Source organism: Bradyrhizobium sp. Leo78, from assembly GCF_059512425.1.
This window is the reverse complement of record NZ_JCAMOT010000017.1, coordinates 57,672-168,913: the sequence shown is the minus strand read 5'-3', so window position 1 is coordinate 168,913 and position 111,242 is coordinate 57,672. Positions and strand designations below refer to the sequence as shown.

The following is a 111,242-nucleotide window of genomic DNA, read 5'->3' as shown; positions in this document are numbered from 1 at the left end:
GCCGCGGCAATTTTCGCCGCGCAGGCGCTGGTGATCCTGCTGTCGCCGGCGGTCTCCCTCGTCAGACAACCCGACATGGTCAGCGAACCGGCGGGATGTTGATGAGAGAAAAATTCAACTGATCTGATCTGCGATCGGAGAATGTTTTGCGTCATAGCCGAGGGCCGGCCACGACGGCCAAATTAGTGGCTGGTCTTTCCCGCTTTGTATGATACACGTCATCCAATAGCCGAGCGGGAGCACCATGACCGATCAGACTGCAACCATTGACGCCGCCGCATCTCGCCCCGAATCCTCCTCCGGCGCCCTGCAGATCGCGGTTCTGGCCGCGCTTGCGGCGACCGGCACGCTGGCCACCAACATCCTGCTGCCGTCGCTGCCGCAGATGGCGGCTTCGCTGAATGTGACGACCGCGGCGGTCACGTCGGCCATCACGATCTTTCTCGCCGTGTTCGCGCTCGGCCAGCTCATAGTTGGTCCGATCTCGGATCGCTTCGGCCGTCGCTGGCCGGTTCTGATCGGTTTCGCCGTGTTCTTTGCCGGCAGCGTCTGGTGCAGCCTGGCAGAAGATCTCCCGAACCTCTTGATCGGCCGCGTCGTCCAGGCCGCCGGCGCCTGCGCAACCTCGGTATTGTCGCGCGCCATAGCCCGCGACCTGTTCACCGGTGCCGCATTGGCACGCGCGATGGCGCTGATCATGATCGCGATGGCGGCCGCGCCGGGTTTCTCGCCGCTGCTCGGCGGCGCGCTCGATCACTATTTCGGCTGGCGCTCGGAATTCGTGCTCGTCGCGGCCTTTGCGGCTCTCGGCGCGCTCGCCTATGGCGCCACGCTCGGAGAAACCCACCATTCGACGCGGATCCCGCTCAACCCTCTCGCCGTCATCAGCACCTATCTCGGTCTGATCGCAGATCGCCGCTTCGTTGTGCCGACGGCGACCGTCAGCCTGATCATGGGAGGCCTGTTTGCGATGTTCTCGGCCGCGCCCCGGATCTTGATCGAGGCGCTGCATTTCTCACCGATCGAGCTCGGCCTGTTCTTCGCCGGCACGGTGCTGATCGTGTTCGCCTCCGGCTGGCTCGCGACAAGGCTTGCGCCGCGGTTTGGCCTCGACCGCTCGATCAAGGGTGCATTATTGGCGGCAGCCATCGGCGGCGCCGCCATGTTGTTGGTCTCGCTCTTCACCCCGAGCTTCCTGCCGTTCCTGACTGCGATGAGCGTGTTCCTGCTCGGCATGGGCATCGTCAACCCACTCGGCGTCGCGCAGGCGCTATCACCGTTCGGCGAAAAGGCCGGTGCGGCTTCCGCACTGCTCGGCTTCTGGCAAATGATGAACGCGGCGATCGGAGTCTGGCTCGCAGCAATCGTGTCGCATGAGGCAATGTTCGGGCTCGGCGTGGTGCTGACCGCGTTCTCACTGATAGCGGTCGGCCTATACGCGCTACGGGCCAAGCAGGGCTAGCTCGCGAGATAGCGCTCGTATTTTCCGGCCACGACTTCGTCCGCCGCAACGTCGGGATCGAGCGTATAGAGGTCTTGCGCCCGGCTGATGCCGCGCAGCGCGAAGCGCCCGGTCGAAACCAGATAGTTCCGCCCTGCTCCATCCAGGCCATCCCGGAACGCCTGCGAGGTCAGCAGTTCCCGATCGACCGAGCTGCACATCGAAGCGATCCGGCTGACTTCGTTGACCGCCGGCCCTACCACGGTGAAATCGAGCCGGTCCTCGCTGCCGATATTGCCATAGAACACCTCGCCGACATGCAGCCCGACATAGGCTGAGGTGGTCGGCCGACCCTCGCCGGCACGGCGGACGTTGAGCGCATTCAGATTGCGGCGCAAGCGATGCTCGGCCCGAAGCGCAGCCCGTTTTGCGCCTCCCATGTTCTCCTGCGTGAACATCGCCAGCACGCCGTCGCCGATCAGCTTCAGCACCTCGCCGCCGGCATCGTGGATCGCGTCGATCGAGGCCTGAGCATAATCGTTGAGGAACGGGATGATCTCGTCCGGCCCGATGCGCTCGCCGATCGCGGTCGAGCCGCGCACGTCCGAATACCACAACACCGCCTTGATGCGCTCGGTGACGCCGCGCGAGATGCGGCCGCGCATCACCTGCTCGGCGGTCTCGCGCCCGAGATAGACCCGCGCCAAGGTGCGCGCGATGTCGACTTGCGCCGCTGACTTCACCGCCAAGCCCAGCACCGGCACCAGATCGCGCAGCGCCGCCATGTGATGCTCGCCAAATCCTTCGGACTGGCGGGTGGTCCAGGAGGAGTAGAAGCAGTCCATCTCGCCGATCGTGCCGGCCTCGCCGAACCGGTGCACAAAGGAGACGAAATGCTTGTGGCCCTTTTCCGCGAGGTCGTTGATCATGGAGAAATCGAGCGTGGCGCAATCGGCCAGGTCGATCACCATCTCTTCGTGCCCATTTTGCAGCATGTGGTAGAAGGTCGAACGCCGCCAATTCTGGTTGGCATCACCGCTGGAGGTCGAGCCGTATTCGAAAGCGTCGCTTTCATTGGTCTCGCTGTCGCTCCAGCGGAACCCGTGGCCTTCGAAGATCGGGTGCAGCGTATCGATGAAGACGATTGCACGTGACAGCGGCATTCCGGCCGCGCGGCAGCGTTCGCAGAAACCGCGCAGCAGATCGTTTTCGGGCAGGCCGGTCAGACCCTGTCTGACCAGCCAGTTCATCAGGCGCAGGCGGGGCGTCAGTTCCATGCGCGGATTATGCCGGGCAATCGTGTCGCGCGAAAGATCGGTTGGCGGCCCTGGGCGCGACTTGACGACAGTTCCGTGACAGCGGCAAATGTCGGGAATAACGAGACAAGACAGAAACGCGACGGTCCGATGAGCGCCCGGCAGCTTCCGATCATTCTGGCGCTCGGCACCACCCAGACCCTGGCCTGGGCCTCGAGCTACTACCTGCCCGCGGTGCTCGCCGATCCCATCGCCAGAGATCTCGGCATCGGCCCCAACTGGATCTTCGCCGCCTTCTCCGCCTCGCTCGTGCTCTCGGCCCTCCTTGGCCCGCGGATCGGCCGCCAGATCGACCTGGTCGGCGGCAGGTCCGTGCTGTCGATCTCCAATCTGACGCTGGCCGCAGGACTGGTGCTGCTCGGCCTCACGCAATCGATTCCTCTGCTGCTGCTCGCATGGCTTTTCCTTGGGATCGGCATGGGATACGGCCTCTATGATGCCGCTTTCGGTGCGCTCGGCCGTATCTATGGCGAGGCGGCGCGGCGCCCGATCACAGGCATCACGCTGATGGCGGGCTTTGCCTCCACCGTCGGCTGGCCGCTGAGCGCGTGGGGGCTGGAGACGATCGGCTGGCGCAACACCTGCTTTGCCTGGGCGGCGGCACAGCTCTTGATCGGCCTGCCGCTCAACTGGCTGATGCTGCCGCCGATCCCCGGCGCCAAGGCCGCGGCCGCCAATGCGGTGAAGCCGCATATCCCGATCGACCGGCCGATGATCCTGCTGGCGTTTGCGTTCGCGACCGCCTGGACCGTCACCGGCGCGATGGCGGCGCACTTCCCACGCATCCTGGAAGCGGCCGGCGCGACCCCGGTGCAGGCAATTGCCGCCGGCGCCCTGATCGGGCCGGCGCAGGTCGGCGCGCGCGTGGTCGAGGCGTGGTTGCTCAGCCGCTACCATCCGCTGCTCTCGACCGAATTGGCCTGTCTCGGCCACCCGATCGGCGCCGCGATCGTGGCGATCGCCGGCGGTGGCGCGGCAAGCGTCTTCGCGCTTTGCCACGGCGCCGGCAACGGCATCCTGACCATTTCGCGCGGCACCTTGCCGCTCGCGATCTTCGGCTCGCAGAACTACGCCTACCGCCTCGGCATCATCGGCGCCCCGGCCCGGATGGCGCAGGCGGCGGCCCCGCTGCTGTTCGGGCTGTTGCTCGAACGCATGGGCAGCGGCATCCTGATCGTCTCCTCCGCACTCAGTCTTGCGGCATTGGGGGCGCTGCTCCTGGTGCGCGACAACAAGCCAGCACCGCAATAGGCAGCCATTCCATCTGCCCCATCACTCATAAAACGCCGGTGCCGTCTTCAGGCTATCGCGCTGGGCCTTGTCGTGATTGATCCAGAGTTGCGCCTTCTCTTTCGTGAGCGTCTCCGCGATCTTCTGCATCGAGGCCGTCGTCTGCTCCTTGCTGGCATTCATCGACGGCACCCGGCGGTTATCCCAGTTGTCCCTGAAGTGGACGGCGTCGCCGGAAAGTACGACCGCCCCGGTCTTCGGCAGTTTCACCAACAGCGACTGGTGGCCCGGCGTGTGCCCGGGCGTCGACAGGATCATTACATTGCCATCACCAAACACATCCCGGTCGCCGTCCAGCTTGGTCACCGGATGCTCCGCCTTGAAGCGCGGCTGGTTGTTGGCGCCGGGCCAGTCATATTCGGCTTTCTGCACATAGAGCATCGCGGTCGGGAACATCTCCACATTGCCGATGTGGTCCGGATGGGTATGCGAGACCGCCATCGCCTTGATGTCGGACGGCTTCACGCCGATCTGGCCGAACTGCGCGGCCAGCGTCTTGGGACGCCGCCAGATCACCGCTTTCGGATCCGACGGCACGAGCCCGTCCGGCATGCTCGCCACCGCCTCGGGAATGCCGGTGTCCCACAGGAACCACCCTTGCGCGTGCTTGATCAGATAGCAGTTGTCGACGAAATCCATCGACTTGCCTTCGTTGACACCGGGCGACCAGCGCGAGATGTCGCCCGCAACGCCCTCGCCGCAATTGAGGATATAGAGCTTCTCGACGCCCGGCTTTTCCGATTGGGCGCGCGCAGGACCCGCAGCCGCCGCAACCGACAGCAGCGCCACCGCAACACCGATTATTGTCTTCACGTTCCGCTCCCTCGACTAATCGCCCCCAACGTTCGAGGAAGGAATATTACGTCATCGCCGGCGGCAATCGTCGCCATTGACGGTCTTTTGATCTCTCAAGCCGCGTGCGCCGGCTCGTGATGCGGACAGGTCTCGACCTCGATCGTGACATGGCTGAGACCGTGCAGACCGCTGAGACGGCGCTTGTAGGTCGCGGGCGGCAGCGGATGGTCGGAGACAACCGAGATCACCGCCGCGCGATGGCCGGGACCGACCTGCCACAGATGCAGATCGGTGATGCGGTCGCCCTTGGTCTCGAGCCGGTCGCGAATGACCGCCTCGAGCTTCTTGTCGGCGCTGACGTCGAGCAGGATCGCGCCTGACGCCTTGATCAGGCCAAAGGCCCAACTCGCGATCACAGCGCTGCCGACGATCCCGACTACCGGATCGGCCCAGACCCATCCCGCGGACATCGCAACCAGCAGCGCCGCAATGGCGAGGATGGAGGTTGCGGCATCCGCCATCACGTGGACGTAAGCCGCGCGAAGATTGTTGTCGTGGTGGTGGTGATGATGATCGTCGTCGTCGTCATGGTCATGAGAATGGCCATGACCGTGATGATAGTCGTGGTCGTCGCGCAGCAGCCAGGCGCTGATGAGGTTGACGGCAAGTCCGAGCACGGCAACCGAGATCGCTTCCCCGTAGGCAATGGACACCGGATGGAACAGCCGGTCCACGCTTTCCCAGGCGATCTGCATAGCGATCATCGCCAGAATGATCGCGCTGGCAAAGGCGGCGAGATCGCCGAACTTGCCGGTGCCAAAACTGAAGTGCGCGTTGCCCACCTGCCGCCGTGCGAACAGATAGGCCAGCCCAGCAATGCCCAGCGCCGCCGCATGCGTTCCCATGTGCCAGCCGTCGGCGAGCAGCGCCATCGAGCCGGACCACCAGCCCGCCGCGATCTCTCCGACCATCATGACCGTGGTCAAGGCCACCACGAGCCAGGTACGCCGTTCGTTATGGGCGTGCGTCGCGCCCAGGAAGACGTGATCGTGGGTCCACTGTTCGATCGAATGCGAGTGCATGGTTCATCTCCGGATAGTCCGCTCGTCGAATATAGCGATTGCGACGGACGGCCGTTAGAGCGTTTTCAAGCGAAGCATGCCCTCGGACTTGATCCGAGGGTGGACACCGGTTCGCGTGAAAAAAAACGCGTCAAAATAAGAATCTAGAGCTTCGGTTCTGATTCAGTCAGAACCGAAGCTCTAGACTAATTCCTCCGGCGCCAGCTTGCAGGCGGCGCCGTCGGCCTCGACCTGCAGCGTCGCATGATGGATCTTGAAGCGGTGCGAGAGCTGCGCGCAGACGTGATGCAGGAAGGCATCGTCATGTCCGCCGGGCCGGACCAGGTGCGCGGTCAGCGCCGTCTCGTTGGTGCTCATGGCCCAGATGTGCAGATCGTGGACCTCGGAGACGCCGTCGAGCGTGCGCAGAAACTCCCTCACCTCGACGAGCTCGATACCGCGGGGCACCGCGTCGAGCGCGAGGTTGACGCTGTCGCGCATCAGGCCCCAGCCGCTGACCAGCACGACGAGGGCGATGACGAGGCTGATCGCCGGGTCAATCCATAGCCATCCCGTCGACATGATCAGCAGCGCGGCGATGACGACGCCGAACGAGACGCCGGCATCCGCCGCCATGTGGAGATAGGCGCCGCGAATGTTGAGGTCGCCGTGCCGCCCGCGCATGAACAATAATGCCGTGAAGCCGTTGACGAGAATCCCGAGCGCCGCGACCCAGACCACTGTCCAGCTCGCCACCTCGGCCGGCGCGCGCAGCCGATTGACCGCCTCCACCGCGATGCCGCCGACCGCGACCAGCAGGAGCCCGGCATTGAACAATGCGGCGAGGATCGAGGCGCGGCGATAGCCGTAAGTGTGCCTCTCCGTCGGCCGCCTCCCCGCAAGCCACGCCGCCCCCCATGCCAGCAGCAGCGAGAACACGTCCGAGAGATTGTGGACGGCATCGGAGATCAGCGCCAGCGAATTGGCGGCATAGCCGAACACCAGCTCGGCGATCACGAAGGCGGTGTTGAGCGACGCGCCAATGGCAAAGGCCCGGCCGAAATCATCCGGGGCATGGCTGTGCCCGGCATGATGATGCGCATGGGACTGATCGTGATGATGATGCGCCATGGGAAGAATTTATAGCGCGTCGATTTGCGAATACTATTACAGCGCGGAAAGCGTAGGGCGGATTAGCCGAAGGCGTAATCCGCCGCTTCGCGGCAAGATGGCGGATTACGGCTTGCGCCTAATCCGCCCTACGTAACTACTCCACGCCGCGGTTGAACTTGTTCGACTTCGGCAGGCCGTGCGCGAGGCGGCCAGCGTCGGCGCGGTTGCCGCGCCAGTCGGCGAGCTCCTTGATGCTCATGCCGTGCTCGCGGCCCGCGGAATCCTTCCAGGTCAGGCCCGCCTTGGAATCGAACACCGCGACGTCGGACAGCGAGGCGCTGGTGTATTTCTGCAACCGCACGCCGCGGCCGCGGGCCATTTCCGGCACCTGATCGAGCGGGAACAGCACCATCTTGTGATTGGTCCCGATCACCGCGACGGTGTCGCCTGCGACGGTTGCGAGCGCGCGCGCCTCGTTCGGCATGTCGACGTTCAGCACCTGCTTGCCCTTGCGGGTGGTGCCGACGCAGTCGTCCTCGTTGACGACGAAGCCCTGTCCTTCACTGCTGGCGACCAGGAATTTGCGGCCGCCCTTGTTGACGAACAGCGACACGATCGCCGCATCCTGCTCCATGTCGATGAACATGCGGATCGGCTCGCCATGGCCGCGACCGCCCGGCAGCTTCGCCACATCGAGCGAGTAGAATTTCCCGTTGGTGGCGAACAGCAGGAGCTTCGAGGTGGTCTCGGCGAAGAAGGCGTGATCGAGCTTGTCGTCGGTCTTGAAGGCAAGGCCCGAGAGGTCGGCGACATGGCCCTTGAGCGTGCGCACCCAACCCTTCTCGGAGATCACGACGGTGACCGGCTCGCGCTCGACGAAGGCCTCCTCGATCGCGGCGAGATCATGCTCAGGCGCATCCGCAAAGGTGGTGCGGCGCTTGCCGAGCGGCGTCTTCGGCCCGAACATGTCGCGGACCTTCTTCACCTGCTCGCCGACCTTGGCCCATTGCTCGGTCTCGGAGCGGAGCAGCTGTTCGATGCCCTTCAATTCCTTGCGGAGGTCCTTGTCCTCGGTGCGGATCTCCATCTCCTCGAGCCGGCGCAAGGAGCGCAGGCGCATGTTAAGGATGGCGTCGGCCTGGACCTCGGTGAGCTTGAACGTCTTCATCAGCACCGGCTTCGGCTCGTCCTCGGTGCGGATGATCTTGATCACCTTGTCGATGTTCAGATAGGCGATGAGGTAGCCGCCGAGGATCTCCAGCCGGTTCTCGATCTGACCCTTGCGATAATTCGAGCGGCGCACCAGCACATCGCGCAGGTGGTCGAGCCATTCGCGAAGGCACTCGGCGAGGCCGACCACCTTGGGGATTTTCCCCTTCACCAGCACGTTGAGGTTCAGCGAAATCTTGCTTTCCAGCTCGGTCAGCCGGAACAGCGACTCCATCATCAGTTCGGGATCGACATTGCGCGACTTCGGCTCGATCACCAGCCGAACGTCATCCGCCGACTCGTCCCTGACCTCGCCGACCAGTGGCAATTTCTTCTGGTCGATGAGCTCGGAGATCTTCTCGACCAGGCGCGATTTCTGCACCAGCCACGGGATCTCAGTGACCACGATCACCCAGGTGCCCCGCGCACCCTCTTCCTGCTTCCAGCGCGCACGCGTGCGGAACGAGCCGCGGCCGGTGCTGTAGGCCTCGGTGATCGCTTCCTTGGAATCGATGATGATGCCGCCGGTCGGGAAATCCGGGCCCTTCACCCATCGCAAGAGCGCCTTCGACTTGGCGTCGGGCTTCTCGATCAGGTGCAGTGCCGCGTCGCAGAGCTCGGCGGCATTGTGCGGCGGGATCGACGTCGCCATGCCGACCGCGATGCCCTGAGAACCGTTGGCGAGCAGGTTCGGGAAGCCGCCGGGCAGAACCACCGGCTCCTTCGACTGGCCGTCATAGTTGGCGCGGAACTCGACGCCGTCCTCGTCGATGCCCTCGAGCAGCAGCCGCGCGACATCGGTCATGCGCGCTTCGGTGTAGCGGTAGGCGGCGGGGTTATCGCCGTCGATATTGCCGAAATTGCCCTGGCCGTCGACCAGCGGGTAGCGCGAGGAGAAATCCTGCGCGAGGCGCACCATGGCGTCGTAGATCGCCTGGTCGCCATGCGGATGGAACGAGCCCATCACGTCGCCGACAATCTTTGCCGATTTCTTGAACGGCGAGCCCGGATCGAGGCGCAGCAGCCGCATCCCGTAAAGGATGCGCCGGTGCACCGGCTTCAGCCCGTCGCGGGCGTCCGGCAGCGCACGATGCATAATGGTCGATAGCGCGTAAGCGAGATAGCGCTCTTCCAGCGCATCGCGCAGCGGTACCTCGTGGATCTCCGGCGGTTCCGGCGGAATCAGTGCTTTTCCCATGCCGACGGGTTAACCGCTCCGGGCGAATCGGGCAAGAATCGATTCGGCACCATACCCCGCAGAAAAAGCCCGATTTTTCAGCCTGCACCCGCCAGGGTCGCCGGGTTCGGCGTGGCATGGCCATTGGTGATGTTGAATTGCGGGATATGGCCGAGCCCGGTCACGAGATCGGCATCGGCGCCCAGCACCTTCTTCCACTCGTGCCCCTCGGTCAGGATCACGCCGACGCCGGCGACCTCAGCGCCGGCCTGCCGCACCAGCTTCAAGGTCGCAGCCAGGCTCGAGCCGGTCGCCACGACGTCATCGACCACGACGACCCGCCTGCCCTTCAGCAGCGGGATCGCCCGGCGGTCGAGCAGCAGCCGCTGCGAGCCGGATGAGGTCACCGATTGCACATACTCGACCAACGCGTCGCCCAAATGAATCTTCGGCGATTTCTGCACGATGACATATTGGTCGAGCCCGAGATGGCGCGAGACCTCGATGGCGACGGGAATGCCGAGCGTCGCCGCGCCAACCACGATGTCCGGCTCCTTCCCCTTCAGCCGCGCGGCCAGCGCCTTTCCGATCCGCTCACCGAAGCCGACGCCCATGTCGATCACCATCAGAAGCGAAATCGCCAGGCGCTCGTTGATGGCGACGAGCGGCAGCTCCGTCGGCTCGCCGCCGATGTCGACAGTATAGGTGGCGGGGGTGAGTGCGCTCATGTGGTCCTGCCCGGATTTGTCAAAGGAAAGTCGGTCTGGATGGTGAGCCAGCCGATGTCGCGCCAGCTCGTGCGCGCCATCTTCGGATCGAAGCCGTAGATCGACAGCGCCAGCGCGATCGTCTCGGCCATGCGGAACGTCTGCACCATCAGCGGCACGCCGCGCGCCAGCGCATAGAGGACGCGCCGCGGAAAGGGCCCGCGGTCGAGTTCGAGGCCGCGCGCCCGCTGGGTCTCGCCGATGCTCCTGAACTCCTCGCGCATCAGCGGGATCATGCCGATCACGAGCACCAGCACCAGCGTCAACGAGCCCGGCAAGCGCAGCCGGCTGCAGGCCGCAAGCAGCGTGCCGGCCGACGTAGTCTCGATCGCGACGAAGAAACTGGCGGTGGTGGCGATCAGGCGGAAGGCCATGCGCAGCGCATCATCGATCGCCGCGGCGAGCGGCGTCCCGTTCCAGACGAAACTCAAGGTCCAGCTCAGCGTCACCAGGCCGCCGACCAGCGCCATCAGTTTGAGATAGCCTCTGGTTTGCGGCAGCCGGCAGGCGATCACGGCCGCCAGCACGATCGCGGCGATCACGCCAGCCGTCACCGCGCTGCCGGCGACCCAGCCGAGCGATGACAGCACCAGCGCCGCCAGCAATTTGACGAACGGGTTGATGCGATCAAGCCGATGCACGCTGGCCTCCTCCTGATGTTGTGACGTTCTGGTCCGGGCGCGGCCAGCCGCGGCGCGCAAATACGTCCGAGGACCAGGCCGCCTCGGTCGTCCCGTCGAAGGCCAGCCGGCCATCCTCCAGGATCAGTACGCGGTCGGTGGCGCGGTCGACAAGCTGCAGGTCGTGCGAGACCAGCAGCGCCGCACAACCCCGAGCGCGGCAGCGGTCGAGGAAGGCCAGCACGCCGGCACGTGAGACGCTGTCGCAGGCGATCAGCGGCTCATCCAGGATCACGACCGACGGCGCCGTCGCCTCGATGCAGACCAGCGCCAGCATCAACTGCTCGCGCGCCGACAGCGCGAATGGCGAAAGCTCGGCGCGGTCGGCGAGACCGACGCCCTGCAAAAGTTCGATCGCCCGTTCGCGATGCGCAGCAACGGCCTTGGCGCCGGCATCGCCGCCGGACAGCGAGAACACGACCTCCTCCACGACCGAGAGCAGGAAGAACATCCGCCGCAAATTCTGCGCGACGTAACCGATCTCGCGCGCCCGCTGCGCGATGGTCCAGCCGGCGCTATCGCGGCCGCCGATCTCGATCGCGCCGCCGGCCGCCTTCTGCAGGCCGAGCAGCGTACGCATCAGCGTGGTCTTGCCGGCGCCGTTGCTGCCGATCAGCCCCGCTACCTCGCCTTTTCCGAGCGAGAGCTCAATCGACCGCAGCACCGGCTCGCCGTTCGGACGGCGCAGCGTGCTCGAAAGCTGCCGGACCGAGAGCGCCGGGCCCGACTGTGCCGGCCGCACCACGGGCCGCGGCGCCGGCGCCGCAAAGGGCGGCTCGATGCCGGCGACCGCATAGGGCGTCGTGGCGCGAACGGCCGCCTGCCAGGACAGATCGTCGACGATGCCGCCCTCCTTCAAGAACACCACACGATCGGCCACGCCATCGAACCAGGCGAGATCCTGCTCGGCGATCAACAGCGTCAGCTTCGTTTTCCTAAGCTCGCGCAGGATGCCGATCATGCGCAGCCGCGCATCGGGATCGAGTCCGCTGGTCGGCTCATCCAGGATCAGCACGTCCGGTTGCCAGACCAGCGCTGAGGCAAGCGCCGCGATCCGGCGTTCGCCACCCGAGAGCGTGCGCACGGTGCGACCGATCAGCCGCCCAATGTTCATCTGCGCGATCACGGCGCCGACGCGCGCGCGGATTTCCGCCTGCGGCACGCCGCGGTTCTCCAGCGGAAAGGCGATCAGGTCCTCGACCGAAAGATCCCAAACCTGGTCCTCGACCGATTGCAGCACGAGGCCAACGCGACGAAACAACTCGCTGCCCGCGATCGCGCCGAGATCGGTGCCGTCGAGCGACACCGCGCCCTCCATGCGCTGCGGCCGGATCAGCTTCGGAATGAGACCGGCCGCGGCCGCAAGCAGCGTCGATTTTCCCGAACCGCCCGCCCCCGTCACGATCGTGGTGTTGCCGGCTTCGAGACGGAGATTGATATCGGACAGCACGTGAGCGTCGGCCCGAAAGCCGACGCTCACTCCACGCAGATCAAGCATCAAGTAGCGCTCCCCAAGGCGGTCAGAACCGGTGCAGCGTGCCCCGGCTGATGCCGGCAAGCAGCCTGGCGCCGGGACGTACCAGCAGCGGCGTTCCGATCACCATCGGCACGATGTCCGACAGGCCGATATAGAGCATCGCATACCAGAACGGGAAAATGCCGAGCACCGCCAGACTCGCCGACACCGCCGCCACCATGATGATGCCGACCACCGCGCAGATCACCGCAATCTTGAGCAGCACCGGCATCGACAGGTCGAAATTGGTCTTGCGCAGATTGACCAGCAGCGGCGGTACGGCGCCGGTGAGCCCGACCATGATGCCGTCCACGATGAGCGAATGCGCGGGAATGAAGGTGCCGGCGAGCAGCGACCAGACGATGGTGCCGATATAGCCGCAGATGAACCCGCTCTTCGGCCCGAGCAGCAGCCCGATCAACGGCGGCAGGAACGCGAAGATGCGCCACTGGATCACGCCGGGCACAAGCTGGATCGGATTGGCGTAGGCCCACAACACGCCGGTCGCCACGCCGCAGACGACCGCAAGGACGATAGGAAAGAAACCGACCGAATCGGATTCGCTGTAGGTGATTTGCGTACTCATTGCATGCTCCCCGTCATGAGTTTGCCCTGAGATTTTTCAGGCAAGTTTCGGGCCATGCGGCATGGAACGGGCCGAGGGTTGCACGCAATAGAACCACCATGTGTGGGTTGGCAATTTCGGCGCGCATTGCCGTCAGGGCGGGGCAGCGATCCGGGCCCGACGGCGCACCACCGCATTGATGAAGCCTTCCCTCGCGTCGGAGTGCTCCTGCCCGCGCGGCTCCAGCACATTGCGCAGGAGGAAGCGGCCGGTGAGCGCAAAGCCATCGAGCAGGTCCTGGTCCGAGCAGGTGCCGGCGCCGTCATCGTCCTCGCGCAGGAACGGCGGCAGCCGCATCAGGCGATCGCGCCAGGGTTCACCGGCGGCGCGCGAGACTGCGCCGCCCGATTTCGGCGAGACGTAGACCAGTTCGGAGGTCGCGCCCGTCGCCGCGCAATTCGAGAGGTCGAGTCCGAAGCCGAGTTCGGTCAGCATCGCCAGCTCGAAGCGGATGAGATGGATAGCGGCACCGCCGGCATCCTCGAAATCATCCAGCGTCTGCGCCAGCATCTCGTAGATGTCCTGGTGCGGATCGCGTTCCGGCAACAGCCGCGCCAGCGAAGCCAGATGGGTGACGCCATAAACGGCATGCGACGACGCCAGCAGGTTCGCCGCACGCAGCCGCGTACCGTCGAGCTGGTAATAGCCGAGATGCTCGTCGAGCCGCGCCCGCCACATCGCGGTGACACTGTTGCCGGGCTGCAGCAGCGGCCGCATCCGCGCGCTGGCCCCGCCGCGCACCAGGCCGAGATGGCGGCCGTGCTCGCGCGTCAGGAGCTCGACAATGGCGGAAGATTCGCCATGCCGCCGCACCCCGAGCACGATGCCTTCGTCGGTCCACTCCATGACGCGGAGAGTAGCATGTAGGGTGGGCAAAGCGTAGCGTGCCCACCATTCACGATCGGTGCAAGAGGTGGTGGGCACGCTTCGCTTTGCCCACCCTACGCGACCACTCGGCCCTACGCGTTGAACCAGCCGTGGGCGTCGCCGGTGAAGGAGAAATAGAGTCCCGCGGCCGTCAGCGCGCAGGAGATCACCTCGACGCCGCTGTCGAGCTGGATGCCGGTGGTGCCGATCACCTGCAACAGCGAGATCACCGACAGCAACAGCACCGCCGCCAGCACCCAGCGCGGCCAGTTCTTGCGGTGCTGTGCCGCCAGGTAAACGAAGTAGACTAGGAGCAGGATCAGGCCGGCCTGCAGCCAGGTGACGACCGTGATCATCTGCTCGGTCATCTCGCCACCCGGGGTGCGGTCCTGGAACGCCACCGACAGCGCGTCCAGCGTCAGCGACAGATACAGCAGCACCTCGAACAGAAGCACGTTTCTGGGTACTTTCATCGGAAGAGCCCGATCATTCCTTGGGAAACTCCAGTCCCATTTCCCGGTAGCGGTCGGGATCGTCGCCCCAATTCTCGCGCACCTTCACGAACAGGAACAGGTGCACGGGGACGCCCATGATCTCGGCGATCTCCTTCCGCGCCTCCGCGCCGATCGACTTGATCGTGGCGCCGCCCTTGCCGAGCACGATCTTGCGCTGGCTCTCGCGCTCGACAAAGATTGTCTGCTCGATGCGGATCGACTTGTCGTTGCGCTCGGTCCAGCTATCGGTCTCGACCGTCGATTGGTACGGCAGCTCCTGGTGGAGCTTCTGATAGATCTTCTCCCGCGTGATCTCCGCCGCCAGGTGCCGCATCGGCGCGTCCGACATCTGGTCCTCGGGATAGAGGAACGGCCCGGCGGCCACCATGCCTGCCAGCGCCCTGCGCAGATCGTCCACACCGTCGCCTGACAACGCCGAGATCATGAAAGTGTTCTCGAACCGCAGGCGGTCATTGGCGGCCTTCGCCAGCGCCAGCAGCTTTTCGCGCGGCACCAGATCGATCTTGTTCAGCACCAGGATCTTCGGATGGGCCACGCTATCGAGCTTGGCGAAGATCGCCTTGGCTTCCGCGTCCATGCCGGATTTGGCGTCGAGCAGCACGCAGACGAGGTCGGCGTCATGCGCCCCGCTCCACGCGGTCGACACCATGGCGCGGTCCAGCCGCCGCCGCGGCGCGAAGATGCCGGGCGTGTCGACCAGGATAATTTGCGCATTGCCCTCGATCACGATGCCGCGGATCAGCGCACGCGTCGTCTGCACCTTGCGCGAGACGATGGTGACCTTCGAGCCGACCAGCGCGTTGACAAGCGTCGACTTGCCGACGTTCGGCGCCCCGATCAGGGCGACGAAGCCGCAACGTGTCCCGGCCGGATCGGCCTCCGCCCTCGACTCAGCCGTCATGGCTGCCGGCACCTTCGCGGGCGATCATTGCGGACGCCGCCGCCTTCTCCGCCGCGCGCTTGTTCGGGCCGACGCCTTCCGCCGGCGCCAGGCCCGGCAGGTCGACGGCAACGCGGAATTGCGGATCGTGATGCGGCCCGGTGCGTTCGACCTCGCGGTAGACGGGCGTCGGCAGGCCCCTGCTCTGCGCCCATTCCTGCAGCATGGTCTTGGGATCGCGCAGCGGCCGGCGGAGCTTGCGCATCCGGTCGATCCAGTTCCGCTCGACGAATTTCGCGGCGGCCTCGTAGCCGCCGTCGAGGAAGATCGCGCCGATCACGGCCTCGCAGACGTCGCCCAGCACGGATTTGCGCAACCGCGCCCCCTCGACCGCCTTGACCATGCCGAGCTTGATGTCGTCGAGCAGACCGAGTTGCTCGGCGACGTCGGCGCAGCTTTCTTTGCGCACGAGATCGGCGAGACGCTTCGACAATTCGCCCTCGTCCGCGCGCGGATGTGCGCGATAGAGCATGTCGGAGATGATCAATCCGAGCACATGGTCGCCGAGGAACTCAAGCCGCTGGTAGCTGTCGGCGCGGTGGCGGGTGGCGGGCTTCAGCGCGGAGACATGCGTGAACGCCGTCATCAATAGCGCCGGATCCGAGAACTTGTAGCCGATGCGCGCCTCGGTTGCAGCAACCGCCTCCTTCTCGGCGGCCGCCTTGCTGGCCTTGCTGCGCTTCTTCTTCGGCGCAGCGGTGCCGACCGCGTCGGGCTGCTCGCTCGGCTCGCCGGCAGTCGGAAGACTCTGAATGACAGGCGTATCGTCTTTCATCGCACAATGGTGAATAGGCGATTCCAGCGCACCGCGGTCGGCCAGCGCCAGAACATCCAGGCGTGCTCGCCCTCGCCGATCGAGAAGAAGATCATCTGCGCGCGGCCAACGAGGTTCTCGAAGGGCACGTAACCCACCGCCGACAGCACGCGGCTGTCGGTCGAATTGTCGCGATTGTCTCCCATCATGAAGAAGTGGCCGGCCGGCACGGTGTAGACATTGGTGTTGTCGTAGAAGCCATTGTCGACGCAATCCAGCGTCTCATAGCTGACGCCGTTGGGCAGCGTCTCCTTCCAGCGCTTGACGCGCGCGGTCGCGTCGGATCCGCAGGGGTCCTCGCCGATGAAATCGCTGAGCCGCTCGCGCTTGACGGGGGCGTCGTTGATGTAGAGCAGCCCCTCCTTCATCTGGATGCGGTCGCCGGGCAGCCCGATCACGCGCTTGATGTAATCGGTCGAATCATCCTTCGGCAGGCGGAAGACGACGATGTCGCCGCGGTTCGGCTCCGAGCCGAAGATGCGGCCGGAAAACAAGGGCGGCGAAAGCGGGATCGAGTAGTGGCTGTAGCCGTAGGAATATTTCGACACGAATAGGTAGTCGCCGACCAGCAGCGTGGCCTTCATCGAGCCGGACGGGATGTTGAAGGGCTGGAACAGGAAGGTACGGATCACGAGCGCGATGATCAGCGCATGGATGACGACCCGGACTGTCTCGCCTAGGCCGCTTTCGGATTTCGTCCCTGTGGTCACGCTCATCGCTTTCCCAATTCCCGCAACTGCCTTAACTGCGCGGTGGCAGAACGCGCTCCTCACGCGAATCGCGTTTTCCGCGCTCGCGTCACGAAGATGGTTCCTACGTCTGGTGTAGAGAGCAAGTCCCGGCGCGAACCCGAATTTGCCCTGGCTCGGTTTACCCTGCGGCGTTTTAGACGGTTGTTACGGGGCGCGCAATCAAGCGCCGCGTTAAAACTTCATAATCAATTGAAAAATCAATGATTTTTTAGTTTTACCCGATTCCGGAGCGCCGCACCGTCCACCGACCTCAAGGTTTGGCCGGTGCGACCGCCGAAATTATGACGAAGGCCTGCGCGAGCGGCCAGTCGTCGGTGATCGAAAGGTCGATCTGCGCCTTGAGGCCATCAGGGGTGATTTGCCTGAGCCGCTCCAGTGCCCCGCCGGTCAACCGCATGGTTGGACGCCCTCCGGGCAGGTTCACCACGCCCATATCGCGCCACCAGACGCCGCGCATGATCCCGGTGCCGAGCGCCTTGGCACAGGCCTCCTTGGCGGCGAAACGCTTGGCATAGGTCGCGACCACCATCTTCTCGCTGTTGGCGCGGCGTAGCGCCTTGGCGCGCTCGACGTCGGTGAAGATGCGATCGAGGAAACGATCGCCATGGCGCTCGATCACCTTGGCGATCCGGGTGATGTCGATCAGGTCGGAGCCGATGCCAAGGATCATGCCGCGCCCGCACCCTCGATCGCCTTCCGGCCACGGTCCATCGCCGCGCGCATGGCGCGGACGGTCTCCTTCAAGCCGACCAGGATCGCCTCGCCGATCATGAAGTAGCCGATATTGAGTTCCCTGATCTCGGGCAGCGCCGAAATCGTCTCGGCGGTGTCATAGTCGAGCCCATGGCCGGCATGGACCTCAAGCCCGGCCGCCTGCGCCAGCTTGGCGCCTTCGACAATGCGCCGCCATTCGGCTTCCGCTTTTTCCCGATGACCGTCCACGACAGCATCGCACCAGCCGCCGGTGTGGATCTCGATCACCGGCGCCTTCAACTTCGCCGCCATCTCGATCTGCCTGGGGTCGGCGGCGATGAACAGCGATACCCGGATGCCGGCGTCGCTGAGCCGCGCGATGAACGGGGCTAGGGCATTGTGCTGGCCGACGACGTCCAGCCCGCCCTCGGTGGTAAGCTCCTGCCGCCGTTCCGGCACCAGGCACGCGGCATGCGGCTTGGTGGCGAGCGAAATCCGCAGCATGTCGTCGGTCGCCGCCATCTCGAAATTCAGGGGCTTTGATATCTGCGCCTTCAGCCGTGCCATGTCCTCGTCGCGGATGTGGCGCCGGTCCTCGCGCAAATGTGCGGTGATCCCATCGGCGCCGGCCTCGATGGCCAAGAGCGCCGCGCGTACCGGATCGGGCCGCGCCCCGCCCCGCGCATTGCGCAGCGTCGCGACGTGATCGACATTGACCCCAAGGCGGAGCGGCGGAACGGGCATCATGTAACTCGCTGCCAGAAACCTAGACTGTCATGCGCGGGCTCGACCCGCGCATCCATCTTCTTGAAAAGATGGATTGCCGGGTCAAGCCCGGCAATGACGATGACCTACCCATTGACGCGCTCGACCCGTGCGACCACGGCCTTCGCGCGCAACTGGGCGAGAATAGCGCTCAAATGCTTGAGGTCATAGACCTCGAGGTCGATGGTCAGCTCGGTGAAGTCAGGCGAGCGCCGCGACATGTGGATGTTGTCGATGTTGCCGTCATGCTCGGCGATCACGGTCGCTATCTGCGCGAGGCTGCCGGGCTCGTTGACGTTGTGGACCAGGATCCGCGCCGGGAAACGCTGCGGCATGGTCTCGTCGATGTCCCAGCGCACATCGAGCCAGCGCTCGGGCTCGTCCTCGAAATCCTTCAGCGCCGGTGACTGGATCGGATAGATCGTGATTCCCTCGCCCGGCGTCACGATGCCGACGATGCGGTCGCCCGGCACCGCGCCGCCGTTCGGCGCAAACTTGACCGGCAATTCGGAATTGATGCCGCGCACCGGGATCACCGAAGCTGCGCGGGCCGGATGCGGCGGCGTCTGCGCCTTGGCGGCAAGCGCCTTCTTGGTGCCGTAGCGCACCAGCCGCTCTTCCTTGTAGTCCGGATACATCGCCCGCGCGACGTCGGAGGCTTTCAGTTCGCCACGGCCGACGGAAACCAGGACGTCCTCGATCGAGGTGCGCGCCAGCCGCGGCAATGCGCCTTTCAGCTTGTCGTCGGCGTATTCGATCTTGGCGCGGGCGAACAGGCGGTCGATGATGCGGCGGCCCAGCCCGGCATATTGGTCGCGCACCGCGGCGCGGGTGGCGCGCCGGATCGCGGCGCGCGCCTTGCCAGTGACCGCGAGCGCTTCCCAGGCCGACGGCGGCGCCGACTGCGCCTTCGAGGTCAGGACCTCCACTTCGTCGCCGTTCTGCAGCTCGGAGGACAGCGGCGCAAACTTGCCGTTGATCTTGCAGCCGACCGCGCTATTGCCGACGTCGGTGTGAACGGCATAGGCGAAGTCGATCACATTGGCGTTGCGCGGCAACGCGATCAGCTTGCCCTTCGGCGTGAAGCAGAACACCTGATCGTGAAACAGCTCCAGCTTGGTGTGCTCCAGGAACTCTTCCGGATTGGCGCTCTCGGAGAGAATGCCGATGGTGTGACGCAGCCAGGCGAAGGCGTTGGACTCGTGCTTCAGCCGCTCGGTCGGCGAACCCGTGCCATCCTTGTAGAACGCATGCGCCGCGATGCCGAACTCGGCGATCTGGTTCATCTCCTCGGTGCGGATCTGCAGCTCGACGCGCTGCTTGCCGGGACCGATCACGGTGGTGTGAATCGAACGGTAGTCGTTCTGCTTGGGCGTCGAGATGTAGTCCTTGAAACGCCCGGGCACGACCGGCCAGGTCGTATGCACGACGCCGAGCGCGCGGTAGCAGGCCTCGACGTCGGCAAGCACGATCCGAAAGCCGTAGATATCGGACAATTGCTCGAAGCCGACCGACTTGCGCTCCATCTTGGTCCAGATCGAAAACGGCTGCTTGCGCCGGCCGTAGACGCGTGCGCTGAGGCCGTTCTTCTGCAGGTTCTTCGAAAGCTGGCTTTCGATCTCGCCGATCAGATTGCGGTTACGCTCGGCGAGCGCATCCAGCCGATGCTTGACCACCGCATAAGCTTCCGGATCGAGCACGTGGAACGAGAGGTCCTCGAGTTCCTCTCGCATCTCCTGCATACCCATGCGGCCGGCGAGCGGCGCGTAGATATCCAGCGTCTCCTCGGCGATACGGCGGCGTGAGGCCGGCGGCACGAACTCCAGCGTGCGCATGTTGTGCAGGCGGTCGGCGAGCTTGATCAAGAGCACGCGGACGTCGTCGGCGATCGCGAGCAGGAGCTTGCGCAGGTTCTCCGCCTGCTTGGCCTCGCGCGAGACGAGCTCGAGCCGCTTCAACTTGGTCAGCCCCTCCACCAGCGCGCCGATCTCGTGGCCGAACACCTGGTCGATCTCGGCCCGCGTCGCCTCGGTATCCTCGATGGTGTCGTGCAGCAGCGCCGCGACGATGGTGGCGTCGTCGAGCTTGAGGCCGGTCAGGATCGCCGCCACTTCGAGCGGGTGCGAGAAATAGGGATCGCCCGACGCCCGGGTTTGGGTGCCATGCGCCTTCATGGCGTAGACATAGGCGCGGTTCAAAAGGTCTTCGTTGGTATCGGGATTGTAGGAGCGGACGCGCTCGACCAGGTCGTACTGCCGCATCATGCGGGCGCGCGGCTTGAGCGGCTTCTGCACCACCGTGGAGTCAGGCGCCACCGCGACCGCGTCGGTCGCAGCCTGCATCTGGCGGGGTGTGCGGCGCCAATACGCCATGGAATTGCTGCCTCAACTATCGAGCCGACTGAGCTTGCGGCTCTAATCTAGTGCGATTTCGAACCAAGCTTTAGCCTGTTCGAGCCGAAAATCGTTCAATTTCCGTCAAGGCTTCAGGGACGCATCTCGCGACCAGAATGTCAACAAAAGCAAAGGCCCGGGCAGTGCCCAGGCCTTCAGCCAATTCAACCGTGTTGGGTGACCGCAGCGAGGACCTATTCGTCCTCTTCGGGCTGCTCCTCCGGCGGCGCGAGGCCCTCGAGGCCCTTCAGCAGCTCTTCCTCAGTCATCCGCTCCATCGCCACTTCGGTATCATCAGCATCGACGCTGGCGCCAGCCGAACCGATCAGCGGCACGGTGTCGGGCTCCGGCTCGTCGACCTCGACGAACTTCTGCAGCGAGTGCACCAGTTCCTCGCGCAGGTCCTCCGGGGAAATGGTCTGGTCGGCGATCTCGCGGAGCGATACCACCGGGTTCTTGTCGTTGTCTCGATCAACCGTGAGTTGTGATCCCGAGGAAATCATCCGAGCGCGATGGGCAGCCAACAGGACCAGATCGAACCGGTTGTCGACCTTATCAATGCAATCTTCGACGGTGACGCGCGCCATATGCTGTCGCTCCGTTAAGTGGGACAGAATTTGCTGATTATTGTGCGTTAGTTATAGGGCGAGGCGGGGTTTCGCAACATTAAATTTGTGATTTGCCTTCGCCCAAACCTCTGCTAACCCGTGACGGGGCCAGAAGGCCGGAGCGTCCGTAACGCGGCGGGACGCCGTTGTGGACAAGTAACTCACTTCATTGCATCGTCAAAAGTGTAGGTATTTCGCCCTCGCCTCACCATAATTGCGATGGTGACTGTCGTTGGGGGAAGATTCACCGGACTTTAGGCTGCAACGCAGAATTAAGGTGCGCGGCTCGTCGCCGCTGCGCCGAGAAGCTAACAAAAGGCGAGAAACTTTGATGTCGTCACCCGTTTCCAACAAGATCGCGCTCTTTATCGATGGAGCCAATCTGTATGCAACCGCCAAGACGCTCGGGTTCGACATCGACTACAAGCGCCTGCTGAAGGAATTCCAGAGCCGCGGCACCCTGCTCCGCGCGTTCTACTACACGGCGATCATCGAGGATCAGGAGTATTCGTCCATCCGGCCGCTGATCGACTGGCTCGACTACAACGGCTACACCGTCGTCACCAAGGCCACCAAGGAGTTCATCGACGCCAGCGGCCGCCGCAAGGTGAAGGGCAACATGGACATCGAGCTCGCGGTCGATGCAATGGAACTCGCCGAACATATCGACCAGATGGTGCTGTTCTCCGGCGACGGCGATTTCCGCTCGCTCGTCGAGGCGGTGCAGCGGCGCGGCGTCCGGGTAACCGTAGTCTCGACCATCGCAAGCCAGCCGCCGATGATTGCCGACGAACTCCGCCGCCAGGCCGACGTCTTCACCGACCTGGTGGAACTGCAATCCAAGCTCGGCCGCGACCCGTCCGAGCGCCCGGCCCCGCGCGAGCGCGGCGAGTCTCGCCACCACGCGCCGCAATTCCTGCAGCGCGCCACGACCACGGCGCCCCGGGCCGATGACGACGATTTCGACGACTAGCCTCCTTCCCGCCTCCACCGAACCCGACCGCAACTGCCCGCTCTGTCCGCGGCTCGCCGAGTTTCGCGCCGAGGCGCGTGCCAAGCAGCCGGGTTGGTTCAATTCGCCGGTGGCATCCTTCGGCGATGCCGAGGCGCGGCTGCTGATCGTCGGGCTGGCACCCGGGCTGCAGGGAGCCAACCGCACCGGGCGCCCCTTCACCGGCGACTATGCGGGTGACCTGCTCTACGCGACGCTGCTGGAGTTCGGCTTTGCCAAGGGCGTCTACGAGGCGCGGCCGGACGACGGCTTGCGGCTGGTCGATTGCCGGATCAGCAACGCCGTGCGCTGCGTGCCGCCACAGAACAAGCCGTTGCCGATCGAGATCAACACTTGCCGAAAGTTCCTGGCAGCGACCATCGCGACCATGCCAAGACTGCGCGCCATCGTCCTGCTCGGCCGCATCGCGCATGAATCGACGGTGAAGGCGCTCGGCCTGCGCAATGCCGCCGCGCCCTTTGCGCACGCCGCGGTGCACGAGGCCGGCAACATCCGCCTCTACGACAGCTATCACTGCTCGCGCTACAATACGAATACCGGCGTGCTCACGCCGAAGATGTTCCGCGATGTCTTTGCGCAGGTGCGGAAGGATCTGGGCTAGCCCGCTACCGGATTTTCCCGCAGCCATTCCAGGACGTCGCCGGCGTTCCGGTCGGGCGGGAACACCGGATAGAAGACGTGGGTGATACGCCCGTCGTCGACGATCAGCGCCAGCCGCTTGATCAGCGTCAGCCCCGCCACCTCCATGGTCGGCAGTCTGAGCGCGTGCGTCAACTCGAGCGTCTCGTCCGAGAGCACCGGAAACGGCAGATGCAGGCGTGACGCCATTTCCGTCTGGTATTCGTTGCTCTGCGTCGACAGGCCGAACACGTGGGCAGCGCCGGCGGCCTTGAGCTCGGCGAACAGGTCGCGGAAGGCGCAGGTCTGCGGCGTGCAGCCGCGCGCGCCCGGGATCATGTCCCAGTCGTCGACCAGCGCGATCTTGCCGGGCTCGCCGGTGCGCGGATAGGCGAACACCACGGTGCGACCCTTCAGCGAAGACAGCGACACTGACGTATCGTCCGTCGCCACCAGGCTGACCGGCGGGATCGCCATGCCCTTCAGATGCCCGGCGCCGCCATCATCGGTCGGCGCGGGGATCTTGCTCCAGTCGACTTCGAGCAGGTTCTTCTGGTTCATTGGGCTATTCTCCATCCGCCGTCATTGCGAGGAGCGAAAGCGACGAAGCAATCCATCCTTCCGCTTGCGGCGCTATGGATTGCTTCGCTTCGCTCGCAATGACGGATGGACATGGAAGCGTTATCCCCGCGCGCGCAGCAGGCGGCCCTTCTCGCGGCCCCAGTCACGCTTCTTTTCGCTCTCGCGCTTGTCGTGCAGCTTCTTGCCCTTGGCGACCGCGAGCAACAGCTTGGCGCGACCGCGCTCGTTGAAATAGAGCTTGAGCGGGATCAGCGTCATGCCCTCGCGGTCGACCGCGCCCATCAACTTGCTGATCTGCTTCTTGTGAAGCAGCAATTTGCGCGGGCGCTTCGGCTCGTGATTGAAGCGGTTGGCCTGCAGGTATTCCGGGATATTGGCGTTGATCAGCCATATCTCGCCGTTCTTGGAATCCGCATAGGACTCGGCGATCGTGCTCTTGCCGCCGCGGATCGACTTCACCTCGGTGCCGGTCAGCGCAATGCCCGCCTCGATGGTGTCCTCGATCGCATAGTTAAAGCGCGCCTTGCGGTTCTCGGCGACGACTTTGATCGGACGTTCGTTTTTCTCGGCCACGTCAGGATTTCTTGAGGAGATCGCGAATTTCGGTGAGCAGTTCTTCCTGACGGGTCAATTTCGGCGGCGCTGGCGCCGTTTCCTGCTTGCGCTTCAACTGGTTCATGAGCCGGATCACGATGAACAGCACGAAGGCGACGATCAGGAAATTCAGGGTCAGCGTCAGGAAACTGCCCCAAGCCAATACGGCACCTTGCTTCTTGGCGTCAGCGAGATTGTTGGCAGTGACCGACTTCGCCAACGGCGTGAAGTAGTTTGAGAAGTCGAGCCCGCCGGTGATGGCGCCGATGATCGGCATGATGACGTCGCCGACCAGGGAGTTCACGATGGCGCCGAAGGCCGCGCCGATGATGACGCCGACCGCAAGGTCGACGACATTGCCCTTCATTGCGAACTCTTGGAACTCCTTCAGCATGCGAAGCCCCTTCTCCTCGCCTGGCCAACCGGACCAGTCATTGGCGCAACCCGTCCGGCTTTAGTTGAGGAGGCCGGCGTGCACCATGGCGCTGCGCACCGCCACGCGCGTGGATTCCGACACCGGCACCATCGGCAGCCGCAGCCGCTCCTCCAGCTTGCCGAGCAACGACATCGCGTATTTCACCGGCCCGGGATTGCTCTCGATGAACAGGTTGGTGTGCAGCGGCATCAACTTGTCGTGCACCTTCAGCGCGGTCGCGACGTCGCCCTTCTGCCAGGCGGCGTGGAACTCGGCGCACAGCCGCGGCGCCACATTTGAGGTCACGGAGATGCAACCATGGCCGCCATGGGCCATGTAGCCGAGCACGGTCGCGTCTTCGCCCGAGAGCTGGTTGAAATCCTCCCCCATCGCCGCCCGCTGCTGCGACACCCGCACCATGCTCGCGGTGGCGTCTTTGACGCCGGCAATGTTCTTCAATTCCCACAGGCGCGTCATCGTATCGACCGACATGTCGATCACCGAGCGTGGCGGGATATTGTAGATAATGATCGGTATTCCAATCGCATCGTTAATCGCCTTGAAGTGCTGGTAGAGCCCTTCCTGGGTCGGCTTGTTGTAATAGGGGGTGACGACCAATACGGCGTCGGCGCCGGCCTGCTCGGCGTGCTCCGACAGCTCGATTGCCTCCTTGGTCGAATTGGAACCGGCGCCCGCGATCACCGGCACCCTGCCCTTGGCCTCCTGCACACACCATTCGACCACGCGCTTGTGCTCGTCATGGCTGAGCGTCGGGCTCTCGCCCGTGGTTCCGACCGGAACCAGGCCGTTGGTGCCCTCGCCGATCTGCCAGTTCACGAGGCCACGAAAGGCCACCTCGTCCACGGAACCGTTCTTGAATGGCGTCACCAAAGCGGTGAACGAGCCGCGAAATTTTGTCTTGGCTGCCATGGACTTCCTCCAAACACTTAAGGGTTGCGGCGCGCGGGTCAGAAAGGCCGATTCATATCGGGTCCGGCGGCGGGGCGAAAGGGCCGCAGTCCCCCTCCCATTGCGAGCCGCGATTTTGCCGCTGTCATGGCGCAAATATTCGCTTCCCGCGACACTTTTAGCAATTTGTCTACATATTCAATCAAATACAGCTAAGGCCTCAGCGATCAGATGATTCGCCGCCGCAGAGGAAAGCCGTGACCCCTTCCCCCCGCGCAGCCGCATTGCGATCGACCGCCTTGGCAACATCGCTGGTGCTGGCGTTCGCCTTGTCCGCGATGGCAGAAGCCGCGGCCGGCCCAAATGTTCCCTTGCCGAAACCGCGGCCGATCGCGCGCAGCGTGGTTCCGAAAACCACGCCTGCCACCACCGCGCCAGCGACCGCCGCCGCCAAGAATACCGCCCCTCCCAAAGCGACATCGTCCAACACGCCTGCTCCGCCCCCGCCCCATCTGGCGCCAGCCACGCGCCAGCATGCGGCGCCGGCCCGGATCAAGCCGACGGTGCCGGCCGCCGTGGCCGCGACCTCATCGACCTCCCAGAGCGACAAGGACGCGCTCGAGAATGTCATCGAGCTCGTCCGCAAGCAGAAGTCCGGCGATGCGACCGAGGTCGCGGCGACGATCTCCGATCCCGTCGCCCGAAAGCTCGCCGAGTGGCTGATCCTGCGCAGCGAAAACAACGGCGCCTCGGTCGAGCGCTACCGCGCCTTCATCTCGGCCAATCCGAGCTGGCCCTCGCAGACCTTCCTGCGCCGCCGCCTCGAGGCCGCGCTGTGGGACGACCGCCGCGAAGATGCAGCAGTCTGGGCGTGGTTCGAAAACGAGTCGCCCTTGTCCGCCAAGGGCCGGCTCGCGCTGGCCAAGGCGATGCTCGCGCGCGGCGACCGCGCCAATGCCGAGCGGCTGGTGCGCGAAGCCTGGCGCAGCGATCCCATGAGCGAGGACACCGAGACCACCGCGCTGGACATGTTCGGCCCTCTGCTCACCGCCGGTGATCACAAGGCGCGCATGGACACCATGCTCTATGGCACCGAGCAGGAGGCTGCTGGCCTGCGGGCGGCCAAGCGGCTGGGTTCGGGCTATCTCGCGCTCGCCAAGGCACGGATCGCCGCCAACAAGAAAGCATCCAACCTGCGGGCGCTGCTGGAGGCGGTGCCGCGCGAACTGCACGGCGACACCGGCTATCTCTTCGCCCGGATCCAGTTGCTCCGTCGCGAGGAGAAATTCGCGGAAGCGGCGCAGGTGATGTTGAGCGCGCCGAAGGATCCGGCGAGGCTGTTCAATGTCGACGAATGGTGGATCGAGCGGCGCCTGCTGGCGCGCAAGATGATCGACGTCGGCGAGAACCGCTCCGCCTATCTGATCGCGCGCGATGCGGCGCTACCCGCCCGCGACATCTACAAGACCGAGCAGGAGTTCACCGCCGGCTGGATCGCACTGCGCTTCCTCAGAGATCCCGGGCTCGCCGCGCAGCACTTTGCCCGCATCGGCGTTGGCAGCGTCAATCCAACCGCGCTGGCGCGTGCCGGCTATTGGCAAGGCCGCGCCGCCGAGGCCGCCGGTCGCAACCAGGAGGCGCGCGCGGCCTATCTACGCGCGGCCGAGCAGTCGACCAGCTATTACGGCCAGCTCGCGCGGGCCAAGCTTGGCTTGCCGCAGATCGAGCTGAACGGCGTCCCGGGCGCACGCGGCCGCGGCGTCGAGCGATTGGAAATCGTGCGCGCGGCGCAATTGCTCTATGAAGTCGACGCGCGCGAGTTCGCGGTTCCCCTGCTCGCCGACATGGGTGAAAACGGCGATCCCGACGCACTGGTCGGGCTCGGCGAGCTGACGGCGCGCTATAGCGACGCCCGTGGGATGCTGTTGATGGGCAAGGCCGCGCTCAACCGTGGTCTGCCGTTCGATTTCTACGCCTATCCCATCAACGGGATTCCGTCGTTCAGGTCGATTGGACCCGAAGTCGAGCGAAGCGTCGTCTATGCGATCGCGCGACAGGAGAGCGCATTCAATCCGGCCGTGGTTTCGCCGGCGCAGGCCTATGGCCTGATGCAAGTCACGCCGGATGCGGGGCGCTATGTCTGCAAGCGCGCCGGCGTCGCGTTCGATCTGAACCGGATGAAGACCGACTCGGTCTACAACGCCGCGCTCGGCGCCGCCGAGCTCGGCGGGTTGCTCGAGGACTATCGCGGCTCCTACATCCTCACCTTCGCGGCCTACAATGCCGGCCGCGGCAGCGTGAGGAAATGGATCGATCGCTACGGTGACCCGCGCGATCCCAAGGTCGACGCGGTCGACTGGGTCGAGCTGATTCCATTCTCCGAGACGCGCAACTATGTGCAACGGATCATGGAGAACCTGCAGGTCTATCGCGCCCGGTTCGGCGGCGGCACGCGGCTGCAGATCGAAGCCGACCTCCACCGCGGCGCCAGCGTCGAATAGGCGAATAGCGAGTGGCGAATGGCGGGACAGGTTGGCGGTCCCGCGCAGCGCGCTTAACGACAGACGCGGCGTCCCTGCTGTTGCGAACACGCGGAAGTCCCGGGCGGCGGCGGTTGCGGAGGTTGGATCGGCACGATCGTTGGCCCCGTCATCGGGCACGCGGTCATTGGACAATTTGGCGGAAGAAGTTCGCCGGGATTTGTGCAGATCGGCTGCATCCGCCCGTTGACGCACTGACACTCGCACTTCGCCCACACCTCCGTCGGCATGGCCACGCCAAAAACCAAAATCGCGAGAAAGCGGCCCATCTGGCATTCCCTTCTTCGCTGGGCGCCGCCTTTCAGTTCGGCTTGTCGATCCCTATCGAGCATTGCCCCCTCTTTTCGTCCTGATTTGAACTCCCCGGCGTGTTGCTGGTTCGGAGCGCCATTTGTGAGGACGAAGAAGGGCGAGATCGTCTGAGCCGGGCTGCAAGCCATAGGCGCCGAGGCAAAATTGCCGGAACAGGGAACCCTGGGGCTTTCAACCGCCTGACAGTCCGCGTTATCCCTCGACACCGGTAACGTTAGGATTCAGCGCCGCGAAGGCCGGCCGTGACGGCCTGCCCCATCCCTTGGCAAGCCGCCCTTACTATAACTCATTGAAATAACTATAATTATTGCGAAACCCCGCTTTCAAGATCGATACTGTCCGATCGAGTCGCGTGTTAAACGTCAGATGTTATCCACAGCGTAATCGGGCCTCGGGGCGCCAACGCCGACGCACAGTCCGGTGTCCCCTCAATCTGCCGCTTGCGGCTCGCCCGCGCGTCGTGCATATCGGCGCTGCCGGAGACGTGGCCGAGTGGCTGAAGGCGGCGGTTTGCTAAACCGTTATAGGCTTGTAAAGGCCTATCGAGGGTTCGAATCCCTCCGTCTCCGCCAGCTGCCTCCGGCAGCCATTTCGGTCGCGTTACCGTTGGCCTCATCGTCCCCTGTCCCGCGTAACGACGATCCTGCACCAGAGTTTCCAGGGAACGTCACATGCGCAAGGAAGAACTCGAAGCAATTCTGAGCGACGGCTCCGGCGAGGTCGACATCGGTCCGATTGAGGATCAGCTTTTCCTGCTCGCGACCGAGCGACGCCTGCCAGACTTGGCGGTTGCCCAGTGCGCGGTCAGGATAGAGGAATCCGCGCCCGCCTTGCTCGACGTGCTCGAGCGTGCGGCGCGCGCAGAACCGCTGACGGAAAAAGACGAGATGTTACTGGTCCGCGGAATCTATCTTCTCGGCGGCGGGCAGCAGACTCAAGCCTTCCAGCCGCTGCTGCGCCTGTTGCGCCGGCCAGAGAGTGAAGTGGACGACCTGCTTGGCGATGTCGTCACCGAGGACTTGTCGCGGATTGCTGCCGGCGCTTTCGACGGCGATGCCGACGCGCTCTTTGGCGTCATCGCCGACGCTTCCGTAGAGCAGTACGTCCGTGATGCCTTGTTCGGTGCAGCGACATTCCTCACCTGGAATGGCCAGATCAAGCGCGACCAGACGCGAGGCTTCCTGGTGCGGTTCTTCGAGGGCCGGCTCGCCGAACCGGACAACGAGGCCTGGGCCGGCTGGTTGGAGTCTATCGCACTGCTCGGCTTGCGCGAGCTCGAACCACTAGCCGAGGGTGCCTGGAAGGCAGGCCTTGTTCCGGATTTCTCGTACAGCAGAGAGAATTTCGATGAGGATTTGCGTCAAGCCGAGCAGCGGCCTGACGATATCGAGCGCTTCACGGAACGTCGGCTTGGTCTGATCGAGGACACCCTCGCAGCTCTGGAGTTGACCGACTGCGGGGATCACGACGAATCCTGGGATGACGAGAATCCCTTCACCGGCGAGCCGCTCGACGTCCGCGACTGGATGCCGATGGAGCCGGTCAAAAATCCTATGCGGAATGTCGGGCGCAACGACCCCTGCCCCTGCGGCAGCGGCAAGAAGGCCAAGAAATGCTGCCTGGCCCGCAAAGACTAGACGTTGAACGAACGGGTAGGTCGTGAGGTATCGCGGGATCGTCTACGATGTAGGGCTGAACTTCGCGGATCAGGGATTTTCAGTCGAGCCCTTCGACCCCGTTCTGGTGGCGCACGACATCCGCGTGATTGCCAACGACCTCCACGCCAATGCCGTGCGGACCGAGGGCCGGACCTGACGCGTCGTGCAGTCCGTCTGCCGACTAAGCAGGAACGTATGTCAACCTAACCGTGTCCTCGCCAACGAGATCGGTGGCAACAAGGCGGAGCGGCGGTCGGGGACCGGCGAAGAATGGCTTGCCGCGACCAAGCACGACGGGGTGGAAGTAGAGTCGATACTCATCGATAAGACCAAGGTCGGTTACGCTTTGTGCCAGGTCTGGGCCGGAAACTGTAATCTCTCCAACAAGCCGAGCCTTCAGGCCACGTATCACCGCCTCGATGTTATCCTCGACAAGTGTGGCGTTGGGGCCAACTGACTTCAACGAGCGCGACACGACCCACTTCGGTTGGCGCCGCCACGCCGCCGCGAACTCGTGGTGCTCCGCATTCCACTCAGGACGGTCTTCGTCCCAATAACGCATAACCTCGTACATGCGGCGACCGTACACACTGCCGGTCAGGTCGCGCACGTGCTCTATCCAGTGACGAAAGAGCGCGGGACTTGGCGCAAATTCCTGGTGATCGACATAACCATCCAAGGACTGGTTCATTCCGAAAACGATCTTCGCCATGCTGCCAAATCTCCATCCCAAGATCTTCACGGTAGTATGAATAGAGTGATGCAGAAAGTGAAGTTGGCCGTAGACTGCGCGCTGTTGTCGGTTTGACGAATAACCAGATGCCCAAGACTGGCAGCTGCACAGTGCACGGTCAGGATAGAGCAATCCGCGCCCGCAGCTCTATGGCAGACGTAACCAGATTTCCAGCGCCTGAAATCATCGCGCAGCTCGCGCCTTTCAAATTCCAAGCCGCGTCGCGCCGTCTGGCACGATGAAGCGGCGCAGACCGGAGCCGGAAGAACTGTTGCCCGCGCTCAAGAAGGCGGCGAACGTCTCCACCCGGCAGGCGCTTGCTGATCTTCTGAGCGCCTCGCAATCATGAACATGTCTCGTGACGGCTCGCCGCGTCTTTTACGTCCGATATTGTTCCGGCGGCTGCGGGTAGTTCGCCGGATTGCTATCGAGCTTGGAAAGGCGCGTGATCAGCTTGCCGCTGACCAGGGGCTGCAAGTCCGATTCCAGCGCGTCAGCGAGCGGCTTGGCATAGACTTCATTGCCGTCAACGTAGAGCGCGAACAACTTGACGTATTTTGCCTGCTTTTCAGGATCCTCGATCGTCGCTTTCGTCCATGCGTAAAGCGGATAGTTTTCGGTACCCCGCTTCTCAGCTTCGGCCACATAGTCGGCGAAGATATCGAACTGACACTTCATCGTCGCATGATGTTTGGCGAGGATATCCGCAAGCGGCTTGATTGCCGGATTGTCGGGATCGCGCCGCGCCACGCCGGCAAGCTCGTCCCCGAGATTGATCCGGACCTGATATTCCCATTGCTTGGTCATCGTTGGCTTCCCCGAGGCCCTCACAAGCCCGCCTCGTCGGCTACGAAATGAAATAGCTAGCTTGGGTAAAGCACTACATCACGTCATCCGGTTCAAGCTCGCCGCGACCAGCGCCTCGGTCCACACAAAAGTGGTTGAATACCTTTGCATGGATCGCGAAGCGCGGCTGCGGTGACACAGCAAGATCGCTCCTATGCTGGCCGGCCGGAGATCGTCCCGCGATCCCCGATCCACGCCATTGTCCCAAACACCGTTCAGCCGATCCGCATCGAAAGCTCGACGTCCCCACCGAATGGCGTCGACATGTAGCCGTTCGCGGGCGAGCGCACATGCGCCAAATAGTCGGGGCTGTAGTCGGCGTTGTCGGCGACAATGAAGGCACCGGGCCTGAGGCGACTTTCCACCAGGCTCAGTATCGCGGGATAGAGGCCCTTGGCGCCGTCGAGCAGCAGCAGGTCGATCGTATCAGGGAGATCGACGCTCAGCGTCTGCAGGGCGTCTCCTTCACGGATCTCCACGAGGTCGATGAGACCGCCGGCGGTCAGATTGTCGCGGGCCCGCGCCACCTTGGACGGCTCGAACTCGCTGGTGATCAGGCGGCCACCGCCATTGTCGCGCAGGGCTGCGGCAAGGTGCAGGGTCGAGATGCCGAACGAGGTCCCGAACTCGACGATCGTTCGCGCGCCGCAGCAACGCGCCAGCATGTAGAGCAACGCGCCGGTTTCTCGCGAGACGGCGAGCGGAAGATCCTTCAGACGGCCGTAGAAGTCGCGGTATTCGGTCTTGCTTCGCATCAGACGCGAATGTTCCTCGCCTGAGAGATCGCCCACTGCAGAATTGGCCGCGGGCGAAGCCGCATCAGCCTCTTCGAACAAGCGATCCAGCAACGGCGCAAGCGGGGTGGTGGACAGTGTGGTCATGCAGGTCTCCGGTCTGAAATGAGCGCGTCCTTGCGCTGAACCAGAAATACGACTAATTCGTCGCATTTCCTATTCGCATTGCCAGGCCACCCCATGACCGATCGGCGAAGTACTCGAATTTCCTCACGAAAACAGCCCAAGCAGGTGCGCTCGGCGGAGCTCGTCGCCGCGATTTTGGATGCTGCTGTTCAGGTTTTGGCTAAGGAAGGCGCGCAGCGCTTCACCACGGCGCGCGTCGCCGAGAAGGCCGGAGTCAGTATCGGGTCGCTCTATCAGTATTTCCCGAACAAGGCGGCGATCCTCTTCCGACTTCAGAGCGACGAGTGGCGGCAGACGAGCGACCTGCTGCGCGGAATCCTTGAAGACGACCAGAGACCGCCGCGCGAACGGCTGCGCACCCTGGTCCACGCCTTCCTCCGCTCGGAGTGTGATGAAGCCGCGATGCGTGTGGCGCTCAATGACGCCGCCCCACTCTATCGCGATGCGCCCGAAGCACACGAAGCGATGGCGTCGGGAGAGCGCATTGTTCAGGCCTTCATGCGGAAGGCGTTGCCCGAGGCATCAGAGGCAACTCGCGCATTGGCCGGCGAGTTGATCATGACGACGCTAACCGAGGTGGGCAGGCAGTTCTCGGAGACCCCTCGCTCGTCCGCAGAGATCGATGCCTATGGCGACGCCATGGCCGATATGTTCTGCGCCTACCTTAAGGATCTCGGGCACGCCTGAGATCGGCGGCAGAGCCGGTCACGACGGATCGATCAGCGCCGCGGCCAAGGATGATCGCGGCGGCGCTTCCACCGCCTTAGTGCGCGGTCATCCAGGCGCGGGCTTCGCGCTGGGCGGCAGCGATCTCAGCTTCCGTCATCTGCTCGGCGATCTCGCGCCGCATCGCCATGGCATCCGTGCGGCCCTTCAGGGCGGCAAGGTTGAACCATTTGTGCGCCGCGACCAGGTTGACCACGCCGGAACGGCCGCTCGCCCAGTAGAGGCCACGCTCGAACAGCACGTCCGAGATCGCGGTCGCGTCCACCGGAATGGCCGTCTCCAGATTGATATGTCCCTGAAACATTCTCGTAGCTCCCCTTTTTATTGTTGGCCGCCCTCCCCCGAGCGCGGCCCCCGTCCACATCTAACGCCTTACTTCCCCAGCGCGCGATCAGCAAAAGTGGCATCCGGTTTTGCGTCCGATCGCGCGCCGCTTATGAAAAGAGCGCCTGATCTGATCGCCAAACCGCCTACACTTGGCGGATCAGGCGCTCGCCGTTTGCCGGCTTGTTGAGGGAGATCATGCCGGCCAAATTTGAAAAGCAGTTTAAGTATCGCGATGAACGGCGTGTAAACGCCCGGCGTGCGGCGAGTTCCCGAAATCCGAGAAGTGCCTGCAGCACAATGACTTATGCGCGATGGTGAAGTTCGGTTTACCCTGGCGGTTGGCGGAACGATAACCATCGCGCGCAAACGCCAACCGGACGCGGCTGCATCGCCGCCCGCCATACGGCAGCGGAAGCCAACCGGTCGTCATGTGGGGAGATCAGGCAACAAAAAAGCCGGCACCAAACGGCCGGCTATTGGAACGAGGGCGTCGGCGAACACGTCAGGACCAGATCTCACGATGGGCCTTGGGCCCTGTGAAATTGCGGAGCCGGATAAGTGGTCCGCACCGAACGAAGAAACCTGTTTCTTCTGCCGGACCGACTTCGAAGAGCGAACCCTTCTTGGAAAGGCGATCCAGCCGTTTGACCCTGATGTCTCGCCGACACCCTCTTTCGTCAACCGGAGCCGCCTGGGTGGATCGCTTCAAGGAAGCAGATCGTCCGAAGGTCCGGGTGACGGGCCGGCGTCAACCCGCCGGCATCCTCTCTCGGGCGAGAGTTACTTCTTCTTCTTCGCGACCTTCTTGGTCTTCTTCGCAGTCTTCTTCACTGCGCTCTTCGCCTTCTTCGCCTTCTTCGCTTTCTTCGCCATGTTGCCCTCCAATGAGATGGCTATACTTCGCTGCGTGCACTCGGGAATCGAGATGCACTGCATCCCGAATACACCAACACATCGAAAAAAACAGCGTCCAGCTTAAGGAAGTGTTGATGTTACGAGGCGCGAGAAGTATGCGCGCGCCGAGCGCACGCGCGACGTTGCGCTGACGCACTGATGCAGGAAATGCAGAGTCGATCGACATCGACACTCATCGCGAATGCAAAAAGTGCCTGTGCCACAGGCATTTCTTGAATCGTCGTTTCTTCGCGCGCGATCTGACTGACATGTCGACAAGACTCACCGAGCGGGCTGAGAACACCTCGCGCAGGCGTCGAGTCGCTAATTCCGGCGCCAAAAAAAATTTCGTGGGTAAGCCCTGCCAGCGGCATCTCCGCCCGCCGAAACGGCCTTTCCGGACGAATCGCGGTCGGCCGATTCGGTGAAGCGATGATCCCGACGCGGTGATCGAAGGCGCGAGAGGCGAGCCGCGGACGCCTCCGCGCATCGTACAGAGTGCGTGCCGCGATGCCGTTCGCGTCCGCGCGCGAGGTGTCAGAGGCCGAGCTTCGCCTTCAGGAGATCGTTCACGGCCTGCGGGTTGGCCTTGCCGCCGGACGACTTCATCACCTGTCCGACGAACCAGCCGATCATCTGCGGCTTCGCTTTCGCCTGCGCCACCTTGTCCGGATTGGCGGCGACGATGTCGTCGACCACCTTCTCGATCGCACCCAAGTCGGTGACCTGCTTCATGCCGCGCGCTTCGACCAGCGCACGGGGATCGCCGCCTTCCTGCCAGACGATCTCGAACAGGTCCTTGGCGATCTTGCCGGAAATCGTCCCCTCGCCGATCAGCTCAACAATCGCGGCAAGCTGCTCGGATGAGAGGGGCGAGCCCGTAATATCCCGGCCTTCCTTGTTGAGGCGGCCGAACAGTTCGTTGATCACCCAGTTGGCCGCGAGCTTACCGTCGCGCGCACGATCGGCGAGGCGGGCAAGCACCGCCTCGTAGAACTCCGCGCTTTCGCGCTCGGCCACCAGCACGCCGGCATCATAAGGTGACAGCGCCAAGTCGGCAATGAAGCGCGCCTTCTTCTGGTCCGGCAGCTCGGGCAGCGTCGTCTTCAGCTCGTCGACGAACGCCTGGCTGAATTCGAGCGGTAGCAGGTCCGGGTCGGGAAAATAACGATAGTCGTGCGCCTCTTCCTTGGAGCGCATCGAGCGCGTTTCGCCCTTGCCCGGATCGAACAGCCGCGTCTCCTGGTCGATGGAGCCGCCGTCCTCGAGGATCTCGATCTGCCGCCGCGCCTCATACTCGATCGCCTGGCCGATGAAGTTGACCGAGTTCATGTTCTTGATTTCGCAGCGGGTGCCGAGCGGACCGCCGGGCCGGCGCACCGAGACGTTGACGTCGGCGCGCAGATTGCCCTTCTCCATGTCGCCGTCGCAGGTGCCGAGATAGCGCAGGATCGAGCGCAGCTTGGCGACGTAGGCCTTTGCCTGCTCGGCATCGCGGATGTCAGGCTTGGAGACGATCTCCATCAGCGCGACGCCGCAGCGGTTGAGGTCGACATAGGACATCGTCGGCGACTGATCGTGCAGCAACTTGCCGGCGTCCTGCTCCAGGTGCAGCCGCTCGATGCCGATGGTGACGCTGCGGCCGCCCTCGAGCTCGAGCTCGACCTCGCCCTCGCCGACGATCGGCGATTTGTACTGGCTGATCTGGTAGCCCTGCGGCGAGTCCGGATAGAAATAGTTCTTGCGGTCGAACACCGAGCGCAGGTTGATCCTGGCATTCAGCCCAAGCCCGGTGCGCACCGCCTGCCGCACGCATTCCTCGTTGATCACGGGGAGCATGCCCGGCATCGCAGCGTCCACCAGCGAGACATGGCTGTTCGGCTCGCCGCCGAACGCGGTCGAGGCGCCCGAGAACAGCTTTGAATTGGAGACGACCTGGGCATGGATCTCCATGCCGATCACCATCTCCCAGTCGCCGGTCGCGCCCTTGATGAGCTTGTGTGATGTGACAGGTGCGTTCATTGGTCTCGGTTTCCGGACAATTGATATCTGGGACTGCTTTCGGCTTCGCGCAACCGACCGCGCCAGTCAAGCCGGAGAGCATGATCCGGAAAGGATCATGCTCAAACAAAGGGTTTTGAGCGATCAAAGCCCGCGTCGAAACGCCTGGTAGGACTTGCTCAGGCGGAGCGCGTCGGCCCCGCCTGCGATCAGGAGGTCGACCTGTTCCGGCGGCAGTGCGAACCGCGTCGGGATCGCATTCAGGATGCCCGCGCGCTCTTCGCCCAACTGGTCGAAGCCGAGCCGCTCGACGTAGATGTGGATGTCACCGCATTGCCAGTTGCCGCCGACGCCAAGGCGGGCGCGATCCGCCGCCGACAGTCCACACCGCCACCGCTTCAGCTTACCCGACCATTCGGTGGCAAGCCCGGAGAATGCCGCGTAGCTCGAGCGTACGCTGGCATCGATGGCGGTGTCGGCCGCTGCCGCAACCAGCTCGGCCCCGCTCGGGCCTTCGAGGCGCTGTGCGAAATCGCCGGATATGCCGCGCCCGGCATCGACCACCATGAACAGGATCCGCTGGAGCTTCGCCGCCTGCCGCTCCGTCAACGGCTGGTACGGCCGCTCCGCGGCCAACAGCCCGATGGTGAGACCGGACAAGCCAAAATTGTCGACAAGCCCGCCGTCCAGCAGCTTCACGTAGCGCATGGAGCCGTCGCGGTAGCGCGCATTGGCCTCGGCGAACGAGCGCAGCAATGGCTGCGCATTCGGATCGCACGCGTTCGAGCCAGGCCGGCAGCGGCTTCGAGCACCCGCCGGGATAGGTCTCCAGCACGATCGGCGCGAACGCCAGCGGCACCGCCGCCGATGCGGCAACCGCTTCGGACACACGGTAGGAGCGGATGTCGCTGCACAGCGCGTCGAAGGAGGTCTTTCCGAACACGAAGGGCGTGCGGTTATAGATGTCGGAGGCGTTGATCCAGACCTTCGGCCGCCGGTCCTCGCGCAGCGCATCGAAGCGCGCGCCGTCGAACAGATTCTGGTCCAGCCACTCGGTGAGCTGGCTGTTGTTGACGCCGCCGGCGAGCGCACGGCCGATATTGCCGAGCGAGACATTGGTCCTCAGCCCCTCCTCCGCATTGCGCAACAGGAAGCGTTCGCGGAAATCGTCGAGCGCGGCGCGCTTCTTCAAACCGAAATAGGCGGCGGTGATCGAACCGCCTGATACACCGGAGACGAAGTCGACGCGATCGAGCAGCGTTTTCGCCTGACCGGAGCCGCCGTGAGAGCGATCGAGCTCCTTGAGCACGCCGAACGAGAAAGCCGCCGCCCGCGTGCCGCCGCCCGAGAAGGACAGCGCGACCAACACGTCGTCATCATAGCGTGGAATGTCAGCCCCGAGATTGCTATCGGCAAGCGCGTTGGCAAGCGGCACGTTGCTCGGCAGATTGTAGACCGTTGCGCATCCGGCAAGCGCCACTGCAAAACTGGCCGCCAGTACCGTCGACAGCCACGCCCCTATACCCGATCTACCCACAAACGCCCTCTTGCCCGCAGGCCCCCGCCACGCTTCCCCTCAGCCTATCGCGGGCAATCTGGGCGCCCGCGTGGCGCGGAAACAGGGCAATGTCTATACGAGCCAATTGAAGCGCGGTCCGGTAAAGAAACCGCGTCAAAATGAACCACGGAAAGCCTTCACAACTTGGAGAGGTTAGCCGAGCAGCGCGGTGACGATCCGCTCCCATTCGGCATCGAGCCCATCCTTGGCGACCGGCTGGCCTGCCTGACGGTACCAGTAAGCGGCGTTGCCGAGGTCGCCTTCGACGCGGTGCAGATAGGCGTGCACCCAGGCAGCCTCGGCGGTGCTTTCGTCCTGCACGATGCGGTGCGCCTGGTCCCAATCGCCTTTCGCCGCCCACCACAGCGCCGCCAGCGGCGGCGACAGCGAAGGCTCCGGCGCGGCGTCGTTGAGGCTGGCGCGGAAATCCGCCATCTCACCACCATCTCGGCGGAGTGAAGTGTCCGGCCGCCTGCTCGATCACTTCGCCGAGCGAGAACAGCGTCTCTTCATCAAAGGCGCGCCCGATCAGTTGCAGGCCGAGCGGCAAGCCTTGCGCATCCTTGCCGGCGGGGACCGCGATGCCGGGCAGGCCCGCCATGTTCACGGTCACCGTGAAGATGTCGTTGAGATACATCTCGACCGGATCAGCGCCGCCCTTCTCGCCGACGCCAAACGCCGCCGACGGCGTTGCCGGCGTCAGGATCGCGTTCACGCCCTTGGCGAAGCAGTCCTCGAAATCCTTCTTGATCAGCGTGCGCACCTTCTGCGCGCGCAGGTAATAGGCGTCGTAATAGCCGGCTGAGAGCACATAGGTACCGATCATGACGCGGCGACGCACCTCGTCGCCAAACCCATCGGCGCGGGTGTTCTCATACGTCTCGCCGATGCTGCGGCCGGGCACGCGCAGGCCGTAGCGAACGCCGTCGTAGCGCGCCAGGTTCGACGAGGCTTCCGCCGGCGCCACGATGTAATACGCCGGCAGCGCGTATTTGGTGTGCGGCAGCGACACTTCGACCAGCTCGGCACCTGCCGCCTTCAACCATGCCGCGCCATCGCTCCAGAGCTTCTCGATCTCGGCCGGCATGCCGTCGAGACGGTACTCCTTGGGGATGCCGATCTTCATCCCCTTCACCGACTTGCCGATCGCAGCCTCGTAATCGGGCACGCCGATATTGACCGAAGTCGTGTCCTTCGGATCATGCCCCGCCATCGAGCGCATCAGGATCGCGGAATCGCGCACCGTGCGCGCGATCGGGCCAGCCTGGTCGAGCGAGGATGCGAATGCAACGATGCCCCAGCGCGAGCAGCGGCCATAGGTCGGCTTCACGCCGACCGTGGCAGTGAACGCGGCCGGCTGGCGGATCGAGCCGCCGGTATCGGTTGCGGTTGCGCCCATGCACAGCAATGCCGCCACGGCGGATGCCGAACCGCCCGAGGAGCCGCCCGGCACCAGATGCGTGTTGGAGCCCTCGCGCCGCCACGGATTGACCACCGGGCCGAAGCATGAGGTCTCGTTCGACGAGCCCATCGCGAACTCGTCATTGTTGAGCTTGCCGAGTAGGATCGCACCGTCGCGCCAGAGCTGCGAGGTCACGGTCGATTCGTAAGGCGGCACGAAATTGCCGAGAATCTTCGAGCAGGCGGTGGTGCGGATATCGCGCGTCGCGAACAGGTCCTTGATGCCGAGCGGGATGCCGGCGAGCGGGCCGCCCTCGCCCTTGCCTATCTGCTTGTCCGCGGCGTCAGCCATCTCGCGCGCGCGATCCGGCGTCTCCAGCACATAGGCGTTGAGCACGCGCGCCGCCTCGATCGCAGCAAGATGCGCATCGGTGAGCTCGCGCGCGGTGAAGGACTTGTTCGTCAGGCCCTCGCGGGCCTCGGCGATCGTCAGCGATGTCAAATCGGTCATTTATTGATCGGGCTGCAGAAGAACGGAGACAGGGTCTTGTCGTCGGCGGGATCGTCTTTCTTGGCGCGCGCCTTGTCGGCGGCCTCGAGCTGATCGAGCACGGTTTGCATCACCGCATTCGGATCGGCGGCCTTGCCCTGCCGCTCCATCGCGTCGAGATAGTTCATGTAGGCCTGATAGGCCTTTTCATCGTCGCAGAGCAGACACATCGGACTTCCCGCAAAACAAGTAGAGAGAGGAGCTTACTCGACGACCTTCGGCACCAGGAAGAAGTGATTCTCGGTGGCCGGCGCATTGCGGACGATATCATCCGCAATGTCGCCGTCATTGACCACGTCGGCGCGCTTCTTCATCTCCATGGGCGTCACCGAGGTCATCGGCTCGACGCCCTCGACATTCACCTCCGAAAGCTGCTCGACGAAGGCAAGCATTGCGTTCAGCTCGCCCTGCAGATGGGGAACTTCAGCCTCGGAGACCGCGATCCGCGCAAGTTGCGCGATGCGGCGGACGGTCGTGGCGTCGACTGACATTATATATGGCCTTTGGGCAGCAAGATCAGCCCGCCGTATAGCAGACGCCGGTTTTGAGCCGCAACCCGCAGCCGTTCACCTCTCCCGAAGGGAAAGGTCGCGCAAAGCGCGGGTGAGGGGCTACGGTCCCTCATTAGAGCCGCGGCCCCTCACCCGATTTGCTGCGCAAATCGACCCCTCCCCGCCGGGGAGAGGTAAAGAACCTAGCGGCCCAAGGCCCCCATCCGCGCCAGCGCCTCGCTGGCCAATGTCCGGGTCAGCTCGTCCGCCGGCAGTTCGCGGCCCAATGGCAGCGCCTGTCCGGCCCACATATTGGTGAAATCGACCCTGCCGAGTTTTTCGGCAGCCACCTTCAGCGGCGCCAGCGCGGTTGCGGCATGCGGAAAGGCAGGCGCGTCCGGCGAGATCGGCCCGATCTCGGACATCGCGCGGTTGGCGACCCCGCGCGCCGGCCGCCCGGTCATCACATTGGTGATCACGGTTGAATCGTCCTTCGCCTGCGCCAGCGCGGCACGCGCCGCCGGCCCCACCCTGGATTCCGGGCAGCGCAGATAGGCGCTGCCGATCTGCACGCCGGAGGCGCCCAGTGCGAACGCCGCCGCGATCCCGCGCCCGTCCGCGATCCCGCCGGCCGCGATCACCGGCACTTTCACCGCATCGACGACCTGCGGCAGCAGCGCGAAGAGGCCGGGCTGCTCGGCAATATTGTCGGTCAGGAACATGCCGCGATGGCCGCCCGCCTCGGCGCCTTGCGCGATGATGACATCGGCGCCGTGCTGCTCGAGCCAGACCGCTTCCTTCACGATGGTCGCCGACGCCATCACGATCGCGCCCGCATCCTTCACCCGCTTCAGCAGCCGCTCCTCCGGCAGGCCGAAATGGAAGCTGACGACTTCCAGCTTCAGTTCCTCGACCACTTCGCACATCGCGTCATCGAACGGCGCACGGTTGGCGGCGTTGACGGGCGCCGCGGGATCCAGCCCAAGCTCTTTGTAATACGCCGCAAGCCGCGCCTTCCAGCGCGCCTCGTGCTGCGGATCCGGATCGTCCGGCTGGTGGCAGAAGAAGTTCATGTTGATCGGCGCGGAGACGCGCTGGCGGATGATGTTGACCTGCTCGCGCGCCTTCTCCGCGGTGAGCATCGCACAGGGCAATGAGCCGAGCGCACCGCCTTGCGCGGCGGCGATCACGAGATCTGCATCCATCACGCCGGCCATCGGCGCCAGCACGATCGGAAACTCGGTCTTGAACAGATCGACAATTCGGCGGTCCGGCCACATGATTCAGCCCTCTTGTTGGCTCGTTGCTTGTAACCTTCTCCCACAACGGGACAAGGCGAGATGCGTCGAACACACCTTCTCCCCTTGTGGGAGAAGGTGGCGCGGATGCAATCCGCGCCGGATGAGGGGTTCTCTCCACGGGCGCACGTGTTCGTGGAGAGAACCCCTCACCCAAGCGAGTTCGGTCGCACCCGCCGGAGCTGCCCTCTCCCACAAGGGGCGAGGGCGCATCAACCGGCAGCATCGAGCCGTGATGAATTCAGCACGAAAGCAAACGTAGGATATTGCCCCGGGACCCCATCTCGACAGCCACACTAGACAGAGCTACCATTCTCTCGAAATGAATACTTGAGAACGCTGCCATCTCAATAATGAAACGCAGGCCGCGATCATGGAACTCACCGACCTCCAGACCTTTGCAACGGTCGCCCGTCTTGGCGGCATCACGCGCGCCGCCGACGAACTGCACACCGTGCAGTCCAACGTCACCCAGAGGATCAAAGCGCTCGAGGCCGAGATCGGCACGGCGCTGTTTGAGCGGCACAGCCGCGGCATGACGTTGACCGGCGCCGGACGGCGCCTGCTCCCTTATGCGCAACGGATGGCCGCGCTCTCGCGCGAAGCAATCCTGGCCGCCCGCGATGATGGCGAGCCGAGGGGACCGCTCGCGATCGGCTCCATGGAGACGACGGCCGCTGTCCGCCTGCCGCTGCTGCTTGCCGATTTCCATCGCCGCTTTCCGGCGGTACGCCTGACCCTGAAGACTGCGACCACAACCGATCTCGTCACCGCCGTGCTCGACGGCACGCTGGACGGCGCCTTCGTCGCCGGTCCGATCGATCACGCCGAGCTCACGTCCACCCTCGCCTTCCGCGAAGAGCTGGTGCTGGTCACCGCGCGCCGCTGGGCCAGCCTCGCCGCTTTGCGCGCGGGCACATCGGAATCCGGACCGACCGCGCTGGTGTTCCGCACCGGCTGCACCTATCGCCAGCGGCTCGAGCAGATCTTCACCGACTTCGGCTGGCCGTCGGCCGCACGCTTTGAGCTCGGCACTCTCGACGGCATGGTCGGCTGCGTCGCCGCCGACATGGGCGTGACGCTGTTGCCGCGCGTCGTCGTCGAGCGCAACGCGTTGCATGCCAGCGTCAGCATCCACACGCTCGATCCATCCTATGCCCGCGCCGAAACCATCTTCATCCAGCGCCGCAGCGCCCATCAATACAGCGCGCTGCAGAGTTTTGCCGCCTGTCTCGACAAGGACGATCAGGTCATCGCGGCCTGACTGCCCGTTCCGCTCCGCGAAATTCGCAATGCCATTTTTCTGTGACGGAGCCACACGCTTCGCGCGTGCGAGCACACGTCATCAAAAATTTTTGGATCGTTGTGCGCGTCTACGTTAGTATGTGGCGCTTTCTACCAACAACCATAACGTCAACATCTGGGAGGGACTGCGATGCGCACCGCATTCGTGTTGTGCTGTTCTGTTGCCTTGTTGGCTACGGTCGGAACGGCAAGCGCACAAGACTGGACCAAATCGAAATGGGGGCCGAACGACGAGATCGGCGCCGCCAACTACATGACGCCCGAGCTCGTCGTCAAAGCCGCGTCATTGGTAAAAACCGGCAAGACCTACGCGCTCGGCATTCCCGTCGACACCAAGACGCCGGCCTATCCGCCGCGCAGCTTCAAGATCACCATCGTCCAGCCCGGACAGGCCGGCAGCTCCGGCATCGGTCCGAACAAGGCAACCTACAATGACGATATCATCGATACCTGGGTCGGCATCGGCAGCCAGCTCGACGGGCTCGGCCATCTCGGCATCGAGCATGTCTACTACAACGGCAACAAGCTCGCCGATTTTGCCGATCCCACCGGGTTGAAGAAGCTCGGCATCGAGAAGGTGCCGCCGATGGTCGCCCGCGGCGTGCTGCTCGACATGGCCGCCTACTACAACACCGACGTGGTCAAGGAAGGCACCGCCTTCAACGTCAAGGAGATCGAGGAAGTCGCGAAGAAACAGGGTGTCGAGATCCGCCAGGGCGACGTCGTGATCTTCCACACCGGTTGGCTCAGCCTGATCGGCAAGGACGACAAGCGCTATTCCGCCGGCGAACCCGGCCTCGGGGTCGAGGGCGCCAATTATCTCACCGGCAAGGGCGTGGTGGCCGTCGGTGCCGATACCTGGGCGGTCGAGACCATCCCGTTCGAAAGCCCGAACGTGTTCGAGGTGCACCAGATCCTGCTTGCCAAGAACGGCACCTACATCCTGGAGAACATGGACACCGCCGAACTCGCCAAGGACAAGGGGTATGAGTTCCTGTTCGTGCTCGGACAGCCGCGCTGGCGCGGCGGCGTGCAGAGCATGATCAACCCCATCGCGATCCGGTAGCCCCGAGGCACGCTGCCGGTTTCACCTCTCCCATCGGGAGAGGTCGGCGCACAGCGCCGGGTGAGGGGTCACGGTCTCTCATGGGCACCTGCGCCCCCTCACCCGGATCGCATCTAGCGATGCGATCCGACCTCTCCCGCTGGGGAGAGGTGAAGAGAGCGCTTTGCTTCCACGGTGCACCACGTGTTAATCGCATCCTCATGCTCGCCCCCGTCCTCCCCCTGATCGAAGCCGTCGCGCAGTGGCCCGAGCGCGGCGCGTTGATCGGGCTCGATCTCGGAACCAAGACCATCGGCGTTGCCGTCTCCGATCCCGATCGGCGGCTGGCGACCGGCGTCGAAACCATCCAGCGCAAGGCGTTCAAGGCTGACGCGGCGCGGTTGCTGGTGATCGCCGGCGAACGCAACGTGGTCGGCTTCGTGCTTGGGCTTCCCATCAACATGGACGGCAGCGAGGGGCCGCGAGCGCAATCGACCCGCGCCTTCGCGCGCAACCTCTCCAACCTGACCACGCTCGCGATCGGGCTCTGGGACGAGCGGCTCTCGACGGCGGCCGTCGAGCGCGAATTGATCGGCCTGGATGTCAGCCGCGCCAAGCGCGCCGAGGTGATCGACGAGCACGCCGCGATCTTCATCCTGCAAGGTGCGCTGGATCGGCTGGCAAAATTGCGGGGCGAGCGCTGAAGCATGGCCGTCGTCATCGCGGCGCTCTTGCCGACATTCCTCTTGATCGCGCTCGGCTTCATCCTGAAGCGGACGCTGCTCAAGCCCGAGATGCAATGGCAGGGCCTGGAACGGCTGACCTATTACGTGCTGTTCCCCGTGCTCTTGATCCAGACGCTGGTGAAGGCCGACCTGACAAAGGTGCCGATCGGCGGCGTCGGCGGCGCGCTGTTCCTCTCGGCGCTAGCAATGTCGCTCCTGTGCCTCGCACTCCGCCCGCTGCTCGCGCGCAGCGGCGTCGACGGTCCCGGCTTTACCTCGGTGTTCCAGGGCGCCACCCGCTGGCAGACCTACGTCGCGCTCGCGGTATCAAGCAGCCTCTACGGCGAGGTCGGACTCGCACTAGCTTCCGTCGCGATGGTCGCGATCATCCCGCTGGTCAATGTGTTCAGCGTCTCCGTGCTCGCGCACTACGCCGCGCCGCAGAAGCAGTCGGCCGGCACCATCGTCATGACGGTGGTGAAGAATCCGCTGATCTGGGCCTGCATCGTCGGGCTCCTCCTGAACGTGACCCACTTCCCGCTGCCAAAGCTCTGGCATGACGTCGCAGACGCGCTCGGCCGCTCCTCGCTTGCGATCGGCCTGCTCGTCACCGGCGCCGGCCTGCATCTCGAAGGCATGTTCCGTCCGAACCTCGCCGCCAGCATCACGGTGTTCCTGAAACTGATCGCCATGCCCATACTCGCCGTGACGCTCGGGCTCGCGTTCGGCCTATCCGGTCCGAGCCTGGTCATCGTCGCCGTCGGCTCGGCGGTCCCCACTTCCTCATCGGCCTACGTGCTCGCCCGCCAGATGGGCGGCGATGCGCCGCTGCTGGCGCAGATCATCACGCTGCAAACGATTCTGGCGGCGATCACGATGCCCGTTCTCATCGCGCTCGCTGCAAGCGGGCGCTAGGCTTACAATAATAGCCAAATGAAGAGGGCGAACATATTCATGGCTGAATGAGCCATAACTGCCAACCAAGTCGAGTTGCTGCGCCAGCGAAAGTAACCGAGAAAAATACCCGAGACGAAGAGACAGAAACGCCCAAGCCAATCATATTGAGTGTGGAGCATCGCCCATACTATTGACGTCAGAACAATCGCGCCGGTCGGGCCGAGGAAGGATTGCGACCAGCCGCGAAACATAAAGCCACGAAAGAGAAATTCTTCCATTAGCGGCGCTGCAATGCAGGCGGAGATCAAATAGATGAACAAACCGTCGGCTCCCGCGGCCTGTAAATAAGAATCGACAGGAGCGTCCCTGGTGGCACCAACGACCAAACTCTCCACCATCAAGAATATGGTCGTGATTGCCAGAGCACGTCGGAGTTCAATTGGATTTGGCCACTTCAACGCAAGATATTCGGCGAACTCTCGGCGGGCCGTCCAGATAGCGATCCAGAGCACCGCGATCGCAGGTGGACTTGCCAGAGTGCTGGCGGCGCTTTCCAAACTATTCTGGATCACCCCTGTTCGAAGTTGCGCAGGTGACAAGATCTTGCCGGCTAGGTCCGATATGATATTGAAGAAAAAGTCCGATGCGAAAATGAAAGCGCCGTAAGCGATCAGGCTGACGAACGTCGTCTCCATGAAGTCCCAGGTTCGCGGCGGCCGTGGCGAGACCGAGGCCGGCGACTTGGCATTTTCGAAGTCCGACATATCGATTTTTCCGCGACAACGTCGCAGCGAAGGTGGGCTGAGCCTCTACCTAGCACGTCCGGCGATCATCCTGCCAGTGGGGTGCGAGGAGCTACGACTGCCCGGCCAGCCACAATGTCTGCAGCGTCGCCGCAAGATTGTTCAGCCCGTGCAGCACGATCGTGAGCCAGGTCGAGTTAAACCGGTAGCGCAGATACCCGAACACGAGCCCGATCGAAAACACCTCGCTCAGGAAGAACCAGTCATACTGCAGATGCAGCAGGGTCCAGACGAGCGACGACAGCAGGATCGCGCCTGCCGGCCGCAGGAACGTCTCTGACCAGCCGCGATAGAGGAAGCCGCGGGCGAGAAGCTCTTCCGATACCGGGGCGGCGATGCAGAACGCGATGACGAGCAGCCAAAGCGCGCCTTCGGCCTGCGCCGATTTCAACACCTCGCCCATGAAGCCCGGCGAGGCTTCGCGGCCAACCGCGCGCAAGATGAGATCCCATACGCCAACCAATAGCGCCAGCGCGACGACGCCGATGGCGAAACTCTTCCAGGAGGTCCAGCGCAGCGCAAGATAATCGACAAAGGAAGTCCGGGTCGGACGGATCGCGATCCAGAGCGCCAGCAGCACCCCCGGCAATCCCGTGATGACCGAGAGCGCAATCGTCAGGCCCCCGCCGATCGTCTGGATGACCGATGCGATATTGGGAGCGTCCTGCTTCTGCATGAAGTAGATGACGACGGCGAGCTGCCCGAGGAACATGCCGCCAAACACGAACAAACCCCACAGCGTCGTACCCCAGAATTTCCAGATCCGCGGCGGCGGTGGAGCGGTGGTCAGCGGAGGATTATCGGGACTGAGGACATCCATCAGCTAACTCTCGATCGATTGCGCGCCTGTCGCCTCCACAACGTCATGGCCGGGCTCGTCCCGGCCATCCACGTCCTTTTTCTCTGCGTCGCACGAGAGGCGTGGATGCCCGGGTCAAGCCCGGGCATGACGGAGTGTGTGTCATTCAATGCGGCAGCGCCCGCTCCAGCAGCGCGCGCATGTCGCTCTCGGCAATGTCCACCGCGCCGTACATGCCCGCATGCGTGGTCGCGAGCCGTGTCGCCGCGAACAGTTCGGCGTGACGCGGCATCACGGCATTGAGCGCGGCGCTCGCGGCAAGCAGCGCCAGTTTTTCGACTGCAAGCCGCGCGACGCGCTCGCTGTCCGGTCTGCGGAACGCCTTGCCGATGAAGGCCACCGCCTCGCTTGCGCCGGGCAGGCCCTGCGTCTGCCCGGCCAATTCCTGCAGGATCGCCGATGCAGCATCCGCCTCGCGCGACAGCGCGCGCAGCACGTCGAGGCACATCACATTGCCCGAGCCTTCCCAGATCGCATTGACCGGTGACTCCCGGTAGTGCCGCGCCAGAATGCCCTCTTCGACATAGCCGTTGCCGCCGAGGCACTCCATCGCCTCGTAGAGGAAGCCGGGCGCGCTCTTGCAGACCCAGTATTTGATCGCGGGCGTGAGCAGCCGCATATAGGCCGCTTCCTTAGGCTCATCCGGTGTGCGGTCGAAGGCGCGGCAGAGCCGCATCACCAGCGCAACCGTCGCCTCGACATGCAGCGCCATGTCCGACAGCACCGCCTGCATCAGCGGCTGATCGGCGAGATGCTTCTGGAACACGCTGCGATGGCGTGCGTGATGCAGCGCATGCGCGAGCCCCGAGCGCATCAGGCCGGCAGAGGCGATTGCGCAATCCTGCCGGGTCAGTTGCACCATCTGGATGATGGTGCGGATGCCCTTGCCCTCCTCGCCGATGCGCTCGGCATAGGCGCCGTGGAATTCCACCTCCGACGACGCATTCGAGCGGTTGCCGAGCTTGTCCTTCAGGCGTTGGAAGCGGATGGCGTTCACGGACCCATCCGGCGCAAAGCGCGGCATGAAGAAGCAGCTCAGGCCCTCCTCGGCCTGCGCCAGCACCAGGAACGCGTCGCACATCGGCGCCGACATGAACCATTTGTGTCCGGTGATGCGATATGCATCGCCATCGCGCGCCGCGCGCGTCATGTTGGCGCGCACGTCGGTGCCGCCCTGCTTCTCGGTCATGCCCATGCCGAGCGTCATGCCGCGCTTCTCCCACCAGGGCACGAAACTCGGATCATAGGAACGCGTGGCGATCACCGGCATCGTCCTTGCGAGGAGATCCGGCTGCGACGCCAGCGCCGCGACGGCGGCGCGGGTCATGGTGATCGGGCAGAGATGTCCGGTCTCGACCTGTGCAGCGATGTAGAATTTCGCCGCGCGCACCACCTCCGCCGCGCCGCCCGCGGGCTTGCCCTGCGCGGTCCAGGTCGAGTTGTGCACACCGGCATGGGCGCTATGCGCCATCAGTTCGTGATAGGCCGGATGAAACTCGACCACATCACGGCGGTTGCCGCGGGAATCGAAGGTGCGCAGTTTCGGCGTGTTCTCATTGGCGATGCGCCCCCGCTCCGCCATCGCCGCCGAGCCCCACTGCTCGCCGAATTGTGCGAGCTCGCCCTGTGCCGAGCCGCCGCCATTGGCGGCCACCGCCTCGACCAGCGGCTTGTCGAGCGTGAACAGATCGACATCCTCGAACGGCGGCGACTGGTTGAAGACCTCGTGGGTCGAGAAGATGGCTTGGGTCATGACGCTTCCTGAAAGCCGGAACTAGAGCATGATCCGGAAAAGTGGACACCGGTTTTCCGAAAAGATCATGCTCAAACAAAGGGCTAGAGCTGGATGACGATTCGAAGAGAAGTCATCGCGCTCTAGCGGCGCGGCGGAATCGGGAAATCATAGGCCTGACCGCCCCCGCCGGGCAGCGAAAAATGCCACCACTCCTTGGAATAGTTGACAAAACCCTGTCGCGCCATCGCTGCGACGAGCATCCTGCGCCACCGCCGCTGCGACCGACTGATCTGACCCGCGGCGGTATGCGCCTTGACGTCGGAGCAATCATAGCCGGTGCCCATGTCGACGCTGCCTTCCGGTGCCCGCCTTTCCACTGTTGCCGTGCAGTCGGCATAGTCTCTCGCGGGATCGAACTCACCGGAATTGTCGGCGGCAAGATCCACCAGCGTCAAGTCGAGCGCGGCCCCGCTCGAATGGCCGGAACGCGCAGCGATATAGCCGAGCCGGAACAGATCGGCCTTCCTGAACGCCGGATTGTAGCGCTTGCCGGCGACCGTCTCCTTGCCATCCCTCGACCACGCGACCATGTCGGCGACCGCCCGCGCCGGGCGGTAGCAATCGAACATCTTCAATGAGAGCCTTTGTGCCGCGAGTTCCTGCTGCACGGCCTTCAGCCTGAGCCCGACCTCGCGCTTCACGACGCATTCCGCCGCGCCGTAGCCCCTGAGCGGCCGGCCGACGAAATTGTTCGGGCCGGCATATCGGATGTCCTGGACGATCGTGGAATCGATGTCGCGCAGGAACACGAAACCGCCCGGCAGGGTTTGCGCGCGGGCTGCCGAAATCGACATGGCTGCCACAATTCCGATGAGTATCGCTTTCACGAGGACCTACCCACTTGCGTCATGGCCGGGCTCGTCCCGGCCATCCACGTTCTTTGCGGCCGATACTTCTTTGCGGCAGATATTAAGTAAGCCGTGGATGCCCGGGACAAGCCCGGGCATGACGACGCCGTGACAGACCCGGGGATAACTCATCCACCCCCTATTCCCGCTTGCCCCGCCGACCATCCACGCCTATAGCTCTGGCTTTAATGACCCCATCATTGAAATCGACCTTTGTCCTCGGTCACCGGCATTTGCTGGGCATCGAGGGGCTTTCCGCTGCCGACATCACCGGGCTGCTTGACCTGTCCGAGGAGTATGTCGAGCTCAACCGCCAGGTGGACAAGAAACGCGCATCCTTGCGCGGCCGCACCCAGGTCAACCTGTTCTTCGAGGCCTCGACCCGCACGCAATCCTCCTTCGAGATCGCGGGAAAAAGGCTGGGCGCCGACGTCATGAACATGTCGGTGTCCTCGTCCTCGATGCGCAAGGGCGAGACCTTGATGGACACCGCGGTGACGCTGAACGCGATGCATCCGGATATCCTGGTGGTGCGCCACCATGCCTCCGGCGCCGTGGAACTGCTGGCGCGCAAGGTTGACGGTTCCGTGATCAATGCCGGCGACGGTGCGCATGAGCATCCGACCCAGGCCCTGCTCGACGCGCTGACGATCCGCCGCAACAAGGGCCGGATCGAGGGGCTGGTGGTCGCGATCTGCGGCGACGTCATGCATTCCCGCGTCGCGCGCTCCAACATCCTCCTGCTCAACACCATGGGCGCCCGCGTCCGCGTCGTCGCGCCCTCGACGCTTCTGCCGCGCGGCATTGAGCGGATGGGAGTGGAGGTCGCCCGCGACATGCGCGAGGGGCTAGACGGTGCCGACATCGTGATGATGCTGCGCCTGCAGCGCGAGCGCATGAACGGCTCCTTCGTGCCGTCCTCGGGCGAATATTTCCAGTATTTCGGCCTCGACCAGAAGAAGCTGTCCTACGCCAAATCAGATGCGCTGGTGATGCATCCGGGGCCGATGAATCGCGGCGTCGAAATCGACTCGGCGGTGGCCGACGGCGCGCAATCGGTGATCCGCGAACAGGTCGAAATGGGAGTGGCAGTGCGCATGGCGGTGCTGGAAGCGCTCGCCCGCAACCTGCCGAACGCGTGAGATCATGCTGACAGATCGTCGCCCAATTCTGCTCGCCAATGCCCGCGTCGTCGATCCCTCCCGCGATCTCGACGGGCCCGCCGACGTCCTGATCGCCGACGGCTTGATCCGCGACTCCAAGCGCGGCATCGGCGCCGCCGGCGTCCCCGAAGGCACCGACATCGTCAATTGCGCCGGCAAGATCGTCGCTCCCGGCCTGATCGACATGCGCGCCTTTGTCGGCGAGCCCGGCGCGAACCATCGCGAAACCTTTGCGTCGGCAAGCCTCGCCGCGGCTGCCGGCGGCATCACCACCATCATCTGCCAGCCGAACACCTCGCCGGTGATCGATAATTCGGCGACCGTCGATTTCGTGATGCGCCGCGCCCGCGACACCGCGATCGTCAACATCCATCCGATGGCGGCGCTGACCAAGGGTCTGCGCGGCGAGGAGATGACCGAGATCGGCTTGTTGAAGGCCGCCGGCGCAGTTGCCTTCAGCGATGGCGACAAGAGCATCACCAACGCGCAGGTGATGCGCCGCGCGCTGACTTATGCGCGCGACTTCGACGCACTGATCGTGCATCACACCGAGGATCCCGACCTCGTCGGCGAAGGCGTCATGAACGAGGGCGAGTTCGCGACGAGGCTGGGGCTTGCCGGCATCCCGAACGCCGCCGAGTCGATCATGCTCGAGCGCGACGTGCGGCTCGCGGCGCTGACCGGCGGCCGCTATCACGCGGCCTCCCTCACCACGGCTGAGTCGCTTGAAATCCTCAAACGCGCCCGCGATGCCGGCGCCGACGTCTCTGCTTCTGTCTCGATCAACCACGTCACACTGAACGAGAACGATATCGGGCCTTACCGGACGTTCCTGAAACTGTCGCCGCCGCTGCGCACCGAGGACGACCGTCAGGCGTTGGTCGCGGCGCTGGCCTCCGGTCTCATCGACGTCATCATGTCCGACCACAATCCGCAGGATGTCGAGGTCAAGCGCCTGCCGTTCGCCGAGGCCGCCCCCGGCGCGGTCGGGCTGCAGACCATGCTGCCGGCGGCCTTGCGTTTGGTCCATAATGGCGAGATGGATTTCAAGACCTTGATCCGGGCGATGTCGACCCGACTCGCCGAACTGCTGGGCCTGCCCGGCGGCTCGCTGCGCGCGGGTTCGCCGGCCGACGTGATCGTGATCGATCCGGACACGCCCTGGGTGCTCGATCCCGCCGACCTCAAATCGCTGTGCAAGAACACGCCCTTCGACGAGGCCCGCTTCTCCGGCCGCGTCGTACGCACCATTGTCGGTGGGCGGACGGTGTATGAACATGTCTAGAGCGTTTTCAAGCGAAGTGGATACCGGTTCGCGTCAAGAAAACGCGTCAAGAAAAAGAGACACCTCCGAGACATGCCGCGCCTGCGGCGGGAGCGCCGGCCATGTCCTCTGACGCCTTCCTGATCGTCGCGTTTCTGATCGGCTATCTCTTCGGCTCGGTCCCGTTCGGCCTGATCCTGACCAAGATCGCCGGCACACAGGATCTGCGCTCGATCGGGTCCGGAAATATCGGCGCCACCAATGTGCTGCGCACCGGGCGCAAGGGGCTCGCCGCGGCGACGCTGATCTTCGACATGCTGAAGGGCACCGCTGCAGTGGTGCTGTCGGGCTATCTCGGCGGCCCGAATGCGGCGATGGTGGCCGGACTCGGCGCCTTCCTCGGCCATCTCTATCCAGTCTGGCTCGGATTCAAGGGCGGCAAGGGCGTCGCTACCTATATCGGCGTGCTGATCGGCCTGTTCTGGCCGGCTGCGGCCGTCTATGGCGCGGTCTGGCTAGCGACCGCCTTCACCACACGCTATTCGTCGCTATCGGCGCTGGTGGCCGCCGTCGTCACTCCGATCTTCCTGTGGTGGTTCGACCACGCCGCACTCGCCGCGCTCGCCGCGGTGCTGATGCTCATGCTGTTCTATACCCATCGCGAAAACATCAAGCGCTTGCTGGCGGGAACCGAGGGGCGCATCGGCCAAAAGGCCTAGAATTCGCCATCAACCTGTTGAGGACGGGTCACATCTGTCCGAAATTCTTGCGCGATACTGGCAAACGGTAACGCGGGCTGTCATCCTGCGATTCAAATGGCGTCATACGGTTTCGTCAGGTGGACGGGATCGAACAGGATGGGATTAGCGGAATGAGCGCGCCCGATGTCGCGTCGCGTCCGGTGAGTACGTCCGGCGCGAGCGCCCTGCTCGCGGCCAGCGAAATCTGGTCATTCTCCGGCAAGACACCGACTGCCGTCGATTCAGCAGCCAAGTCCAGCTCGGAAGCTGAGCTGCCTGCCCCATCACTCCCGGACGCCATCCTGAACATGCAATCGGCGCGGGCCGACCTGCGGGCGCGCTCGCCGGTCGATAAACCGAAAAAAACGGACGCACGCGAATCGCTGGTCTGGCCGCCGCGACAATTATCGCTGGCACTGCAGGGCGGCGGCACCTTTGCCGCGTTCACGTGGGGCGCACTCGAGCGGCTCCTGGAAGAACCGGATTGCGCGTTGGACACCATCAGCGGCGCCAGCGCCGGCGCCGTCAATGCCGCGCTGCTCGCTTGCGGCCTGGTGGAAGGTGGCCGCGAAGGCGCACGTGCCGCGCTCAACCGGTTCTGGATGCGGATGATGCACGAGGCTTCGTTCCGCTCGCTGATGCTGGTCGGAGGATTCTCGCCGGCCGGACGGTCGGTCGCATTCGGGCCGACGCTGCGGTCCGGCCAGTTCGATCCGTTCGATCTCGATCCGCTGCGCCAGGCGCTCTGGAGGGATATCGATTTCTCCGCGCTGCAGAGCCCCGCCAGCCCGAAGCTTTTGGTCGCGGCGACACGCGTGCGCGACGGCCGGCAGCAAGTCTTCGGCAATGACGAGATCACCGCCGATGTGCTGCTCGCCTCGACCTGCCCGCCCCTGATCCATTGCGCGGTCGAAATCGACGGCGAGTCCTATTGGGACGGCGGCTTTGGCGGCAATCCCCCGCTGGTCCGACTCGTGCAGGAATCCGAGACGTCCAACGTGCTCGTCGTTCAAGTCACGCCGGCGCGCGACAGCTATGTTCCGATCACGCCCGCCGCGATCGATCGCCGCCTCGACCAGATCACCGCCAATTCCGTGCTCAACGCCGAGATTGCGGCGCTGGAATGGGCGCGTCCTGCAGCAGCCCCCTCGTTGCGGCTATTCCGGATCGCAGCGGAAGATGAGATCGACGGGCTCGCCCAGCGCAGCGCCACCGATCTCGGGCCAGGCTTCATTCGCCAACTGCATCGGAGCGGCCGCAAGGCTGCCGAACGTTTCCTGGCGCAAGATGCCGGCTCGACGCGAATCGAGACGCCGCGCAAGTCGCGCGCCGCCGAGCCCGCACTGTTATAGTTTCGCCAGCGCCATCTCGACAAAGCGCGCCGCCGCCAGCGCCTTGGCGTCGGCAGCGAATGGCGCGATCACCTGCACGCCGACAGGCAAGTTGCCTTCGGCCACGTAGGCCGGCACGTTGACGCAAGGAACGCCCATCAACGTCCATAGCCGGTTGTAGCGGGGATCGCCGGTCGACGAGAGCCCCTTCGGCGCAGCACCGGGCGCGGACAGCGTCAGCAGCACGTCGACATCCGCAAACGCTTGCGTAAGCGCCTGCCGCGCACTACCGGCGACATCGATCGCCTCGTCGTATTGAGCCGCGCTGACATCCCTGCTCTCGTCAAGCCGGCCGCGCAGCAATGGCGGCATTGCGTCGTAGTTCTCGCGATATTCCCACGCCAGTGACCGGTGCGCCTCGAAATCCTGCACCACCGGCTGAATGCGCCAGGCTTCCGCAACGATCTCAGGCAATGACAGCGCGCGAACCGAAGCACCAGCGCGCTCGGCCATCTGCGCCGCGATCCTTAGCGCCTCCGCGCCCGACTCATCGGGCGCACCGGCAAAGTCCTGCGTCACGATGCCGATCCGCGGCGCTGTGATGGTGTCGGGCAACCGCAGCGCCGGCCGTCCCGTCATCGCCGCCAGCGCCACCGCGAGGTCGCTCACGCCTGAAGCGAACAGGCCGACGGTATCGAGCGTCCAGGAAAAGCACTTGACGCCGACCGTCGGCAGCAGCCGGTAGGACGGCTTGATCGCGGCCACGCCGCAATACGACGCCGGCCGGATCACCGAGCCTGCCGTCTGCGTCCCCAGCGCCAGCGGAATCATCCCGGCCGCGACCGCCGCCGCTGAGCCTGCCGACGATCCGCCCGGCGTGTGGCCATGATTGCGCGGATTGAGCGTCGCCGTCGGATCGTTCGCAGCGAACGCCGTCGTCGTGGTCTTGCCGACGATCGTGGCGCCGGCCTGCTTCAGCATCATCACGACAGACGCATCGGCGCGCGGCCGGTGTCCCCGGTAGATCGACGCCCCCATCTCGGTCGGGAAATCCGCGGTGTCGATGATGTCTTTGATCCCGACCGCAATCCCGCGCAGCGGCCCCGCCGCCTGCGCGCGCGGATTCTCCGCCCGCGACACGAAGGCGCCGATCGTCTTCTCCTCGGCATCGACCGCCGCGAGCGATTGGGCAAGCGCTGCATCGGGCGAGAGTTCGCCCTGCTCGATGCGGCGGGTGAGTTCGGCAAGCGAGATCATCGGGAATTTGCTCCCTTCATTGGTTGGATTGGTTTTACGGGCCGCCTCCTCCTCGGGCAAGTAAATCGGACGGAAGGCCCTCACCTCCTCGTCATGGCCGGGCTTGTCCCGGCCATCCACGCCTTGCTGTGCCCCGTGCAAAGAACGTGGATGCCCGGGACAAGCCCGGGCATGACGAAGGAGACGGCAAACAAGTTGATCGCGATATCCGATTGGGCGAAGCTGCGCCGCCATGCATGACCGCACGCCCAATCACCAACTCACCGACACCGAACGCCTCGACCGGCTGCGGCTGATCCGCTCGGAGAATGTCGGGCCACGCACCTTTCGCTCGCTCCTCAATCATTTCGGCGACGCGCGCACCGCGCTCGAACATCTGCCGGACATGGCGCGCCGTGGCGGCGGTGGTGCGGGACGCATCTGCACGGTCGAGGAGGCAAAGGCCGAGCTTGCGGCCTGCAAGAAGCAGGGCGTCAGCCTGGTCGCGCCGGGCGAAGCCCCCTATCCGGCACGGCTTGCCACCATCGATGACGCGCCGCCGCTGCTTGCGGTGCGCGGCGCGCTTGACGCGCTGGCGCGGCCGATGATCGCGATCGTCGGCTCGCGCAATGCATCCGGCGCCGGGCTGAAATTTGCAAGCACCCTCGCCCATGATCTCGGCGACGCCGGCTTCGTCGTGATCTCCGGTCTCGCCCGCGGCATCGACCAGGCCGCGCATCGCGCTACCACGACGACCGGCACCGTCGCGGTGCTCGCCGGCGGTCACGACCGGATCTATCCGCCCGAGCATGAGGACCTGCTCGCGGCCTTGCTCGAACAAGGCGCAGCGATCTCCGAAATGCCGCTCGGCCACACCCCGCGCGCCCGCGACTTCCCGCGCCGCAACCGCCTGATCTCGGGTGCTGCGCTCGGCGTCGTCATCGTCGAAGCCGCGCACCGCTCGGGCTCGCTGATAACAGCGCGCATGGCGGCAGAACAGGGCCGCGAAGTCTTCGCCGTCCCCGGCTCGCCGCTTGATCCGCGCGCGGCCGGCACCAACGATCTGATCAAGCAGGGCGCGGCGCTCGTGACCAACGCGAGCGACATCATCAACGCGGTGCAACCGATCATGGAGCGGCCGTTCGCACTCGGTGCACGCGAAAGCGATGACGAGCCGCTCGATTTCGACACCGATCCGAGCGAGCGCGAACGCATCGTCGCGCTGCTCGGCCCGAGCCCGGTCAGCCTCGACGACCTGATCCGGATGTCGGGCCTGTCCGCCACCATCGTTCGCACGGTGCTGCTCGAACTTGAACTCGCCGGCCGTCTCGAACGCCACGGCGGCGGACTGGTGTCGCTGGTCTAGGACGTCGTTTCTTCACCTCTCCCATAGGGAGAGGTCGAATTGCGAAGCAATTCGGGTGAGGGGTTACAGTCCCTCGATAGAGCGGATCCCCTCACCCGGCGCTGCGCGCCGACCTCTCCTTATGGAAGAGGTGCAGATCCCTCGTCTCCATCGTTCACCCCCGCTCGTTCCGCGCATCGAACTCGCCTCGCGCGCGCTCGATCTCGGGCAAATGCTCGAACGCCCATTGGCCGAGCGCCTGCACCGGCTTTGAGAGGCCGCGACCGAGATCGGTGAGCTCGTAGTCGACGCGCGGCGGGATGGTTGGAAACACTGTGCGCGTGACCAGCCCGTCGCGCTCCAGCCCGCGCAGCGTCAGGGTCAGCATCCGCTGCGAGATACCGCCGATCGTGCGCTTGAGCTCGTTGAAGCGGCGCGGTCCGTTACCGAGCAGCATGATCACCAGCACGCTCCATTTGTCGCCGACTCGCGCCAGCACCGAGGCCACGCCACGGCAGTCGCCGCTGGTATGCGGGATCGGTTCCAGGACAGGCACATGGATGTGCGCGGGTTTCACTGATGTGCTCCGGTGAGAAAAATGTGCGTTCTTGCGGGGTTTTGCCACGGTCACTCATATAGCGCCAGTTACAAACCTATACCAAAGGGTGACACCAACCATGAAACTTCTGCATCTCGACTCCAGCGTGCTGGGCCCGCACTCCGTCAGCCGTCAGGTTTCCGCCGCCATCGTCGACCGGCTGCGCGAGACCCATCCCGGCATTGCGGTTACCTATCGCGACCTCGCAACGACGCCGCTCGCCCATCTCTCGGGTTCCCATTTGGCTGCGAGCCAGGGCGCCACCCCGGAAGCCTCGCTGCAGCCGGACATCGCCGCGGGCCAGCAGATGCTGGACGAATTCCTGGCAGCCGACATCGTCGTGCTCGGCGCGCCCATGTACAATTTCACCATCCCGAGCCAGCTCAAGGCGTGGATCGATCGTATCCTGGTGGCCGGCAAGACGTTCAGGTACGGCGCTGCCGGCGTCGAGGGCCTTGCCGGCAACAAGCGCATCATCGTCGCGGTCTCGCGCGGCGGCTATTACGGCGCCGGCACGCCGATGGCGGTGGCCGAGCATTTGGAGACCTATTTGCGTTGGGTGTTCGGCTTCATCGGCGTGAAGGATCCCGAATTCATCTCCGCCGACGGAATCCAGGTCGGACCGGAGCATCGGGAGAAAGCCGTCGCGGGCGCATTGCAAGCTGCCGGCAATCTCAGCGCGGCTTGAGATGCGTCCTCGCCGTCATGCCCGGGCTTGTCCCGGGCATCCACGTTGCCGCGACAAGAAAGGCGTGGATGGCCGGGTCGAGCCCGGCCATGACGAATGGAGAAAACGCTCTAATACCAGGCGCCCTGCACGCCGAAGATCAGGGCGACTAGCGAAATCAAAAGGCCGATCCCGGCAAACAGAGTGATCGAAACGAACTGCGTGTTGTCTGACTTCTGCGAGGCGCGGGAAGCCGAGACCGAAGTAGACGTGCGGACGGCGGTCGGCATGGCTGCTCTCCAAATCAAATGGTCAAAGAAATTTCCCTGCCCACCAGAACTGTCTTGGCAGCTTCGACCAAGGTTCAATGCCTTGTGCCCAGTCCAATGAAATAATGCCGGCGCACCCGAAGCTCCGGTTCTGGCTAAATCAGAACCGAAGCTCGGTGTTCTTCTCTTGACGCGTTTTCTTTACGCGAACCGGATCACCGCTTATTGCCGCGGGCTCTGTCCCCGATAGATCGGAGCGCCGGCGGGCAAGGCAGTGGCACCGCCATCGACGAACAGCTCCTGCCCCTGGATATGAGCGGAATCGTCGGAAGCCAGGAACAGCACCGTCTTGGAGATGTGATCGGGTTCGCCGAGCCCACGTAACGGCGTCGACAGAGCGATGCGCGCCTCGAACGCCTTTTCTGCTTCGGGCGTTGCGGTCGCGGCACCCCAGATCGGCGTGCGGATGGCGCCGGGCGCGACCACGTTGACCCGAATGCCGCGCGGCGACAGTTCGGCGGCCATCACGCGCGCCATCGCGCGCACGCCGCCCTTGCTCGCGGCATAGGCCGAATAGCCCGGATTTCCCAGCATCGAGATCACCGACCCGTTGAGAATGACCGACGCGCCGTCATTGAGATGCGGCACGGCCGCCTGCACCGTGAAGAACACGGCGGTTAAATTGGTGCGGATCACCTGCTCGAAAGCCGCGAGCGTGGTGCCGCCGAGCGGCGTCTGGCCGGGAATGCCGGCATTGGCAAAGACGATGTCGAGCTTGCCGAATTTCTGCGCGGCCTGCGCGACCGCGGCCTCCGTCGCTGCGACGTCGGTGGCGTCGGCAACGATCGCGATCGCATTCGGTCCCAGTTCCTTGGCCGCCGCTTCCAGCGTCGCCCGGTTTCGTCCGGTGATCGCAACCTTGGCGCCCTCCTGAACGAACAGACGTGCGGTCGCAAGACCGATGCCGCTGTTGCCGCCTGTGATCAATGCCGTCTTGTTCGCCAGTCTCACGATAGCCTCCAGTGGTTGCATTATTAAACTTCGTTGGACAACTAGGCGATCTGGTTTTATAATGCAACTACACAAGCCTGTGATATGTCTGGACGGAGATCTTGATGGTGAAGCGGACAAGCCTTGAGGGCGCGGAATGCCCGATCGCGCGATCTCTGGATGTGCTGGGCGACTGGTGGTCGCTCTTGATCATCCGCGATGCGCTGATGGGGCGGCGCCGCTTCGGCGAGTTCCAGAAGAGCCTGGGGCTCGCGAGGAACATCCTCACCGTGCGGCTGCGCGCGCTGATGGACCAGGGCATATTGGAATTGGCGCCCGCGTCCGACGGCAGCGCCTATAAGGAATATGTGCTGACCCCAAAAGGCTTCGGGGTCTTCCCGATCCTGGTGGCGCTCCGGCAGTGGAGCGAGGAATTCGACGACCATCCGGAAGAGATCGGCACCACCATGGTGGATCGCGAAAACCGCAAGCCGGTGAAGAAACTCGCGCTATGTTCCCAGGACGGCCGGCTGCTGTCGGTCGCCGACATCACCCTGAAGCGCGGCGCACCGAAGCGCGCCAGGCGCGGTGGGGCGTAGGTCCTGCTTCATCTGTGATTCGTTGCGCGCCGCAGCCTACGTCGTCATTCCGGGGCGCGACGAAGTCGAGAACCCGGAATCCATTGCGCGGCTTGCGTCGGCGGAGAAATGGATTCCGGGCTCGATGCTTCGCATCGCCCCGGAATGACAGGGGGACGCATCGCGCAATCCCCTCCTCCGTCATGGCCGGGGTTGACCCGGCCATCCACGTTCTCTCCCGTGCACGGAGGCAAAGGACGTGGATGCCCGGGACATCTGCGCGAAGACGCGCCTCGCGCTTTTGCCCGGGCATGACGGCGTCGTATCGCTCGCGCGATTTTCCTTAAGCCAATCAACGTGATTTGCTTCGTCCAGCCCTCTTACAAAAAACATTCCGCTTCCGTCGTCGGGCAAATCAGTGATTTAACTCCGCGCGTCTCACCCGAGAGAGGGGCGGCTCGCGATCGTCACGAACGTTGCGGTGAGATGCGGTGGACGCGATGTGTGTGACTGACGAGCGCGCGCATTACGGACGGCGAAGTCGTGTGGTCCTGGCGCCCCGACGCTGGCGCTAAGTTTTTTGCGCGAAGAAGTTCGCACAAGAGATGATGGTGGCAAGAAAGCCCGGTCACCAGGGAGAGCGCGAAGGAAACCGTAAGACCATCGCGCAGGGAAAGCCGGAATGCTTCGGTTGAACCTGTGGTCCTACCCCCGTGCTTTTTGTTGCACGGGACCCATGGGTGCAACCGGCACCCGGCTTTCCCTGCGCCCTCTGCTCGATGAGAGGGTGAAGAGATACGCAAACCTCGGACGCAACGCGCCGCGAGAATGCGGACCCACATCCTCTCCGCTGTTTGAAAACCGAATCGGAAACGTAGGATGGGTAGAGCAAAGCGAAACCCATCATTCGCGCCGCTTGCTCCATCGTGATGGGTTTCGCTTCCGCTCTACCCATCCTACGGGACAGTGCGACGCGCCTCACGACAGCTTGCGCTTGCTGCGCAGGCGCAGCCGTTCTTCGGCCTCGAGCTTCGCCATGCCCAAGAGATGACTCAAGACCTCCAACCGGTGACGTTCCGCGAGCTTCACGAGCTCGGTCACAGTCTCCGCAATGAAGGCCACGGCCTCATCAGGGCCGCCCTCCTCGCCGGTTTCATCCAGTTGCGATCGCTTTTCCCGACCAGAAGCGGAGCGCTTCCGGCGGCCTCCCGCCCTAGCCAAAAATTTTTTCCAAAAGCACCATTTTGAAATGAGGATAGGGCCTTTTCGGCCGCAACTCTAGGACGCATTCTGCAACTTCCTAGATATTAAGTCGTAGACCCGCCCCACCCTCTCAATATCCTTCGATTTGACAGGGGGCCCCTCAACACCCATGTTCGCCCCGACAGAGGGGGTCGCGAGTCTCGCGGAGCCCGCTTTCAGTTCCTCCCATAAGCTATTGGAATGACATGAATATCGTCATTGTGGAGTCGCCGGCCAAAGCCAAGACTATCAACAAATATCTGGGCTCCTCCTACGAGGTCCTGGCCTCGTTCGGCCATGTCCGCGACCTCCCCGCCAAGAACGGATCGGTCGATCCGGACTCCAATTTCCAGATGATCTGGGAGGTCGATCCCAAGGCTGCCGGCCGACTCAATGACATCGCCAAGGCGCTGAAAGGTGCCGATCGCCTGATTCTCGCGACCGACCCTGATCGCGAGGGCGAGGCGATCTCCTGGCACGTGCTGGAGGTGTTGAAGGAGAAGCGCGCGCTGAAGGATCAGAAGATCGAGCGCGTGGTGTTCAACGCCATCACCAAGCAGGCGGTCTCGGAAGCGATGAAGACGCCGCGCCAGATCGACGGCGCGCTGGTCGACGCCTATATGGCGCGCCGCGCGCTCGACTATCTCGTCGGCTTCACCCTCTCCCCCGTGCTCTGGCGCAAATTGCCGGGCGCGCGTTCCGCCGGCCGGGTGCAGTCGGTGGCGCTGCGTCTGGTCTGCGACCGCGAGCTCGAGATCGAGAAGTTCGTACCGAGGGAATATTGGTCGCTGGTCGCGACGCTTCTGACGCCCCGCGGCGACGCCTTCGAGGCACGGCTCGTCGGCGCCGACGGCAAGAAGATCGCGCGGCTCGACATCGGCTCGGGCGCGGAAGCCGAAGATTTTCGTAAAGCCATCGAAGCCGCGCTGTTCAAGGTCGCGACCGTCGAAGCAAAGCCCGCCCGGCGCAATCCGCAGGCGCCCTTCACCACATCGACGCTGCAGCAGGAAGCCAGCCGCAAGCTCGGCTTCGCGCCGGCCCACACCATGCGCATCGCGCAGCGGCTCTATGAAGGCATCGACATCGGCGGCGAGACCACCGGCCTCATCACCTATATGCGTACCGACGGCGTGCAGATCGATCCGTCCGCGATCACCCAGGCGCGCAAGGTGATTGGCGAGGACTTCGGCAACGCCTATGTGCCCGACGCTCCGCGCCAGTACCAGGCCAAGGCCAAGAACGCGCAGGAAGCGCACGAAGCGATCCGCCCGACCGATCTCTCGCGCCGGCCCAACGACCTGAAGCGGCGGCTGGATAACGATCAGGCGCGGCTCTACGAATTGATCTGGACCCGCACCATCGCCAGCCAGATGGAATCCGCCGAGCTCGAGCGCACCACCGTCGACATCGAAGCCAAGGCCGGCGCGCGCATGCTGGAATTGCGCGCCACCGGGCAGGTCATCAAGTTCGACGGCTTCCTCGCGCTCTACCAGGAAGGCCGCGACGACGAAGAAGACGAAGACTCCCGCCGCCTGCCCGCGATGAGCGCGGGCGAGCCGCTGAAGCGGCAGGACCTTTCCGTCACCCAGCATTTCACCGAGCCGCCGCCGCGCTTCTCGGAAGCCTCGCTGGTCAAGCGCATGGAAGAGCTCGGCATCGGCCGTCCCTCGACCTATGCCTCGATCCTGCAGGTGTTGAAGGACCGCGGCTACGTGAAGCTCGAGAAGCGGCGCCTGCACGGCGAGGACAAGGGGCGCGTCGTGATCGCGTTCCTGGAGAGCTTCTTCCGCCGCTATGTTGAATACGACTTCACCGCCGATCTCGAGGAACAGCTCGACCGCATCTCGAACAACGAGATCTCCTGGCAGCAGGTGCTGAAGGATTTCTGGCGCGACTTCATTGGCGCGGTCAACGACATCAAGGATCTGCGCGTCGCCGAGGTGCTCGACGTGCTCGACGAGATGCTGGGTCCGCACATCTATCCGCCGCGCGCGGATGGTGGCGATCCCCGGCAGTGTCCGACCTGCGGCACCGGCCGATTGAACCTCAAGGCCGGCAAGTTCGGCGCCTTCATCGGCTGCTCGAACTATCCGGAATGCCGCTACACGAGGCCGCTCGCTGCCGATTCCGAGGCTGCGGCCGACCGCGTGCTCGGCCAGGATCCGGACACCGGCTTCGACGTCACCGTGAAGGCGGGACGGTTCGGCCCCTATATCCAGCTCGGCGAGCAGAAGGATTATGCCGAAGGCGAGAAGCCGAAGCGCGCCGGGATTCCGAAGGGCACCTCGCCGAGCGACGTCGATCTCGAACTTGCGCTCAAGCTGTTGTCGCTGCCGCGCGAGGTCGGAAAGCATCCCGAGACAGGACAGCCGATCACCGCCGGCATCGGCCGCTTCGGCCCATTCGTGAAGCACGAGAAGACCTACGCGTCGCTGGAAGCCGGCGACGAGGTCTTCGACATCGGCCTCAACCGCGCGGTGACGCTGATCGCGGAGAAGATCGCGAAGGGTCCGAGCGGACGTCGTTTCGGCGCCGATCCCGGAAAACCGCTCGGCGATCATCCGGCGCTTGGCGCGGTCGCGCTGAAGAACGGTCGCTATGGCGCTTACGTCACCGCAGGCGGCGTCAATGCGACGATCCCGAGCGACAAGACGCCTGACGAGGTGACGCTTGCGGACGCGATCACGCTGATCGACGAGCGCGCAGCCAAGGGCGGCGGCAAGGCGAAGGCCAAGAAAGCCAAGGCGGAAAAGCCGGCGAAGGCTGATGGCGACGCCGCGGCGAAGCCTGCCAAGAAGGCGGCGGCAAAGAAGGCGCCGAGCAAGCCGAAATCGGACGCCGCCAGCAAGGCGCGTGCGCCGGTGAAGGCAGCGAAGACATCAGCGGCAAAACCTGCCGCAACATCGAAAACGCCCGCGAAGAAAAGCGCGGGCAAGGCTCGAGGGTAAGTGAAGCAAAAGCCTGACCATGGCTTTCCGGCCAGGGACGCCATTGTCGCCTTTATCCGATCCAATCCCGGAAAAGTCGGCACGCGGGAGATCGCGCGCGAATTCGGGTTGAAGAACGCCGATCGCGTCGAGCTGAAGCGCATGCTGCGCGAGCTCGCCGACGACGGCACGATCGCCAAACGCGGCCGCAAGATTCATGAGCCGGCCGCGCTGCCGCCGACCGTGATGGCCGACGTCACCGGCCGCGATGCCGACGGCGAGCTGATCGCAACGCCCACCGAGTGGGATACGGAAGAGAACGGCACCGCGCCGAAAATCCGTATCGTCACGCCGCGCCATCAGAAGCGCGGCACCACGGCCGGCGTCGGCGACCGCGCGCTGCTGCGCATCGAGATGGTGGGAGATGCCGACGGCACGCCCTATCGCGGCCGCATCATCAAGGTCATCGACCACGCCAGGACCCGCGTGCTCGGGCTGTTTCGCGCCCTCCCCGACGGCGGCGGCCGGCTGGTGCCGGTGGACAAGAAGCAGGCCGGGCGCGAACTCAACATCGCCAAGGCCGACGCCGCCGGCGCCAAGGACGGCGATCTCGTCAGCGTCGATCTCGTCCGCAGCCGCGGCTTCGGCCTCGCTTCCGGCAAGGTGAAGGAACGGCTCGGCTCGATCGCGAGCGAAAAGGCGATCAGCCTGATCGCGATCCACACCCACGAGATCCCGCAGGAATTTTCGCGCGGCGCCCTGCGCGAGGCCGAGGAAGCGAGGCCCGCGACGCTGCAAGCGCGCGAAGACTGGCGCGACGTGCCGCTCGTCACCATCGATCCGCCGGACGCCAAGGATCACGACGACGCCGTGCACGCGGAAGCCGATCCCGATCCGAACAACAAGGGCGGCTACGTCATCCATGTCGCCATCGCCGACGTCGCCTATTATGTGCGCGCGGGTTCTGCGCTCGACCACGACGCGCTGATCCGCGGCAACTCGGTCTATTTCCCGGACCGCGTGGTGCCGATGCTGCCCGAGCGCATCTCCAACAATCTCTGCTCGCTGGTGCCGGGCGAGCCGCGCGGCGCGCTCGCGGTGCGGCTGGTGATCGGCGCCGACGGCCGCAAGCGCTCGCACACGTTCCACCGCGTGCTGATGCGCTCGGCCGCCAAGCTGCACTACGCGCAGGCGCAGGCGGCGATCGATGGCCGGCCGGACGACACCACCGGCCCCCTGCTCGATCCGATCCTGAAGCCGCTCTGGGAAGCGTACCGGCTCGTGAAGCTGGCGCGCGACGAGCGCGATCCGCTCGACCTCGATCTGCCCGAGCGCAAGATCCTCTTGAAGGCGGACGGCACGGTCGACCGCGTCATCGTTCCCGAACGTCTCGACGCGCACAGATTGATTGAGGAATTCATGATCCTCGCCAACGTCGCCGCGGCCGAGACGCTCGAGAAGAAAGGCCTGCCGCTAATCTACCGCGTGCATGACGAGCCGACGCAGGAGAAGGTTTACAACCTCCAGGAATTCCTCAAGACGCTCGATCTTCCCTTCACGAAGGCCGGTGCGCTGCGGCCGTCGATTTTTAACCGCGTGCTGGCACAGGTCGAGGGCGAGGATTACGAGTCGCTGGTCAACGAGGTGGTGCTGCGCTCGCAGGCGCAGGCCGAATACTCCTCGGAGAACTACGGCCATTTCGGCCTGAACTTGAGGCGATACGCGCATTTCACCTCGCCGATCCGGCGCTACGCCGACCTGATCGTGCACCGTGCGCTGATCCGCGCGCTTGGGCTCGGCGATGGCGCCCTGCCGGACAGCGAGACGCCGGAGACGCTTGCCGAGATCGCCGCCGAGATTTCGATGACGGAGCGGCGCGCGATGAAAGCCGAGCGCGAGACCGCCGACCGGCTGATCGCGCATTATCTTGCCGACCGCGTCGGCGCGAGCTTTCAGGGCCGCATTTCCGGCGTCACCCGCTCCGGACTGTTCGTCAAGCTCGACGACACTGGCGCCGATGGATTGATCCCGATCCGGACGCTCGGCACGGAATATTACGACTATGACGAGACGCGTCACGCCCTGATCGGCTCCCGCAGCGGTGCCATGCACCGACTGGGTGACGTGGTCGACGTGCGTCTGGTAGAAGCGGCTCCGATCGCAGGTGCACTGCGCTTTGAATTGCTGTCGGGCCGACAGGCCATTCCGCGTGGCAGAAAAAGCGAGGGCCGGCGCGAACGGAAGAAAGAAGTGCGGGGCGCGAAAGCGGGGCGCGCGACGAGCAAGAAGGATCGCAAGCCGGGCAAGCAAAAGTCCGGCAAATCGAAGCGAGGCAAGTCATGGAAACGCTGAAGCCCGTGACGACGGTGTGGACCCGCGAAGCCGCGGCGGCCGAGCGGCGCGACCTGTGGGCGGCCTTGAAGCGCGGCTTTCGCTGCCGCTGCCCACGCTGCGGCCAAGGCAAATTGTTTCGCGCCTTCCTCAAGGTCGATGGTCACTGCCCGGTCTGCGACCTGGATTTTTCGCACCATCGCGCCGACGACCTGCCGGCCTATCTCGTTATCGTCGTCGTCGGCCACATCGTGGTGCCGCTCGCGCTGTGGATCGAGACCAACTATTCACCGCCGGTCTGGCTGCAACTCTCGATCTATCTGCCGCTGACTTTCATCTTGTCCCTGCTGCTGTTGCAGCCGATCAAGGGCGCAGTCGTAGGTTTCCAGTGGGCGATGCGCATGCACGGTTTCGACGAGAACGCGCCAGACGATCTTCCGCCGATCCGATAGCCTTAAATTCAAAAAAATAACAAACGGGGATGGAATGACCGAAGCAGCGACCGCGATCAAAGCGGAAGTCAAGGAAGAAAAGGAAGCGGATCATCATCCGTATTTCCGGCCCAAGGATGCCGCGACGCTGATCCTGATCGACCGCTCCAGCGCGAGGCCGAAGGTGCTGGTCGGCAAGCGCCACGACAAGGTCGTGTTCATGCCCGGCAAATACGTCTTTCCCGGCGGCCGCGTTGATGCGGCCGACAACCGCGTCCCGGTCGCCGCTCCGATCAGCAAGGAGCTCGAGACGAACCTGCTGAAGGGCAGCCCGAAGATCACGCCCGGCCGCGCGCGTGCGCTCGCCAATGCGGCGATCCGCGAGGCCTGCGAGGAGACCGGCCTGTGCCTCGGCCGCAAGGCTGAGAAGCCCGGCAACCTCGATGGTCCGTGGAAGCCGTTCGCCGATGCCGGCCTGTTGCCCGACCCCTCCGGCCTGTTCCTCATCGCGCGCGCGATCACCCCGCCTGGCCGTGTCCGCCGCTTCGACACGCGCTTCTTCACGGCGGATGCCTCCGCCATCGCCCACCGCGTCGAGGGCGTGGTGCATGCCGATGCGGAATTGGTCGAGCTGGTCTGGGTCGAGATCGGCTCCGAGCCACTGGCGGACGCCCATGCCATGACCAAGAACGTGCTGGCCGAGCTCGACCGCCGGCTTGCTACCGGTCCGCTCAACCACGACGCTCCGGTGCCGTTCTTCCATTTCTACGGCGGCAGGATGCAGAAGGACATTTTGGGAGCGTGACAGGCATGTCGCGCAAGTGTGCAAAAACAAAATAATCTTCCCGGTGGCGCCGCCGTGCTTCGTGCCTATCTGCATCTGAACGACCCACACGGAAACGGGGCAGATGGCACAGCGTCAACTCAAGCTCGGCGCGTTCATGCGGCCGATCAGCATCCACACCGGCGCATGGCGCTATCCCGGCGCGTGGCCGGACGCCAATTTCAACTTTTCCCATATCAAGCAGCTCGCCCAGAAGCTGGAAGCCGGCAAGTTCGACGCCTTCTTCATGGCGGACCATCTGGCCGTGCTGAACATGCCGATCAATGCGCTGAAGCGCAGCCACACCGTGACCTCGTTCGAGCCGTTCACGCTGCTGTCGGCGCTCGCGACGGTGACGGAGAATATCGGCCTGGTCGCGACCGGCTCGACCACGTTCGACGAGCCCTATCATGTCGCCCGCCGCTTTGCCTCGCTCGACCACATCAGCGGCGGCCGCGCCGGCTGGAATATCGTCACCACCTCCAATCCGGATGCGGCGCTCAATTTCGGGCTCGACGACCATATGGAGCATGCCGAACGCTATCGGCGCGCGCGGGAGTTCTACGACGTCGTCACCGGGCTCTGGGATTCCTTTGCCGATGATGCCTTCGTGCGCGACGTCGAATCCGGGCTGTTCGTCGATCCCGAGAAGATGCATGTGCTCAATCATGAGGGAAAATACCTGAAGGTGCGCGGCCCCCTGAACATCGCGCGCCCGGTGCAGGGCTGGCCGGTGATCGTGCAGGCCGGCGCCTCGGAGGACGGCAAGCAGCTCGCCGCGGAGACGGCGGAAGCGGTGTTCACCGGTGGCGGCAGTCTCAGCGACGGGCAGAAGCTTTATGCCGACATCAAGGGCCGCATGGACAAGCTCGGCCGCGACCGCGAGCATCTGAAGATCCTGCCGGGCGCCTTCGTCGTCGTCGGCGACAGCGTCGAGGAGGCCAAGGAGAAGCGGGCCCTGCTCGACAGCCGCGTGCACTACGACAGCGCGATCGCCTCGCTCTCGGTGATCCTGGGCACCGACGCGTCCGGATTCGATCCGGATGGGCCGTTGCCGCCGATCCCCGAAACCAATGCCAGCAAGAGCGGGCGCCAGCGCCTGGTCGACGTCGCCGCGCGCGACAAGCTCACCGTGCGTCAGCTCGCACAGCGCGTCGGCGGCTATGGCGGCCTGGCCTTCGTCGGCACTCCGAAACTGATCGCCGACCAGATGGAGGAATGGCTAACGAGCTATGCCTCCGACGGCTTCAACATCATGTTCCCGTACCTGCCGGGTGGGCTCTACGATTTCGTCGACAAGGTGGTGCCGGAACTGCAGAAGCGCGGGATCTTCCGCAAGGAGTATGAAGGCAAGACGCTGCGGGAGAATCTGGGCCTGCCGCGGCCGAAAAACCGGTTTTTCGCGCACTGATCCGCCCGAATTGGGCCGGTTTGGGTCCGGAAAACCTTGACTTTGGGCCGATTCTGACTAGTTTGCCGGCCAAACGCGGGCCGCTTGGCCGGCTCCTATACCCCACATTTCCTGAGGTTTTGACATGGCCAAGGCGGTCACCATCAAGGTCAAGCTCGTGTCGTCCGCCGACACCGGCTACTACTACGTCGCCAAGAAGAATTCGCGCACCATGACCGACAAACTGGTCAAGAAGAAGTACGATCCGGTCGCGCGCAAGCACGTCGAATTCCGCGAAGCCAAGATCAAGTAAGATCGCGGGACACTACCCACTCGAACGGGGCCTCGCGGCCCCGTTTTTATTTTGTGGCCCGGGGGCAAGGGCTCACATGATCGCAACCTTGGACGAAGGAAGCGTCGGCGGTTACTCGGTCGCATATGGCCGCGAGGACATCTACTTTCCCGTCTACATCACCGCCGCCCTCGCCGCGATCTTCTTCACAGCCACCTGGATCACCGGCGCGCTGTATTGGCTGGCGCTTGCGGCTGCGGCGGCTGGCTTCACCTACTACAACATTCCCCTGCTGGAGACCGGGCGCCCGACCATCGGCGCCAATCAGTACGGCATCTTCATCCAGGCCTTCGGCCTGATCCGCTGGCGCGCCATCGAACGCATCGACCTCGTCCAGATCGCCGAGCGCGCGATGACCGTCCATGAATTGCAGATCGCGCTCAGCATGCCCCTCAGCGGCGCGCTCGTCGCCGACTGGCGCAAGCAGCCGGCCTATCGCCGCTTGATGCGGCTGCCGTGGCGCATGGATCACCGCGCCGTGGTGTGCGTCAACCTGGAGCCATTCGACCGGTCGCCCGACGACATCCATCGGACGTTCCTCAGGATGTGGCGTTACTACCGGAGCTAAGTCAGTGCACCACTTCACCATGCAGCGCGAGGTCGAGGCCGTCGCGCTCGGCGTCCTCGTGCACCCGAAGCCCGACGAACACCTTGACCGCAGCGAGGATGATCAAGCTGACGACGGCATCGTAAACGATCACGGAGGCCACGCCGACGCACTGGTTGAAGAACTGACCAGCGTTCCCCTCCAGAACGCCGGCCGTCCCCCCGTATTGTTCGACCGCGAACACGCCGGTGAGCAGTGCCCCGACGATGCCGCCAATCGCATGCACGCCGAAGCAATCGAGCGCGTCATCATAGTTGAACGTGCGCTTCAAGCCGGTGCATCCCCAATAGCAGAAGACGCCTGCGCCAATTCCAATTGCAAAGGAGCCGATCGGTCCCACGAAACCGGAAGCCGGCGTGATGGCGACGAGGCCCGCGACCGCGCCCGAGCAGATGCCGATGACGGTCGGCTTGCCCTTGAGCGTCCATTCCACCAGCATCCAGGTGAAGGCAGCAACCGCGGTGGCGATCTGCGTCACCAGCATGGCCATGCCCGCCTGCATCCCCGCCGAGACGGCGGAGCCGGCGTTGAAACCGAACCAGCCAACCCAGAGCAAAGAGGCCCCGATAAAGGTGAGAACCATGTTGTGAGCAGGCCCCGTCTCCTTGCGCTTGCCGAGCATGATGGCGCACATCAGACCTGCCACGCCGGCATTGATATGCACGACGGTACCGCCGGCGAAATCGAGCACCTTCACCCATGCGTTCTCGTTGGCAGCGGCGAAGACGCCGTCGGGTCCCCAGACCCAGTGCGCAACCGGCGCATAGACCAGGATCGCCCACAGGCCGATGAACCAGAGCATGGCCGAGAATTTCATGCGCTCGGCAAATGCGCCGGCAATCAGCGCCGGCGTGATGATGGCAAATGTCATCTGAAAGCAGATGTACACGGCCTCGGGAATGGTTGGAGCAAGCGGATTGGGATTGCCAATTCCGCCCTTGCCGATGTCGCTCAGCATGTCCTTGAGGAACATGCGATCGAGGCCGCCGACAAAGGGCGTGCCAGCGCGAAATGCCATGCTGTAAGTCAGAATGGCGAATAGAATGGTGACGAGGCAGGTGACCGCGAAACTGGTCATCACGGTGTCGCCGACGTTCTTCTTGCGCACCATGCCGCCATAGAACAGGCCGAGGCCCGGGATCGTCATCATCAAGACGAGCGCGACGGATGTGAGCATCCACGCCGTGTCACCCGAGTTCGGCGTGCACTTTTCAAGGACCTTGCCGCCGCAGGCCGGCGGCGTCGCGTCCTGCGCAAACGCAATGTCGCCCAGTGCGAGACCGAGGAGCGCAATTGCCAGGAAAGTCGCCAGGAAAGCAGCCGCGAATTTCACGAGCCTTTGGCTCGCATAGATTCTTGAGTGCATCATCTTTCTCCCGTCGCAAGAGAAGTCGGCGAAAGGCTTGAAGAGAGGTTTTGCCGCGCCCGCACACGCGCGGCTTGCTGCTCAACGGACGTCACCAAATGTCTGCTGTGGCCCGCTCGTCGGGTTTTCGCAGTGCTTTGGAGCGCCGCAATCGGCCTGCAGTGCTTGCCCAGAATTGGCAACGTGCCCGACCTGGGCACAAAGCTCGGGCAACTCGGCGCCGCGGCACGGCCGTCGAGTTTCAGTGGCTGGGGATTGGCGGCGACTAGCCTCATGGGCTGCCAGCCTTTTCAGAGATACCAAAGTCGGAAGACGTCCGTGTCGGTCTCCGACTCCCAATTCTTAGCCAGACTTAATCAAGTTTCGTGCCACCAACCATGCAGAGAAAACCCGTTGAATCAACATCGTCTCTCGTTCACCAACGCGTGAACTGACTTGGCTGCTGCCGATTTTGAAAGCACCTCACTGACCATAATTTAATCAGCCACGATGGCCGTCGGCATGGCGCAGCAGTCCTCCGCGGATGACTAGCCACCGGCGCGGACTTTACGCCGCCTTCAATAGCGGCGGCTGCGAGGGCCGCATCAGCGCAAACGCCACCTGGATGATGCCGCCGGCAAGCCCCAGCGCGACGCCGATGCGCCAGGCGATGGTGTAGGAGCCGAGCGCATCGTACAGCAGCCCTCCCCCATAGGCGCCGAGGAAGCTGCCGATCTGGTGGCTCATGAACGCGAGCCCCTGGATCATCGCCTGCCAGCGCAGCCCAAACATCTCCGCCACGGCGCCCGCGACCAGCGGGCCGACGCCCATCCACAGGAAGCCCATGATGGCTCCGAACAGCAGCGTGGAGGCAGGCGTCGCCGGCAGCATGAAATACCAGGCGAGCGCCAGCGAGCGCAGGATGTAGATCATGCCCAGCAGCGCAAGCTTGTTCCAGCGCTGGCCGGCCCAGCCGAAGAAGAGAGAGCCGAGTACGTTAAAGCCGCCAATCATGCCGAGCGTCTGCGCGCTCAGCATTGGATCGAGGCCGCAGATCGCGAGATAGGACGGCAGATGCGTGGTGAGGAAGACGAGTTGCATGCCGCAAACGAGATAGGCGCAAGTCATCACAACGAACGAGGCGTTGCCGAGCGCTGCTCGCGCGGCAATGGCTGCGGTAGCCTCGCCGATGTCCTCGGATGACCTTGGCTTGGGCAGCGGGACCTTGTCGATGCGACCCGCGTACCAGGCGGCAGGAATCATCGCGAGCGCCAGCACCACGAAGCCGAGCAAACCGACGCGCCAGCCGAAACCTTCATTGAGAAGCTGTCCGATCGGGGCCGACAGCAGCGCGCCGAGCGATCCGGCACCGGAGACGATGCCAAGCACCGTCGAGCGCACCGTCTCGGGCACCGCGCGGGCAGCGACCGACATCGCGATCGCGGCCGCCGTGCACGCCATCGAGGTACCGATCAGGACCCCACCGCCGATCATGATGCTGATGACGCCGTGCGCGCCCGCCATGAACGCAAGGCCCGCGATATAGAGCAGCGAACCAACCACCATGATCGGACGAAAGCCGTACCGTACCGTCATGGCGCCGGCGAGCGGCTGCAGGAAGCCCCAGGCGAGGTTCTGCACCGCCAGCGCCAGCGTGAAGTCGGAAACAGAAATCCGGATGTCGTGCGTCAGCGGCTGCATGAAGATGCCGAGGCTCTGGCGCAGGCCCATGCTCAGCGTGAGCATGATCGAGGCTCCGATCAGGATGGGCAGCGTGGGACGCAGGACTTGCAGCAAGGGCATTGTTTTTGTTCTCCCTATCGATGGCGGCGCAGCAAGGTCCACCTGCGATTCACGCATTTTTTAGTTACACAGACCTGTGTACCTTGGCTATAAGGGAGGGGTGCTGTCAAGCGAGTGAGATACGGAGCCAACGCATGGCTTCTCCGCACCAGAAACAGACGATGAAGGACCGCATCCTTCAGACCGCCGACCGGCTGTTCTACCTGAAGGGCATTCGCGCCATCGGCGTCGACACGATCTCCGCCGAGATCGGTATCAGCAAGCGCACCCTCTACAATCACTTTCCGTCTAAGGACGCGCTGATCGCGGCCTATCTCGAGCATCGCTTCGTGCAGCCGAAGCCGTCGGACAAGTCACCGGTCGAGCAGATCCTCGGCACCTTCGATGCGCTGGAGCGTCGTTTCGGCGCCAAGGATTTTCGCGGCTGCCCCTTCGTCAACGCGGTCGCCGAACTCGGCGGCGAAGACCAGTCGGTCAAGAAGATCGCCATCGCCTTCAAGGAAAGTCGGCGGCTGTGGTTTCGCGATCGATTGGTCGACCTAGGCGTTGCCGATCCGGAGGGGCTTGCGATCCAACTGCAATTGCTGGTCGATGGCTCGATCGCGCAGGATCTCGTCCGCGACGATCCCGCGATGGCGCGCGCGGCGAAAGATGCGGCGCGGGTGCTGCTGGAGAATGCCGGGGTGAAGGTCAGTAGCCCGGATGAAGCGAAAGCGTAATCCGGGGGCGGACGATGAGCGCACGTGCCCGTGGAGAGAACCCCTCACCCAAACGAGTACGTTGCTGGTACCGGAGCAGTCCTCTCCCACAAGGGGCGAGGGCGCATCAACCGGCACCTGCAAGGCAGGGACGAATTCTGTTCGAACGGCGATGGCGCGTCCTTTCCTTCTCCCCTTGTGGGAGAAGGTGGCGCGCATGCAATGCGCGACGGATGAGGGGTTCTCTCCGCGGGCACGCCGCATCCCGCGCGCTACGGAGCGGCTATGCCGCCGCTGAGACCACCCTGTTCCGGCCATCGTGCTTGGCGCGGTAGAGCGCGTTGTCAGCGCGCTTGAGCACGTCGGAGACCGACTCGCCCTTGCGCTCCAGCGTGGTGAGACCGATCGAGATCGTGACCTCGATGCGGTTGGCGCCCTTGTTGATGGAGAAGGATTCACCGGCGATCGAGCGGCGCAGGCGTTCGGCGACCATGCTGGCGACGTGAAGGTCGGTTTCCGGCATAACGATCACGAATTCCTCGCCGCCATAGCGGCAGGCGAGATCAATGCCGCGGATCGATTTGCGGATCCGTGTCGCGAAGTCGCGCAGGACGTCGTCGCCGGCGTCATGACCATAGGTGTCGTTGATCGCCTTGAAGTAATCGATGTCGAGGATCATCAGCGCCAGCGGCTTGCCGCGGGCGGAGGCCTGTTCGGCGAGGGTCCCCAGATGGCTCTCCATGTAGCGGCGGTTATGCAGCCCGGTCAGCGCGTCCGTGATCGCCATCTCGATCGAGTTCTGCACATTGTCGCGCAGATGATCGGTATAGCGCCGGCGCCGAATTTGCGTGCGCGCCCGCGCCAACAGTTCGTTCTTGTCGATCGGGCGCAGCAGGTAATCGTTGACGCCGATCTCGAGCCCACGCAGCAGCCGCGCATTGTTGTCCGCATCCGAGATGGCGAGGATCGGCAATTGGCGGGTCCGCTCCAGCGAGCGCGCCTGGCTGCAAAGCCGCAGGCCGTCGTAATTGTCGAGGCTGAGCGAGACAATCAGCAGGTCGTAATTGCCCTCGGCGGCATTGAACAGCGCTTCCGCCGGGTTGGTCTCGACATCGACCGTATGCTCGGCCGACAGCATCGGTGCGAGCCGTTCGTAGGACGACGGCCGGTCGTCGACCAGAAGGATGCGGCCGCCAAGCCCCTTGTCGGCAATCGCGCTGCGTTCGGGCGCCTGCATGCCGATCTCGAGCGAGGTGATCGCGCGCATGCGCAATTCATCGGTCATCATCTTCAGTCGCGTCAGCGAGCGCACGCGTGCGATCAGCACGACGTCGGACACCGGTTTGGTCAGGAAGTCGTCTGCGCCGGCTTCCAACCCGCGCACGCGATCGGCGGGGCTGTCGAGCGCGGTGACGATGACGACCGGAATGAAGTGCGTGGCCGGGTTGGACTTGAGGCGGCGGCACACCTCGAAGCCATCCATGTCAGGCATCATGACGTCGAGCAGGATGATATCGCACTCGGCACGACCGCAGATCTGCAGGGCCTCGGCGCCGTTGGAAGCGGTCAGCACGTCGAAATATTCGGCCGACAGTCGTGCTTCCAACAACTTGACGTTCGCGGGAACGTCATCGACCACGAGGATACGCGCAGACATCGAAACTCTACTCCCCTACCCGATAAAGCGTCGGACAGTCTCAATGAATTTGCCGACCGAAATTGGTTTGGACAAATAGGCCTCGCATCCGCCCTCGCGGATGCGTTCCTCATCGCCCTTCATCGCGAACGCGGTGACCGCGACCACCGGGATCTTGCGCAGATCGGGATCATCCTTGATCCAGCGCGTGACTTCGAGCCCGGAGACCTGCGGAAGCTGGATGTCCATCAGGATCAGGTCGGGATGCAGCTTGCGGACCAGATCGAGCGCTTCGAAGCCGTTGCTCGTGCCGGAGGTCTGATAACCGTGCGCCTCCAGCAGGTCGCGAAAGAGCTTCATATTGAGCTCGTTGTCCTCCACGATCAGGACGGTCTTGGCCATCCCGTCCCTCCAAAGCCGTAGGAAACAGTCCCTGATACGGTACGTTCGATACCGCGCTCGGGCGCGTCGAAATGTAAAATCAAACTAGCGCCAGATTCGCTCAAACTCGTTAAGCCCGACGCTATCTTGTGTGGCGTGGTTTCCACTTGCTTGAACAGGTCCGAAAGACTCGGGCATGATGCGTCTCATTAGAGAACATAAGTTAACGGAAAGGCAAACCGGCCGTTGAAAAAGCCTGTTCAAAATCCCCGCGAAGTAGCTGAAATCGTTGCGGTTCAGGCGCTGGGTTTCATCGCCGGCGACCCCGAAAGGCTGGGCCTGTTCCTGGCCGAGACGGGAATCGGCCCGGAGACGCTCCGCTCGGCCGCCTCCGATCCAAAGTTCCTTAGCTCGGTGCTCGATTTCGTGATGCGGGATGATGCGACCGTGCAGGCGTTTGCGAAGGCTTCCGAGCTGCACCCGACCAACATCGCCGCGGCCCACCAGGTCTTGAACGATCCCAAATGGGAACGCGACGTGCCGTGAGCGCTCCGCTCACGAGCAACGGCCCCCGCTGCTTCTGCCGGGATTGTCTCGGCGATCTCGACTTCAAGGCAAGGCGCTGCAGCCGTTGCGGCTCGCCGCGCCTGGTTCGCCATGACGCCCTCCCCCGGCTTGCGCTGGCGCATATCGATTGCGACGCCTTCTACGCCACGGTCGAGAAACGCGACAACCCCGATCTCGCCGACAAGCCCGTCATCATCGGCGGCGGCAAGCGCGGCGTGGTCTCGGCCGCCTGCTACGTCGCGCGGACTTTTGGCGTGCGCTCGGCCATGCCGATGTTCAAAGCACTTGAGCTTTGCCCGTCGGCAACCGTGATCCCGCCGGACATGGCGAAATATGTTCGCGTCGGCCGCGAGGTGCGCCACGCGATGCAGGCGCTGACGCCCCTGGTCGAGCCGTTGTCGATCGACGAGGCCTTCCTCGATCTCTCCGGTACTGAGCGCGTCCATGGCATGATCCCGGCGAAAGTGCTTGCGGGCTTTGCCCGCGACGTCGAGCGCAATATCGGCATCACGGTGTCGGTCGGGCTGTCCTGCAACAAGTTCCTGGCCAAGATCGCGTCCGACCTCGACAAGCCGCGTGGCTTCGCCACGCTCGACCAGGACGAAGCGCGCGAGATGCTCGCGGACAAGCCGGTCGGATTCATCTTCGGCGTCGGCCCTGCGACCCAGGAAAGGCTGATCCATCGCGGCTTTCGCACCATCGCCGACCTGCAGCGCGCGGACGAGAACGAGCTGATGAAGCAGTTCGCCAGCGAAGGCCGAAGGCTATGGCGACTTGCGCGCGGCATCGACGACCGCCGCGTGGTAGCCGATCGCGGCGCCAAGACGATCTCGAGCGAGACCACGTTCGAGAACGACATCCGCGATTTCGTCACGCTGGAAAGGCTGCTGTGGAGATTGTCCGAGAAGGTCTCGGCGCGGCTGAAGAACAGCGAGCTTGCAGGTTCCACCATCACCTTGAAGCTGAAGACCGCCGATTTCCGACCGCGCACCCGCTCGCAATCGATCGCGGCGCCCACCCAGCTCGCCGGAAAGATCTTTGCGGTGTCGCGCGAGATGCTGGCGAAGGAGATCGACGGCACCGCCTTCCGCCTGATGGGCGTCGGCGTCAGCGCGCTGCGGCCGGGATCGGCGGCCGACGACACCGACATGCTCGACCGACGCTCCGCCCATGCCGAGCGCGCAATGGATGACTTGCGCAAGAAGTTCGGAAACGCGGCGGTGATTAGGGGGATTTCTTACAAGGGGCCGGCGAAGGCTGAATAGGCCTCCATCGTCATGGCCGGGCTTGTCCCGGCCATCCACGCCTTCGCGGTGGCGGCAAGAACGTGGATGCCCGGGACAAGCCCGGGCATGACGGCAGAGTACGCCGCGAATAATACCTCACTTACACGGCTTCGAGTCCTTGACGTCGAACTTGCCCATCGCGCCTGATATCACGAAGTCATTGTAATCCAGCACCAGCGCACGGGAGACGCCGTTCTCATAGAGCTCGAACGACATCGCGTAGACCGGCGTCTGCTCGCCATCAACGGCCTTGGCGTCCCGGTCATAGTAGCTCACCGTCACCGGCCAGCGGGTCATCGCTTTCATCGCATCGTTCGTGCTCGAAGCATCGGGCGACGCCGGCGCGCGCTCGGCGGGGATCGGCTGTCCGATTACCGAAAGCGTGTTGTAGACCTTTTCGCCATTGTCGGAGCCGTCATAGACCGTGAGCTCGAGCACGCTCTTGCCCTCGCGCGCAGCAGTGATGATGTGCTGGATCTGCTCGGTCGGAAATACGACTTTGCCGTCGAGCTGAAAGGTCTTCGCCACCGGCTGCTTCAGCTTGACCGTGATGTGGTCGCCCACCCGCTCCGCCACACCATCCACCGGCGCGGAATCGCCGTCGTTCATCCGCGTATCGATCTTGAACCGGTAGCTCTTGCCGGCGGCATCCTCCCAGGACGAAGAGCGCAGGTCGGAGAGCGTAACCTTGCCCTCGCCGCTGTCGAGCTCCGATACCTGGCGGAATTCGGATGTGTAGCCCTCGCAGGTGCTGCCGGAGAAATTGTAGAGGATGCGCCCGCGCACGCCGCTGATCGCGTTGGAACCACGCGACTTCACGAGATTGAGCTCGTAGAGCGCCTGATGCGACAGAAACGGCACCGTTCCGGCCGTCGCCGCTCCGTTGGTGAATCCCGATCCTGCGGCTACGGCAATAGTCATCGCCAAAACGCGCGGCGGAATCCGGAACAGGCGGGCCATGTATATCCCTTTAGGAAACGGGCGATTCGTCACAATAGTGACGGCTCTATTGCGCCGCAACTGGGGCAGTTTCACAAAAAGGTAACGCCAAGGACGCGAGTGACGCGTTTTCAGCATATTTCACCGCGGTTTACGCAGCAAAGCGCCGTCCTTGACCGATCCGCGGCCGACTTGAAAGCGGCGGCGCGATGCGCGAAACAGCGCGCCCTGATTGTCACTGAACCGGGGACGGAAAACATGGCAGGTACGGTCGAACAGAAACTGGCGGCACAGGGCATTACCCTGCCCGAGCCCGCTGCTCCCGTGGCGAACTATGTCGGCTTCGTCCGGACCGGCAACCTGCTGTTCGTCTCCGGCCAGCTTTGCTTCGATGGCCAGGGCAAGCTGATCGCCAAGGGCAAGCTCGGCGCCGGCGTCACCCTCGAGCAGGGTCAGGCCGCCGCCCGCGGCTGCGCGATCAACCTGTTTGCGCAGATCAAGGCCGCGCTCGGCGACCTCGACAAGGTCGCGCGCGTGGTGCGGCTCGGCGGCTTCATCAATTCGACACCCGACTTCCTGGACGCACCGAAGGTGCTGAACGGCGCCTCAGACCTGATGGTGGCCGCCTTCGGCGACAAGGGCCGGCACGCCCGCACCACCGTTGGCGTCGCTTCGCTGCCGGCGGACGCCGCTGTGGAAGTCGAAGGATTGTTCGAGGTCATCTGAGCGATGCGGGCCCCCGACTGGCTGACGGCACGGCCGGTCGCCCATCGCGGCCTGCATGATGCCGCGCGCGGCATCATCGAGAACATGCCGGCGGCGGCAGAGGCGGCCATCGCGGGCAATTTCACCATCGAGTGCGATATCCAGCTTACCGCCGACGGCGAGGCCATGGTGCATCACGACGATGCGCTTGGCCGGCTCACCGACGGCGCGGGCCTCCTGCTCACCAAGACGGCGACCGAACTGAAGACCGTCAGGTTCAAGGACACCGCGGAGCGCATGATGTCGCTCGGCGACCTCTGCGCGCTGGTTGCCGGCCGCGTGCCGCTCCTGGTCGAGGTGAAGAGCCATTTCGATGGCGACCGCAAATTGGTGAAGCGGATGGCCGAGGTGCTGAGCAGCTATGCCGGCCCCGTGGTCGGCATGTCCTTTGATCCGGACCAGGTGCTGGCGCTGCGCGAGATCATGCCAAGACTTCATCGTGGCATCACCGCCCAGCGCAATTATGACGACGGGTATTGGGCCAAGCTCACGCCGGCACAGCGCGACAGCATGCTGTACCTGCGCCACGGCTTTCGCACCGAGCCGCATTTCGTCGCCTTTTGGGTCGAGCAGTTGCCGGCGCCCGCTCCCTGGATCGCCCGAAACCTGTTCGGCTGCCCGCTTCTGGCCTGGACCGTGCGCACGGCGGAGCAGCGCGCGAAAGCGGCACGCTATGCCGACCAGATGATCTTCGAAGGTTTCATGCCGGGAACCTGAGATGTGGCTGGCGGCCTTGAAGTCGGCATTGCGATGCACGATCTTTCCAAGGCGCAGGTCACCATGGGCGATGGCCGCTCGCACAGGGGACCGGTTCAAATTCTCAATGGCCTCATCTGAAATCACCCTCGAAGCCGTTCCGTCCGTCAGCGACATCAAGGCTGCCGATTGGGACGCTTGTGCCAATCCGACGGTCGATCCCACCTCGCTCGACGCCCTCGACACGCTGGCTTTACCCAGTTCCGGAGGTCTTGCGTGCATCCATGCAAGACCTTCCTATAACCCATTCGTTTCACATGCCTTTTTTGCAGCGTTGGAGGCCTCTGGCTCGGCCGTTGCGCGGACCGGCTGGGGGCCGCGGCATCTGCTGGCCAGGCTGGATGGCGAGATCGCCGGGATCGTCCCCTGCTATCTCAAGTCCCACTCGCAGGGCGAATACGTTTTCGATCGCGGCTGGGCGGACGCCTATGAGCGCGCCGGCGGCCGGTATTATCCGAAGCTCCAGGTGTCGGTCCCCTTCACGCCGGCCACCGGGCCCCGCCTCCTGCTTCGCAACGGCATCCCCCGTGAGCAGATCAGGTCGGCGCTTGCCCATGGCCTGATGGCGCTGTGCGAGGCCACCGAGGCCTCCTCCGTGCACGTGACCTTCGCAGGCGAGGACGAAGCAAAGTTTCTGGGCGGACATGGTTTCCTGCAGCGGACCGACCAGCAGTTCCACTGGCACAACGCCGGCTTCAAGAGCTTCGACGATTTCCTCGCCACGCTGAATTCGCGCCACCGCAAGGCGATCAAGCGCGAGCGGCGCGAGGCGCTTGCGGCTGGTGTGACGATCCACTGGCTAACTGGCGAGGAGATCACCGAGGATGCGTGGGACGCGTTCTTCGACTTCTACATGGAGACCGGCTCGCGCAAATGGGGCCGGCCGTACCTGAACCGGAAATTCTTCTCGCTGATCGGCCAGAGCATGGCCAAGGACGTGCTGCTGGTGATGGCCAAGCGCAATGGACGCTGGATTGCGGGCGCCATCAACTTCATCGGTTCGGACACGCTGTTCGGCCGCAACTGGGGCGCGATGGAGCACCATCCGTTCCTGCATTTCGAGGTCTGCTACTATCAGGCGATCGACTTCGCCATCCAGAACGGATTGAAGGTGGTCGAGGCCGGCGCGCAAGGCGAGCACAAGCTCGCACGCGGATATTTGCCGCAGACGACCTATTCCGCCCACTATATCGCGGACCCAGGTCTGCGCCGGGCGATCGCCGATTACCTCAAGCGCGAGCGCGCCTATGTCGCCGAGGTCGGCCGTGAGCTCACTGACGCTGGCCCGTTCCGCAAGGGCGGCGACGAGGCTTGAGCTTTCTGCTAGGACCCGAGAACTTCAGACTGATGTGAGGAACCGCCATGCCCGCCTATGACCCCCAAAATCCCTTCGCAAAGATCCTGCGCGGCGAATTCCCCTGCTACAAGGTCTACGAAAATGAGTACGTGCTGGCCTTCCTCGACATCATGCCGCGCTCGCCCGGCCATACGCTCGTGATCCCGAAGGCCCCCGCCCGCAACATCCTCGACATCTCGCCCGACGATTACGCCCATGTCGCGCGCGCCGCCCACAAGATCGCCGCAGCGGCGATGAAAGCCTTTCAGGCCGACGGCATCACCGTGCAGCAGTTCAACGAGCCAGCCGGCGGCCAGGTCGTCTTCCACCTCCACATGCATGTGATGCCGCGCCAGGACGGCGTCGCGCTGTTGCCGCCTGCAAGCCGCAAGGAGGATGCGAAGGTGCTGGAGGACAATGCGACCAAGCTGATCGCCGCGCTGGGGTAACGGCTCTCTCCACTCGTCATTCCGGGATGCGCCGTCAGGCGCAGGCCCGGAATCCATTGGACCACATGCGCTGCGGCGAAATGGATTCCGGGCTCGCGCTGCGCGCGCCCCGGAATGACGACCGGGACGAGAAAATCACTCCGTCTCGAAATCGCCGGGCTGTGGCGGCGCGAGCGGCGTGAACTCGCAGCGGTCGGGCTTGACGTCGAGCAGCGGCGTCTCGTCGAGACAGTCCAATCCGCGCACCAGGATGACGTTGCCCTCGACGCCGACCAGCTTCACGATCGAGGTCGCGATCGGGTTCGGTCGCACCGGGGAGCGAAGCGAGAAGGCGCCGCGGGTCTTGCCGTTGCTCTTCGGGCTCTGCAGCACGAGGTCGCGGCGCGACTGGTGCAGCCAGTAGAGCACTTCGAGATTTTCGTAGAAATCGACGCCCTTGATGGCGGGCACCCAGGGCTCGAAAATCTCCAGACGACAGACGGGCCCGTCCTGGCGGCCTTGGCGCGGCGTCGTCAGCCGCGAGGTCCAGGGCGTGCGGATGCGGCCGATGAAGATCAGGCCGGCGTCCTGCGCCGGGGGCATCTCGACGGCGACTTCGCCCGGGCGTATCTCACCTTCTCGAACCATGTCTCAATCCACAGATAGCAGCTTGCCGATCGACAGTAGCGCATTGCGCGGCGGCTGCAATCAGCCGAGCCACCATTGGCCGCCGACCAGGATCACTTCGCCGATTGCAACGCCTGCGAAGATCGACCTCCGCGACAGCATGAACGCGGCGAATCCTGCGGCCACGGCCCCATAGCGCAACAGGGCCGGAACGCTTGCGAGCGCGCCGGGCGGCTGCACCACGATCTGGGCGATGACGCCGGCGAGAATCGCGGTCGCGACTGCCCTCACCCACACGAGAAGCTCCGAGCCCTCATCGAGTCCGCCGCCGAACCACAGGCCCAGCATGCGCCAGATCTGGTTGGGGATCACGCCGGCCACGAACAGGACCACGAGCGCGTGCCAGTCGCCGATGAAGGTGCTCATGCGATCGCCTTTGCCCTTGCCCGGTGTACGCCATAGGCGACGGTGCCGGCGACGACGCCACTGACCAGGATGTCGAGGCCGCTGTTGAGCAGCGTCGCCAATGGATACAGTGCCAGTCCGAGCGCGAGCGCGATGCCGTCGGCCAGCTCGCGGCAATTGCGCGCGGTCGAGAACAGGAACGCCAGGGGCGTCAGCATCAGGATCGCCGCGGCGAAAAGCTGCGAAAGATTGGCCGCCAGCAAATAGCCGATCGTGTTGGCCACCACTGAGAGAAAGACCAATCCGCAGCCGAGCCCATGAATGAAGGCGATGCGGCGCTCCCGCGGCACCTGTGGCAGAAAGCGATGGCATTCGACCCACAGCGTCACCGCGGTGAGATGCGCCACCAGGATCAGGTGCCGCCGTTTTGTCTTTGGCGTCCGCATCATTGGCAAGACTGACACCACCATCGGAAACAGGCGGATGGCGCTGACGCTCACCGCAATCGCCGACTGCAGGATGGTCGCGCCGGAGCCCAACGTCGACACCAGGATGATCTGCGCCGGTCCAGCCCAGACGAACACCGTGCTCGCCAAGGTCCAGGCCAGCGAGAAATGCGTGTCATGCGCCAACGCCCCGATGCCGAGATAGGTCGCAAACAGCACCAGCGCCAGGATGGTCGAGCCGACCGACCGCACGCCCCAGAAGAAGGCGCGGAACGAGCTGTGCCATTGCGGAGAATCAAGCGGAGGAAGCGCCACGGAGGACCGGAGAGAGGTTTGAATTGAGCGGCATAGGGCTGATGAAGCCGGGCCACGTCAAGCAAGCGGGTATCAGGGCTGGCATGCAGCCGCGCCCCAACATCATTGCGAGCCACCGGGTCGGCGCGTAGCGCCGCCCGATGACAGGCTCCGCGAAGCAATCCATGCCGCCGCTTGCGGAGAGATGGATTGCTTCGTCGCTTTCGCTCCTCGCAATGACGAATCTTGCCCGCTCACACCCTGTTCCGTAACACAAAACAGGCGCCGCCAGCTTTGCGGATGCGGTTACAGAGATTGTCGGCCTCGGGCCGCGTGTCGGCGCCGATGCGCACCTGATAGAAGGTGGCGGTCCCGCGCGTGCGCAGGGGTGCGCTGAACAGGCTCGGGTCCTGATCACCGATCACGGCGCTCAGGCTCTTCATCGCGCGCGCATACATCGCGAGCGCCTTGTCACGGTTGAAGCCAGCGGCAAGCTGAACGCCCCAGACCTTTGCAGCGGCGAGCGTAACGTGCCGTTCAAGGCCGGCAACGAACGGGTTCGGCGCGCGCTTCAAGAGCGCCATCAATTCGCGGCAGCTCGAGGTCTGCGGGCGTGTGGGCACCTTGCCATTGCGGGCGGCGGACGCCCATTCGTCGACGCTGGAGCCGGTGATCGCGTATACATAGTTGCGCGTTTCCTGCGGCATGTAGCCGGTGCCGGCGAGCCAGTCCTGCACGCGGCGCGGACCGGCATTGTAGGCTGCGGCGGCAAGGCCGAGATTGCCGAACTGGCTGCGAAGCTCGCTGAGGAATTCGGCCGACTTCGGCAGCGCCTGCACGGGATTGAAGGGATCGAGCAGGCCGCGCTCGTTCGCCGTTCCCGGCATGAACTGCGCGATGCCCTGCGCGCGCTGGCCGTTCCGCGTCATCGGGCCCACCGCATCGGGCTGAAACCGGCTCTCCTGCCAGATCACGCGGGCAAAGAATTCGAGCGGCAGATCGTTCGCCCGTGCAGCAGATTCGATCATCAGGCACATCGCCTCCCGCGCCTCGCTCTCGCGCGCGGTCTCAGACTTTTCCGGGGGTTGCGCGAGTTCCTCGACGCTCGGGTGCACGACGTGGCTGTCAGGCTCCTCGGCCGCCGCCGGTGCCAGCCACAGCAAGATCGCGAAAGCGGCACTGAAATGCGGGATTATTCGCATCATCTCAGACCTGACAAATCAGTCCTTGACTTAGGCGGCGGGCCAACTAGCAAACTTGGGCATTATCAACGCCCCAGGGCCGAAATGCGCACAATCTATTTTGATCTCGACGGCACGTTGACCAATCCCAAGCCCGGGATCACCCGTTCGATCCAATATGCCCTCGAGCGACTGGGCCAGGCGATCCCAAGCGAAGACGAATTGACCTGGTGCATCGGCCCTCCCCTGCACGCGAGCCTGAAGAAACTGGTCGGCAGCGATGCGCTCGCAGATCGGGCATTGACACTTTATCGCGAGCGGTTCGCCGATATCGGCCTGTTCGAGAACGAGACCTATCACGGCATCCAGGAGACGCTGTCCGCGCTGGCCGCCTCGCATCCGCGCATGTTCATCGCCACCAGCAAGCCCGCGGTCTATGCCGAGCGGATCATCGACCATTTCGGCCTGCGTCCCTATTTCGAACAGGTGTTCGGCTCGGAGCTCGACGGCACGCGCACCGACAAGACCGAGCTGCTGCGGCATGCGCTCGATACGGCGAAGGTGGATCCCACGCAGGCGATCATGATCGGCGACCGCAGCCACGATATCGTCGGCGCGCGGAGCAACGGCATGACGGCCATCGGCGTCCTCTACGGCTATGGCAGCGAAAAGGAGCTGAAGGGCGCCGGCGCACATCATATCTGCGCGACCCATCCGAATTTGCTCGACCATTGCCTGTCGCTTCCGGCTTGATCACTCGGAGCACACGAGATGACAACAACGTCCGACCAGCAGCTCGACTTCGCACCCGACGACGATGCGCCGATCGGCTACATGAAACGCACGCGCGACTACTATGCGGCCATCGGCTACACGACGCCCTACCGCTGGGCGCATTACACCAGCGCGCCGTTCCAGCCGCTGCGCAAGTCGCTCGCCGAATCCCGCGTCACCATCATCACCACGGCGGCGCCGTTCGATCCCGCCAAGGGCGATCAGGGACCGGGGGCGAAATATAACGGCGGCGCCAAGTTTTATCAGGTCTATGACGGCGACACATCGAAGCAGCACGATCTGCGCATTTCCCATATCGCCTATGACCGCGTGCACAGCTCGGCCGAGGACAGCGGCACCTGGTTCCCGTTGCCGCAATTGCGGCGGCTGGCGCAGGAAGGACGGATCGGCGAGATCGCGCCGCGCTTCTTCGGCGCGCCCACCAACCGCAGCCACCGCGTCACCATTGAGACCGATGCGCCGGACATCCTGGCGCGCTGCCGCGCTGATGGCGTCGATGCCGCGGTGCTTGTGCCGAATTGCCCGGTGTGCCACCAGACCGTCAGCCTGGTGGCACGGCATCTCGAAGCGAACGGCATTTCGACCGTCGTGATGGGCTGCGCGAAGGATATCGTCGAGCACGCCGCCGTGCCGCGCTTCCTGTTCAGCGATTTCCCGCTCGGCAATTCAGCCGGCAAGCCGCAGGACCCGGCTTCGCAGGCATTCACGTTCGAGCTCGCGCTGCGTGTGCTTGAGTCCGCGCCGGGACCGCAGACCACCGTGCAGTCGCCGCTGCGTTGGAGCGCAGACCATTCCTGGAAGCGCGACTACAGCAACGCCGATGCGCTGAGCGCCGAAGAGCTTGCCCGGCTCCGCCGCGAGTTCGACGCGCAGAAGGAAATCGCGAAGGGTATTCGCGAGAGCGCGGCGTAATCCGAAATAAAAAGGCCGGCTTGTGGCCGGCCTTTTCAAAATCGATCAGAACACCGTCAGACTTTCACCAGCGGTCCGCGCGCCGGCCCCTTCGAGCCACCACCGCCATTGGGACCGCCCGGCTTCGGCTTGCGCTTGCGAGCGCCGGGGAGCTTCTCCGGCTTCGGCGTGACCGGGCCTTCGACGAACTCGAAGCCGATCTTGTCTTTGCCGGTCGCCTCGTCCTTGACCAGGATGACACGGACATGGCCGCCGCCCTTGAGATGACCGAACAGCACTTCATCGGCCAGCGGCTTCTTGATGTGCTCCTGGATCACCCGCGCCATCGGGCGGGCACCCATCTGCTCATCATAGCCGTTCTCGATCAGCCAGGCCTTTGCGGGCTCGGACAGTTCGATGGTAACGTCGCGGTCCGCAAGCTGCGCCTCGAGCTGAAGCACGAACTTCTCGACCACCATGCCGATCACGTCGGCATTAAGATGCGCAAAGGAGACGATCGCATCCAGCCGGTTGCGGAATTCCGGCGCGAACTGGCGATTGATCGCCTCGTGGTCGTCGCCTTCCCGCTTGCTGCGCGTGAAGCCGAACGCCTGCCTGGCGAGATCCGCCGCGCCGGCATTCGTGGTCATGATCAGGATCACGTTGCGGAAGTTGACCTGCTTGCCGTTATGGTCGGTCAGCCTGCCGTGATCCATGATCTGCAGCAACACGTTGTAGAGATCCGGATGCGCCTTCTCGATTTCGTCGAGCAGCACCACGCAATGCGGATGCTGGTCCACGCCGTCGGTCAACAGGCCGCCCTGGTCGAAGCCGACATAGCCGGGAGGTGCACCGATCAGGCGCGACACCGTGTGCCGCTCCATGTATTCGGACATGTCGAAGCGCAGCAGCTCGACGCCGAGCGACGCCGCAAGCTGTTTTGCCACCTCGGTCTTGCCGACGCCGGTCGGGCCCGAGAACAGGTAGCAGCCGATCGGCTTTTCTGGTTCGCGCAAGCCGGCACGCGCCAGCTTGATCGAGGCCGACAGCGACTCGATCGCCTTGTCCTGACCGAACACCACGCGCTTCAGGGTCTGCTCGAGATGCTTCAGCACCTCGGCATCGTCCTTCGACACGCTCTTGGGCGGAATCCGCGCCATGGTCGCGATCGTGGTCTCGATCTCCTTGATGCCGATCGTCTTCTTGCGCTTGTTCTCGGCAACCAGCATCTGCGCTGCACCGGACTCGTCGATCACGTCGATCGCCTTGTCAGGCAATTTGCGATCGTGGATGTACCGCGACGAAAGCTGCACCGCCGCCTCGATCGCCTCATTGGTGTATTTCAGCCGATGGTAATCCTCGAAATAGGGTTTGAGGCCCTTGAGGATCGCAATCGCATCTTCCACCGTCGGCTCGTTAACGTCGATCTTCTGGAACCGGCGCACCAGGGCGCGGTCCTTCTCGAAATGCTGGCGGTATTCCTTGTAGGTCGTCGAGCCCATGCAGCGGATGGTGCCCGAAGCCAGCGCGGGCTTGAGCAGGTTGGACGCATCCATCGCGCCGCCCGACGTGGCGCCGGCGCCGATCACGGTATGGATTTCGTCGATGAACAGGATCGCGTTCGGGTGCGCCTCGAGTTCCTTCAGCACCTGCTTCAGGCGCTCCTCGAAATCACCGCGATAGCGCGTACCGGCAAGCAGCGTTCCCATGTCCAGCGAGAACACGGTGGCCGCGGCCAGCACTTCCGGCACTTCGCTGTCGACGATGCGCTTGGCCAGTCCCTCCGCGATCGCGGTCTTGCCGACGCCGGCTTCGCCGACGAACAGCGGATTGTTCTTCTGCCGGCGGCATAGCACCTGGATCGCGCGGCTGATCTCGGCATTGCGCCCGATCACCGGATCGATCTTGCCGTCACGCGCCTTCTTGTTGAGGTTGACGCAATAGGTCTCGAGCGCCTCGCCCTTCTTCTTGGCGTCCTCATTGCCCTTGGCCTCGGTCTCCTCGTCGACGCCGCGCACCGGCCGCGCCTCGGAGACGCCCGGCCGCTTGGCGATGCCGTGGCTGATGTAGTTGACCGCGTCGTAGCGCGTCATGTCCTGCTCTTGCAGGAAATAGGCAGCGTGGCTTTCGCGCTCGGCGAAGATCGCGATCAGCACATTGGCGCCGGTCACTTCTTCGCGACCCGAGGACTGCACATGGATCACCGCGCGCTGGATCACGCGCTGGAAACCGGCGGTCGGCTTCGCGTCATCGGCGCCATCAGTCACAAGGTTTTCGAATTCGGTCTCAAGATAGTTGACGAGACTGGTCCTGAGCTTGTCGAGATCAACGCTGCAGGCCCGCATCACCGCGGCCGCATCCGAGTCATCGATCAGCGACAGCAGAAGGTGTTCAAGCGTCGCGTATTGATGGTGACGCTCGTTTGCAATCGCCAATGCACGATGCAGGGATTGTTCAAGGCTTTGGGAAAAAGTAGGCATTCGCTTCCTCTGTGGCCCCCGGCCATCATGATCGCCATTGCCCGGTCAGGCAACAACAACCTTCGTCATCCCCTGTCATATAGTCACGCACGATCGTGGCGAAAGCCCGGCTTCGCGCAGCGGCCAGCCAATCGAGCAAAGGCGCCGCGACCGAGAGCCACATCCCTCCAGTCAGCGGGAACACCATCCGCTTCCATCGGGCAAAGCGCTTCCATCATGCGAATTAAATGCAAGACCCGTTCCGCTCGTGGCGGGTCTGCTAGACGCTGGGCCCGGTTTACTTCTTTTCCATCACACATTGCAGCGGATGCTGGTGCTTCCGCGCAAAATCCATCACCTGGGTCACCTTGGTCTCGGCGATCTCATAGGTGAAAACCCCGCACTCCCCGATGCCATGGTGGTGGACGTGTAGCATGATCTTGGTCGCCGCTTCCGCGTCCTTGTTGAAGAACTTCTCTAAGACATGAACGACGAACTCCATCGGAGTGTAGTCATCGTTCAAGATCAGGACGCGGTACAAATTCGGGCGCTTGGTCTTCGGCTTGACCTTGGTAATGACCGAAGTGGACGGACCTCCGGTGGTCCCCCCATTACGGCCCTCATCGTTGCTCATCCGGGGCGCTGATGGCGCGGCAAGCGCCGATATGGGCGAATTGGTTGCAAAAACTGTCTGCGACATGGCTCAGGCGTTCGACATCCCCAAAGGAAACACGCAACGCACTTGGAGGTTGCGCAACGCCGAAAACAGCCGTCACGGAACTTCCAGCACGCTCGAGAGATCGCCGTTTCCCGGTCCGATCCTTTGCTGGTCGGCAAAAGGCAATATGGGCCCGGCTTTGTCCCGCTGCAAGCACAGATGCGTGGCTCACACGGGGCCGGCCGGCCCGACTCCCGGGTCTCGACGCTCATGCGAAGGTTAATCGTTTCTGGCGGGTTTGACAAAGGAAGCCGACTACTCGTTTAGCGACCATTGACAATAGGTCCGCTTTCGTCCCCGTCGTTCGGCTTTTGCCTTGGCTTTGACCCGTTTTTATGAGGACCGGTTTACCACCTATTTAGCGGCGCACTGAGAAATGGCGGCACCAACCAGATTGCGGTGAACGCCATGTCCGTTACAGCCATTTTCGACCGCCTTCGTACAGCGGCCCGCCGGTTCGCCGGCGCGGATCAAGGGAATATAGCGGTAATTTTTGCCTTGGCTGCGGTTCCGATCATCACCCTCGTCGGTGCCGCGATCGACTATTCCCGCGCCAACAGCGCCCGCTCCTCGATGCAGGCGGCGCTCGACTCGACGGCGCTGATGGTGGCGAAAGATCTGACCGACGGCAGGATATCGACCTCGGACGTCACCACGGCGGCGCGGAAATATTTCGCCGCGCTCTACACTAACCCCGATGCCCAATCGGTGACGATCAACGCGAGTTATACGCAGAATACCGGAAACGGCTCGACCATCAAGGTCGATGGCTCCGGCAGCGTGAATACCGAATTCTTGAAGTTCGCGAGCCTTGACACTCTCGGCTTCAACCTCAGCTCCACCTCTCTCTGGGGCACGGTTCGGATGCGGGTTGCGCTGGTACTCGACGTGACCGGTTCGATGCAGAACGACGGCAAGATGGCCGCCCTGAAGCCTGCCGCAAAGGCCCTGATCGATCAGCTCGCTGCGCTCGCAAAGAATCCAGGCGATGTCTACATCTCGCTCGTTCCGTTCGCCAAGGAGGTCAACGCCGGTCCCGGCAACTACAATCAACCCTGGATCAACTGGAGCGAGTGGGATGCGGTCAATGGGACCTGCAGCAACACCTCCTATAAGAACAGCAGCAGTTGCACCGCCGCCGGCAAGACCTGGAAGACGAACAATCACACCACCTGGAACGGCTGCGTGACGGACCGCGACCAGGACTACGATACGCTGAATACCACACCAACCATCAACACTTCTCTCCCGTCCACTCGGTTCTACGCCGATCAGTATGACGCATGCCCGCCCCAACTGATGCCACTCACCTATGATTTTGCCGCCCTGAAGACCAAGGTCGATTCCCTCGTACCCAATGGCGGCACCAATCAGCCGATCGGAATCGCGTGGGGATGGCAGTCCCTCACCCAAGGCGCGCCGCTCAATGCACCCGCCGAGGATCCCAACTACACCTATCAGAAGGTCCTGATCGTGATGTCCGACGGTCTGAACACCCAGGACCGCTGGCCATCATACGGAAACGGCCAAGTCCAATTTAATGGCCAGATCGACGCCCGCCAGCGCATTCAGTGCGACAACATCAAGGGTCAGGGCATCACCATCTATACGATGCACGTGAATACCAATGGTGATCCAACATCCCAAATTCTGAAGTACTGTGCCAGCAGCTCAGACAAATTCTCAACCGTGACGTCCTCAACCCAGATCATGACGGCCTTCACTTCGATCGGGAACTCGCTGTCCAAGCTGCGTGTCGCGCGGTAGCTCCCCGTCCCCTCGACGAACAGAAAAGCCCGGCCGAAGGCCGGGCTTTTCGTTTGGAAACTAAGGTAGCGCCGATTAATGCGTCGGGTTGAATCTAGCGACCAGGCCCTCGAAGGGCTTGAAAGTCTGCTTGGCGCAGTCGCTGTAGAGGCCGGCGATCTTCTGCGATTCGGCAACGAAGGTCTCGTAGGCCGAGCGGGCATACTCGGTCTGGGCTTCCAGCGCTTTCTCGAGCGACTTCACGCCGGACAGCTTTTCCACAAACGACTTGGTGTCCTCGAACGACTTCTTCGCGTAGTCGCCATAGGCGGTCGCGATCGCCTGGACGCCGCTCTGCAGATTGTTCGCCGAAGCTGTGATCGTCTCAATCTGCTCTTTTCCGTAGTTCTGAATGTCTTCAACCTTGACCATTGGAATCCTTTCCCAAGACTTTTTGCGCAAACCCATTGTCGGCACGGAGCCGACTCCCCGAACGCGCCGTCAAACTAGTGCGGCGCACAATCAAGTCAAGCGATATTGTGCATTGCACAAATTGTTCGAATTTGCCGAAAACCCCGGGTCTTTACGCAACGCTTAATTAAGCTTTTGGAAACTCGGCAGGCCTAACCTTGATTCCCGAACGGGTTCATCTTCCGACAAGCAGCCTGAAAACTGTTTGTGAACAGCATCTTAGCCAGAACAGCGACCCTGGCCGGCCGATGCAACCGGAGCCTCGTTTCCGGAAGCCATCGTCGAACAGGGTGATGTCAGCGGCCCGGCGGGCACAATTTTGCCCCACGGGCCGGTGATCAAGATAGAAATTGGGACGGGGAAGTAAATGCTTCGTACAACTTTCGCTTCCTCGCGTGTCTTGCGAGTTGGCGTTCTCGGGCTCATCACCTTCACCACAGCGATCCTGATCTCCAGCGAGAGCGCCGAGGCGCGTCGCTCCCGCCACCGCCATCACGTGCGCTCTCATCAGGTGGATCGCGACAGCTATAGCCCCCAATTCTCCTCCATCATCGTCGACGGCAATTCCGGCTCGGTGCTGGCATCCAACAATCCCGATGGTCTTCGTCACCCGGCCTCGCTGACCAAGATCATGACGCTTTATCTGCTGTTCGAGCGCCTCGAAGCCGGCAGGATGAAGCTGGATACGGAAATGCAGGTATCGGAGCACGCTTCGGAGCAGTCTCCTACCAAGCTTGGCCTCCGGCCCGGCCAGACCATCAGGGTCGAAGACGCCATCAAGGGCCTGGTGACGCGTTCCGCCAATGACGCCGCCGTCGTGATCGCCGAAGCCATTGGCGGCGATGAGGATGATTTCGCCAAGATGATGACGCGGAAGGCCCGTTCGCTCGGCATGAGCAAGACGGTCTACCGCAACGCATCAGGCCTGCCCAATGATGAGCAGGTGACGACCGCGCGCGACCAAGCCACCCTCGGCCGCGCGATCCAGGATCGGTTCCCGCGCTACTATCGGTATTTCTCCACCACCGTGTTCAATTATCGGGGACAGTCGATCCGCAATCACAACCACCTGCTCGGCAAGGTGGAGGGCATCGACGGCATCAAGACCGGCTACACCCGCGCCTCCGGCTTCAATCTCGTCAGTTCGATGCGCCGCGGCAACCGCCATCTGATCGGCGTGGTGTTGGGTGGCCGCAGCGGCGGCTCGCGCGACGCCATCATGCGCAGCCTGCTCGCCGAGAACCTCGAGAAGGGCGCAACGATCCGCACCGCCGCCGCCATCACCGAGAAGAACGTCGCGGATGGCAATACCAATATCGCGGAAGCTGATACGCCGTCGCGCGGCAACGACCAGCCGGCGCAGGTCACTTCCGGCGCCGCCGCCTCCGCTGAGCCCGCAATGGCAGCGCTCACGCCGGCGGCCCCGCGCCCGGCCGCAAAGGCATCGCTGATGGCCGCAGCGGCCGCCGCCCTTCCCCCGCCGCCAGCGAAGATTGAGCCAGCGGCGAGGCCGGAGCCCAAATCCGAACCCGCGCCCCTGACCAACGGCGTGATCCAGAGCCAGCCGATGGCGATCATTCCCGGCTCGGCCGAGCCGATGAAGCCGGTCAAGGTGAAGACGGTTCAGGTCAAGGCCGGCGGCACCAAGCTCGCCTCCGCCGCGCCATCCCAGCCGGCACCTCCGGTCACCAATGCGATCCCACCCCGTCCGGAAGTCGCCGAGACCTCCAGCGCCGTCGTGGCAAGCGCCGACGTCGCCAAGACCGACGTCGCAAGGTCCGCAGCCAGAGCCGAAATGCCGCCGCAGCCTGCCGGGTTCGGCACCGGCAATGGCATCCTCGGGGTATTGCCCGCGTCGAGCCTGCAGCAGCCCACCTCCTCGCCGCAGACGGTCGCCGCGCTCCAGCCGCAAGCGGTGTCGCCGGCCGCGGTCGCCAAGCCCACGCAGGCTGCCGTGCACACCGGCTGGATCATCCAGGTCGGTGCACTCGAAAGCGAGGACGAGGCGCGCCAGCGCATCGATCTTGCGCGCAACCAGTCGCGCGGCCTCCTCGGCAAGGCCGATCCCTTCACCGAGCCGGTCGTCGGCAAGGATAACCGCAAGCTTTATCGCGCCCGCTTTGCCGGCCTCGAGCGCGAGCAGGCCGAGGCGGCGTGCCGGACGCTGAAACGCGCCGACATCTCCTGCATCACCATCCGCAACTGATCTTTCGGCCCGATCGTAAAATCGCAAAGCCGGCGCCCACCAGCGCCGGCTTTTTTGCGTCGGCCTGTCGCAGCCGCGGCCACTTGTTCCCTCGCGAAAACTTCTCGGCAAGGATTTACGGTTAAGCTTTCGAGAACAGGGGATCGACCACGCTGGGCAACGGCGGGCGAGACAGGGCGCGTCAGCACAGAGAAGCAGCGGCAACTCTCGGTTTGTAGCGTTGGTAGCGTGCCGGAGTTAGCTAGAATGCGTGCGAAGCAAGGTATCCTTGGCCTCGTTTACACGGGCAGCGAGGTACGTCGACCCCCCTTGGTCGGGATGCAGTTTCTTCATGAGAGTGCGGTGCGCCCGGCTGATCTCGTCACGCGAGGCTCCCGGCTGCAGGCCAAGGATCTGGTAGGCCTCCTCTTCCGTCATTTTGCCGCCCGGCGCCGCGCGGCGTTGCCCCCCTGCCCCGTTGCGCTGCGCGTCCTGACGCCAAGCGGGAAACCGGCGGTCCAGATAGCTTTCAAGTAACGTGACGCTTTCGGCGTCGAAGCCGGCGGCCATCGCCAGCAATCCCTGAAGGTCGAACTCGTCGAGCGAGCGGCCGGCATTCGGTCCTTCCACGATCTGGCCCGACAGCGCGCCGGTGTCGTGGTCGAGGCTCATGTCGAGATATTTCGAGCGCACGCGCGAGCTCTGTCCGGCGGAGCGCTGCGTGCCGCCGAAGATGCTGCCGAAATTGCCCAGCACGTTCGGGGACCAACCGAGCAGGCCGGCGCCAAAGATCCCGAGCGGGATCGCCACCGCAAGTTCGCCCCTGATGCCGGTATAGGCGGCGACGGCGAGCGACAACACGCCGCCGACGATCTTGATCGCGCGCGCCATCATCGCCGGGTTGGCGGCCCGAAACATCTGCAGCAGGAGATAAAGCGTGACAACGGCGACGACGCCGGCAATCAGGGTTGGCATGGGCGCAATATAATCGCGGCGGCGAGGAAAAGCATCGCGAACCAAGTCCACAACGACCCCGCCCGGCTGGTGCTCCGCCATGCGCTGTCAGGCAACGCGGCGACCACCGTCACTTCATCTGGCCGATCAACTTGGCCGCACCGCTCGCGGTTTTCGACAACTGCAGCAGCGCCTCGCGTCCGCCGGCGGCGTAGGCCGCAGCGGCCCGCAGCAGTTCGCGCAATTGCGCCGCTGCACCCGGATCGAAGCGGCAATAGGCGCCGCCGGTCAGCCGCGCAATCTCGCGGAACGCCTGCTCGGCGGTGGCGTCGCCGCCTTCCTGGAACATGAAGACGGGTACCTTGAGCAGCCCGAGTTCGCCGGCCTTGGTGCAGAGATCATCGACGGACTCCTCCATGGCGTCGCCGACGAACACCACGGCCCGCACCCCGGAGGCGACCGCCTCGCGGCGCGTCTCGGACAACACTTTGCCGATCTGAGTATTGCCGCCCTGGCAATCGATCTTGCCCATCAATCTGGCAAGGTGAGCGCTGTCGGAAATCCAGCCAGTCGCCCGGCATTCGTTGAAACCGCGGTAGTAGACCAGGCGGATATCCAGGCTGCCCAGGGAAGCGGCTTCGCGAAACATGTCCGCCTGCAGCGCGCAGGCCATGTCCCAGGTCGGCTGCCGGCTCATGGTGGCGTCGAGTGCAAAAATCAGCCTTCCGCGCGCGCTGGCCTGATGCGGCGACATCGCGCGCGCCTTGGCGACGAAGGCGGCGATATCGTCGGAGCTGGACGGAGATGCTTCCGGCAGGCGACCGAACTTGCGGGCCTCGGCCGCCTGCGCAGCGATGTCGTTACCGGATTTCGGTTTGGTCGGTTCGCCAGCCATGAATCCTCGCCGTTGCTGCGAGGATTATGTGGGCCGAGACCAGGAAAGCGTCAATGCGCGCACGGGATGCGCCGAGCATTGGGGCCAGAGGTCAGTTTGGTACGGCCGAGCGATCTTTCTCGGTCTCGGTCTTCTGGACCTTCTTGGTCGAGGGATCCGGTACGTAGAGCGAGACCGGTCCCGGTTCGAGGATCTTCGGCGGCGCACTCCTGGTGTCGACCGGCGCCACCTCACTGTCGCTATCGACCAGAAACTTGTCGAGCATCGCCTGGATCGAGTTCTTCGCCACGTCCGGGCCGGTGTCGCGCATATCGTTGTGCTGGAAGTTGGTGTTCACCACGGTGATACCGGACTTCTCGCACTCCTCATCATCGGGCACGACGCCCGGATCAGGCTTGAAATGGGTATCCTTCGAGCGGAAGGACAGGATCTTGAACTTGCCGTCGGTCAGGAACGGCACGCGCAGATTGTCCAGCGTCACGACCTTCTTGATCTCGTCGGGATACTGCTTGGCGAAGTACATCGAGATGTCGCCGCCCATCGAGTGTCCGACCATGGTGACCTTGGCATAGTCGGCGTTAGGCTGGAGCTTCTTCATCTCGTCGATAGCGAAGTGGATATTGGCCACGCCGCGCTGGATTTGCGGCAAGCGGCCGACATAGAGCTCGCCGGCCTTGGTCACCATCGGCGGGTCTGTCGGCAGGTCGTGCTGCGGGCTGATCACCAGATAGCCGCGCGCGGCAAAGATGTTGGTCAGGAACGAATACTCGGTGTTCTTGACGGTGTTGCCGTGGTTGAGGATCGCCACCGGCAGGGTGATCATGCCGGCGTTGGCCTGCATCTCCTTGTCCCAGCGCACGGCCACGTCGACGGGAACGAGGCGATTGTCCCGCGCCGGATCATAGAATTTGAGTGTCTCGTGACGGATAGCCCACTTGCTGGCGGTGAAATACGCGCCAGTAACAAGCACGGTAAGTGAAAGCAGAACGGTAATTCCACGTTTCATATTCGTCCTCGGCGCGCCCGCCTCTGGCGCTATATCCCATTTGTCCGGACTCTGACGGTCCGTGTGGATGATATATGTCACAGCGACGTGACGGGAAGTCCAAATGTTGTGTGTTGACCGCCTGATCGTTGTGCGATGCACCTAATCCTTGTGCATGCGCACAAGGAGCTGTGGGATTTGGCTTTCCTCCTAACCTTATGATGGCGCCTGCGAAATTCGGGTTTAGGCGCTCAATACATTTGTAATAAAACGGCCTGCTTTGAAGTTTGTTCCCAGCTTTGGGCCCTCCCCCGTAGTCACACGGGTTCAGGCAGCCGTGTAGATGGTAAGTTTCAGCGCCGGGTCGTCATTGGCCTGAAAGCTCGCATATTCGTAGGCCAGGCGGCCCTTCTTGGGATGGCTGAGCACTTTGCGGCCGGACACGCTGCTTTTGATATCGTGCGCCCCCCACCATTGGGCGAATTCCTGGCAGCCGTGCTGCAGCCGAGCGAGCAGGTCGCGAAAGGCAGGATCGCCCGCCCAGAGATCGTGACTTGCGCGAAACTGGGCCACCATCCGGCGGGCTTCGTCGGCCCATGATGGACCGAACAGACGCCGCGTCGCCTCATTGGTCAGCATGCAGATGAGCACGTTGCGGTCGGCTGGCGGAAGTCGGCTGAAGCCGAAGGTTTGTTCTGCGGCATCGTTCCAGGCCAGGATGTCCCAGCGCCGCCCGGTGATATAAGCCGGCTGGTTCAAGCTCTCCATCGTGCGCCGGATCGCCGGTGGCACCACCTCCGGGATGAACGGCCGCCGATCGGCGTCGCGGATCAGCGCCCGCAGATGCGCGTGCTCGGCCTTGGTCAACCGTAGCGCTCGCGCCAAGGCGTCGATCGTCGTCAGCGAAGGGCTTACGCTGCGGCCCTGTTCGAGCCGCGTGTACCAATCGACGCCGATGCCGGCGAGTTCGGCCACCTCCTCGCGGCGCAAGCCGGGCGTCCGACGGCGTCGTCCGATCGGAATGCCGGCAGTTTTTGGTGTCAGCTTCTCCCGCCGCGAGCGCAGGAAATCGCCGAGTTCACTTTGCCGGGCATCTGCCATGGGACTCTTCCTGCGACGAAAGGAGGGACTCTTGATCCCAGGATAATGCCAGGTCTTGTTGCGCAAGACAGGCGCTTCGATGATGCAGTCTCAAGTGGGGTAAGAGCCATGAAAGCTGCTGTTTTGAGATCATTTGGATCGCCACTCGCGATCGAAACCGTTACCGACCCAATGATCGGCACCGGTGAAGTCGTGGTCGACGTCGTGGCGACGCGCGTACTGTCCTATGCCAACGAAGTCTTCAGCGGCGAACGAAACTATCTCTTGGAGTTGCCGGCCGTGCCGGGACCCGGCGCGATCGGAAGGGTTCGCGCGGTGGGGCCCGACGCCACGCACCTCGCCGTGGGCGACTGGGTCTATTGCGACCCGACCTTCCGCTCCCGCGACGACGCCATCTCGCCCGACATTACCCTGCAAGGCTGGAGCGCGCGCGGCGAAGGCGGGTTGCGGCTGCAGCGGCACTTCCGCCACGGTTCGTTCGCGGAGCAGACGCTGGTCCCAACCGAGAACGTCAAGCGCATCGGCACGATCGATGCGGTCCACGCGCCAGCCTGGTGCGCGCTCGGCACATGCCTTGTGCCGTATGGCGGCTTCCTGGCGGCAAGACTGCAGGCGGGGGAGACGGTGCTGGTCAGCGGCGCCACCGGCAATTTCGGCAGCGCCGCCGTCGCGGTCGCGCTCGCCATGGGCGCGAGATGCGTGGTGGCGCCGGGGCGCAATGAAAGGGTGCTCGCCGACCTGGGGCGTCGCTTCGGCCACAGGGTGCGCCCGGTCCGGCTTTCCGGCAATGAGGAGGACGATCGCCGGCGGATGCGCGAGGCGGCTGACGGCCCGATCGATTGCGTGATCGACCTGATGCCGCCCTCGGTCAGTGCAACCACGGTGCGCGCGGCCATCATGACGGTGCGCCCCTACGGGCGCGTGGCGCTTATGGGCGGCGTCGGGATGCTTGGTGGCCCAGGCCTCGAATTGCCCTACCCCTGGATCATGCGCGAATGCATCACCATCCACGGCGTGTGGATGTATCCGCCGGAAGCAACGCTCGGTCTCGTTGGCATGATCCGGGCAGGCCTGCTGCCGCTCGACCTGTTTGAGGTTACCACCTTCGACCTTGATCACGTCAACGAGGCGGTGGCGCACGCGGCCGCCAATGGCGGCCCCTTCAAGATGACGATCCTGCAGCCGGCGTGAGCCGCCCTCTCAAGTCGCGATGATGTCGTGGAGCTCGAGCGGTTTGTCGACCTGGCTGAACCATTCGGCCCGGTTGGCCGCGCGGCGGCGGCCGCGCTCGTCCAGCGGCAGCTTCAATTGGCGCAGGAGGCCAGTCACCTCCTCGCGCGCCGTGACGTGGCCCATACTGGGTCGGGTGCCGAGCGTCTGCTCGTCGATATCGTCGAGCGCGGTCAGGCCGCGCGGGAAGAATTCCCGGTACACGACGCGCTCGGCAAAGCCGTCGATCGAGCGGAAACCGAGCCGCAGCGACAACTGTTTCAGGCCGCTTGCGACGAGCTGCTTGTTGCGCGACCCAAGCATCGAGAGGCGGTTGCGGACCACGATCCAGTCGGTGGTGGTGCCGTCCACCTGGCGCCGCTTGCGCCTGACGTCGCGCACCATCTCGGCGTAATGGCTTTCGCCGGTCACCGAATAGGTGACGGGATCGATGGTGCCCAGCACGTCGAAGTCAAGGAAGCTGTCATTGATCGGCGTGACCAGCGTGTCGGCCATCGAATGGGCGAGCCGCATCAGGTAGCTGTCCGTGCCCGGCGTGTCGATGACGATGAAATCGAAATTGCGCTCGACCGCGCTGATCGCCGCCATGAACTGCTGGAACTCGGCGTTCTCGTTCTCCGCGATCTGCATCGTCTCGCCGTACTTGATGCAATGATGCACGGGGATTTCGAGGCCGAGATTGGTGCGCCGTGCCCAGGCCCGCCGGTTATTGATGTAGCGGGTAAAGCTCTGCTGGCGGCAATCGAGATCGATGGTGGCGACCCGCTGGCCGGCCTTCATCAGGGCGACGGCGATGTGCAGGGCGGTGGTGGATTTGCCCGAACCGCCCTTCTCGTTGCCAAGCACCACCACATGGGCGGAGCCGGATTGCCCCTGACTAGCCTGTACCAGCATGAACCTGATCCCCTCGATATCTTCAAATCGGGCGCTTCGACGGTCAAGTGAAATGCGCCATGCGCTCAAGGAGCAGCCGACTGTCTTCCTTAATCATGAATCCATCGCGGGAGATGTCAGCCCGCAATCGCTTGGGCCAAGCGGGTCAGGTGCGCCCGCCTGCCGCCTTGGCGTCAACGCCTTCCCCTTGGTATGGTCGCGTGCCCGCCTCATCGAGCGAGTCCAAGCCCGTCTCGCCCGACCAGACCTTCCCGAACCAGCCCAAGAGATTGAATCCAGATGTCGCGAAGTCCCGTGGTCGTCCGCACCGTCCCTGCCTTGCGCCGCTCCGTCGAGGCTTTGCGCGGAAGAAAGGCCATGACAGCACTGGTCCCAACCATGGGAGCTCTCCATGACGGGCATGTGTCGCTGGTACGCCTTGCCAAGCGACGCGCCCAGCGCGTCATCGTCTCGATCTTCGTCAATCCGACCCAGTTCGCGCCATCAGAGGATTTCGGCTCCTATCCGCGTACATGGAAGGACGACGTCGCAAAGCTCGCCGCCGAGAAGGTCGACCTGATCTGGCATCCCGACGTCAAGACGATGTACCCGGATGGCTTTGCCACGCGGATCGCGCCGGAGGGGCCCGCCACCGTCGGCCTCGAAGACCGCTTCCGCCCGCATTTCTTCGGCGGGGTCGCAACGGTCGTCGGCAAACTGTTCACGCAGTGCCGGCCGGATTTTGCGATCTTCGGCGAGAAGGATTTTCAGCAGTTGCGGGTCGTGACCCAGATGGCGCGCGACCTCGACCTCGGCGTCAAGGTGATCGGCTCGAAAACTGTGCGCGAGCGCGACGGGCTCGCAATGTCATCCCGCAACGTCTACCTCTCGCCCGAAGAACGGCGCGTGGCGCCGGAGCTCTATCGCGTCATGAAGGAAACCGCCCGCCGGATCCGCGCCGGTGAAGCGATCAAGCCGGCTGTCGCCGGAGGCGCCAAGCTGATCGAGAAGGCCGGCTTCAAGCTCGACTATCTGGAAGTGCGCCACGCCGAGACGCTGGCGCCGATCGCCTCGATCAAGGACGGCCCGCTGCGGATGCTGGTGGCCGCACGGCTCGGCACCACGAGACTGATCGACAATATCGCGGTTTAGGGCGGCCGCGCCTTAGAGCGTTTTCGAGCGAAGTGGACACCGGTTCGCGTGAAGAAAACGCGTCAAAACAAGAATCTAGAGCAATCCGAGATCGCGCAGCTCGCGCCGCATCGGCTCGGGCATCGCCGCGACGCCGGAAGCGGCCGATTTGGTCAGGTCGGGCGGCGCGGCATCGGCGGTGAGATAGCGCCAGCCCTGGAACGGACGCATCGGGCGCGGCGATACCGCGATCACCTTGGGCTGCATCACGATGCGGCAGCGGCCGATGCCGTCCTTGTCGCGGAACGGCTCGATCGCGATGATCTTCTCGCGCGCGGCGATCTCGCCGCGGATCACCCAATAGAGCGAGCCGCCGGCAACGATTTCCTCCTCCCGTTTCGGCGTCATCCGCGTGATGTGGATGTGACGCTGGGGCAAGGCCTTCTTCTTCGCGATCGCCATCCGCTCGGCGACCCAGGTCTTGAGTTCCTTGACCGAGTCGCAACCGACGGCGAGCTTGATGAGATGAAGCGGCATGATCGTTTCGCTTTAGCCGCCGGCTCCGGTTTTGAAAAGATCACTCGTCCGAAGTTGCGGGAGTGGCTGTGGACGCCGGTGGTGGCGGCGCGATCGGCACCGGCGCGGGTGCCGGCGGACGTTTGGCCACAGCCTGTTTCTTGGCAGCGGCCGGCGGCGCGGGCGAAGCCGCCGGCGCGGGACGCGACGCAGGCGGAGCTGCGGTCGTGGCGGCCGCCGCAGCCGCCGACGGCTTCGGTGCGGGCTCAGGCGTCATGATGCTGATCGGAGGGGTATTCGCGGCCGACGGAAATTCGGCGTTGGTAGGTTTGCCGGTGGGGACCGACGGCGGCAGTGCTCCCAGCACCCCTGCTCCGGCCGCCGCTGCAATGGCAGGCGCCGGCGCGTTCCACGACGGCGCGTAACGGGTGATCAAGTTCTCATAGAGGTGCTCGTCCATATTGGACGCGATCTGCTGGGTGGTCCCGAGCGAACCGAACGCCGCGCACGAGGCCGGCGTGCAATGGTCGCGCACAGTGAGCACATAGGCCATGAGCCCGTAGCGGTCCCGCTCGACCGCGCGACGCAGCGCCTGCAGTTCGGGCGATGTGTTGCGCTCGGCGGTCGCAATATCCCCCAATGACGTTAGGCGGGAGATCTGGGAAGCCGCATAGGCGACCGCGGCAGCCGCAGAGTCGGCGGAACCGAATAACACCTTTTCGCAGGCGTTCAGCACGGCATCGCCCGCGAGGTCATCAATGCAGGCGAGCGCGGCTGGCGCCGCGACGACCGGCTGCGCCGATCGCGCATCAGCGGAAGCAAGCCGATTACCGGAATCGAAGCCACGAATGGTCGAGGCAGCAGCGACCGCAATCGCAAGCAAGGTGATGACCGTCAACGCGCCGTTGGCCACGGATTTCTCCGCGCGCAACAGCGTGATCAACAGGATCACCCCAAAAAATCCTGCGGCGGCCAGCGTCAGCCACATCGGAAAAGTCGCGGAGCGCCAGATATGATCCAGCGAAGAAACCCAGCTCATGCGCGATGTCCCTCAACGCAGCATAAAACACAGTCGCCAAAGGCGAACGCCTCCTTTCGGGCATTCGGCCTTCGGCAGAGTCGTTCTGCGAACGGGGCCTTTTGACGGCGACCCATCAGGGAACCGCGCCTACCGGGTGCTTGCGCACAGCTCTCTTCAGGACAGGGCGAGCTGGCTTTCCTTGGCGACCCGTTCGAAAGCTTCGGTCGAGCTTTTGATGCGGTATTGGCAATCGTCACCGTCGGTCGGCAGCAGCCGGACCACCTGATAGGTCCCGGTAGCGGCCGGACGAGACACGTTGCTCGCAGTGAAATAGACAGTCTCTCCAACGCCGTACTTGTGCTTCAACGCCCTCTCCATTTTCTTGGATCGTCGGCGCGCTGCCTTAGGTCCCACAGCGGCGGCCAACATTGAGAACCCCGCGTCAAGTTAGCACAGCAAGGGCCCCGAAATCCAGCAGGATCGGGGGCCAGCAAACGCACGAAATTCGTATATTTTTCAGCAGGATAGAAGGCACGCGAGCGAGTCGGCCGCGTTCCACGACGAGAATGGGCGAAAGTGCGGATTCCTGCGATCCAGCCACCTAAGGGCAGCCCGCCATCCGGGCTCGCATGGTAGGCGGCCGCCGGAAAGTACGAGGCATGACTGGCGAACTGGGTCGGCCGGGTTAGACGGTCTCGAACCGCTCGATCACGAGCGTTTCGGCAAGCCCGTCGCGCGTCCACTCCTGGAATGCCGGCAGCGACGTCATCGCATCGACATAGGCCTTCGCCTCGGGCTTCACCGGGATCGCATAAGTGCGGAAGCGATGCACGACTGGAGCGAACATCGCATCCGCGCCGGAGAACGCCCCGAACAGGAACGGCCCCTGCTCGCCGTAGCGCGCGTGGCAGTCTGCCCAGATCTCCTGAATCCTCGTGACATTGGCGCGAGCATCGTCCGACAACGGAATCGCCCGGATCGGGCGATGCAGGTTCATGCCGCATTCATTGCGCAGCGGCATGAAGCCCGAATGCATCTCCGCGGAGACTGAGCGCGCATGGGCGCGGGCGGCGCGATCCTCAGGCCAGAGCCTTGTTTCCGGATATTTCTCGGCGAGGTATTCGATGATCGCCAGCGAATCCCAGACCGTGACATCGCCATCGATCAGCGTCGGCACCTTGCCGGCACGCGAGAAACTCAGGATCCGGTCCTTGTCCGCCTTATCGGTGTACAGCGGGATGAAGACTTCCTCGAACGCGATGTTGTTGGCGCGCAGCGCCAGCCACGGCCGCATCGACCATGACGAATAGTTCTTGTTGCCGATGACGAGCTTCAACATGTGCGGGGGATCCGGTTGAATTGCTACTTTGCCACAGCGCGGCGCGGCCGTGCAACTCGCATCGTGACGTCGACGACATTGGCTTCGCGGCTACGAAGCGAAGTCCTGCGGCGTGAAGCTGAGATCGAGCACCTTCCACTCGCCATAGCGATCCGCTGGGAGCATCTTGTAGGGCTGGCACGCTTCCAGTGCGCTCATCGCGCCACGCATCAACACCGGTCCCTTCTCGGACGCGCTCGCCTCGATCAGCAACGGCTCGTCGGCGAGCGTCCCCTGCGGCGTCATGAACACGCGCAGCGTGACCTTGACGTCGTCGGAAGGTTTTAGCGCTGCCGGCAGCTTCGAGCAGGTCTTGAGATGGCGGCGAAACTCGGCGACGACGCTCGGAGTGAGGTCGGCGGCTCTGACGGCCGGTGCATCGAAATCATCGTCGACCTTGCCACCGTAGCGCGCGGCCGGCGCCGGGGCTGGCGCCGCCATCGGCGGAAGGGCTGGCGGCAGGCCGAGTTGGACATTGTATTTGATCGAGAGATCAGGCTCCGGCGGCGTGTAGGCTGGGGCGGCCGCCGGTGTTGCCGCGGCTTGCGGCCGGACCGAACCTGATTCCGCCGGTTCCGGCTGGTTCTGGTGGGGCGGCGGCGACGCTGCCGGCTGCGACGCTGCCAGCTGCGGCGCTGCGGGCTGCGGCGCCGGTGGAGGCGGCGTGCTTACAGGCGGCTCTTGGAGCGCAGACAGATCGATGGATGGTGACGGAGAAGGCGACGGCGACGGGGTCGGTTCGGGCTTCTTCTCGATGTCCTTCTTCTCGATGTCCTGCGGCGTGACGATATCGACCGGGACGGTGTCAGCCGCCACGACGTCAAACGGATGGACTTCGGACAGGAGCAGCACCAGGGCCAGCACGGACACGTGCGCAACCGCCGACGCCGTCACGTCCACAGGAATGAGCTCCCGCAGGTTCATTCGCAACTGATCAGGTTTGAGCCCCCTGCCCGTCATCAGCATAGCGGGCAATCGAGGGGTGTCTCAATCCCATTTCGGCGCGAAGCCGAAATCGGTGATGCGGCCGGAGGCGCCGCCCATGGCCGAGATCAGGCTCATGTCGTCCTCCGACAATTCGAAATCGAAGACGTTGATGTTCTCGGACAGCCGTTCGAGCTTCGATGTCCGCGGGATCGCGGCAACATTCTGCTGCACCAGCCAGCGCAGGCAGACCTGGGCCGCCGTCTTGCGATAGCGGTCGCCGATCCGCGCCAATGCGCGGTCGTTCCGGATGCGGCCCTTCGCAATCGGGCTATAGGCGACCACCGCCATGCCGTGCCGGGCGCAGGCGGCCTTCACCTTCGCCTGATCGAGATAGGGATGATACTCGACCTGGTCGCACACCAACGGCTCCGCGCAGGCCGCCACCGCCTCCTCGATCAAGGCGACCGTGAAGTTGGACACCCCGATATGGCGCGCGAGCCCAAGCTGTTTGGCATGCGCCAGCGCGCCCATCGTTTCCGCAAGCGGCACCTGCGGGTTCGGCCAGTGCAGCAACAAGAGATCGATTTCAGTCAGCCGCAGCCGCGCCAGGCTTTCCTTGGCCGAGCGCTCGAGGTCGTTGGACCTGAAATGGGTGGTCCAGACCTTGGTCGTGATGAAGACGTCGTCGCGTCTCACGCCGGATGCGCGGAGCCCCTCGCCGACCTCGCGCTCATTGTCGTACATCTGCGCGGTGTCGATGTGGCGATAGCCGAGCCTGAGCGCCTGCTCGACGATCCGCGCGCAGGTGCGTCCACGCAGTTCCCAGGTACCGAGCCCGATCGCCGGGATCCTGGCGCCATTGGCTTCGATGATGTTCATGCGCCCATTATGGGCCGCCGCAGCTCCGCTGCCAACTCACGCGGCAGAGGCCTCTGTCGCCAGCGCAGCGAATACCGTTTCCGGCGAATGGGCGATGACCGCCAGAAGCGCCCGTGCCGGTCCGCGCGGGGCTCGCTTGCCCTGCTCCCAATTGCGGATCGTCTCCACGGGCACGCCGAGCTTGGCGGCGAATTCGAGCTGGGTCAGATGCGATCGGCGGCGCAGGTCGCGCACCGTGAGCGACCCGGTCGGCGTCTCGGGCGCGAGCGGGAACTCCTGCCCGTCTCGCAACTCGACGATCCGTCCATCCGCTTTCAGCCGCAGGCGCTTCATGGTCTGCTCCGGAAAGCCGCATTGTGGGCGAACCGACTTAAGGCCCGATTAACGCTAAGCGAGGCGCTAGTTCAGGCCGAACCACAAAGTGGCGATGCCGAGGAAGCAGAAGAAGCCAACCACGTCCGTGATCGTGGTGACGAAGGTGCCGGACGCAACGGCCGGATCGGCTCGCACCCGTTCAAGCACCATCGGGATCAAAATCCCGCCGAGCGCACCGGCAACCAGGTTGCAGACGATGGCGAGCCCGATCACTACGCCAAGGCCCGGAATCTTGAACCAGGCGACCGCGGCGATGCCGGTGATGACGGCGAAGGCAAGACCGTTGACGAGGCCCACCATGATCTCGCGCAGGATCACCCGGGCGGCGTTGTAGGACCCGAGCTCGCGGGTGGCCAGCGCGCGCACCGCGACGGTCATGGTCTGGGTCGCCGCATTGCCGCCCTGACTGGCGACGATCGGCGCCAGCACCGCAAGCGCCACCATCTTTTCGAGCTGGCCTTCGAACAGGCCGAGCACAGAGGACGCAAGAAAGGCGGTCGCGAGGTTGACCAGCAGCCAGTTGAAGCGCCCCCGCGCGATCGTCCAGACATTGTCCGACAACTCTTCGTGGCGGGTGACGCCGCCGAGCGCCTTCAGGTCTTCGTCAGCCTCCTCCTCGATGACGTCGACGACGTCGTCGATGGTGATGACACCGACCAGCCGGTTTGTGGTGTCGACCACGGGCGCGGCCACCAGATTGTATTTGCCGAACATCCGCGCGACCTCTTCCTGGTCCTCCAGGGCGGAGACGCGGCGGCGATCTTCATCGATCAGGTCGGTGAGCGGCTCCGGGTCGCGGGAACGCAGCAGCACGTCGAGCGGTACCGCGCCCAGCCAATGCCCGTCGCCGTCGACGACGTAAATCTCGTAGAACCGGTGCGGCAGGTCCGGCGTGTTGCGCATGTGGTCGAGTGTCTGCCCCACCGTCCAAGCGGGCGGCACCGCGATGAACTCGGTCTGCATCCGTCGGCCGGCGGAGTTGTCCGGATACAGCAGGCTGCGCTCGAGCTCAGCGCGCTCGGACGGCGGAAGCCTGTCGAGGATCTCCTCCTTGTCCTCCTCGTCGAGACCTTCGAGAAGCTCGATCGCGTCATCGGATTCCAGCTCGCGGACACCTTCCGCGACGGTCTCCGGCTCGAGCTCTTCGAGGATTTCCTCGCGCACGGCATCGTCGACCTCGTTCAGTGCCGAGAAGTCGAAATCGGTGCCGGTGATCTCGACGAGGCTGACGCGATCTTCCGGCGCGAGCGCGGCGATGAGATCGCCGAGATCCGCCTCATGAAGTTCCGCCACCACCTCGCACAGGAACGGCCGGTCGGCAGTGTGGATCGCGCTCGCGATATTTTCGACGAATTCGTGGCGGAGCTGCCCCTCCTCGTCCCGCATTGGCAACCGATCGAGGATGGATGCTTCGGCGGGATGGGCAGCGTCGATATTCTCGGCCATGCCGCGCCTCACCGTTTGACAGAAGATAAGAACTCGTCTGAGTTATCGCCGCACGCATTACCCAATCGGCTGCGTCCCGCGCAATGCCAAATATCGCCAACCGCGAAGAACAGGTGTGCTTATGAGATCGTTCGGTGCAGCCATTCTTGCCCTGCTCGCGTGGAGCGGCGCGGCGCACGCCGCCGACGAATGCCCGCGCAAGGATGCGCTCGGAACGTCGCGCGTCCTGACCGTCGATCCCGCGAGCTATCCGCGCGTTGGCACCAAGAGCTTTCCGGACACGCTCCCCCTGCAGGATCACGAGGTGGTGTTGACGTTCGACGACGGGCCATGGCCATCAACCGACCGTAAGATCCTCGCGGCACTCGCTCACGAATGCGTGCGCGCGACCTTCTTCATGATCGGAAAGCCGGCCTCCGAGCATCCGGAGCTGGTCCGCCAGATCGCGGCACTCGGCCACACGATCGGCCATCACACATGGACGCATCACAACCTCAAATACATGAAGCCGGACGACGCCATTGGCGAGATCGACAAGGGCATTGCCGCCGTCGAAACGGCGCTGCATGGGCGCGCGACCACGACGCCGAGCACGCCGTTCTTTCGCTTCCCCTATTTCGAGATGTCGCCGGAGACGCTCGCGAACCTGGAGAAGCGCGGCATCGCCGTGTTCGGCGCCGACCTCTGGGCGAGCGACTGGAACAAGATGACGCCGCAGGAGGAGCTGAAGCTTCTGACCGGGCGCCTGAACGCCGCCGGCAAGGGAATCATCCTGCTGCACGATCCCAAGACGCAGACCGCGGCGATGCTTCCGGCCTTCTTGCGCTATCTGCGCGATCACAATTACAGGATCGTGCATATCGTGCCGCCGGGCTCGAAAACCGTGTCGGATCAAACACATTGAACCAAAGCACAGCTGTGGGTTACAAAGCATTAAGGTAGCGTTCATGACGCCGCCTGTAAGGATTCGGCGTCGGACAAAGAGAATGCAGCCAGGGTGTTATGATCGGTAGCGTTGGCGAGGGATTTTGGGAGCGGTCATGGACTGCCCTCTCCCTGCTGATTCTGATCGGCGCGAGCAGCCAGTCCGCAATCGCGGCTGATTGTCCCCCTGATGCGCTCGGCACCTCGCGAACGCTGGTGGTCGATCCCCGCGAGCATCCCCGGATCGGCACCATGCAATATGCCGAGACCTTGCCGCTGGACGATCACGAAGTGGTGCTGACATTTGATGACGGCCCGCTGCCGAAATACAGCAACCAGGTGCTGGACATTCTTGCCAGCCAGTGCGTGAAGGCGACCTTCTTCATCATCGGCAGTCAGGCCAAAGCCAATCCGCAGGGTGTCCGCAAGCTCGTCGCCGCCGGCCACACCGTCGGCACGCACAGCCAGAACCATCCGCTGACCTTCAACAAGATGTCGATCGAGCAGGCCAAGCAGGAGGTCGATGCCGGCATCGCCTCGACGGTGGCCGCGCTTGGCGACGCGAGCAAGCTCGCGCCCTTCTTCCGCATTCCAGGGCTGCTGCGCGCCGAAGCGGTCGAGACCTATCTGGCGTCGCGTGGGATCCAGAACTGGAGCGCCGATTTCGTTGCCGACGATTGGCGCCATATCCCTCCGGCGCGCGTCTACGAGCTCGCAATCCAGCGGCTGGAGGAGAAGGGCAAAGGCATCCTGCTGTTGCACGACATCCAACCGCGCACGGTGGCGGCGCTGCCGAAAATCCTGCAGGAGTTGAAGGCGCGCGGCTATCGGATCGTCCATGTGGTGCCGGCGACGCCGGAGCAGCCGGCCACGCCAACCGAACCTGTGCAATGGCTATTGCACCCGCCGATCGAGACCGTCGCAACGGTGCGCTGGCCGAAGATTGCGAATTTCGTGTTCGTCCAGACGCAGGAACTGCCCGCCCCCGGGCTCTCGAATCTGGATTGGCGTGATCCGGGCCTGTTCGATCGAGGACGCCGCCCGCGCGCCGCAATCGCCGCGCAGACGGCATGGCCGGAGCCATTGCGGGTCTCCGAGAACAGCGGTTCGGCCCTGCCGGTCCCCGCCTCCTCCGTCTTCAGGATGCCCGAAGGCCTGCGCGTGACGTTGCTCGCGTCGCATTCACCCGCCAAACGGCCGCAACAGGTGGCAGCATCTCCTGAAGCCGCCAATGCGATGGGGCCGATTTCCGCGAGAGCCCGCACCATTGGCGTACGCCAGGCGCCGCATTCCCGGCATGCCGTGCATCAGAACCCGCAAGGAGGCCATGCGGGTCGTGGCGTCCCCAAGCATGCCGTGCAGGCGCAGCCGAACAGACGCGCACTTCAGGTCGCAAAGCGCTGAAGAGCGCGGCGCGGCGATTGCAGCGTCAGGCGCTCAATTCGTCACGATCTTGGCGATGCAGAGCAGAATGACGAGCGCCAGGAACAGCAGGTCGATATAGGACTTGATCTCGCCGGCATGACGCAGCTCGGTGACGGCACCGACGATCTGCTTGCGTGAGGCTGTCGAACTTGGTCCCTCGACCACCGCCGTCCCAAGCCGACGCGTCTCCCCTTCCAGGCGTTCGATTCGCTGGAAGAAATAGAACGAGCGCAAGGCGGACGCCGCATGCATCGCGGCATAAACCAGCACCAGAAGCGCGACGAGCGCGCGATGCTCGTATTTTTCCATGAAGTTGAGGCTGAAATAGACCAGCGCCAGGAACACGAAATTGGAGACGAAGCGATAGATGTAGCTGAGCAGGATCATCCTGTTTTCCGGATTTCCGAATCGGGCGTGCGATCGGTGAGCGACGGCGCCCGTCGGGTTCGGAATCGCCGGCCCACGAGCTTTCACACCCTTAGCGTACGCCAAGGGTGTTACGGAAAGCCATCGACCGACCTCGGTTGCGGAAAATTTGTCGCCGCGCCAGAGCGGACAACGTAGACGTTCTCCGGCTAGCTCAGCTCAACCTGTAGGATGCGAATGGTACGCGTGGAGGACGGGCGCGACGTCGTTTCAGGACGCCGCGGCTCGACCCGACTATGGCTGCATCTGACGGCGGCGTTCGGCGATCAATTGCTTTGCCTCGTCCATCGTCATCTCGCCCGCGCCGAGCACCTG

The 111,242-nt window shown here is 64.0% G+C and carries 110 protein-coding genes, 1 tRNA gene and 1 pseudogene (2 of these 112 cut by a window edge); 43 read left to right on the top strand and 69 right to left on the bottom strand.

Translation table 11 applies throughout. The features are described 5' to 3' along the window. A protein-coding gene (locus AC5ZG1_RS22145; protein ID WP_496134076.1) for an MFS transporter crosses the window boundary here: on the top strand, positions 1–102 show its 3' portion. Its footprint begins 1,143 nt before the window's first position; only the last 102 of its 1,245 coding nucleotides appear in the window; its start codon lies beyond the left edge, outside the window; it ends in the stop codon at positions 100–102. A gap of 142 nt (positions 103–244) precedes the next feature. Beyond that, the gene (locus tag AC5ZG1_RS22140) at positions 245–1,462 is read left to right on the top strand and encodes a multidrug effflux MFS transporter (protein WP_456644137.1); all 1,218 of its coding nucleotides are present in this window, start codon (positions 245–247) and stop codon (positions 1,460–1,462) included. On the opposite strand, the gene AC5ZG1_RS22135 is transcribed toward AC5ZG1_RS22140, so the two are convergent. Next, entirely contained in the window at positions 1,459–2,718 is a 1,260-nt protein-coding gene (locus tag AC5ZG1_RS22135) for an adenylate/guanylate cyclase domain-containing protein (RefSeq protein WP_028166640.1), read from the bottom strand. The two genes, AC5ZG1_RS22140 and AC5ZG1_RS22135, sit on opposite strands and share 4 nt — an antisense overlap. 129 nt (positions 2,719–2,847) lie before the next feature. On the opposite strand from AC5ZG1_RS22135, the gene AC5ZG1_RS22130 reads away from it, so the two are divergent. Continuing rightward, a complete protein-coding gene (locus AC5ZG1_RS22130; RefSeq protein ID WP_456644139.1) occupies positions 2,848–4,008 on the top strand; it encodes an MFS transporter in 1,161 nt (386 codons plus the stop codon). Between the two features lie 21 nt (positions 4,009–4,029). Here AC5ZG1_RS22130 and AC5ZG1_RS22125 read toward each other — a convergent pair whose 3' ends face one another. The 17 genes from AC5ZG1_RS22125 to rpoZ all read right to left on the bottom strand — a co-directional run bounded on the left by AC5ZG1_RS22125 (position 4,030) and on the right by rpoZ (position 21,316). Further along, the gene (locus tag AC5ZG1_RS22125) at positions 4,030–4,851 is read right to left on the bottom strand and encodes an N-acyl homoserine lactonase family protein (protein WP_456644215.1); all 822 of its coding nucleotides are present in this window, start codon (positions 4,849–4,851) and stop codon (positions 4,030–4,032) included. Between the two features lie 104 nt (positions 4,852–4,955). Beyond that, on the bottom strand, positions 4,956–5,924 hold the full coding sequence (gene dmeF / locus AC5ZG1_RS22120) for a CDF family Co(II)/Ni(II) efflux transporter DmeF (RefSeq protein WP_456644140.1): 969 nt from the start codon (positions 5,922–5,924) through the stop codon (positions 4,956–4,958). Positions 5,925–6,104: 180 nt separating this feature from the next. Beyond that, complete coding sequence (locus AC5ZG1_RS22115) at positions 6,105–7,034, bottom strand: cation diffusion facilitator family transporter (protein WP_496134075.1); 930 nt, start codon at positions 7,032–7,034, stop codon at positions 6,105–6,107. Positions 7,035–7,170: 136 nt separating this feature from the next. Next, positions 7,171–9,423 (bottom strand): DNA topoisomerase IV subunit A, encoded by a 2,253-nt coding sequence (parC, locus tag AC5ZG1_RS22110; RefSeq protein WP_456644142.1) that lies wholly within the window; start codon positions 9,421–9,423, stop codon positions 7,171–7,173. 77 nt (positions 9,424–9,500) lie between these two features. Beyond that, positions 9,501–10,130 (bottom strand): phosphoribosyltransferase family protein, encoded by a 630-nt coding sequence (locus AC5ZG1_RS22105; RefSeq protein ID WP_130230997.1) that lies wholly within the window; start codon positions 10,128–10,130, stop codon positions 9,501–9,503. Beyond that, positions 10,127–10,810 (bottom strand): energy-coupling factor transporter transmembrane component T, encoded by a 684-nt coding sequence (locus AC5ZG1_RS22100; RefSeq protein WP_456644143.1) that lies wholly within the window; start codon positions 10,808–10,810, stop codon positions 10,127–10,129. The genes AC5ZG1_RS22105 and AC5ZG1_RS22100 overlap by 4 nt, the downstream gene beginning before the upstream one ends. After that, positions 10,797–12,347: an ABC transporter ATP-binding protein gene (locus AC5ZG1_RS22095; RefSeq protein ID WP_496134074.1), complete on the bottom strand. Its 1,551-nt coding sequence runs from the start codon at positions 12,345–12,347 to the stop codon at positions 10,797–10,799. Before AC5ZG1_RS22095 ends, AC5ZG1_RS22100 begins: the two co-directional genes overlap by 14 nt. A gap of 22 nt (positions 12,348–12,369) precedes the next feature. Next, positions 12,370–12,951 carry an aminotriazole resistance protein gene (locus tag AC5ZG1_RS22090; protein WP_456644145.1) on the bottom strand — a complete coding sequence of 194 codons (582 nt, stop codon included), beginning with the start codon at positions 12,949–12,951 and terminating at the stop codon, positions 12,370–12,372. Positions 12,952–13,083: 132 nt separating this feature from the next. Beyond that, positions 13,084–13,836, bottom strand: a complete 753-nt coding sequence (gene recO, locus AC5ZG1_RS22085) for a DNA repair protein RecO (protein WP_456644216.1) — start codon at positions 13,834–13,836, stop codon at positions 13,084–13,086. 113 nt (positions 13,837–13,949) lie between these two features. Further along, positions 13,950–14,330: a hypothetical protein gene (locus AC5ZG1_RS22080; protein ID WP_028166651.1), complete on the bottom strand. Its 381-nt coding sequence runs from the start codon at positions 14,328–14,330 to the stop codon at positions 13,950–13,952. Positions 14,331–14,343: 13 nt separating this feature from the next. Further along, positions 14,344–15,273 (bottom strand): GTPase Era, encoded by a 930-nt coding sequence (gene era, locus AC5ZG1_RS22075; protein ID WP_496134073.1) that lies wholly within the window; start codon positions 15,271–15,273, stop codon positions 14,344–14,346. After that, a complete protein-coding gene (rnc, locus tag AC5ZG1_RS22070) occupies positions 15,263–16,087 on the bottom strand; it encodes a ribonuclease III (RefSeq protein ID WP_028166653.1) in 825 nt (274 codons plus the stop codon). Before rnc ends, era begins: the two co-directional genes overlap by 11 nt. After that, positions 16,084–16,842: a signal peptidase I gene (lepB, locus tag AC5ZG1_RS22065; RefSeq protein WP_028166654.1), complete on the bottom strand. Its 759-nt coding sequence runs from the start codon at positions 16,840–16,842 to the stop codon at positions 16,084–16,086. The genes rnc and lepB overlap by 4 nt, the downstream gene beginning before the upstream one ends. A 286-nt stretch (positions 16,843–17,128) precedes the next feature. After that, on the bottom strand, positions 17,129–17,548 hold the full coding sequence (acpS, locus tag AC5ZG1_RS22060) for a holo-ACP synthase (protein WP_496134072.1): 420 nt from the start codon (positions 17,546–17,548) through the stop codon (positions 17,129–17,131). Beyond that, entirely contained in the window at positions 17,545–18,315 is a 771-nt protein-coding gene (locus AC5ZG1_RS22055; protein WP_496134071.1) for a pyridoxine 5'-phosphate synthase, read from the bottom strand. Before AC5ZG1_RS22055 ends, acpS begins: the two co-directional genes overlap by 4 nt. A 107-nt stretch (positions 18,316–18,422) precedes the next feature. Beyond that, a complete protein-coding gene (locus AC5ZG1_RS22050; RefSeq protein ID WP_456644147.1) occupies positions 18,423–20,708 on the bottom strand; it encodes a RelA/SpoT family protein in 2,286 nt (761 codons plus the stop codon). A gap of 215 nt (positions 20,709–20,923) precedes the next feature. Further along, positions 20,924–21,316, bottom strand: coding sequence for a DNA-directed RNA polymerase subunit omega (rpoZ, locus tag AC5ZG1_RS22045; protein ID WP_027583153.1), 393 nt, complete (start codon positions 21,314–21,316; stop codon positions 20,924–20,926). Positions 21,317–21,668: 352 nt separating this feature from the next. Between rpoZ and AC5ZG1_RS22040 the strand changes: the two genes are divergently transcribed. Together AC5ZG1_RS22040 and AC5ZG1_RS22035 are read left to right on the top strand one after the other, a co-directional pair. Further along, entirely contained in the window at positions 21,669–22,310 is a 642-nt protein-coding gene (locus AC5ZG1_RS22040) for a LabA-like NYN domain-containing protein (RefSeq protein WP_028166658.1), read from the top strand. After that, complete coding sequence (locus tag AC5ZG1_RS22035) at positions 22,288–22,950, top strand: uracil-DNA glycosylase (RefSeq protein ID WP_456644148.1); 663 nt, start codon at positions 22,288–22,290, stop codon at positions 22,948–22,950. Before AC5ZG1_RS22040 ends, AC5ZG1_RS22035 begins: the two co-directional genes overlap by 23 nt. On the opposite strand, the gene AC5ZG1_RS22030 is transcribed toward AC5ZG1_RS22035, so the two are convergent. From AC5ZG1_RS22030 to dapA, 4 genes are all read right to left on the bottom strand, one after another. After that, entirely contained in the window at positions 22,947–23,528 is a 582-nt protein-coding gene (locus tag AC5ZG1_RS22030; RefSeq protein ID WP_456644149.1) for a peroxiredoxin, read from the bottom strand. The genes AC5ZG1_RS22035 and AC5ZG1_RS22030 overlap by 4 nt on opposite strands. Positions 23,529–23,648: 120 nt before the next feature. Next, the gene (gene smpB / locus AC5ZG1_RS22025) at positions 23,649–24,122 is read right to left on the bottom strand and encodes an SsrA-binding protein SmpB (protein WP_028166661.1); all 474 of its coding nucleotides are present in this window, start codon (positions 24,120–24,122) and stop codon (positions 23,649–23,651) included. Position 24,123: 1 nt separating this feature from the next. Continuing rightward, the gene (gene mscL, locus AC5ZG1_RS22020; RefSeq protein WP_028166662.1) at positions 24,124–24,537 is read right to left on the bottom strand and encodes a large conductance mechanosensitive channel protein MscL; all 414 of its coding nucleotides are present in this window, start codon (positions 24,535–24,537) and stop codon (positions 24,124–24,126) included. Positions 24,538–24,597: 60 nt separating this feature from the next. Next, on the bottom strand, positions 24,598–25,488 hold the full coding sequence (dapA, locus tag AC5ZG1_RS22015; protein ID WP_496134070.1) for a 4-hydroxy-tetrahydrodipicolinate synthase: 891 nt from the start codon (positions 25,486–25,488) through the stop codon (positions 24,598–24,600). 236 nt (positions 25,489–25,724) lie between these two features. On the opposite strand from dapA, the gene AC5ZG1_RS22010 reads away from it, so the two are divergent. The 4 genes from AC5ZG1_RS22010 (at position 25,725) to AC5ZG1_RS21995 (ending at position 30,134) form a co-directional block, all read left to right on the top strand. After that, positions 25,725–27,968: a lytic transglycosylase domain-containing protein gene (locus AC5ZG1_RS22010; protein ID WP_496134069.1), complete on the top strand. Its 2,244-nt coding sequence runs from the start codon at positions 25,725–25,727 to the stop codon at positions 27,966–27,968. An 829-nt stretch (positions 27,969–28,797) separates the two neighbouring features. Then, positions 28,798–28,891, top strand: a tRNA-Ser gene (locus AC5ZG1_RS22005). Between the two features lie 99 nt (positions 28,892–28,990). After that, positions 28,991–29,956, top strand: coding sequence for a DUF1186 domain-containing protein (locus AC5ZG1_RS22000; protein WP_130229107.1), 966 nt, complete (start codon positions 28,991–28,993; stop codon positions 29,954–29,956). Positions 29,957–29,978: 22 nt separating this feature from the next. Further along, complete coding sequence (locus tag AC5ZG1_RS21995) at positions 29,979–30,134, top strand: hypothetical protein (RefSeq protein ID WP_165435492.1); 156 nt, start codon at positions 29,979–29,981, stop codon at positions 30,132–30,134. Positions 30,135–30,158: 24 nt separating this feature from the next. Here the strand turns inward: AC5ZG1_RS21995 and AC5ZG1_RS21990 are convergent, their stop codons facing one another. The 3 genes from AC5ZG1_RS21990 to AC5ZG1_RS21980 form a co-directional block, all read right to left on the bottom strand. Further along, a complete protein-coding gene (locus AC5ZG1_RS21990) occupies positions 30,159–30,689 on the bottom strand; it encodes a dihydrofolate reductase family protein (protein WP_496134068.1) in 531 nt (176 codons plus the stop codon). Positions 30,690–31,088: 399 nt separating this feature from the next. Further along, positions 31,089–31,517, bottom strand: coding sequence for a hypothetical protein (locus tag AC5ZG1_RS21985; RefSeq protein WP_456644153.1), 429 nt, complete (start codon positions 31,515–31,517; stop codon positions 31,089–31,091). Between the two features lie 254 nt (positions 31,518–31,771). After that, positions 31,772–32,437 (bottom strand): O-methyltransferase, encoded by a 666-nt coding sequence (locus AC5ZG1_RS21980; protein WP_496134067.1) that lies wholly within the window; start codon positions 32,435–32,437, stop codon positions 31,772–31,774. A 93-nt stretch (positions 32,438–32,530) separates the two neighbouring features. On the opposite strand from AC5ZG1_RS21980, the gene AC5ZG1_RS21975 reads away from it, so the two are divergent. Beyond that, positions 32,531–33,163 (top strand): TetR/AcrR family transcriptional regulator, encoded by a 633-nt coding sequence (locus tag AC5ZG1_RS21975; RefSeq protein ID WP_130229095.1) that lies wholly within the window; start codon positions 32,531–32,533, stop codon positions 33,161–33,163. A gap of 76 nt (positions 33,164–33,239) precedes the next feature. Here AC5ZG1_RS21975 and AC5ZG1_RS21970 read toward each other — a convergent pair whose 3' ends face one another. From AC5ZG1_RS21970 to AC5ZG1_RS21935, 8 genes and pseudogenes are all read right to left on the bottom strand, one after another. Beyond that, positions 33,240–33,506 (bottom strand): hypothetical protein, encoded by a 267-nt coding sequence (locus tag AC5ZG1_RS21970; RefSeq protein ID WP_028166669.1) that lies wholly within the window; start codon positions 33,504–33,506, stop codon positions 33,240–33,242. A 1,454-nt stretch (positions 33,507–34,960) separates the two neighbouring features. Continuing rightward, positions 34,961–36,445 carry an Asp-tRNA(Asn)/Glu-tRNA(Gln) amidotransferase subunit GatB gene (gene gatB, locus AC5ZG1_RS21965; protein ID WP_496134066.1) on the bottom strand — a complete coding sequence of 495 codons (1,485 nt, stop codon included), beginning with the start codon at positions 36,443–36,445 and terminating at the stop codon, positions 34,961–34,963. Between the two features lie 123 nt (positions 36,446–36,568). After that, positions 36,569–37,946: pseudogene (locus tag AC5ZG1_RS21960) on the bottom strand (patatin-like phospholipase family protein). Between the two features lie 189 nt (positions 37,947–38,135). After that, positions 38,136–38,417: a hypothetical protein gene (locus tag AC5ZG1_RS21955; protein WP_496134065.1), complete on the bottom strand. Its 282-nt coding sequence runs from the start codon at positions 38,415–38,417 to the stop codon at positions 38,136–38,138. Position 38,418: 1 nt separating this feature from the next. Then, entirely contained in the window at positions 38,419–39,894 is a 1,476-nt protein-coding gene (gene gatA, locus AC5ZG1_RS21950) for an Asp-tRNA(Asn)/Glu-tRNA(Gln) amidotransferase subunit GatA (RefSeq protein ID WP_496134064.1), read from the bottom strand. Further along, entirely contained in the window at positions 39,891–40,103 is a 213-nt protein-coding gene (locus AC5ZG1_RS21945; RefSeq protein WP_225706243.1) for a hypothetical protein, read from the bottom strand. The genes gatA and AC5ZG1_RS21945 overlap by 4 nt, the downstream gene beginning before the upstream one ends. 33 nt (positions 40,104–40,136) lie before the next feature. After that, the gene (gene gatC, locus AC5ZG1_RS21940; RefSeq protein ID WP_496134063.1) at positions 40,137–40,424 is read right to left on the bottom strand and encodes an Asp-tRNA(Asn)/Glu-tRNA(Gln) amidotransferase subunit GatC; all 288 of its coding nucleotides are present in this window, start codon (positions 40,422–40,424) and stop codon (positions 40,137–40,139) included. A 203-nt stretch (positions 40,425–40,627) separates the two neighbouring features. Continuing rightward, the gene (locus tag AC5ZG1_RS21935; RefSeq protein ID WP_496134062.1) at positions 40,628–41,704 is read right to left on the bottom strand and encodes an NAD(P)H-dependent flavin oxidoreductase; all 1,077 of its coding nucleotides are present in this window, start codon (positions 41,702–41,704) and stop codon (positions 40,628–40,630) included. Between the two features lie 391 nt (positions 41,705–42,095). Between AC5ZG1_RS21935 and AC5ZG1_RS21930 the strand changes: the two genes are divergently transcribed. The 4 genes from AC5ZG1_RS21930 (at position 42,096) to AC5ZG1_RS21915 (ending at position 45,712) form a co-directional block, all read left to right on the top strand. Beyond that, positions 42,096–42,986, top strand: coding sequence for a LysR family transcriptional regulator (locus tag AC5ZG1_RS21930; protein WP_496134061.1), 891 nt, complete (start codon positions 42,096–42,098; stop codon positions 42,984–42,986). A gap of 171 nt (positions 42,987–43,157) precedes the next feature. After that, positions 43,158–44,093 (top strand): cyclase family protein, encoded by a 936-nt coding sequence (locus AC5ZG1_RS21925; protein WP_456644161.1) that lies wholly within the window; start codon positions 43,158–43,160, stop codon positions 44,091–44,093. Between the two features lie 200 nt (positions 44,094–44,293). Further along, the gene (ruvX, locus tag AC5ZG1_RS21920) at positions 44,294–44,776 is read left to right on the top strand and encodes a Holliday junction resolvase RuvX (RefSeq protein ID WP_496134060.1); all 483 of its coding nucleotides are present in this window, start codon (positions 44,294–44,296) and stop codon (positions 44,774–44,776) included. A 3-nt stretch (positions 44,777–44,779) separates the two neighbouring features. Next, the gene (locus AC5ZG1_RS21915) at positions 44,780–45,712 is read left to right on the top strand and encodes an AEC family transporter (protein ID WP_496134059.1); all 933 of its coding nucleotides are present in this window, start codon (positions 44,780–44,782) and stop codon (positions 45,710–45,712) included. A 2-nt stretch (positions 45,713–45,714) separates the two neighbouring features. Here the strand turns inward: AC5ZG1_RS21915 and AC5ZG1_RS21910 are convergent, their stop codons facing one another. The 4 genes from AC5ZG1_RS21910 to AC5ZG1_RS21895 form a co-directional block, all read right to left on the bottom strand. Further along, positions 45,715–46,458 carry a CPBP family intramembrane glutamic endopeptidase gene (locus AC5ZG1_RS21910; RefSeq protein WP_496134058.1) on the bottom strand — a complete coding sequence of 248 codons (744 nt, stop codon included), beginning with the start codon at positions 46,456–46,458 and terminating at the stop codon, positions 45,715–45,717. Between the two features lie 91 nt (positions 46,459–46,549). After that, positions 46,550–47,317: a CPBP family intramembrane glutamic endopeptidase gene (locus AC5ZG1_RS21905; RefSeq protein WP_496134057.1), complete on the bottom strand. Its 768-nt coding sequence runs from the start codon at positions 47,315–47,317 to the stop codon at positions 46,550–46,552. Between the two features lie 145 nt (positions 47,318–47,462). Further along, on the bottom strand, positions 47,463–49,109 hold the full coding sequence (locus AC5ZG1_RS21900) for an isovaleryl-CoA dehydrogenase (protein WP_496134056.1): 1,647 nt from the start codon (positions 49,107–49,109) through the stop codon (positions 47,463–47,465). Between the two features lie 122 nt (positions 49,110–49,231). After that, complete coding sequence (locus tag AC5ZG1_RS21895; protein WP_496134055.1) at positions 49,232–49,945, bottom strand: M15 family metallopeptidase; 714 nt, start codon at positions 49,943–49,945, stop codon at positions 49,232–49,234. Between the two features lie 242 nt (positions 49,946–50,187). On the opposite strand from AC5ZG1_RS21895, the gene AC5ZG1_RS21890 reads away from it, so the two are divergent. From AC5ZG1_RS21890 to AC5ZG1_RS21875, 4 genes are all read left to right on the top strand, one after another. After that, on the top strand, positions 50,188–51,141 hold the full coding sequence (locus AC5ZG1_RS21890) for an aspartate carbamoyltransferase catalytic subunit (protein ID WP_028166685.1): 954 nt from the start codon (positions 50,188–50,190) through the stop codon (positions 51,139–51,141). Positions 51,142–51,145: 4 nt separating this feature from the next. Then, positions 51,146–52,447 (top strand): dihydroorotase, encoded by a 1,302-nt coding sequence (locus AC5ZG1_RS21885; RefSeq protein ID WP_496134054.1) that lies wholly within the window; start codon positions 51,146–51,148, stop codon positions 52,445–52,447. Between the two features lie 101 nt (positions 52,448–52,548). Beyond that, on the top strand, positions 52,549–53,145 hold the full coding sequence (plsY, locus tag AC5ZG1_RS21880; protein ID WP_028166687.1) for a glycerol-3-phosphate 1-O-acyltransferase PlsY: 597 nt from the start codon (positions 52,549–52,551) through the stop codon (positions 53,143–53,145). A gap of 152 nt (positions 53,146–53,297) precedes the next feature. Next, the gene (locus AC5ZG1_RS21875; RefSeq protein ID WP_496134053.1) at positions 53,298–54,518 is read left to right on the top strand and encodes a patatin-like phospholipase family protein; all 1,221 of its coding nucleotides are present in this window, start codon (positions 53,298–53,300) and stop codon (positions 54,516–54,518) included. Here the strand turns inward: AC5ZG1_RS21875 and AC5ZG1_RS21870 are convergent. Further along, positions 54,513–55,754, bottom strand: a complete 1,242-nt coding sequence (locus AC5ZG1_RS21870; protein ID WP_496134052.1) for an amidase — start codon at positions 55,752–55,754, stop codon at positions 54,513–54,515. The genes AC5ZG1_RS21875 and AC5ZG1_RS21870 overlap by 6 nt on opposite strands. A 232-nt stretch (positions 55,755–55,986) precedes the next feature. Between AC5ZG1_RS21870 and dprA the strand changes: the two genes are divergently transcribed. After that, the gene (gene dprA, locus AC5ZG1_RS21865; RefSeq protein WP_496134051.1) at positions 55,987–57,099 is read left to right on the top strand and encodes a DNA-processing protein DprA; all 1,113 of its coding nucleotides are present in this window, start codon (positions 55,987–55,989) and stop codon (positions 57,097–57,099) included. Between the two features lie 154 nt (positions 57,100–57,253). Here the strand turns inward: dprA and AC5ZG1_RS21860 are convergent, their stop codons facing one another. Next, entirely contained in the window at positions 57,254–57,655 is a 402-nt protein-coding gene (locus AC5ZG1_RS21860; RefSeq protein WP_456644171.1) for a winged helix-turn-helix transcriptional regulator, read from the bottom strand. Positions 57,656–57,755: 100 nt separating this feature from the next. On the opposite strand from AC5ZG1_RS21860, the gene AC5ZG1_RS21855 reads away from it, so the two are divergent. Continuing rightward, on the top strand, positions 57,756–58,364 hold the full coding sequence (locus AC5ZG1_RS21855; protein ID WP_456644172.1) for an FMN-dependent NADH-azoreductase: 609 nt from the start codon (positions 57,756–57,758) through the stop codon (positions 58,362–58,364). Positions 58,365–58,474: 110 nt separating this feature from the next. Here AC5ZG1_RS21855 and AC5ZG1_RS21850 read toward each other — a convergent pair whose 3' ends face one another. Further along, positions 58,475–58,633 carry a hypothetical protein gene (locus AC5ZG1_RS21850; protein ID WP_165435422.1) on the bottom strand — a complete coding sequence of 53 codons (159 nt, stop codon included), beginning with the start codon at positions 58,631–58,633 and terminating at the stop codon, positions 58,475–58,477. Positions 58,634–58,834: 201 nt separating this feature from the next. Further along, a complete protein-coding gene (locus tag AC5ZG1_RS21845; RefSeq protein ID WP_165435423.1) occupies positions 58,835–59,623 on the bottom strand; it encodes an SDR family NAD(P)-dependent oxidoreductase in 789 nt (262 codons plus the stop codon). A 104-nt stretch (positions 59,624–59,727) separates the two neighbouring features. Between AC5ZG1_RS21845 and AC5ZG1_RS21840 the strand changes: the two genes are divergently transcribed. After that, positions 59,728–60,201: a winged helix-turn-helix transcriptional regulator gene (locus AC5ZG1_RS21840; protein WP_456644173.1), complete on the top strand. Its 474-nt coding sequence runs from the start codon at positions 59,728–59,730 to the stop codon at positions 60,199–60,201. Between the two features lie 957 nt (positions 60,202–61,158). On the opposite strand, the gene AC5ZG1_RS21835 is transcribed toward AC5ZG1_RS21840, so the two are convergent. Then, positions 61,159–61,302, bottom strand: coding sequence for a hypothetical protein (locus tag AC5ZG1_RS21835; RefSeq protein WP_245287282.1), 144 nt, complete (start codon positions 61,300–61,302; stop codon positions 61,159–61,161). Between the two features lie 326 nt (positions 61,303–61,628). On the opposite strand from AC5ZG1_RS21835, the gene topA reads away from it, so the two are divergent. From topA to AC5ZG1_RS21800, 7 genes are all read left to right on the top strand, one after another. Continuing rightward, positions 61,629–64,370 carry a type I DNA topoisomerase gene (topA, locus tag AC5ZG1_RS21830; protein WP_496134050.1) on the top strand — a complete coding sequence of 914 codons (2,742 nt, stop codon included), beginning with the start codon at positions 61,629–61,631 and terminating at the stop codon, positions 64,368–64,370. Next, positions 64,371–66,701 carry a ribonuclease R gene (rnr, locus tag AC5ZG1_RS21825; protein ID WP_496134049.1) on the top strand — a complete coding sequence of 777 codons (2,331 nt, stop codon included), beginning with the start codon at positions 64,371–64,373 and terminating at the stop codon, positions 66,699–66,701. Further along, the gene (locus AC5ZG1_RS21820) at positions 66,689–67,132 is read left to right on the top strand and encodes a DUF983 domain-containing protein (protein WP_130231027.1); all 444 of its coding nucleotides are present in this window, start codon (positions 66,689–66,691) and stop codon (positions 67,130–67,132) included. Before rnr ends, AC5ZG1_RS21820 begins: the two co-directional genes overlap by 13 nt. Before the next feature lie 34 nt (positions 67,133–67,166). Continuing rightward, positions 67,167–67,916, top strand: a complete 750-nt coding sequence (locus AC5ZG1_RS21815; RefSeq protein WP_130231029.1) for an NUDIX hydrolase — start codon at positions 67,167–67,169, stop codon at positions 67,914–67,916. 103 nt (positions 67,917–68,019) lie between these two features. Next, positions 68,020–69,345, top strand: coding sequence for an LLM class flavin-dependent oxidoreductase (locus tag AC5ZG1_RS21810; RefSeq protein ID WP_496134048.1), 1,326 nt, complete (start codon positions 68,020–68,022; stop codon positions 69,343–69,345). A 124-nt stretch (positions 69,346–69,469) separates the two neighbouring features. Further along, a complete protein-coding gene (gene rpmG, locus AC5ZG1_RS21805) occupies positions 69,470–69,637 on the top strand; it encodes a 50S ribosomal protein L33 (RefSeq protein WP_027581235.1) in 168 nt (55 codons plus the stop codon). Positions 69,638–69,713: 76 nt separating this feature from the next. Then, positions 69,714–70,244 (top strand): hypothetical protein, encoded by a 531-nt coding sequence (locus AC5ZG1_RS21800; RefSeq protein ID WP_028163947.1) that lies wholly within the window; start codon positions 69,714–69,716, stop codon positions 70,242–70,244. Position 70,245: 1 nt separating this feature from the next. On the opposite strand, the gene AC5ZG1_RS21795 is transcribed toward AC5ZG1_RS21800, so the two are convergent. Beyond that, entirely contained in the window at positions 70,246–71,652 is a 1,407-nt protein-coding gene (locus AC5ZG1_RS21795; RefSeq protein WP_456644177.1) for an ammonium transporter, read from the bottom strand. 543 nt (positions 71,653–72,195) lie between these two features. Then, on the bottom strand, positions 72,196–73,431 hold the full coding sequence (locus AC5ZG1_RS21790) for an MFS transporter (protein ID WP_456644178.1): 1,236 nt from the start codon (positions 73,429–73,431) through the stop codon (positions 72,196–72,198). A gap of 134 nt (positions 73,432–73,565) precedes the next feature. On the opposite strand from AC5ZG1_RS21790, the gene AC5ZG1_RS21785 reads away from it, so the two are divergent. Beyond that, positions 73,566–74,150, top strand: a complete 585-nt coding sequence (locus AC5ZG1_RS21785) for a TetR/AcrR family transcriptional regulator (RefSeq protein ID WP_496134047.1) — start codon at positions 73,566–73,568, stop codon at positions 74,148–74,150. A 262-nt stretch (positions 74,151–74,412) separates the two neighbouring features. Here the strand turns inward: AC5ZG1_RS21785 and AC5ZG1_RS21780 are convergent, their stop codons facing one another. Together AC5ZG1_RS21780 and AC5ZG1_RS21775 are read right to left on the bottom strand one after the other, a co-directional pair. Next, a complete protein-coding gene (locus tag AC5ZG1_RS21780) occupies positions 74,413–75,786 on the bottom strand; it encodes a PleD family two-component system response regulator (protein WP_496134046.1) in 1,374 nt (457 codons plus the stop codon). A gap of 15 nt (positions 75,787–75,801) precedes the next feature. Then, positions 75,802–76,167: a response regulator gene (locus tag AC5ZG1_RS21775; protein WP_027581229.1), complete on the bottom strand. Its 366-nt coding sequence runs from the start codon at positions 76,165–76,167 to the stop codon at positions 75,802–75,804. Positions 76,168–76,392: 225 nt separating this feature from the next. Here AC5ZG1_RS21775 and AC5ZG1_RS21770 point away from each other — a divergent pair, with 225 nt between their 5' ends. Continuing rightward, positions 76,393–76,692 carry a DUF3572 domain-containing protein gene (locus tag AC5ZG1_RS21770; RefSeq protein WP_028163956.1) on the top strand — a complete coding sequence of 100 codons (300 nt, stop codon included), beginning with the start codon at positions 76,393–76,395 and terminating at the stop codon, positions 76,690–76,692. Continuing rightward, positions 76,671–77,978: a DNA polymerase IV gene (locus AC5ZG1_RS21765; protein ID WP_496134045.1), complete on the top strand. Its 1,308-nt coding sequence runs from the start codon at positions 76,671–76,673 to the stop codon at positions 77,976–77,978. Before AC5ZG1_RS21770 ends, AC5ZG1_RS21765 begins: the two co-directional genes overlap by 22 nt. 117 nt (positions 77,979–78,095) lie before the next feature. Here the strand turns inward: AC5ZG1_RS21765 and AC5ZG1_RS21760 are convergent, their stop codons facing one another. Next, positions 78,096–78,959: a cell envelope integrity EipB family protein gene (locus AC5ZG1_RS21760; RefSeq protein ID WP_456644181.1), complete on the bottom strand. Its 864-nt coding sequence runs from the start codon at positions 78,957–78,959 to the stop codon at positions 78,096–78,098. A gap of 237 nt (positions 78,960–79,196) precedes the next feature. Here AC5ZG1_RS21760 and AC5ZG1_RS21755 point away from each other — a divergent pair, with 237 nt between their 5' ends. The 4 genes from AC5ZG1_RS21755 (at position 79,197) to AC5ZG1_RS21740 (ending at position 82,244) form a co-directional block, all read left to right on the top strand. Continuing rightward, positions 79,197–79,664 carry a RidA family protein gene (locus tag AC5ZG1_RS21755; RefSeq protein ID WP_130228743.1) on the top strand — a complete coding sequence of 156 codons (468 nt, stop codon included), beginning with the start codon at positions 79,197–79,199 and terminating at the stop codon, positions 79,662–79,664. A 3-nt stretch (positions 79,665–79,667) separates the two neighbouring features. Beyond that, positions 79,668–80,420, top strand: coding sequence for a glycerophosphodiester phosphodiesterase family protein (locus tag AC5ZG1_RS21750; protein ID WP_456644182.1), 753 nt, complete (start codon positions 79,668–79,670; stop codon positions 80,418–80,420). A gap of 106 nt (positions 80,421–80,526) precedes the next feature. Continuing rightward, positions 80,527–81,774: a GNAT family N-acetyltransferase gene (locus tag AC5ZG1_RS21745; RefSeq protein WP_456644183.1), complete on the top strand. Its 1,248-nt coding sequence runs from the start codon at positions 80,527–80,529 to the stop codon at positions 81,772–81,774. A gap of 47 nt (positions 81,775–81,821) precedes the next feature. Further along, complete coding sequence (locus tag AC5ZG1_RS21740; protein ID WP_130228733.1) at positions 81,822–82,244, top strand: HIT domain-containing protein; 423 nt, start codon at positions 81,822–81,824, stop codon at positions 82,242–82,244. Between the two features lie 135 nt (positions 82,245–82,379). Here AC5ZG1_RS21740 and tsaA read toward each other — a convergent pair whose 3' ends face one another. From tsaA to AC5ZG1_RS21720, 4 genes are all read right to left on the bottom strand, one after another. Continuing rightward, the gene (tsaA, locus tag AC5ZG1_RS21735; protein ID WP_496134044.1) at positions 82,380–82,871 is read right to left on the bottom strand and encodes a tRNA (N6-threonylcarbamoyladenosine(37)-N6)-methyltransferase TrmO; all 492 of its coding nucleotides are present in this window, start codon (positions 82,869–82,871) and stop codon (positions 82,380–82,382) included. 60 nt (positions 82,872–82,931) lie between these two features. Beyond that, entirely contained in the window at positions 82,932–83,276 is a 345-nt protein-coding gene (locus tag AC5ZG1_RS21730; protein WP_208822340.1) for an AzlD domain-containing protein, read from the bottom strand. Then, entirely contained in the window at positions 83,273–84,016 is a 744-nt protein-coding gene (locus AC5ZG1_RS21725; RefSeq protein ID WP_496134043.1) for an AzlC family ABC transporter permease, read from the bottom strand. The genes AC5ZG1_RS21730 and AC5ZG1_RS21725 overlap by 4 nt, the downstream gene beginning before the upstream one ends. A 233-nt stretch (positions 84,017–84,249) precedes the next feature. After that, positions 84,250–85,197, bottom strand: a complete 948-nt coding sequence (locus AC5ZG1_RS21720) for a transglycosylase SLT domain-containing protein (protein WP_496134077.1) — start codon at positions 85,195–85,197, stop codon at positions 84,250–84,252. A gap of 84 nt (positions 85,198–85,281) precedes the next feature. Between AC5ZG1_RS21720 and AC5ZG1_RS21715 the strand changes: the two genes are divergently transcribed. Beyond that, positions 85,282–85,929 (top strand): HAD family hydrolase, encoded by a 648-nt coding sequence (locus AC5ZG1_RS21715; protein WP_496134042.1) that lies wholly within the window; start codon positions 85,282–85,284, stop codon positions 85,927–85,929. 18 nt (positions 85,930–85,947) lie between these two features. Then, positions 85,948–86,883, top strand: coding sequence for a glycine/sarcosine/betaine reductase selenoprotein B family protein (locus AC5ZG1_RS21710; RefSeq protein ID WP_496134041.1), 936 nt, complete (start codon positions 85,948–85,950; stop codon positions 86,881–86,883). 56 nt (positions 86,884–86,939) lie between these two features. Here AC5ZG1_RS21710 and clpA read toward each other — a convergent pair whose 3' ends face one another. Together clpA and clpS are read right to left on the bottom strand one after the other, a co-directional pair. Beyond that, positions 86,940–89,342 carry an ATP-dependent Clp protease ATP-binding subunit ClpA gene (clpA, locus tag AC5ZG1_RS21705; RefSeq protein WP_130228739.1) on the bottom strand — a complete coding sequence of 801 codons (2,403 nt, stop codon included), beginning with the start codon at positions 89,340–89,342 and terminating at the stop codon, positions 86,940–86,942. Between the two features lie 277 nt (positions 89,343–89,619). Further along, the gene (clpS, locus tag AC5ZG1_RS21700; protein ID WP_496134040.1) at positions 89,620–89,955 is read right to left on the bottom strand and encodes an ATP-dependent Clp protease adapter ClpS; all 336 of its coding nucleotides are present in this window, start codon (positions 89,953–89,955) and stop codon (positions 89,620–89,622) included. A gap of 492 nt (positions 89,956–90,447) precedes the next feature. Between clpS and AC5ZG1_RS21695 the strand changes: the two genes are divergently transcribed. Further along, the gene (locus tag AC5ZG1_RS21695) at positions 90,448–91,806 is read left to right on the top strand and encodes a TadE/TadG family type IV pilus assembly protein (RefSeq protein WP_496134039.1); all 1,359 of its coding nucleotides are present in this window, start codon (positions 90,448–90,450) and stop codon (positions 91,804–91,806) included. A gap of 75 nt (positions 91,807–91,881) precedes the next feature. Here AC5ZG1_RS21695 and AC5ZG1_RS21690 read toward each other — a convergent pair whose 3' ends face one another. Beyond that, a complete protein-coding gene (locus AC5ZG1_RS21690; RefSeq protein WP_028163972.1) occupies positions 91,882–92,217 on the bottom strand; it encodes a phasin family protein in 336 nt (111 codons plus the stop codon). A 406-nt stretch (positions 92,218–92,623) separates the two neighbouring features. Here AC5ZG1_RS21690 and AC5ZG1_RS21685 point away from each other — a divergent pair, with 406 nt between their 5' ends. Then, positions 92,624–94,462 carry a serine hydrolase gene (locus tag AC5ZG1_RS21685; RefSeq protein WP_496134038.1) on the top strand — a complete coding sequence of 613 codons (1,839 nt, stop codon included), beginning with the start codon at positions 92,624–92,626 and terminating at the stop codon, positions 94,460–94,462. A gap of 237 nt (positions 94,463–94,699) precedes the next feature. Here AC5ZG1_RS21685 and AC5ZG1_RS21680 read toward each other — a convergent pair whose 3' ends face one another. The 4 genes from AC5ZG1_RS21680 to AC5ZG1_RS21665 all read right to left on the bottom strand — a co-directional run bounded on the left by AC5ZG1_RS21680 (position 94,700) and on the right by AC5ZG1_RS21665 (position 98,376). Continuing rightward, positions 94,700–95,416, bottom strand: coding sequence for a DnaJ domain-containing protein (locus AC5ZG1_RS21680; protein WP_130230834.1), 717 nt, complete (start codon positions 95,414–95,416; stop codon positions 94,700–94,702). 109 nt (positions 95,417–95,525) lie between these two features. Next, positions 95,526–96,290 carry a vWA domain-containing protein gene (locus AC5ZG1_RS21675; protein ID WP_130230832.1) on the bottom strand — a complete coding sequence of 255 codons (765 nt, stop codon included), beginning with the start codon at positions 96,288–96,290 and terminating at the stop codon, positions 95,526–95,528. Positions 96,291–96,381: 91 nt separating this feature from the next. Further along, positions 96,382–97,296 carry an alpha/beta fold hydrolase gene (locus AC5ZG1_RS21670; RefSeq protein ID WP_051396718.1) on the bottom strand — a complete coding sequence of 305 codons (915 nt, stop codon included), beginning with the start codon at positions 97,294–97,296 and terminating at the stop codon, positions 96,382–96,384. Positions 97,297–97,602: 306 nt separating this feature from the next. Continuing rightward, the gene (locus tag AC5ZG1_RS21665; RefSeq protein WP_496134037.1) at positions 97,603–98,376 is read right to left on the bottom strand and encodes a helix-turn-helix transcriptional regulator; all 774 of its coding nucleotides are present in this window, start codon (positions 98,374–98,376) and stop codon (positions 97,603–97,605) included. 108 nt (positions 98,377–98,484) lie between these two features. Here AC5ZG1_RS21665 and AC5ZG1_RS21660 point away from each other — a divergent pair, with 108 nt between their 5' ends. Then, complete coding sequence (locus AC5ZG1_RS21660) at positions 98,485–99,567, top strand: alcohol dehydrogenase catalytic domain-containing protein (RefSeq protein ID WP_496134036.1); 1,083 nt, start codon at positions 98,485–98,487, stop codon at positions 99,565–99,567. A 9-nt stretch (positions 99,568–99,576) separates the two neighbouring features. On the opposite strand, the gene AC5ZG1_RS21655 is transcribed toward AC5ZG1_RS21660, so the two are convergent. After that, positions 99,577–100,500: a division plane positioning ATPase MipZ gene (locus AC5ZG1_RS21655; RefSeq protein ID WP_208822316.1), complete on the bottom strand. Its 924-nt coding sequence runs from the start codon at positions 100,498–100,500 to the stop codon at positions 99,577–99,579. A 279-nt stretch (positions 100,501–100,779) separates the two neighbouring features. On the opposite strand from AC5ZG1_RS21655, the gene panC reads away from it, so the two are divergent. Then, positions 100,780–101,631, top strand: coding sequence for a pantoate--beta-alanine ligase (panC, locus tag AC5ZG1_RS21650; RefSeq protein ID WP_130230822.1), 852 nt, complete (start codon positions 100,780–100,782; stop codon positions 101,629–101,631). 75 nt (positions 101,632–101,706) lie between these two features. Here panC and AC5ZG1_RS21645 read toward each other — a convergent pair whose 3' ends face one another. The 8 genes from AC5ZG1_RS21645 to mgtE all read right to left on the bottom strand — a co-directional run bounded on the left by AC5ZG1_RS21645 (position 101,707) and on the right by mgtE (position 108,152). After that, the gene (locus tag AC5ZG1_RS21645; RefSeq protein ID WP_496134035.1) at positions 101,707–102,147 is read right to left on the bottom strand and encodes a DUF1489 family protein; all 441 of its coding nucleotides are present in this window, start codon (positions 102,145–102,147) and stop codon (positions 101,707–101,709) included. 40 nt (positions 102,148–102,187) lie between these two features. Beyond that, on the bottom strand, positions 102,188–103,165 hold the full coding sequence (locus AC5ZG1_RS21640; protein ID WP_496134034.1) for a hypothetical protein: 978 nt from the start codon (positions 103,163–103,165) through the stop codon (positions 102,188–102,190). Positions 103,166–103,321: 156 nt separating this feature from the next. Then, complete coding sequence (locus AC5ZG1_RS21635; RefSeq protein WP_130231764.1) at positions 103,322–103,525, bottom strand: hypothetical protein; 204 nt, start codon at positions 103,523–103,525, stop codon at positions 103,322–103,324. A gap of 307 nt (positions 103,526–103,832) precedes the next feature. Next, positions 103,833–104,486, bottom strand: a complete 654-nt coding sequence (locus AC5ZG1_RS21630; RefSeq protein WP_496134033.1) for a glutathione S-transferase family protein — start codon at positions 104,484–104,486, stop codon at positions 103,833–103,835. Positions 104,487–104,576: 90 nt separating this feature from the next. Further along, complete coding sequence (tolA, locus tag AC5ZG1_RS21625) at positions 104,577–105,449, bottom strand: cell envelope integrity protein TolA (RefSeq protein ID WP_496134032.1); 873 nt, start codon at positions 105,447–105,449, stop codon at positions 104,577–104,579. A 63-nt stretch (positions 105,450–105,512) separates the two neighbouring features. Continuing rightward, positions 105,513–106,331: an aldo/keto reductase gene (locus AC5ZG1_RS21620; RefSeq protein WP_496134031.1), complete on the bottom strand. Its 819-nt coding sequence runs from the start codon at positions 106,329–106,331 to the stop codon at positions 105,513–105,515. A gap of 36 nt (positions 106,332–106,367) precedes the next feature. Next, on the bottom strand, positions 106,368–106,664 hold the full coding sequence (locus tag AC5ZG1_RS21615; protein ID WP_028163986.1) for a helix-turn-helix domain-containing protein: 297 nt from the start codon (positions 106,662–106,664) through the stop codon (positions 106,368–106,370). Between the two features lie 66 nt (positions 106,665–106,730). Next, positions 106,731–108,152: a magnesium transporter gene (gene mgtE / locus AC5ZG1_RS21610; protein ID WP_028163987.1), complete on the bottom strand. Its 1,422-nt coding sequence runs from the start codon at positions 108,150–108,152 to the stop codon at positions 106,731–106,733. Between the two features lie 121 nt (positions 108,153–108,273). On the opposite strand from mgtE, the gene AC5ZG1_RS21605 reads away from it, so the two are divergent. Then, positions 108,274–109,056 carry a polysaccharide deacetylase family protein gene (locus AC5ZG1_RS21605; protein WP_208822305.1) on the top strand — a complete coding sequence of 261 codons (783 nt, stop codon included), beginning with the start codon at positions 108,274–108,276 and terminating at the stop codon, positions 109,054–109,056. Between the two features lie 98 nt (positions 109,057–109,154). Next, complete coding sequence (locus AC5ZG1_RS21600) at positions 109,155–110,480, top strand: polysaccharide deacetylase family protein (RefSeq protein ID WP_496134030.1); 1,326 nt, start codon at positions 109,155–109,157, stop codon at positions 110,478–110,480. Positions 110,481–110,513: 33 nt separating this feature from the next. Here AC5ZG1_RS21600 and AC5ZG1_RS21595 read toward each other — a convergent pair whose 3' ends face one another. Together AC5ZG1_RS21595 and AC5ZG1_RS21590 are read right to left on the bottom strand one after the other, a co-directional pair. Beyond that, on the bottom strand, positions 110,514–110,888 hold the full coding sequence (locus AC5ZG1_RS21595) for a hypothetical protein (protein WP_028163989.1): 375 nt from the start codon (positions 110,886–110,888) through the stop codon (positions 110,514–110,516). 273 nt (positions 110,889–111,161) lie between these two features. Continuing rightward, on the bottom strand, positions 111,162–111,242 hold the 3' portion of the coding sequence (locus tag AC5ZG1_RS21590) for a filamentous hemagglutinin family protein (RefSeq protein WP_496134029.1). It continues 438 nt past the right edge of the window; the window shows 81 of its 519 coding nt (coding positions 439–519); its start codon lies off the right edge, out of view — the gene reads right to left on this strand; its stop codon occupies positions 111,162–111,164.

Bases quoted from the DNA above. Each gene is read 5' to 3' on its own strand.
- AC5ZG1_RS21780 (WP_496134046.1), bottom strand. From the start codon at position 75,786: ATGTCTGCGCGTATCCTCGTGGTCGATGACGTTCCCGCGAACGTCAAG.
- AC5ZG1_RS21900 (WP_496134056.1), bottom strand. From the start codon at position 49,109: ATGACCCAAGCCATCTTCTCGACCCACGAGGTCTTCAACCAGTCGCCG.
- AC5ZG1_RS21695 (WP_496134039.1), top strand. From the start codon at position 90,448: ATGTCCGTTACAGCCATTTTCGACCGCCTTCGTACAGCGGCCCGCCGG.
- dprA (WP_496134051.1), top strand. From the start codon at position 55,987: ATGCATGACCGCACGCCCAATCACCAACTCACCGACACCGAACGCCTC.
- AC5ZG1_RS22040 (WP_028166658.1), top strand. From the start codon at position 21,669: ATGTCGTCACCCGTTTCCAACAAGATCGCGCTCTTTATCGATGGAGCC.
- AC5ZG1_RS21915 (WP_496134059.1), top strand. From the start codon at position 44,780: ATGGCCGTCGTCATCGCGGCGCTCTTGCCGACATTCCTCTTGATCGCG.
- dmeF (WP_456644140.1), bottom strand. From the start codon at position 5,924: ATGCACTCGCATTCGATCGAACAGTGGACCCACGATCACGTCTTCCTG.
- AC5ZG1_RS21740 (WP_130228733.1), top strand. From the start codon at position 81,822: ATGCCCGCCTATGACCCCCAAAATCCCTTCGCAAAGATCCTGCGCGGC.
- AC5ZG1_RS21810 (WP_496134048.1), top strand. From the start codon at position 68,020: ATGGCACAGCGTCAACTCAAGCTCGGCGCGTTCATGCGGCCGATCAGC.
- AC5ZG1_RS21870 (WP_496134052.1), bottom strand. From the start codon at position 55,754: ATGATCTCGCTTGCCGAACTCACCCGCCGCATCGAGCAGGGCGAACTC.
- era (WP_496134073.1), bottom strand. From the start codon at position 15,273: ATGACGGCTGAGTCGAGGGCGGAGGCCGATCCGGCCGGGACACGTTGC.
- AC5ZG1_RS21775 (WP_027581229.1), bottom strand. From the start codon at position 76,167: ATGGCCAAGACCGTCCTGATCGTGGAGGACAACGAGCTCAATATGAAG.
- panC (WP_130230822.1), top strand. From the start codon at position 100,780: ATGTCGCGAAGTCCCGTGGTCGTCCGCACCGTCCCTGCCTTGCGCCGC.
- ruvX (WP_496134060.1), top strand. From the start codon at position 44,294: ATGCTCGCCCCCGTCCTCCCCCTGATCGAAGCCGTCGCGCAGTGGCCC.
- AC5ZG1_RS21970 (WP_028166669.1), bottom strand. From the start codon at position 33,506: ATGTTTCAGGGACATATCAATCTGGAGACGGCCATTCCGGTGGACGCG.
- plsY (WP_028166687.1), top strand. From the start codon at position 52,549: ATGTCCTCTGACGCCTTCCTGATCGTCGCGTTTCTGATCGGCTATCTC.
- AC5ZG1_RS21785 (WP_496134047.1), top strand. From the start codon at position 73,566: ATGGCTTCTCCGCACCAGAAACAGACGATGAAGGACCGCATCCTTCAG.
- acpS (WP_496134072.1), bottom strand. From the start codon at position 17,548: ATGATCCTTGGCATCGGCTCCGACCTGATCGACATCACCCGGATCGCC.
- AC5ZG1_RS21875 (WP_496134053.1), top strand. From the start codon at position 53,298: ATGAGCGCGCCCGATGTCGCGTCGCGTCCGGTGAGTACGTCCGGCGCG.
- tolA (WP_496134032.1), bottom strand. From the start codon at position 105,449: ATGAACCTGCGGGAGCTCATTCCTGTGGACGTGACGGCGTCGGCGGTT.
- AC5ZG1_RS21885 (WP_496134054.1), top strand. From the start codon at position 51,146: ATGCTGACAGATCGTCGCCCAATTCTGCTCGCCAATGCCCGCGTCGTC.
- AC5ZG1_RS21720 (WP_496134077.1), bottom strand. From the start codon at position 85,197: ATGCGAATAATCCCGCATTTCAGTGCCGCTTTCGCGATCTTGCTGTGG.
- AC5ZG1_RS21815 (WP_130231029.1), top strand. From the start codon at position 67,167: ATGACCGAAGCAGCGACCGCGATCAAAGCGGAAGTCAAGGAAGAAAAG.
- rpmG (WP_027581235.1), top strand. From the start codon at position 69,470: ATGGCCAAGGCGGTCACCATCAAGGTCAAGCTCGTGTCGTCCGCCGAC.
- AC5ZG1_RS21985 (WP_456644153.1), bottom strand. From the start codon at position 31,517: ATGACCAAGCAATGGGAATATCAGGTCCGGATCAATCTCGGGGACGAG.
- AC5ZG1_RS22140 (WP_456644137.1), top strand. From the start codon at position 245: ATGACCGATCAGACTGCAACCATTGACGCCGCCGCATCTCGCCCCGAA.
- AC5ZG1_RS21645 (WP_496134035.1), bottom strand. From the start codon at position 102,147: ATGCCGCTTCATCTCATCAAGCTCGCCGTCGGTTGCGACTCGGTCAAG.
- AC5ZG1_RS21675 (WP_130230832.1), bottom strand. From the start codon at position 96,290: ATGGCTGGCGAACCGACCAAACCGAAATCCGGTAACGACATCGCTGCG.
- AC5ZG1_RS21630 (WP_496134033.1), bottom strand. From the start codon at position 104,486: ATGTTGAAGCTCGTCATCGGCAACAAGAACTATTCGTCATGGTCGATG.
- AC5ZG1_RS21945 (WP_225706243.1), bottom strand. From the start codon at position 40,103: ATGTGTCTGCTCTGCGACGATGAAAAGGCCTATCAGGCCTACATGAAC.
- AC5ZG1_RS21755 (WP_130228743.1), top strand. From the start codon at position 79,197: ATGGCAGGTACGGTCGAACAGAAACTGGCGGCACAGGGCATTACCCTG.
- AC5ZG1_RS21745 (WP_456644183.1), top strand. From the start codon at position 80,527: ATGGCCTCATCTGAAATCACCCTCGAAGCCGTTCCGTCCGTCAGCGAC.
- AC5ZG1_RS22095 (WP_496134074.1), bottom strand. From the start codon at position 12,347: ATGCTTGATCTGCGTGGAGTGAGCGTCGGCTTTCGGGCCGACGCTCAC.
- AC5ZG1_RS21670 (WP_051396718.1), bottom strand. From the start codon at position 97,296: ATGAAACGTGGAATTACCGTTCTGCTTTCACTTACCGTGCTTGTTACT.
- mgtE (WP_028163987.1), bottom strand. From the start codon at position 108,152: ATGGCCGAGAATATCGACGCTGCCCATCCCGCCGAAGCATCCATCCTC.
- AC5ZG1_RS21600 (WP_496134030.1), top strand. From the start codon at position 109,155: ATGATCGGTAGCGTTGGCGAGGGATTTTGGGAGCGGTCATGGACTGCC.
- gatB (WP_496134066.1), bottom strand. From the start codon at position 36,445: ATGAACGCACCTGTCACATCACACAAGCTCATCAAGGGCGCGACCGGC.
- clpA (WP_130228739.1), bottom strand. From the start codon at position 89,342: ATGCCTACTTTTTCCCAAAGCCTTGAACAATCCCTGCATCGTGCATTG.
- AC5ZG1_RS21750 (WP_456644182.1), top strand. From the start codon at position 79,668: ATGCGGGCCCCCGACTGGCTGACGGCACGGCCGGTCGCCCATCGCGGC.
- AC5ZG1_RS21760 (WP_456644181.1), bottom strand. From the start codon at position 78,959: ATGGCCCGCCTGTTCCGGATTCCGCCGCGCGTTTTGGCGATGACTATT.
- AC5ZG1_RS21850 (WP_165435422.1), bottom strand. From the start codon at position 58,633: ATGCCGACCGCCGTCCGCACGTCTACTTCGGTCTCGGCTTCCCGCGCC.
- mscL (WP_028166662.1), bottom strand. From the start codon at position 24,537: ATGCTGAAGGAGTTCCAAGAGTTCGCAATGAAGGGCAATGTCGTCGAC.
- AC5ZG1_RS21925 (WP_456644161.1), top strand. From the start codon at position 43,158: ATGCGCACCGCATTCGTGTTGTGCTGTTCTGTTGCCTTGTTGGCTACG.
- AC5ZG1_RS21615 (WP_028163986.1), bottom strand. From the start codon at position 106,664: ATGAAGCGCCTGCGGCTGAAAGCGGATGGACGGATCGTCGAGTTGCGA.
- recO (WP_456644216.1), bottom strand. From the start codon at position 13,836: ATGGAGTGGACCGACGAAGGCATCGTGCTCGGGGTGCGGCGGCATGGC.
- AC5ZG1_RS22105 (WP_130230997.1), bottom strand. From the start codon at position 10,130: ATGAGCGCACTCACCCCCGCCACCTATACTGTCGACATCGGCGGCGAG.
- AC5ZG1_RS21680 (WP_130230834.1), bottom strand. From the start codon at position 95,416: ATGCCAACCCTGATTGCCGGCGTCGTCGCCGTTGTCACGCTTTATCTC.
- AC5ZG1_RS21955 (WP_496134065.1), bottom strand. From the start codon at position 38,417: ATGGCGGATTTCCGCGCCAGCCTCAACGACGCCGCGCCGGAGCCTTCG.
- AC5ZG1_RS22115 (WP_496134075.1), bottom strand. From the start codon at position 7,034: ATGGCGCATCATCATCACGATCAGTCCCATGCGCATCATCATGCCGGG.
- AC5ZG1_RS22050 (WP_456644147.1), bottom strand. From the start codon at position 20,708: ATGGCGTATTGGCGCCGCACACCCCGCCAGATGCAGGCTGCGACCGAC.
- AC5ZG1_RS21635 (WP_130231764.1), bottom strand. From the start codon at position 103,525: ATGGAGAGGGCGTTGAAGCACAAGTACGGCGTTGGAGAGACTGTCTAT.
- AC5ZG1_RS21605 (WP_208822305.1), top strand. From the start codon at position 108,274: ATGAGATCGTTCGGTGCAGCCATTCTTGCCCTGCTCGCGTGGAGCGGC.
- AC5ZG1_RS21800 (WP_028163947.1), top strand. From the start codon at position 69,714: ATGATCGCAACCTTGGACGAAGGAAGCGTCGGCGGTTACTCGGTCGCA.
- dapA (WP_496134070.1), bottom strand. From the start codon at position 25,488: ATGGCAGCCAAGACAAAATTTCGCGGCTCGTTCACCGCTTTGGTGACG.
- rnc (WP_028166653.1), bottom strand. From the start codon at position 16,087: ATGAAAGACGATACGCCTGTCATTCAGAGTCTTCCGACTGCCGGCGAG.
- topA (WP_496134050.1), top strand. From the start codon at position 61,629: ATGAATATCGTCATTGTGGAGTCGCCGGCCAAAGCCAAGACTATCAAC.
- AC5ZG1_RS21840 (WP_456644173.1), top strand. From the start codon at position 59,728: ATGGTGAAGCGGACAAGCCTTGAGGGCGCGGAATGCCCGATCGCGCGA.
- AC5ZG1_RS21790 (WP_456644178.1), bottom strand. From the start codon at position 73,431: ATGCCCTTGCTGCAAGTCCTGCGTCCCACGCTGCCCATCCTGATCGGA.
- AC5ZG1_RS21660 (WP_496134036.1), top strand. From the start codon at position 98,485: ATGAAAGCTGCTGTTTTGAGATCATTTGGATCGCCACTCGCGATCGAA.
- gatC (WP_496134063.1), bottom strand. From the start codon at position 40,424: ATGTCAGTCGACGCCACGACCGTCCGCCGCATCGCGCAACTTGCGCGG.
- AC5ZG1_RS22055 (WP_496134071.1), bottom strand. From the start codon at position 18,315: ATGCCCGTTCCGCCGCTCCGCCTTGGGGTCAATGTCGATCACGTCGCG.
- AC5ZG1_RS21990 (WP_496134068.1), bottom strand. From the start codon at position 30,689: ATGGCGAAGATCGTTTTCGGAATGAACCAGTCCTTGGATGGTTATGTC.
- AC5ZG1_RS22135 (WP_028166640.1), bottom strand. From the start codon at position 2,718: ATGGAACTGACGCCCCGCCTGCGCCTGATGAACTGGCTGGTCAGACAG.
- AC5ZG1_RS22030 (WP_456644149.1), bottom strand. From the start codon at position 23,528: ATGAACCAGAAGAACCTGCTCGAAGTCGACTGGAGCAAGATCCCCGCG.
- AC5ZG1_RS21730 (WP_208822340.1), bottom strand. From the start codon at position 83,276: ATGAGCACCTTCATCGGCGACTGGCACGCGCTCGTGGTCCTGTTCGTG.
- AC5ZG1_RS21895 (WP_496134055.1), bottom strand. From the start codon at position 49,945: ATGTCGATTTCGGCAGCCCGCGCGCAAACCCTGCCGGGCGGTTTCGTG.
- AC5ZG1_RS22090 (WP_456644145.1), bottom strand. From the start codon at position 12,951: ATGAGTACGCAAATCACCTACAGCGAATCCGATTCGGTCGGTTTCTTT.
- AC5ZG1_RS21640 (WP_496134034.1), bottom strand. From the start codon at position 103,165: ATGAGCTGGGTTTCTTCGCTGGATCATATCTGGCGCTCCGCGACTTTT.
- AC5ZG1_RS21655 (WP_208822316.1), bottom strand. From the start codon at position 100,500: ATGCTGGTACAGGCTAGTCAGGGGCAATCCGGCTCCGCCCATGTGGTG.
- gatA (WP_496134064.1), bottom strand. From the start codon at position 39,894: ATGACCGATTTGACATCGCTGACGATCGCCGAGGCCCGCGAGGGCCTG.
- AC5ZG1_RS22130 (WP_456644139.1), top strand. From the start codon at position 2,848: ATGAGCGCCCGGCAGCTTCCGATCATTCTGGCGCTCGGCACCACCCAG.
- AC5ZG1_RS21820 (WP_130231027.1), top strand. From the start codon at position 66,689: ATGGAAACGCTGAAGCCCGTGACGACGGTGTGGACCCGCGAAGCCGCG.
- AC5ZG1_RS21690 (WP_028163972.1), bottom strand. From the start codon at position 92,217: ATGGTCAAGGTTGAAGACATTCAGAACTACGGAAAAGAGCAGATTGAG.
- clpS (WP_496134040.1), bottom strand. From the start codon at position 89,955: ATGAGCAACGATGAGGGCCGTAATGGGGGGACCACCGGAGGTCCGTCC.
- AC5ZG1_RS21890 (WP_028166685.1), top strand. From the start codon at position 50,188: ATGACCCCATCATTGAAATCGACCTTTGTCCTCGGTCACCGGCATTTG.
- lepB (WP_028166654.1), bottom strand. From the start codon at position 16,842: ATGAGCGTGACCACAGGGACGAAATCCGAAAGCGGCCTAGGCGAGACA.
- parC (WP_456644142.1), bottom strand. From the start codon at position 9,423: ATGGGAAAAGCACTGATTCCGCCGGAACCGCCGGAGATCCACGAGGTA.
- AC5ZG1_RS21620 (WP_496134031.1), bottom strand. From the start codon at position 106,331: ATGAACATCATCGAAGCCAATGGCGCCAGGATCCCGGCGATCGGGCTC.
- AC5ZG1_RS21795 (WP_456644177.1), bottom strand. From the start codon at position 71,652: ATGATGCACTCAAGAATCTATGCGAGCCAAAGGCTCGTGAAATTCGCG.
- AC5ZG1_RS21855 (WP_456644172.1), top strand. From the start codon at position 57,756: ATGAAACTTCTGCATCTCGACTCCAGCGTGCTGGGCCCGCACTCCGTC.
- AC5ZG1_RS22000 (WP_130229107.1), top strand. From the start codon at position 28,991: ATGCGCAAGGAAGAACTCGAAGCAATTCTGAGCGACGGCTCCGGCGAG.
- AC5ZG1_RS21765 (WP_496134045.1), top strand. From the start codon at position 76,671: ATGGGAACGCGACGTGCCGTGAGCGCTCCGCTCACGAGCAACGGCCCC.
- AC5ZG1_RS21980 (WP_496134067.1), bottom strand. From the start codon at position 32,437: ATGACCACACTGTCCACCACCCCGCTTGCGCCGTTGCTGGATCGCTTG.
- AC5ZG1_RS22080 (WP_028166651.1), bottom strand. From the start codon at position 14,330: ATGAAAGTACCCAGAAACGTGCTTCTGTTCGAGGTGCTGCTGTATCTG.
- AC5ZG1_RS21710 (WP_496134041.1), top strand. From the start codon at position 85,948: ATGACAACAACGTCCGACCAGCAGCTCGACTTCGCACCCGACGACGAT.
- AC5ZG1_RS21930 (WP_496134061.1), top strand. From the start codon at position 42,096: ATGGAACTCACCGACCTCCAGACCTTTGCAACGGTCGCCCGTCTTGGC.
- AC5ZG1_RS21715 (WP_496134042.1), top strand. From the start codon at position 85,282: ATGCGCACAATCTATTTTGATCTCGACGGCACGTTGACCAATCCCAAG.
- rpoZ (WP_027583153.1), bottom strand. From the start codon at position 21,316: ATGGCGCGCGTCACCGTCGAAGATTGCATTGATAAGGTCGACAACCGG.
- tsaA (WP_496134044.1), bottom strand. From the start codon at position 82,871: ATGGTTCGAGAAGGTGAGATACGCCCGGGCGAAGTCGCCGTCGAGATG.
- AC5ZG1_RS21685 (WP_496134038.1), top strand. From the start codon at position 92,624: ATGCTTCGTACAACTTTCGCTTCCTCGCGTGTCTTGCGAGTTGGCGTT.
- AC5ZG1_RS21935 (WP_496134062.1), bottom strand. From the start codon at position 41,704: ATGTGGCCGGACCGCCGAATTGTCGATCTGTTCAAGACCGAGTTTCCG.
- AC5ZG1_RS21975 (WP_130229095.1), top strand. From the start codon at position 32,531: ATGACCGATCGGCGAAGTACTCGAATTTCCTCACGAAAACAGCCCAAG.
- AC5ZG1_RS21905 (WP_496134057.1), bottom strand. From the start codon at position 47,317: ATGGATGTCCTCAGTCCCGATAATCCTCCGCTGACCACCGCTCCACCG.
- AC5ZG1_RS21595 (WP_028163989.1), bottom strand. From the start codon at position 110,888: ATGATCCTGCTCAGCTACATCTATCGCTTCGTCTCCAATTTCGTGTTC.
- AC5ZG1_RS22035 (WP_456644148.1), top strand. From the start codon at position 22,288: ATGACGACGATTTCGACGACTAGCCTCCTTCCCGCCTCCACCGAACCC.
- AC5ZG1_RS21910 (WP_496134058.1), bottom strand. From the start codon at position 46,458: ATGTCGGACTTCGAAAATGCCAAGTCGCCGGCCTCGGTCTCGCCACGG.
- AC5ZG1_RS21665 (WP_496134037.1), bottom strand. From the start codon at position 98,376: ATGGCAGATGCCCGGCAAAGTGAACTCGGCGATTTCCTGCGCTCGCGG.